General features: G+C 66.4%; 88 protein-coding genes (2 of these 88 only partly in view). 39 read left to right on the top strand and 49 right to left on the bottom strand.

Annotated elements, in window-relative coordinates; genetic code table 11:
• On the top strand, positions 1 to 698 hold the final stretch of the coding sequence (locus SPMU_RS11065; protein ID WP_245833108.1) for a L,D-transpeptidase family protein. It extends 733 nt beyond the left edge of the window; the window shows 698 of its 1,431 coding nt (coding positions 734-1,431); its start codon lies beyond the left edge, outside the window; the stop codon is at positions 696 to 698.
• A 66-nt stretch (positions 699 to 764) separates the two neighbouring features.
• Here SPMU_RS11065 and SPMU_RS11070 read toward each other — a convergent pair whose 3' ends face one another.
• From SPMU_RS11070 to SPMU_RS16930, 6 genes are all read right to left on the bottom strand, one after another.
• On the bottom strand, positions 765 to 2,546 hold the full coding sequence (locus SPMU_RS11070; RefSeq protein ID WP_088333932.1) for a putative bifunctional diguanylate cyclase/phosphodiesterase: 1,782 nt from the start codon (positions 2,544 to 2,546) through the stop codon (positions 765 to 767).
• Positions 2,547 to 2,890: 344 nt separating this feature from the next.
• Complete coding sequence (locus SPMU_RS11075; RefSeq protein WP_088333933.1) at positions 2,891 to 5,158, bottom strand: xanthine dehydrogenase family protein molybdopterin-binding subunit; 2,268 nt, start codon at positions 5,156 to 5,158, stop codon at positions 2,891 to 2,893.
• Between the two features lie 10 nt (positions 5,159 to 5,168).
• Entirely contained in the window at positions 5,169 to 6,182 is a 1,014-nt protein-coding gene (locus tag SPMU_RS11080; RefSeq protein ID WP_088333934.1) for an FAD binding domain-containing protein, read from the bottom strand.
• Positions 6,179 to 6,712: a (2Fe-2S)-binding protein gene (locus tag SPMU_RS11085; protein WP_088333935.1), complete on the bottom strand. Its 534-nt coding sequence runs from the start codon at positions 6,710 to 6,712 to the stop codon at positions 6,179 to 6,181. Before SPMU_RS11085 ends, SPMU_RS11080 begins: the two co-directional genes overlap by 4 nt.
• A 64-nt stretch (positions 6,713 to 6,776) precedes the next feature.
• The gene (locus tag SPMU_RS11090) at positions 6,777 to 7,580 is read right to left on the bottom strand and encodes an SDR family NAD(P)-dependent oxidoreductase (protein WP_088333936.1); all 804 of its coding nucleotides are present in this window, start codon (positions 7,578 to 7,580) and stop codon (positions 6,777 to 6,779) included.
• A gap of 137 nt (positions 7,581 to 7,717) precedes the next feature.
• Positions 7,718 to 7,894, bottom strand: coding sequence for a hypothetical protein (locus SPMU_RS16930; RefSeq protein ID WP_169715694.1), 177 nt, complete (start codon positions 7,892 to 7,894; stop codon positions 7,718 to 7,720).
• A 171-nt stretch (positions 7,895 to 8,065) separates the two neighbouring features.
• Between SPMU_RS16930 and SPMU_RS11100 the strand changes: the two genes are divergently transcribed.
• Positions 8,066 to 8,581: a GNAT family N-acetyltransferase gene (locus tag SPMU_RS11100; protein ID WP_088333938.1), complete on the top strand. Its 516-nt coding sequence runs from the start codon at positions 8,066 to 8,068 to the stop codon at positions 8,579 to 8,581.
• Positions 8,582 to 8,669: 88 nt separating this feature from the next.
• On the opposite strand, the gene dinB is transcribed toward SPMU_RS11100, so the two are convergent.
• The gene (dinB, locus tag SPMU_RS11105) at positions 8,670 to 9,758 is read right to left on the bottom strand and encodes a DNA polymerase IV (RefSeq protein ID WP_088334125.1); all 1,089 of its coding nucleotides are present in this window, start codon (positions 9,756 to 9,758) and stop codon (positions 8,670 to 8,672) included.
• A 218-nt stretch (positions 9,759 to 9,976) separates the two neighbouring features.
• On the opposite strand from dinB, the gene SPMU_RS11110 reads away from it, so the two are divergent.
• Positions 9,977 to 10,219, top strand: a complete 243-nt coding sequence (locus tag SPMU_RS11110; RefSeq protein ID WP_088333939.1) for a glutaredoxin domain-containing protein — start codon at positions 9,977 to 9,979, stop codon at positions 10,217 to 10,219.
• Entirely contained in the window at positions 10,216 to 10,770 is a 555-nt protein-coding gene (locus SPMU_RS11115; RefSeq protein WP_088333940.1) for a TspO/MBR family protein, read from the top strand. Before SPMU_RS11110 ends, SPMU_RS11115 begins: the two co-directional genes overlap by 4 nt.
• A gap of 128 nt (positions 10,771 to 10,898) precedes the next feature.
• Here the strand turns inward: SPMU_RS11115 and SPMU_RS17095 are convergent, their stop codons facing one another.
• Both SPMU_RS17095 and SPMU_RS11125 read right to left on the bottom strand, forming a co-directional pair.
• On the bottom strand, positions 10,899 to 11,195 hold the full coding sequence (locus SPMU_RS17095) for a hypothetical protein (RefSeq protein WP_211275776.1): 297 nt from the start codon (positions 11,193 to 11,195) through the stop codon (positions 10,899 to 10,901).
• Positions 11,196 to 11,240: 45 nt separating this feature from the next.
• Positions 11,241 to 11,579, bottom strand: a complete 339-nt coding sequence (locus tag SPMU_RS11125) for a hypothetical protein (protein WP_140418457.1) — start codon at positions 11,577 to 11,579, stop codon at positions 11,241 to 11,243.
• 294 nt (positions 11,580 to 11,873) lie between these two features.
• Here SPMU_RS11125 and SPMU_RS11130 point away from each other — a divergent pair, with 294 nt between their 5' ends.
• The 3 genes from SPMU_RS11130 to SPMU_RS11145 all read left to right on the top strand — a co-directional run bounded on the left by SPMU_RS11130 (position 11,874) and on the right by SPMU_RS11145 (position 15,389).
• Complete coding sequence (locus SPMU_RS11130) at positions 11,874 to 13,268, top strand: methyl-accepting chemotaxis protein (protein ID WP_088333942.1); 1,395 nt, start codon at positions 11,874 to 11,876, stop codon at positions 13,266 to 13,268.
• 257 nt (positions 13,269 to 13,525) lie between these two features.
• Positions 13,526 to 14,305 carry an SDR family oxidoreductase gene (locus SPMU_RS11135; protein WP_088333943.1) on the top strand — a complete coding sequence of 260 codons (780 nt, stop codon included), beginning with the start codon at positions 13,526 to 13,528 and terminating at the stop codon, positions 14,303 to 14,305.
• A 439-nt stretch (positions 14,306 to 14,744) separates the two neighbouring features.
• Positions 14,745 to 15,389, top strand: a complete 645-nt coding sequence (locus tag SPMU_RS11145) for an outer membrane protein (protein WP_169715695.1) — start codon at positions 14,745 to 14,747, stop codon at positions 15,387 to 15,389.
• A 274-nt stretch (positions 15,390 to 15,663) separates the two neighbouring features.
• Here SPMU_RS11145 and SPMU_RS11150 read toward each other — a convergent pair whose 3' ends face one another.
• The 7 genes from SPMU_RS11150 to SPMU_RS11180 all read right to left on the bottom strand — a co-directional run bounded on the left by SPMU_RS11150 (position 15,664) and on the right by SPMU_RS11180 (position 23,204).
• Entirely contained in the window at positions 15,664 to 16,638 is a 975-nt protein-coding gene (locus SPMU_RS11150; protein WP_088333946.1) for a type II CAAX endopeptidase family protein, read from the bottom strand.
• Between the two features lie 342 nt (positions 16,639 to 16,980).
• Positions 16,981 to 17,787, bottom strand: a complete 807-nt coding sequence (locus SPMU_RS11155) for a hypothetical protein (protein ID WP_088333947.1) — start codon at positions 17,785 to 17,787, stop codon at positions 16,981 to 16,983.
• Positions 17,788 to 17,862: 75 nt separating this feature from the next.
• On the bottom strand, positions 17,863 to 18,171 hold the full coding sequence (locus SPMU_RS11160) for a hypothetical protein (protein ID WP_088333948.1): 309 nt from the start codon (positions 18,169 to 18,171) through the stop codon (positions 17,863 to 17,865).
• A gap of 171 nt (positions 18,172 to 18,342) precedes the next feature.
• Positions 18,343 to 18,981, bottom strand: coding sequence for a hypothetical protein (locus tag SPMU_RS11165; RefSeq protein WP_245833113.1), 639 nt, complete (start codon positions 18,979 to 18,981; stop codon positions 18,343 to 18,345).
• A 160-nt stretch (positions 18,982 to 19,141) separates the two neighbouring features.
• Positions 19,142 to 20,194 carry a zinc-dependent alcohol dehydrogenase gene (locus tag SPMU_RS11170; protein WP_088333949.1) on the bottom strand — a complete coding sequence of 351 codons (1,053 nt, stop codon included), beginning with the start codon at positions 20,192 to 20,194 and terminating at the stop codon, positions 19,142 to 19,144.
• A gap of 35 nt (positions 20,195 to 20,229) precedes the next feature.
• A complete protein-coding gene (locus SPMU_RS11175; RefSeq protein ID WP_088333950.1) occupies positions 20,230 to 20,979 on the bottom strand; it encodes an SDR family oxidoreductase in 750 nt (249 codons plus the stop codon).
• Positions 20,980 to 20,981: 2 nt separating this feature from the next.
• The gene (locus tag SPMU_RS11180) at positions 20,982 to 23,204 is read right to left on the bottom strand and encodes a hypothetical protein (protein ID WP_088333951.1); all 2,223 of its coding nucleotides are present in this window, start codon (positions 23,202 to 23,204) and stop codon (positions 20,982 to 20,984) included.
• A 321-nt stretch (positions 23,205 to 23,525) separates the two neighbouring features.
• Here SPMU_RS11180 and SPMU_RS11185 point away from each other — a divergent pair, with 321 nt between their 5' ends.
• A complete protein-coding gene (locus SPMU_RS11185; protein WP_169715696.1) occupies positions 23,526 to 24,992 on the top strand; it encodes a M48 family metalloprotease in 1,467 nt (488 codons plus the stop codon).
• Positions 24,993 to 25,120: 128 nt separating this feature from the next.
• Here SPMU_RS11185 and SPMU_RS16935 read toward each other — a convergent pair whose 3' ends face one another.
• The 3 genes from SPMU_RS16935 to SPMU_RS17405 all read right to left on the bottom strand — a co-directional run bounded on the left by SPMU_RS16935 (position 25,121) and on the right by SPMU_RS17405 (position 27,178).
• Positions 25,121 to 25,273, bottom strand: a complete 153-nt coding sequence (locus SPMU_RS16935; protein WP_169715697.1) for a hypothetical protein — start codon at positions 25,271 to 25,273, stop codon at positions 25,121 to 25,123.
• Positions 25,274 to 25,608: 335 nt separating this feature from the next.
• Positions 25,609 to 25,908, bottom strand: coding sequence for a hypothetical protein (locus SPMU_RS11190; RefSeq protein WP_088333953.1), 300 nt, complete (start codon positions 25,906 to 25,908; stop codon positions 25,609 to 25,611).
• 241 nt (positions 25,909 to 26,149) lie between these two features.
• Entirely contained in the window at positions 26,150 to 27,178 is a 1,029-nt protein-coding gene (locus tag SPMU_RS17405; protein WP_088334128.1) for a TIM44-like domain-containing protein, read from the bottom strand.
• 445 nt (positions 27,179 to 27,623) lie between these two features.
• Here SPMU_RS17405 and SPMU_RS11200 point away from each other — a divergent pair, with 445 nt between their 5' ends.
• Entirely contained in the window at positions 27,624 to 28,448 is an 825-nt protein-coding gene (locus SPMU_RS11200) for a SirB1 family protein (RefSeq protein ID WP_088333954.1), read from the top strand.
• A gap of 159 nt (positions 28,449 to 28,607) precedes the next feature.
• Here the strand turns inward: SPMU_RS11200 and SPMU_RS16700 are convergent, their stop codons facing one another.
• Together SPMU_RS16700 and SPMU_RS11210 are read right to left on the bottom strand one after the other, a co-directional pair.
• Positions 28,608 to 29,147, bottom strand: coding sequence for a PilZ domain-containing protein (locus SPMU_RS16700; protein ID WP_169715698.1), 540 nt, complete (start codon positions 29,145 to 29,147; stop codon positions 28,608 to 28,610).
• A 563-nt stretch (positions 29,148 to 29,710) separates the two neighbouring features.
• Positions 29,711 to 31,150: an NAD-dependent succinate-semialdehyde dehydrogenase gene (locus tag SPMU_RS11210; protein ID WP_088333956.1), complete on the bottom strand. Its 1,440-nt coding sequence runs from the start codon at positions 31,148 to 31,150 to the stop codon at positions 29,711 to 29,713.
• Between the two features lie 178 nt (positions 31,151 to 31,328).
• On the opposite strand from SPMU_RS11210, the gene SPMU_RS11215 reads away from it, so the two are divergent.
• Complete coding sequence (locus SPMU_RS11215; RefSeq protein WP_088334129.1) at positions 31,329 to 32,375, top strand: amidohydrolase family protein; 1,047 nt, start codon at positions 31,329 to 31,331, stop codon at positions 32,373 to 32,375.
• Between the two features lie 96 nt (positions 32,376 to 32,471).
• Here SPMU_RS11215 and SPMU_RS11220 read toward each other — a convergent pair whose 3' ends face one another.
• The 4 genes from SPMU_RS11220 to SPMU_RS11235 form a co-directional block, all read right to left on the bottom strand.
• On the bottom strand, positions 32,472 to 33,668 hold the full coding sequence (locus SPMU_RS11220; protein WP_088333957.1) for a PepSY-associated TM helix domain-containing protein: 1,197 nt from the start codon (positions 33,666 to 33,668) through the stop codon (positions 32,472 to 32,474).
• Entirely contained in the window at positions 33,668 to 35,875 is a 2,208-nt protein-coding gene (locus SPMU_RS11225) for a TonB-dependent receptor (protein WP_088333958.1), read from the bottom strand. The genes SPMU_RS11220 and SPMU_RS11225 overlap by 1 nt, the downstream gene beginning before the upstream one ends.
• 325 nt (positions 35,876 to 36,200) lie before the next feature.
• A complete protein-coding gene (locus SPMU_RS11230; protein WP_088333959.1) occupies positions 36,201 to 36,644 on the bottom strand; it encodes a hypothetical protein in 444 nt (147 codons plus the stop codon).
• 57 nt (positions 36,645 to 36,701) lie between these two features.
• Complete coding sequence (locus SPMU_RS11235; RefSeq protein WP_088333960.1) at positions 36,702 to 37,427, bottom strand: haloacid dehalogenase type II; 726 nt, start codon at positions 37,425 to 37,427, stop codon at positions 36,702 to 36,704.
• A 109-nt stretch (positions 37,428 to 37,536) separates the two neighbouring features.
• On the opposite strand from SPMU_RS11235, the gene purT reads away from it, so the two are divergent.
• The 3 genes from purT (at position 37,537) to SPMU_RS11250 (ending at position 40,931) form a co-directional block, all read left to right on the top strand.
• Complete coding sequence (purT, locus tag SPMU_RS11240; protein ID WP_088333961.1) at positions 37,537 to 38,709, top strand: formate-dependent phosphoribosylglycinamide formyltransferase; 1,173 nt, start codon at positions 37,537 to 37,539, stop codon at positions 38,707 to 38,709.
• 25 nt (positions 38,710 to 38,734) lie between these two features.
• Positions 38,735 to 40,363, top strand: coding sequence for an amidohydrolase (locus SPMU_RS11245; RefSeq protein WP_088333962.1), 1,629 nt, complete (start codon positions 38,735 to 38,737; stop codon positions 40,361 to 40,363).
• A gap of 100 nt (positions 40,364 to 40,463) precedes the next feature.
• The gene (locus SPMU_RS11250; RefSeq protein WP_088333963.1) at positions 40,464 to 40,931 is read left to right on the top strand and encodes a GNAT family N-acetyltransferase; all 468 of its coding nucleotides are present in this window, start codon (positions 40,464 to 40,466) and stop codon (positions 40,929 to 40,931) included.
• A 215-nt stretch (positions 40,932 to 41,146) separates the two neighbouring features.
• Here the strand turns inward: SPMU_RS11250 and SPMU_RS11255 are convergent, their stop codons facing one another.
• Together SPMU_RS11255 and SPMU_RS16940 are read right to left on the bottom strand one after the other, a co-directional pair.
• A complete protein-coding gene (locus SPMU_RS11255; protein WP_088333964.1) occupies positions 41,147 to 41,485 on the bottom strand; it encodes an antitoxin Xre/MbcA/ParS toxin-binding domain-containing protein in 339 nt (112 codons plus the stop codon).
• Positions 41,482 to 41,655: a hypothetical protein gene (locus SPMU_RS16940; protein WP_169715699.1), complete on the bottom strand. Its 174-nt coding sequence runs from the start codon at positions 41,653 to 41,655 to the stop codon at positions 41,482 to 41,484. Before SPMU_RS16940 ends, SPMU_RS11255 begins: the two co-directional genes overlap by 4 nt.
• Positions 41,656 to 42,060: 405 nt before the next feature.
• On the opposite strand from SPMU_RS16940, the gene SPMU_RS11265 reads away from it, so the two are divergent.
• The 3 genes from SPMU_RS11265 to nagA all read left to right on the top strand — a co-directional run bounded on the left by SPMU_RS11265 (position 42,061) and on the right by nagA (position 45,492).
• Positions 42,061 to 42,258, top strand: coding sequence for a hypothetical protein (locus SPMU_RS11265; RefSeq protein WP_088333966.1), 198 nt, complete (start codon positions 42,061 to 42,063; stop codon positions 42,256 to 42,258).
• Positions 42,259 to 42,577: 319 nt separating this feature from the next.
• Positions 42,578 to 44,368, top strand: coding sequence for a copper homeostasis protein CutC (locus SPMU_RS17475; protein ID WP_088333967.1), 1,791 nt, complete (start codon positions 42,578 to 42,580; stop codon positions 44,366 to 44,368).
• Positions 44,365 to 45,492: an N-acetylglucosamine-6-phosphate deacetylase gene (nagA, locus tag SPMU_RS11275; protein ID WP_088333968.1), complete on the top strand. Its 1,128-nt coding sequence runs from the start codon at positions 44,365 to 44,367 to the stop codon at positions 45,490 to 45,492. Before SPMU_RS17475 ends, nagA begins: the two co-directional genes overlap by 4 nt.
• A 76-nt stretch (positions 45,493 to 45,568) precedes the next feature.
• Here the strand turns inward: nagA and SPMU_RS11280 are convergent, their stop codons facing one another.
• Positions 45,569 to 48,313, bottom strand: coding sequence for a PAS domain-containing hybrid sensor histidine kinase/response regulator (locus tag SPMU_RS11280; RefSeq protein WP_088334130.1), 2,745 nt, complete (start codon positions 48,311 to 48,313; stop codon positions 45,569 to 45,571).
• Positions 48,314 to 48,749: 436 nt separating this feature from the next.
• On the opposite strand from SPMU_RS11280, the gene SPMU_RS11285 reads away from it, so the two are divergent.
• The gene (locus SPMU_RS11285) at positions 48,750 to 49,070 is read left to right on the top strand and encodes a DMT family transporter (RefSeq protein ID WP_088333969.1); all 321 of its coding nucleotides are present in this window, start codon (positions 48,750 to 48,752) and stop codon (positions 49,068 to 49,070) included.
• A 33-nt stretch (positions 49,071 to 49,103) separates the two neighbouring features.
• Here SPMU_RS11285 and SPMU_RS11290 read toward each other — a convergent pair whose 3' ends face one another.
• Entirely contained in the window at positions 49,104 to 49,895 is a 792-nt protein-coding gene (locus SPMU_RS11290; RefSeq protein WP_140418459.1) for a hypothetical protein, read from the bottom strand.
• A 55-nt stretch (positions 49,896 to 49,950) separates the two neighbouring features.
• On the opposite strand from SPMU_RS11290, the gene SPMU_RS11295 reads away from it, so the two are divergent.
• Positions 49,951 to 50,835, top strand: coding sequence for a fatty acid desaturase family protein (locus SPMU_RS11295; RefSeq protein WP_245833116.1), 885 nt, complete (start codon positions 49,951 to 49,953; stop codon positions 50,833 to 50,835).
• Between the two features lie 82 nt (positions 50,836 to 50,917).
• Here the strand turns inward: SPMU_RS11295 and SPMU_RS11300 are convergent, their stop codons facing one another.
• The 3 genes from SPMU_RS11300 to SPMU_RS11310 all read right to left on the bottom strand — a co-directional run bounded on the left by SPMU_RS11300 (position 50,918) and on the right by SPMU_RS11310 (position 57,103).
• Positions 50,918 to 52,099 carry a PepSY-associated TM helix domain-containing protein gene (locus SPMU_RS11300; RefSeq protein WP_088333971.1) on the bottom strand — a complete coding sequence of 394 codons (1,182 nt, stop codon included), beginning with the start codon at positions 52,097 to 52,099 and terminating at the stop codon, positions 50,918 to 50,920.
• Between the two features lie 2 nt (positions 52,100 to 52,101).
• Positions 52,102 to 54,234: a TonB-dependent siderophore receptor gene (locus tag SPMU_RS11305; protein ID WP_088333972.1), complete on the bottom strand. Its 2,133-nt coding sequence runs from the start codon at positions 54,232 to 54,234 to the stop codon at positions 52,102 to 52,104.
• 523 nt (positions 54,235 to 54,757) lie between these two features.
• On the bottom strand, positions 54,758 to 57,103 hold the full coding sequence (locus SPMU_RS11310; protein WP_088333973.1) for a TonB-dependent receptor: 2,346 nt from the start codon (positions 57,101 to 57,103) through the stop codon (positions 54,758 to 54,760).
• 179 nt (positions 57,104 to 57,282) lie between these two features.
• On the opposite strand from SPMU_RS11310, the gene SPMU_RS11315 reads away from it, so the two are divergent.
• The gene (locus SPMU_RS11315; protein WP_088333974.1) at positions 57,283 to 57,873 is read left to right on the top strand and encodes a TetR/AcrR family transcriptional regulator; all 591 of its coding nucleotides are present in this window, start codon (positions 57,283 to 57,285) and stop codon (positions 57,871 to 57,873) included.
• Positions 57,874 to 57,918: 45 nt separating this feature from the next.
• Here SPMU_RS11315 and SPMU_RS11320 read toward each other — a convergent pair whose 3' ends face one another.
• Together SPMU_RS11320 and yghU are read right to left on the bottom strand one after the other, a co-directional pair.
• Positions 57,919 to 58,536, bottom strand: coding sequence for a glutathione S-transferase family protein (locus tag SPMU_RS11320; protein ID WP_088333975.1), 618 nt, complete (start codon positions 58,534 to 58,536; stop codon positions 57,919 to 57,921).
• The gene (gene yghU, locus SPMU_RS11325; protein ID WP_088333976.1) at positions 58,533 to 59,405 is read right to left on the bottom strand and encodes a glutathione-dependent disulfide-bond oxidoreductase; all 873 of its coding nucleotides are present in this window, start codon (positions 59,403 to 59,405) and stop codon (positions 58,533 to 58,535) included. The genes SPMU_RS11320 and yghU overlap by 4 nt, the downstream gene beginning before the upstream one ends.
• Positions 59,406 to 59,666: 261 nt before the next feature.
• On the opposite strand from yghU, the gene SPMU_RS11330 reads away from it, so the two are divergent.
• From SPMU_RS11330 to SPMU_RS11345, 4 genes are all read left to right on the top strand, one after another.
• Positions 59,667 to 61,628 (top strand): amidohydrolase family protein, encoded by a 1,962-nt coding sequence (locus SPMU_RS11330; RefSeq protein WP_245833119.1) that lies wholly within the window; start codon positions 59,667 to 59,669, stop codon positions 61,626 to 61,628.
• Positions 61,629 to 61,715: 87 nt separating this feature from the next.
• Complete coding sequence (locus SPMU_RS11335; RefSeq protein ID WP_088333977.1) at positions 61,716 to 67,451, top strand: alpha-2-macroglobulin family protein; 5,736 nt, start codon at positions 61,716 to 61,718, stop codon at positions 67,449 to 67,451.
• Positions 67,452 to 67,941: 490 nt separating this feature from the next.
• A complete protein-coding gene (gene pbpC / locus SPMU_RS11340; RefSeq protein ID WP_088333978.1) occupies positions 67,942 to 70,074 on the top strand; it encodes a penicillin-binding protein 1C in 2,133 nt (710 codons plus the stop codon).
• A gap of 127 nt (positions 70,075 to 70,201) precedes the next feature.
• Positions 70,202 to 71,290 carry an SPL family radical SAM protein gene (locus SPMU_RS11345; protein WP_088333979.1) on the top strand — a complete coding sequence of 363 codons (1,089 nt, stop codon included), beginning with the start codon at positions 70,202 to 70,204 and terminating at the stop codon, positions 71,288 to 71,290.
• Between the two features lie 248 nt (positions 71,291 to 71,538).
• On the opposite strand, the gene glpK is transcribed toward SPMU_RS11345, so the two are convergent.
• Positions 71,539 to 73,035, bottom strand: coding sequence for a glycerol kinase GlpK (glpK, locus tag SPMU_RS11350; protein ID WP_088333980.1), 1,497 nt, complete (start codon positions 73,033 to 73,035; stop codon positions 71,539 to 71,541).
• 114 nt (positions 73,036 to 73,149) lie between these two features.
• On the opposite strand from glpK, the gene SPMU_RS11355 reads away from it, so the two are divergent.
• From SPMU_RS11355 to SPMU_RS11390, 8 genes are all read left to right on the top strand, one after another.
• The gene (locus SPMU_RS11355; RefSeq protein WP_088334133.1) at positions 73,150 to 74,679 is read left to right on the top strand and encodes a glycerol-3-phosphate dehydrogenase; all 1,530 of its coding nucleotides are present in this window, start codon (positions 73,150 to 73,152) and stop codon (positions 74,677 to 74,679) included.
• Positions 74,679 to 75,452 carry a DeoR/GlpR family DNA-binding transcription regulator gene (locus tag SPMU_RS11360; protein WP_088333981.1) on the top strand — a complete coding sequence of 258 codons (774 nt, stop codon included), beginning with the start codon at positions 74,679 to 74,681 and terminating at the stop codon, positions 75,450 to 75,452. The genes SPMU_RS11355 and SPMU_RS11360 overlap by 1 nt, the downstream gene beginning before the upstream one ends.
• A 95-nt stretch (positions 75,453 to 75,547) precedes the next feature.
• Positions 75,548 to 76,783: a molybdopterin-dependent oxidoreductase gene (locus tag SPMU_RS11365; protein WP_088333982.1), complete on the top strand. Its 1,236-nt coding sequence runs from the start codon at positions 75,548 to 75,550 to the stop codon at positions 76,781 to 76,783.
• Positions 76,783 to 77,199, top strand: a complete 417-nt coding sequence (locus SPMU_RS11370) for a hypothetical protein (protein ID WP_088333983.1) — start codon at positions 76,783 to 76,785, stop codon at positions 77,197 to 77,199. The genes SPMU_RS11365 and SPMU_RS11370 overlap by 1 nt, the downstream gene beginning before the upstream one ends.
• Positions 77,200 to 77,248: 49 nt before the next feature.
• Positions 77,249 to 78,280, top strand: coding sequence for a LacI family DNA-binding transcriptional regulator (locus SPMU_RS11375; RefSeq protein ID WP_088334134.1), 1,032 nt, complete (start codon positions 77,249 to 77,251; stop codon positions 78,278 to 78,280).
• A 55-nt stretch (positions 78,281 to 78,335) separates the two neighbouring features.
• On the top strand, positions 78,336 to 79,589 hold the full coding sequence (locus SPMU_RS11380; protein WP_245833122.1) for an MFS transporter: 1,254 nt from the start codon (positions 78,336 to 78,338) through the stop codon (positions 79,587 to 79,589).
• Positions 79,590 to 79,739: 150 nt separating this feature from the next.
• Positions 79,740 to 79,922: a CsbD family protein gene (locus SPMU_RS11385; RefSeq protein ID WP_088333985.1), complete on the top strand. Its 183-nt coding sequence runs from the start codon at positions 79,740 to 79,742 to the stop codon at positions 79,920 to 79,922.
• Between the two features lie 209 nt (positions 79,923 to 80,131).
• Complete coding sequence (locus tag SPMU_RS11390) at positions 80,132 to 80,878, top strand: outer membrane protein (RefSeq protein WP_169715700.1); 747 nt, start codon at positions 80,132 to 80,134, stop codon at positions 80,876 to 80,878.
• Between the two features lie 178 nt (positions 80,879 to 81,056).
• Here SPMU_RS11390 and SPMU_RS11395 read toward each other — a convergent pair whose 3' ends face one another.
• Positions 81,057 to 83,528 carry a TonB-dependent receptor gene (locus tag SPMU_RS11395; protein WP_245833125.1) on the bottom strand — a complete coding sequence of 824 codons (2,472 nt, stop codon included), beginning with the start codon at positions 83,526 to 83,528 and terminating at the stop codon, positions 81,057 to 81,059.
• Positions 83,529 to 83,683: 155 nt separating this feature from the next.
• Here SPMU_RS11395 and SPMU_RS11400 point away from each other — a divergent pair, with 155 nt between their 5' ends.
• The 5 genes from SPMU_RS11400 to SPMU_RS11420 all read left to right on the top strand — a co-directional run bounded on the left by SPMU_RS11400 (position 83,684) and on the right by SPMU_RS11420 (position 89,537).
• Entirely contained in the window at positions 83,684 to 84,592 is a 909-nt protein-coding gene (locus SPMU_RS11400) for an aldo/keto reductase (protein WP_425442178.1), read from the top strand.
• On the top strand, positions 84,589 to 85,668 hold the full coding sequence (locus SPMU_RS11405) for an LLM class flavin-dependent oxidoreductase (RefSeq protein WP_245833128.1): 1,080 nt from the start codon (positions 84,589 to 84,591) through the stop codon (positions 85,666 to 85,668). Before SPMU_RS11400 ends, SPMU_RS11405 begins: the two co-directional genes overlap by 4 nt.
• Positions 85,669 to 85,861: 193 nt before the next feature.
• The gene (locus SPMU_RS11410; protein ID WP_088333989.1) at positions 85,862 to 86,446 is read left to right on the top strand and encodes an NADPH-dependent FMN reductase; all 585 of its coding nucleotides are present in this window, start codon (positions 85,862 to 85,864) and stop codon (positions 86,444 to 86,446) included.
• Complete coding sequence (locus SPMU_RS11415; RefSeq protein WP_088333990.1) at positions 86,443 to 88,437, top strand: alpha-glucosidase; 1,995 nt, start codon at positions 86,443 to 86,445, stop codon at positions 88,435 to 88,437. Before SPMU_RS11410 ends, SPMU_RS11415 begins: the two co-directional genes overlap by 4 nt.
• A gap of 62 nt (positions 88,438 to 88,499) precedes the next feature.
• Positions 88,500 to 89,537, top strand: coding sequence for a YeiH family protein (locus tag SPMU_RS11420; protein WP_245833131.1), 1,038 nt, complete (start codon positions 88,500 to 88,502; stop codon positions 89,535 to 89,537).
• A 24-nt stretch (positions 89,538 to 89,561) separates the two neighbouring features.
• Here the strand turns inward: SPMU_RS11420 and SPMU_RS11425 are convergent, their stop codons facing one another.
• The 3 genes from SPMU_RS11425 to SPMU_RS11435 all read right to left on the bottom strand — a co-directional run bounded on the left by SPMU_RS11425 (position 89,562) and on the right by SPMU_RS11435 (position 95,013).
• Positions 89,562 to 90,635, bottom strand: a complete 1,074-nt coding sequence (locus tag SPMU_RS11425; protein WP_245833134.1) for a DUF2332 domain-containing protein — start codon at positions 90,633 to 90,635, stop codon at positions 89,562 to 89,564.
• Complete coding sequence (locus SPMU_RS11430; RefSeq protein WP_088334138.1) at positions 90,620 to 92,464, bottom strand: methyl-accepting chemotaxis protein; 1,845 nt, start codon at positions 92,462 to 92,464, stop codon at positions 90,620 to 90,622. Before SPMU_RS11430 ends, SPMU_RS11425 begins: the two co-directional genes overlap by 16 nt.
• A gap of 68 nt (positions 92,465 to 92,532) precedes the next feature.
• Entirely contained in the window at positions 92,533 to 95,013 is a 2,481-nt protein-coding gene (locus tag SPMU_RS11435; RefSeq protein ID WP_088333991.1) for a TonB-dependent receptor domain-containing protein, read from the bottom strand.
• Positions 95,014 to 95,343: 330 nt separating this feature from the next.
• Here SPMU_RS11435 and SPMU_RS11440 point away from each other — a divergent pair, with 330 nt between their 5' ends.
• On the top strand, positions 95,344 to 98,256 hold the full coding sequence (locus SPMU_RS11440; RefSeq protein ID WP_088333992.1) for a PAS domain S-box protein: 2,913 nt from the start codon (positions 95,344 to 95,346) through the stop codon (positions 98,254 to 98,256).
• 297 nt (positions 98,257 to 98,553) lie between these two features.
• Here SPMU_RS11440 and SPMU_RS11445 read toward each other — a convergent pair whose 3' ends face one another.
• From SPMU_RS11445 to SPMU_RS11490, 10 genes are all read right to left on the bottom strand, one after another.
• Positions 98,554 to 100,866, bottom strand: a complete 2,313-nt coding sequence (locus SPMU_RS11445; protein WP_088333993.1) for a xanthine dehydrogenase family protein molybdopterin-binding subunit — start codon at positions 100,864 to 100,866, stop codon at positions 98,554 to 98,556.
• Positions 100,863 to 101,849 carry an FAD binding domain-containing protein gene (locus SPMU_RS11450; RefSeq protein WP_088333994.1) on the bottom strand — a complete coding sequence of 329 codons (987 nt, stop codon included), beginning with the start codon at positions 101,847 to 101,849 and terminating at the stop codon, positions 100,863 to 100,865. The genes SPMU_RS11445 and SPMU_RS11450 overlap by 4 nt, the downstream gene beginning before the upstream one ends.
• A complete protein-coding gene (locus SPMU_RS11455) occupies positions 101,846 to 102,346 on the bottom strand; it encodes a 2Fe-2S iron-sulfur cluster-binding protein (protein WP_088333995.1) in 501 nt (166 codons plus the stop codon). The genes SPMU_RS11450 and SPMU_RS11455 overlap by 4 nt, the downstream gene beginning before the upstream one ends.
• Before the next feature lie 61 nt (positions 102,347 to 102,407).
• Positions 102,408 to 102,839, bottom strand: a complete 432-nt coding sequence (locus tag SPMU_RS11460) for a MarR family winged helix-turn-helix transcriptional regulator (protein WP_088333996.1) — start codon at positions 102,837 to 102,839, stop codon at positions 102,408 to 102,410.
• 86 nt (positions 102,840 to 102,925) lie between these two features.
• Positions 102,926 to 104,353 carry an efflux transporter outer membrane subunit gene (locus SPMU_RS11465; RefSeq protein ID WP_425442179.1) on the bottom strand — a complete coding sequence of 476 codons (1,428 nt, stop codon included), beginning with the start codon at positions 104,351 to 104,353 and terminating at the stop codon, positions 102,926 to 102,928.
• Positions 104,354 to 104,364: 11 nt separating this feature from the next.
• Complete coding sequence (locus SPMU_RS11470; protein ID WP_088333998.1) at positions 104,365 to 107,550, bottom strand: efflux RND transporter permease subunit; 3,186 nt, start codon at positions 107,548 to 107,550, stop codon at positions 104,365 to 104,367.
• A gap of 155 nt (positions 107,551 to 107,705) precedes the next feature.
• Positions 107,706 to 108,968 (bottom strand): efflux RND transporter periplasmic adaptor subunit, encoded by a 1,263-nt coding sequence (locus SPMU_RS11475; protein ID WP_088333999.1) that lies wholly within the window; start codon positions 108,966 to 108,968, stop codon positions 107,706 to 107,708.
• Positions 108,965 to 109,117: a hypothetical protein gene (locus SPMU_RS16945; RefSeq protein WP_169715701.1), complete on the bottom strand. Its 153-nt coding sequence runs from the start codon at positions 109,115 to 109,117 to the stop codon at positions 108,965 to 108,967. Before SPMU_RS16945 ends, SPMU_RS11475 begins: the two co-directional genes overlap by 4 nt.
• A 604-nt stretch (positions 109,118 to 109,721) precedes the next feature.
• Positions 109,722 to 110,078, bottom strand: a complete 357-nt coding sequence (locus tag SPMU_RS11485) for a hypothetical protein (RefSeq protein WP_088334001.1) — start codon at positions 110,076 to 110,078, stop codon at positions 109,722 to 109,724.
• 123 nt (positions 110,079 to 110,201) lie between these two features.
• Complete coding sequence (locus SPMU_RS11490; RefSeq protein WP_140418460.1) at positions 110,202 to 110,966, bottom strand: hypothetical protein; 765 nt, start codon at positions 110,964 to 110,966, stop codon at positions 110,202 to 110,204.
• A 610-nt stretch (positions 110,967 to 111,576) separates the two neighbouring features.
• On the opposite strand from SPMU_RS11490, the gene SPMU_RS11495 reads away from it, so the two are divergent.
• Positions 111,577 to 114,378, top strand: coding sequence for a TonB-dependent receptor (locus tag SPMU_RS11495; RefSeq protein WP_211275778.1), 2,802 nt, complete (start codon positions 111,577 to 111,579; stop codon positions 114,376 to 114,378).
• Positions 114,375 to 115,343, top strand: partial view of a purple acid phosphatase family protein gene (locus SPMU_RS11500; RefSeq protein ID WP_245833137.1) — the 5' portion only. Its footprint extends 456 nt past the window's final position; 969 of the gene's 1,425 nt are visible here — the first part of the coding sequence; it begins with the start codon at positions 114,375 to 114,377; its stop codon lies beyond the right edge, outside the window. Before SPMU_RS11495 ends, SPMU_RS11500 begins: the two co-directional genes overlap by 4 nt.

Below are 115,343 nucleotides of genomic sequence, written 5' to 3' on the forward strand. Positions count from 1 at the left end.
GGCTGCGCTGGCTCGAACGCAGCCCGCCGCAGACCCGCATCGACGTGAACGTCGCCGCCGCGCGGCTCAGCTATTGGCGCGATGGCAAGCTGGTCAACAGCCGCCGCGTGGTGGTGGGCGAGCCGGACACGGAAACGCCGCAGCTTGGCTCCCCTATGTTCCGCCTGGTCGCCAACCCGACCTGGACGGTGCCGCGCTCGATCCAGGAAAAGGAGATCGCGAACAAGGGTCCGGGCTATCTCAAGGCCAACAACATGGTCTGGAAGGACGGCTGGATCGTGCAGGAGCCAGGCCCCAAGAACTCGCTCGGGCTGGTGAAGTTCGACATGCAGAACGAACACGCCATCTATCTGCACGATACCCCGGCCAAGCCGCTGTTCGCCATGGTGCAGCGCGCACGCAGCCACGGCTGCGTTCGTGTCGAGGACGCGCTCGGCTTCGCGCAAATGCTGGCCGAGCAGGAAGGCGTGGTCGACGAATGGAACAAGGCGCGCGCCACCGGCAAGGAGACCTTTGTGAAGCTCCCGCGCCAGATCCCGGTACGCATGCTGTACCAGACGGTATTGTTCGACGATTCCGGTGCGCCGATCGTCCGCAACGATCCCTATGGCTGGAACGACCGCGTGTCGGAAGCACTGGGCTTCAAGGGGCCGGCATCGATGCGGGTGAAGACCGGCGCCGCGGATGTCGGGCCCTAACTTCGGCTCTACACCCGATCGTGCATGATCTCACCGGCACGCGGCTGCGCAAGTCGGGGATCATGTTCAGGCGGCGTGCACGTCCGGTAACCCGTTGCCCCGGTCGGTTTCGAGCCAGCTGTCGAACTGCCCGGCTTCCAGCGGCCGGGCGAACAGGAACCCCTGAGCCTCCTCGCACCCCGCACTGGCGAGGATCGCAGCGGCCTCCGGGGTTTCCACCCCTTCCGCAACCACGCGGTACCCCAGCTTGTGCCCGAGATCGATCATGGTTTCGACCAGCACGAAGTCCGGCCCCTGGCTCTCCATGAGATCACTCACGAACGCCCGATCGATCTTGACCACATTTGCTGGCAGCTTCTGCAGATAGGCAAGGCTGCTCTGGCCGGTGCCGAAATCGTCGATGGCGATACAGGTGCCGGTTTTCGCCAGTTCGCGCAGCATGCCCAGCGCCTGATCCGGCTGATCCATGATCGCGCTTTCGGTAAGCTCGATCTCCAGCTGGTCCGGCCGCAGATGACGCTTGAGCAAAGCAAGCTGAATGCGCTGGACCAGATCCGCTTCGGCAAGGTTGGCAGCCGAAATGTTGATCGAAAGCTTCAGGTCGAGGCCCTGCGTTGTCCAGCATGCCAACTGATCGAGCGCGGCATCAAGCACCCACTGCGTGACGGTGCGCGCCAGCGATGTCTGCTCGATAATCGGAATGAACTCGGCCGGCGAGATTTCGCCCAGGGTGGGATGCCGCCACCGCAGCAGCGCCTCGGCCCCGACGCAGCGCCCGGTGCCCAGATCGAGCCGCGGCTGAAAGACGAGCCGCAGTTGGTCCGTAGCTTCCAGTGCCACGCCGAAATCGGTGAGCAGGCCATACTGGCGGCGATGTGTGCTGTCTCGTGATGGGGAGAACAGGCCCACGCCCCCGTCGGTCGATCGCGCGTCCTGGGCCGCGCTCATGGCACCGCGCAGGACGTCCTCCGGCGATTCCACGCCCAGTGTGAAGGGCCGTACGCCGATGGCCACGCTGGTGACAAAGCGGACGGACGAGGTGCCGCGGAACTGTGTGCATGCGGTTCGCAGCATCTGCAGATAGGCTTCCTGTCCGACGCCAGATCCGGACAGGAACGCGAATTGTGTCGCCCCGACGTGATAGATCATCCGATCCGGCCCCAGCGCCGTACGAAGCATCAGCGCAGCTTCGCGGACCATCTCGTCAACGCGCCCGCTGCCCAGAACGCGTGCCATCTTGCCGATCTGATCGTCGCTGGCGCGATCCACGATAACGGCAAAGCGTTCTTCCCCGGGGTGATCACGCGCCAGATCGATCAGGTCGTCGCGGAACTGAATGCGGCTGGGCAGGCCGCTGACCGAATCGATTCGGCCGAACGCATGCTGAAGCTCGATCTGCGCCATGACGATGGCGGCAAGATCGGTGAGTGCCCGCAGCTCATGGGGCGACGCCTGCCGCGGCTCGGTGCCCAGAACGCATAGCGATCCCAGGCCATAGCCATCACTGGTGACCAGCGGGGCACCGGCATAAAAACGCGTTCCGTTGCGCGCCAGCAGGCTGTCGGCATAAACGGGATCGGCGAGAAAATCGTTGATTACCAGCGGCTTGGTTGTCTCGGCCACTTCCGCGCACGGTGCCTTGTCTCGCGGAATGCTGCAGTGATCGACGCCGACGCGCGACTTGAACCATTGCCGGTCACGATCGGTGAGCGAGACGGCAGCAATGGGCAGGCCGAAGATCTGGCTTGCCATGCGCGTGATCCGATCGAAGCTTTCGCTCGCCGGCGTATCCAGCAAGTTGAGTTGCCGGAGAACGTCGAGTCGCGCATCCTCCTGGTAATCGTGCATCGGTAACTCCTCGGAGCAAGCGTAACCGATCACGATTAACGGTTTACTGCTGTTCGGCGCATCCGAACCGCTGCTGCTGCATGCGGACCCCAGGATTCATTTTAGCAGGGTGAGCCTCCATCGGGTCTCCGGCCGCTTTTATTCGGCCAGCCCACTGGACGAAACAACGTCCCCCGTACGGAAGCAATGAAGCCGTGACACGTTCGCCGCGCGCCTGAACGAGCGCGAACGCAAAGACTGGCCGTTCCCCCTGCACCCGCACGCCCTGACCGCCAGAGCACCGATCATTTCGGCGGGCCCGGGGGTGGAGCGCAGGCTCCCGCCCCTCCCGGCACGCGCGCGCCTCAGCTCTCCGGCGTTTCCAGCAGCTTGTCGATGGTGATCGGCAACTCCCGCACGCGCTTGCCAGTGGCATGGTAGATCGCGTTGGCGATCGCCGCCGCCGTGCCGACAATCCCGATCTCGCCCAGTCCCTTGACGCCCAGCGGCGACACTTCGGGATCGGGCTCATGCACGAAGATCACGTCGATATCGTGCACATCGGCATGCGCGGGCACATGATATTCGGCGTAATTGTGGTTCATCCACCGGCCCAGCGTCCGGTCGGCGAACGTCTCCTCGTGCAGCGCCATGCCCATGCCCATCACCACGCCGCCCAGGATCTGGCTGCGCGCGGTTTTCGGGTTGATGATCCGCCCCGCCGCGACGGCATTCACGACGCGGGTGACGCGCACCTGGTTCAGTTCCTCGTCCACGCGCACCTCGCAGAAGATCGCGCTGTGCGTATTGCGTGACTTGCGCGCCATGGACACCATGTCGTGGACGCCGGGCTTGGCGGTTTCCTCCACCTCGATCCGGTCCAGCCCGGCCGCCGCCATCACCTCGGTCAGGCTCACGCGAATGTCCGGATTATCACGCCGGATCATCGCGCCATCGGCGAATTCCAGCCCCTCGATCCCGTTGACACCGCGAAACGGCGTGCCTTCCAGCTTGTCCGCCGCCGACAGCAGCTTCTTCGCCACCGACTGGCAGGCGAGCTGCACCGCCGCGCCGGTGGACGCCGCGCCCCAGGAGCCGCCCTCGACGGGCGCTTCGGGCAGGTCGCTGTCGCCCAGCTTCGCGGTGATCTGTTCGGGCGGCAGGCCCAGCGTATCGGCGGCGACCTGCACCATCACCGTATAGGTGCCCGTTCCGATATCGGAGCTCGCGGAGGCGACCTCCAGCTTGCCGTCGGCGGTCAGCACCGCGCGCGCCGCCGTCTTGCTGAACTGCGCGTCCCACATGCCGGTGGCGACGCCCCAGCCGATCAGCTCGCGGCCTTCCTTCATCGATCGCGGCTCGGGCGATCTCTTAGCCCAGCCAAAGCGCGCCGCGCCTTCCTGGTACGCCTCGCGCAGCGCCTTGGAGGTATAAGGCGTGCCGTTCATCGCATCCACCTCCGAATAATTGAGGAGGCGGAAGTCCAGCGGATCGACACCGGCCGCATAGGCCATTTCGTCCATCGCGATCTCGAACAGCGTCATGCCCGTCGCCGCGCCCGGCGCGCGCATGTCGGCGGAGGTGTAGGTGTCGCGCGGCGCGATCGCATATTCGCCGCTGGCATTCGGGCAGTCGTAACCCATCATGCCCCAGACGACGATGTCCTCCATGTTGCTCTCGAAGCGCGAGGTGGAGGTGGTCGCGTCGTTGATCATCGTGGTGAGCTTGCCGTTCGGCTCGGCGCCCAGGCTGATCGAATAGGTGCATTCCGGCCGATGCGCATGGGTGAACATCTGCTGGCGCGTCATCACCACGCGCACCGAACGCTCCAGATGGATCGCGCCCATCACGGCGAGCTGTACCTGCCATTGCGGTCGCAGCCCCGATCCGAAGCCGCCGCCGACATAGGCGTTGACGACGCGCACGTTCTTTTTGCCGAGGCCGAACGCGCTGGCGAGATAGGCCTGCGTCCCCTGCGATCCCTGCACCTTGTCATAAACGGTGATCGTGCCGTCGCCGTGCCACTCCACCGTGGAAGCATGCATCTCCATCGGATTATGGTGCTCGGTGGCGAGGTGATACTCGCCGTGCATCTTTACCGGCGCCGCCGCAAAGGCCGCTTCCGCATCGCCGCGGTTCTTGGGCGGGTGATAATTGTTGCGCCGCTTCAGGTACGATGGCGTGAACTTCTCCGCGAGCGACGCTTCGAAATCGACATTATGCGCTTCTTCCTCGTAGCGCACCTCGATCAGGCTGGCAGCGAAGCGCGCCGCCTCGAATGTCTCGGCCACCACCAGCGCCACCGGCTGGCCGGCGAACAGGACCGTGTCGTCGTGAAGCGCCTTGAACGGTTCGCCGGGGATCGACAGCTCGTCCTTCCAGCTGCGGTCGAGCCACGCCTGCTTCGGCCGGTTGAGGTGGCTGATCACGTCGACCACACCCGGCACCGCGCGTGCCGCTGCCTCGTCGATCGACAGGATCTTGCCCTTGGTGATCCGCGAATTGACGGCCATGCCGTGCAGCAGGCCCGAAACATTGTATTCGGCGGCATATTTCGCGCGCCCGGTCACCTTTTCCACGCCGTCCACGCGGGACAGGGATGAGCCGATGCCGATCTTGGCTGAAGCGTTCATGGCAGGCTCCTCAGGCGATACGCTTGTCGGTTTGCGATTGCGGCGTGCCCGCGGCGGCTTGCGCCAGCGCGCGCACGATCGCGCGGCGGGCAAGGCCGATCTTGAAATCATTCTCGCCCTGGCCCTGCGCGCCCTTCAGCAGCGCCTCGGCAACGGTGCGGAACGCTTCCTCGCCCGGCCGCTCGCCGCGTAGCAGCCGCTCCGCCTCGGGCACGCGCCACGGCTTGTGCGCCACGCCGCCCAGCGCCACGCGCGCCTCCGCAATCTCGCCATCCTCCATCTTCAGTCCGACCGCGACCGAGACGAGCGCAAAGGCATAAGACAACCGATCGCGCAGCTTCAGATACGTGTAGTTGCTGGCGAACCCTTCCGCCGGCAAGTCGATGGCGGTGACGAGTTCGCCGAGGCGGAGCGTGTTGTCGCGCCACGGCTCGTCGCCGGGCAGGCGGTGATAATCGGCAAAGGGGATGGTGCGCTCGCCGTCCGGCCCGCTCACCTGCACCTCCGCCTCCAGTGCGGCGAGTGCGATGCACATGTCGGACGGATGGGTTGCGATGCATTGGTCGCTCGTGCCCAGGATGGCATGGATGCGGTTCACCCCGCCGATCGCGCCGCAGCCCTCGCCGGGGCTGCGCTTGTTGCACGGCGTGTCGACGTCGTAGAAATAATAACAGCGCGTGCGCTGGTTGAGGTTCCCGCCATTGGTCGCCGCATTGCGCAACTGCGGCGAGGCGCCAGCGAGGATTGCGGAGGCGAGCAGCGGATAGCGCGCCTGCACCTCCGGATGATAGGCAGTGTCGGCATTGCTGGCGAGCGCCCCCAGCCGCAGCCCGCGGCCCTCGCGCGGCTCGATCGCCTTCAGCGGCAGCCGGTTGATGTCGATGACCTGCAGCGGCCGCGCGACATTCTCCTTCATCAAGTCGACGAGGTTGGTCCCCCCGGCGAGATAGGCGGCGTGCTCGGCCCGCCCCGCCGCAATCGCCTCGTTCGTCGCATCGGGGCGCTGATAGTCGAAGCGAATCATGCGCCCTTCTCCGTTTGGAGCACCTCGATCACCGCGTCGGCGATGTTGGTATAAGCGCCGCAGCGGCACAGATTGCCGCTCATCTGCTCACGCACCTCGTCGCGGGTTTTCGCATGCCCCTCGTTGATCAGGCCCTGCGCCGAACAAATCTGCCCGGGTGTGCAATAGCCGCACTGGAACGCGTCATGCTCGATGAAGGCGGCTTGCAGCGGGTGGAGCGCGCCAGGCTCACCCAGCCCCTCGATCGTCGTCACCTCGCATCCGTCCAGCGTCACCGCCAGCTTCAGGCAACTGTTCATCCTTTTGCCGTCGATCAGCACGGTGCACGCCCCGCACTGGCCATGGTCGCAGCCCTTTTTCGATCCGGTGAGGTCGAGCTTGTCGCGCAGCAGGTCGAGCAAGCTCGTCCACGGCTCCACCTGAAGCGTGCGCGCTTCGCCGTTGATGGTCAGGTTCAGCGGCAGCGTGCCGATCGGGTCGGCGGCCACCCGCTGCCCGGCGGCGCGATCCAGCGTGACGGCTTCGTTCATGGACGAGACTCCTTCAGGCCATGTCCGCCGATAAGGCGGCCGTTCTTCTCCAGATCCTGTCCGCTCACCGGCCGGAACCGGGCTCGGAAAGGCCGCGGTGGATCTGCGCTGCGGCCTTGTCCGGCAAGACATCGGCGATCGCGCCCACCACCTTGTTCTTCAGCGTGGGGATCACCTTGTCCTTGCCCGCCATCAGCGCATCGACACCCGCCTTGGCGACCACCGCCGGATCATCCTTGTTCGCCTGCCCGGCGCGCGTGTCGTCCATGTCGGCGCGGTGGAAGAAATCGGTCTCGGTCACGCTCGGCATCAGTACGGTCACCGTGATCCCGGTATCCTTCAGCTCGTTGCGCAGCGCCTCGCCGAACCAGCGCAGAAACACCTTGGTGGCACCATAAACCGCCTCGAACGGGTCCGGCATGGTGGCCGCAATGGATGACGTGAACAGGATCCGCCCGCTGTCCCGCGCCGTCATGTCGCGCAGCACCAGCTTGGTCAGGTGCACCGCGCCGCGCACGTTCAGGTCGATCATCTGCAACTCGGTGGCGAGGTCCGTTTCCGCGAACGGCCCGCCCAGCCCGATCCCGGCGTTCACGCACAGCACGTCCACCGGGCGCCCGCCAATCGCGCGATGCAGTCCCTCGACCGCTTCTGCCGTGCCGAGATCGCCGGCATAGGTTTCGACCCGCGCGCCGCCGGACGCAAGCTGCGCCGCGGCATCCCGCAGATGCTGCTCATCTTCTGCCGCTATCAGCAGGTCATGCCCCCGCTCGCCCAGCTCGCGCGCCAGCTCCAGTCCGATGCCGTTCGAGCCGCCGGTGACGACCGCAAAGGGGCGTGCGGCGGGGTTGCCGGTGGTATCGCTCATTGCAGGGTCTTTCGCTTGAATGTTGTCCGACCCGAACGGGCGAGCGGGCTAAAGGCTGCGCAAGACCTGCGGTTGTTCAATCCCTTCCCGCCGCTCTTCCCCAAGCCACATCCCCGGCCAGCGCGATGGCTCGGAGCTCAGGCGGGCGGCTTGGATTGCGCGTCCGGGTCGAGCCCGGTGGCCGGCACGTCTGTGTTGTCACCGTCCTCCATGCCGAAACGCGTGGTGCCGCCTTCCCCGCCCTGTTGCGGCCGGGTTTCGCCGGCATGGTTTTCCGCCTGCTGCTTGTCGTCTGCGTTGTTGTTGTCCTGCATCACGTCCTCCATTCCGGATCATCAACTCCCCGGGCGGTCGCCGGGTCCGAGATCGAGCCGTCCACAAGTTTTCCACAGCGTCACGCACAGCTTTCCCACAAGATCGTCACCGCTTGTTCACAGCGGCCCCCACAGCTTGTTCGCCCCTTTCTCCACAGGTTATGCACAGCCATGCCGCCGACCGATCCCGCCGTTTCCATCCGCTCGCTCGGCCCCGCGGATCTTCCCGCCGCGCTTGCGATCCAGGCGGCAAGCTATCCGGCGTTTCTGTGCGAGGATGAGGCAGCGTTTCTGAGCCGGCTGAAGATTGCCGCGTCGTGCTGTCTTGCCGCCGTGCGCGGGGAAACGCTGATCGCTTATCTCCTGGCGCACGGCTGGCCAGGCGAGGCGCCGCCCCCGGTCGGAACGGTCCTGCCGCGCCGGGCGGCGAGCGAGGTGCTGTTCATTCACGATCTCGCCGTTGCGTCAGTTGGACGCGGCACGGGGATAGGCAGCCGGCTGGTACGGGAGGCGTTTGCGCTGGCGAGCGACCTCAACCTTTCTCGCGCCGAGCTGATCGCGGTCGAAGGCGCCGCCGATTATTGGCGCATGCTGGGCTTTGCCGAGGCGCCATGCACCCCAGCGCTTGCCGCAAAGGTAGCGTCCTACGGTCCGGCTGCGCGCTGGATGACACGGGCGATCGGCTGAACGGCCCTGCGCCCAGTCCGCGCCCTGGCGATCAGCGCCACCATGGCCTCCGCCGAACCAAGCCGCCCACCTCGACGTGTAGAGGCGCTCAGGACGCGGCGCCGAACAGCGGGAGCGCCGGTGCCGCTTCCGGGGCTGGCACATCGAAATTAGAGACGGTGACGCCGACCAGCCGGATCCCCGTATCGGGCGGGTAGATCGAGCGGACGAGGTCGAGGCTGGCCTGGCGCAGCAGCGCCTGGTCGGCGATCGCGCCCGCATGACTGCGGCTGCGGGTGATCAGGCGAAAATCCTGGAACTTGATCTTCACCGTCACCGTGCGGCCGAAGGCTTGCGCCTTTTCGCACCATTCCCAGACATCGTCTGCCATGAGCAGCACGCCGGCCTCGATCTCGGCCGGCTCGGTCAGATCGCGGTTGAACGTGGTTTCGGAGCCGGAGGATTTGCGCACGCGGTTGGGGTTCACCGGGCGATGATCCTCGGCGCGCGCAATGGCGTGGTACCAGCCGGCCGAACTGCCGAAATGCTGCTCCAGAAATGCTAGCGACTTGGCGCGCAGATCAGCGCCGGTTTCGATGCCCAGCCGCTTCATCTTTGCCGCGGTTACCGGCCCGACGCCGTGGAAGCGCGCGACCGGGAGGGTCTCGACCCAGGCCGGCCCCATGTCCGGCGTCACGGCGAACTGGCCGTTCGGCTTGCGGTGATCGGAGGCGAGCTTGGCGAGAAACTTGTTGTAGCTGATGCCGGCGGACGCAGTGAGGCCGGTTTCCGCCAGGATGCGCGCGCGGATCGCCTTTGCGGTGGCCCAGGCGGTGGGGAGGCCGGCGCGGTTCGCCGTCACGTCCAGATAGGCCTCGTCAAGCGACAGCGGCTGGATGAGATCGGTGTACTCGGCGAAGATCGCTTGGATCTGACGCGACACGGCCTTGTACACGTCAAAACGGGGCCGCACGAAAACAAGGTCCGGGCAGCGGCGCAGTGCAGTGACCGAGGGAAGCGCCGAGCGGACGCCAAAGGCGCGCGCCTCATAGCTCGCTGCCGCCACCACCCCGCGCGCCGCGGCATGGCCGACCGCCACGGGCCGCCCGCGCAGCGCCGGATCGTCGCGCTGCTCCACCGACGCGAAAAAGGCGTCCATGTCGACATGGATGATCTTTCGTATCGATCCAGCTTCCATGCCGTCCGCGTCCATGGCGCCTCATGTAGCAGCGGGAGAACACAAACGGAACAGCGGATCACCCCGGCAGGGCGCCGGGCTGACGCATTGCCGCAGCATTCCGACACTATATCGTGGAACGACGCCGCTCGTGCCGCGCTGTGACCATGACGGACGCCGCATCGGCCGCATCGTCACACCAAGGGCCGGACGCATGGATCCGGCAAGATGGAGTATTCATGCCCGACAAGAACGCGATCCTGTACCGCATGGTCCTGCCCGATCACACGTGCCCCTTTGGCGTGCGCGCCAAGCAGATGCTGGAAGGCGCCGGCTACCACGTCGACGACCGCCTGCTTTCAACGCGTGAGGAGGTGGACGCGTTCAAGAACGAACATGGCGTGGCAACGACGCCGCAGGTGTTCATCGGCGGCGAGCGGATCGGCGGGAGCGACGATCTGGAACGGTATCTGGCCGCATGAGCGCGGCTGTCACCTCCAAGGCCGGCCTCCCCCGACCGGCTGCCGCCGCGATCGTCGCTGGCGTGCTGGGCGCAAGCGCACTGCTGGGGAGGCGCAACGCGCCCGACCGGTCTCACCCTCGCACCCGTGCCTGGTACAAGCGGCTCGACAAACCCGGCTTCACCCCGCCCGATGCCGCCTTTGGCGCGGTCTGGCCGACGCTGGAAACCGGCCTGGCTGTGGGCGGCTATCGCCTGCTGCGCCAGCCGCCGGGCGCGCAGCGTAACCTGGCCATCGGGTTGTGGCTCCTCAACACCGGCATGATCGGCGGCTGGACGGAGCTTTTCTTTCGCAAGCGCGCGCTTGGCGCGAGCGCGATTGCGTCGGGCGCGATGGTGGCGAGCGGCGCGGGCTATGTCGCCTCCGCAGCAAAGCTCGATCGCCCGGCGGCGCTGCTGGGCGTGCCGTTCGTCGCGTGGGTCGGCTTTGCCACTATCCTGGCCGAGCAGGTGTGGCAGTGGAACGGCGGCGTGCGCCAAGACGCCGATCCGGCGCAATCGGCCGGCGCCTGATCGCGACGGCAGGCGAGCACTAACCCGCTGCCCTAAAGAACGATCGCTGACTCTGGGGCCAAGGCGAGTAGCGGCTCCCCGCGACACCCAACAGCACCGGAACGGCGGGGGCACCCCCGCCGCCGGGGTTACTTCTCGGGTGTCGCCATGCCGGCCATGTCGTGACCGGCGTGCCCGCCATGACTCGCCGCGCCCGCCATGTCGTGGCCGGCGTGCTCGCCGCCCTGTTCCATGCCCGACATGTTGTGCCCGGCGTGATCGCCGTCCTTCTTCATGTCAGCGCAGCCTTGCGTCTTGCCCTGCTTGCAGCAGTCGGCTCCGTCCTTGCAGCATGCCTTGCCAGCGGCGCAATCAGGCGCCGCGAACGCGGTAGCGGGGGCGAGCGCCAGCACCGCGGCCACGCCGATGAACTTGATCATCTTCATGTATGTATTCCTTGAGCTTGCGTGATCATGGTCTTTATCCGGTGATCACGCTGTTCGGGGAGGCGGCGGCACAGGCCGGTCGGTCCGGCCCTGGAGCGCGGGATGCTCCGCGGCCGCGGGTATGACGAGCGTCGGCACTGCAGCGGCGGCGACAAACAGACGATCCGTCTCCGTCGCCACGCAGGCACCGGCACAAGCGCCAAGCCCGACCTCACGCTGCGTGCCACGGGCAGGTGCGGACCGCTCACAGTCCGCTATCGACACGTGGCTGGCCACTGGCGGCGCAGCGATGGCCATGGTCTCGCAGAGCGGCCCCGTGCGCACGAACATCATCATGCCCAAAGTAAGGAGCGCCAATGCGCGGATGATGCTGCGAAGCCGCATGTGCCCGATGTATGATACTCTTTCCAAACCCACCATCATGATCAGAAAAGACCCGATCGGCCGGTTCGATCAATGCAGCATACCCTGATCGACTCAGTCGATGATTGTGACATATTATTTCTGCGGAAAATACGTATGTGCCGAAATCGTTGAAAAACCGCGGTATTCACCTGTGTGCCGTGGAGAGCAGCAGCCGCTCGCGAACCGTTCACGTCAATTAACCAGCCAATCCTCCTACTATGGCTTTGCAAGGGAACGACACTGCCGCCTCCGATGCGGCCCGGGGAATAACACATGCGTTGGTTTGAAGCTGAAGCACCCATCAGGAAGAAGACGCTGATCGCGTTCGGGTCGCTTCTCGCGCTTCCTGGCAGCCTGACCGTCATCGCGTTGCTGCGGGGGGACTGGTGGATAGCAGCGGTGGGGTTGATCGCGACCCTGATGGGCGCGTTGCTGGCGCATCAGTTCCGCAAGGCAATCTGCGATCCTTACGTAAATACCGTAGTTCGCATGGAGGCGCTGGCCGCCGGCGATCTGAACAGCCCAATCGCTTATACCGAATACAAGGATTGCGTGGGCCGGATGACGCGCGCGATGTTCACCTTTCGCGACACCGCGCAGGAACAGATCCGCTCTGCCAAGGAACAGGACGAAGTGGTCGCCATGCTGCGCACTGCTCTTGGCCGACTGACGCACGGCGATCTGTCGGGTGACATCACCGGCGACTTCCCCGGCAGCTATGCCGAGCTGAAGACGAACTTCAACGCGGCGCTGGAATCGCTGCGTGGGCTGATCGGCGCAGTGGGCGAGACGACCGATGCCATCCGTACCGGTTCGGGCGAGATTGCCCATGCCTCTGAAGACCTTGCGCGCCGCACCGAAGCGAATGCCGCCAGCCTGGAGGAAACCTCGGCAGCGGTGACGCAGATGGACGGCCGGCTGAAGGCCACCGCCGCCGCCGCTGGCCGCACCGTCGAGCGTGCGGATGGCGCGATCGCCACCGTGCAGGGTGGGCGGACCATCGCCGACGAAGCGATGCAGGCAATGGCGCGCGTCAACGACAGCGCGAAAGGCATCGACAGCGTGATCGAGGGGCTCGACAAGATCGCGTTCCAGACCCGCGTCCTCGCGATGAACGCGGCGGTCGAGGCCGGCCGCGCCGGCGAGGCGGGCCGCGGCTTTGCGGTGGTCGCCGACCTCGTCAGCGCGCTGGCGATGCGCGCGGAGGAAGAGGCCGGCCGCGCCCGCGACCAGTTGACCGCCACGCAGACCGACATCGTTTCGGCGGTGGGCATGGTGCAGAAGGTCGACCTGGCGCTTGCCGAAATCTCCGGCGACGTGGGCGAAGTCCATGCGCTGCTCGGCCAGATCGCCACCGACAATCACGCGCAATCTGCCGCCATCACCGAGGTGTCGACCGCAATCCAGGCGATGGACCAGGCGACGCAGCAGAATGCCGCGATGGTTGAAGAAACCTCGGCGGCGGCGCGTACGCTCGCTGGCGAGGTGGAGATGCTGGCTGAGCAGGCGTCCAAGTTCGAAACCGGCCGCGGCCGGCCGGCGAGCCGCACTGCCCCCACGCGCCACGCCAGCGCACCCGTCAGCTTCGTGCCGCGCAGCAAGGTCTCCGGCGCCGCTGGCCGCGCCGCGGACCGCGAATTGGCGCATGATGACTGGGCGACCTTCTAGGCGCGGGTATCACCGGGAGCAGGCGGGCGTAGCCGGACGCCCGCTGCTTCACGGGCCTCCAGCGTTCTAACGGCGGCCACAGAGCACGATATTTTCCCGAACACCTCGGCACCTGAGATGTTGCGGCACTGAGACGGATGACCTAGCGTCAGCCCGTTCTCGGGAGTTTTTGAAATGATCCAGCGTCACCGCTAACGGCGGCAAAGCATCGGCTAGCGGAGCGATCCGCGGAACTGGACTTCATTTTCGAGAACATCATGCAAAGACTGAAGAACAAGACGTGCGTCGTTACCGGCGCTGCGCGTGGGATCGGACGCGCCATTGCAGCGCGCTTCCATGACGAAGGCGCGGCGGTGATCGTGACCGACATCGACGAAGAGGCCGGAGCGGCGACGGCGGCCGACATCGGGTGCCGGTTCGTGGCGCTCGATGTGCGCGAGGAAGCCGATTGGTTGCGATTGGCCGGCATCGTTCCTGTCGCCGATGTTGTCGTCAACAACGCCGGCGTGACCGGGTTCGAAGCGGGGATGGTGGCGCATGATCCGGAACACGCGAGCCTTGCGGACTGGCGGGCCGTTCACCAGGTGAACCTTGACGGGACGTTCCTTGGCTGTCGCTATGCAATCGGCGCGATGAAGGCGGCAGGAACGGGCTCGATCATCAACATTTCGTCGCGCTCGGGCCTCGTCGGCATCCCCGGGGCGGCGGCTTATGCGTCGTCCAAGGCCGCGATCCGCAACCACAGCAAGACGGTGGCGCTTTACTGTGCGCAACAAGGCTGGAAAATCCGCTGCAACTCGGTCCATCCGGCGGCGATCCTAACGCCCATCTGGGAGCCGATGCTGGGCGACGGCCCGGATCGAGACGCAAAGATGCAAACGCTGGTTGCCGATACGCCGTTGCGGCGCTTCGGGATGCCGGATGAAGTGGCGGCGATCGCGGTGCTGCTGGCCTCGGACGAGGCGACCTACGTCACCGGCACCGAAGTGAATATCGACGGCGGGCTGCTAGCCGGCGCCGCGGCATCGCCCGGCTGATGGTGAGGGCGGCCCGATGCGCCACGCCCGACATTCGGGCGCGATGATGGCGAGCCCGCGGGGATCGGCGGAGTGGCCGAAAGTTTCCAGCGGGTCCGGTTCCGGAATCAGCCTCGGCGCTCGTGAACGACCGTAAGTGGGTGAAAGGCAGACGTCAGCTTCAACTGGCCAAGACTTGGCTCGGCACGACGGCGATAAGCGTCAATGATCGCCTGCCAGCCGTCAGGCTGCATATCGGGTGCGTTGACGGGCCGCTCCCCTGCGGTGGCCAGAAAGGGGCGGATACGCGCGTGAAGCAAGATGAAGCCAATGCTCGATACTCGCTTGATACTCGCAAGTTGCGCATAGGTCACATCTTAATGTCTCGAAACGTCATTGTTTGTTTGGCGGGTCACCGTTACTGGCCGCAAACCCAATCCGGGTCATGCAAAGGGGTAACATGAAGTATATCGTTGCGAGCGCGCTTGCGCTTGCCATTGCCGCGCCTGCCGTCGCTCAGACCGCCGCTCCCGTAACCTCAGGCGCCCGCGTCGAGGCTCGCGTTGGTTGGGACCGTCCGGTGCTCGAGCAGACCTTCGGCGACCAAGATGGCTCGCTGACAGAGAAAGAGGGCAAGAGTGGCGTCGCCTACGGGATCGAGGCGGGTTACGACCTCGTTACGGCAGGTCCGACCCTGATCGGTTTGTACGGCGGGATCGAGGATTCGAGCGTCAAGGACTGCCAGGTCGTCACCGTGGGTGATCGCGCGTGCATCAAGGCTGGCCGCAACATCACGGCCGGCGCCCGTGTCGGCTTCGTCATGACCCGCGGCATGGTGTACCTCAAAGGTGGTTACTCCAATGGGCGAATGATCGCATCCTATGAGGACCCCGCATATCCGGAAGACAACTTCCGCCTGAAGGGTGACTTCGACGGTTTTCATCTGGGCGCCGGCGGCGAGGTGATGATGAGCCGCAACGTCTACGGCAAGCTCGAGTACGTTTACACGAACTACGCGGATGAGCGCGTGGGCGACGGCGAAGCGTTCGGCAGCTTTGACCTGGAGCGCCACCAAATCGTAGCGGGCGTGGGTTTCCGCTTCTGATATGATGGCAGCGCGCCAATACGGGCGCGCTGCCTTTCTCTCGGCAGCTAGACCCGCGCGCGGCGGACATATTCTTCGCCATGATCACGGTTTTTGATGGCTCAGCGTAGCTGTTACACCCGTCAACCAGGCTGATCCTCGCGGTCTGATGAGGGATTGTAGAAGTCTCCTGGCGGTCCGCTCTTGCACATGTCGTAATCGCTTGCGACCACCGGGAGCGGGTGGATAGCGGACCAACCGCTTGTTCAAACTCGGCTGAACCGCAGACCGTGAGTCAACGAATTAAAGCGCGCAGCTCACCGCGGCTGAACCCGTAGTCCGCCGGGGCTGTAACAGCGGGCTGCGCAATCGCTGCGGCCGCCTTCCTGGCAAATCGTCCCTCCTTCCACGCCAGCCAGAGCGCGACCGCACCGACGGTACCGCAGACCAGCAGCGCCGGCAGCGAGCCCTCAGGCCCAAAGGCGCCGCCCGTCAGCCATTCCGGCACGCCCGGCCGCGCCGTGCTGCGCGCGATCGCGGGCCCGAGATCGCCGCCCGACACGGCGGCCCCGAACAGATATCCTTGCGCAAAATTCCAGGCGATGTGCACGCCGATCGGCATCCAGAGCCTGCCGGTCAGCGCGTATAGCGCGCCAAGCATCACCCCAGCCTCGACCGCGATGCACAGTGCGGCGAAGATCGACGAAGCCGAATTCGGCAGGTGTCCGGCGCCGAACAGTGCGGCTGAAACGAGGAAGGCGGGCGCTGGACCGAACGCCCGCCATAGCAGGCGTAGCACGATCCCGCGGATCATGAGCTCCTCGATGACCCCCGCCTCAATCGCGAGCCCCGCGGCGCGCCATGCGGACGCAGGCCCGACAAATGCGACGTCGTAAAGGCCGAACGCTATCATCACCGCCATGACGAGGGCGAACATCGCCAGTCCCAACACAATTCCGACGAGCAGTTGCCCAGGCGCCGGCCTTAGCGCGATCTCACGAGGCCAGCGCCCTTCGCCGAACCGCACCAGCAAGGCGTAAGCGCCAAGCGCCACAGCAGCGCCGGCGCAACGGGCAAGGAACTGAAGGGGGGCAGCGTCCGTCGGCAATAGCCCGCGGACAGCCGACATGACCGGGCCGAACGACATGACCACGGCGAAGAAAAGCGCCACCATCCATGCGATGGCACGCAGCCAGAGCAGGCGATCTTCGTGAAGAAACCGCTGATCGCCAAGCTCGATCGGCAATCCCCAGCGTGATTGGCTTGTCATCAGTTGTCCTGCCCCCGGTTGTGTCTGGCGGAACCGAAGCAGCCAAGGCCGCTGCCCGCATTCCGTATGGGGACACCTTCTGCAAAGACTGCGCCAAGCGGCTCGATGCTGCACGAACGCTGGGTGAGATCAGTTCTGGAGCCAGGCGCAGCGGCTTACATTAGCGATCGGCTGGTGCGATCTGCTAAGTCTTGGCAGGAATCTCACCGCGGAACGCAGGCCGGGTCGGGATGTCCGCTCACGCAGAAACCGACGAGGCCTTGTGGCGGAAGCCTTTTGTGCAGCCGTATCGGTTCAGGGCTGCGCGTTTACGTCGCTGCATTCGCCCCCACTGGAGAGGCCTTATGGAGCCGCTACACTGGCCTCGCGCAATGCTTCCACCCGCAAGCGAGGAAATACCTCCTCGATCGGCTTGGTATCGGGCAGCACATAGACATAGCCGCCCTTCTTCTGGAACTGCGGGCGAAGCAGCTGCGCGTAAAAGGCCTTGGGCACGTTGATGCAGCCAAAGGTGATGCGGTTGTCCTCCGGCGTCGGGGACAGCATCCGCTCGCGGCGGCGCTCCTTCTTGCTGCTGTCCGCCGGAATCGTGTGAATCGCGACGGAGGTGGCGTAATCCACCCACAATACCCGCTCTCGCCCGAAAGCGAGGCCGAACTTTGCCAGGTAGCGTCCGGCAGGGGTGGTCTTTTCGGCCGGCCCGATCTCCGACAGCTTCTTGGTGCCAACGCCGGCGGTCGCCTCGTCGCCGCGTGCGATGCCGATCAGCACCGGCACCTTGCCGAGCAGCTTGCCCGTGGCATTGTAGAGCGAGAGCGACGCATCGTTCTTGTCGATGATCGCATAGGGCAGCTTCTGATTATCACCGGACGTGCCGACCCAGCGCGCCACGCGGCTCGTATCAGGCGTCTGGACGATCACGTGTTCCGGGGCGCCTTCCGATGTGGTTGCGGGAGTGCTCGTCGGAAGCGCGTTTTTGGCGCGGGCCTTCTTTGCACTCGCTTTCCCGGCGGCGGGCTTCCTGGCCGCAGCCGTTCCCGGCGCCGTGGCGGCCTTCGCCTTGGCCGGCGACACTTGCAGCGGGCGGGCGGCCGTGGCGACCGGAATCATCAGCGCAAGCCCAGCCAGCGCCCGCAAAAGAGCAATCATCTATTCGTTACGCTCACAGTTTCGGCCGCCCGCCCCCGATGGAGCAGGCGGCCGTTTCTTGTCGATGGTTTTGGATCAGTTGCGCGGGCGCTTGCCGCGCGATTCCTGCGCCTGCAGCCGCTGCTCGACACTGTCGACACGGCCGTTGAGCTGATCCAGGCGCTGGCCGCTGGTCTGCAGCTGGCCCGAAGCGGCCTGCGCTTCTGCCAGTGCCGCCTTGGCGGTGCCGTCGGTCTCCTGCAGCCGGGTCTCCAGCGTGTCGACGCGCTGGCTCACGGGCGCGATCTGCTCACGCACATAGGATTTGGTGGCGCAGCCGCCGAGGCTGACCGCCCCCGCCAGGATAAGCACTGCAGGGGCAACTTTTGACGCATACAGGTACATCGCGTGTCTTTCGATCGTTAATCAGCCGGAACAAGGAAGCTGAGGGCCGAGATTCCAACAATCCTCATTCTGTTGACCTGTGCATCTTCCACGATCAATTGAAGAAGGTCAGTGCACACTCTTGAAACTCAAAAAAGTTTCCTGATCCGGCCAGGTTTTCTTGTTCGCACCTTATCTCTTGCCCTTGCGCTCCGGTTTCACTGCGAAGGGATCCTTGGGGATTCCATCCTCCAGTGAACCGTCTGCGGCTGCACTAGAGGCTCCGGATTTTTGCGCACTCACGCATTGGCGCAGTTCGGCAACGGCGGCGCCGCTGCCTTGCAGATCCAGCCGCGCGACCGGCACGTCCCCGCGCGCGATGTGCAGCGCCTTGGACGCCGCGAAATAGGCGGGGAATTTGGGCTCGAACGTGGAAACGAAGCCCTGCTTCCCCTCGGACTGGATCCCGACCGCGAAGTGGCCGGGATAGTCGCCGCGCGACAGGCGGTAGGTCAGCTTCAGCTGTTCCTTGGGCTTGATCGACCAATTGGGGTTCAGCACCGACAGGTGATTGGATCCATCCACATCCAGCCCGAGCAGCAGCGTAGTGCCACCATTCCGGTCGAACTCGCGTGTAAGGAAACAGCCCTTTGCGTCCTTGCTCACGGCCACCGTCCAGCCTTCGATCGTGCGTGAGGCGTATTCCGCCGCAGCCGGGGCGCCGGCGAGAAGCCCGACGGCAAGCACGCTCACGGCGAGCGCGGCGCGGCGTCTTGCCGATCCGCGCCCTGCGCGCCGCAGCGCGGATTGTTGCAGCATCCCCATCAGCATCTTTTCTCCCACGGCGGCTGTAGCGCCCGGCCTAACGGCGGAACGCGTCCTTGGCCATCGCAACGCGGGACCCGAGGCGTGCCGCTGCGCTCCGAGCTGGCGCATCATCCGACCCGATCGCACCAGTGCGGCCCACTGCGCACCAGCTAGGCCGAGGGCGCTAGATCGTGATCGCGACGAAGACCGCCCCGGTTTCCCCCTTCCGGTCCGCCACGTCGAAGGCTTCGTTGATCCTGTCCAGCGGGAAGCGGTGCGTGATCATCTTTTTCACGTCGATCCGCCCCTTGGCGATCAGGTCCAGCACCATGGCCTGTTCGCGATAGATGTCGTGCATCGCGAAGCTCGCGCTGGGGATCAGCTGGATCTCGCTCATCTGGATGCGTTGCCATTCCAGCGGAATGGACGTTTCGCCCGCATCGAAACCGCCGACGAGCACGACCTTACCGACACGTCGCGCCATCTTCGTCGCCTGCGGGAGCGTTTGCGGCATGGATTCCCCGCCGACGCACTCAAAGACGATGTCGGCGCCCCGCCCGCCGGTGAACGCCATCACCTGTTCCACGGGGTCCTGCGTCGCGACATTCACCACGGCATCCGCGCCGAGTTCCTTCGCCAGATCCAGGGCGCTTTGCACGAGATCGCAGATAATGACGTCGGCACCGCTGGCTTTCGCCAACATCATCTGGCCCAGCCCGATCGGCCCCGCCCCGATCACCGCCACCTTGTCGTTGATGCCCAGCCCCGACAGGTGCTGCGCGTGCAGGCAGACGGAGAAGGTGTCGATCAGCGACGCTTCCTCGAAGCTGACGTGATCGGGCAGCTTGTAGAACTTTTCCGCCGGCCCGGCGACATATTCGGCATAGGCGCGCGAGACATATTGGGTCCGCACGTCGTATAGATGCTCACAGATATTGTAGCGCTGGACGCGGCAATATTCGCACACGCCGTCGCCCATCACCGTTTCGATCACGACGCGGTCGCCCGGCTTCACATTGACGACGTCGGCGCCCACCTCCACCACTTCGCCGGCCAGCTCATGCCCCACGATGTGGCATTCCAGCTCGGGTTCGTGCTTTTTCCAGTGGCGGAGGTCCGTGCCGCAAATCCCGGCCACCCGCACGCGGGCAAGGACGAAATGCGACGCTGGGATGATCGGCCGTTCGGCCTCCGTCACCTCGAACGTGCCGTCGGCGGTTTTCAGTGCAGCCTTCATACGTGGTGCGATCCCTGATCTGAAAGGAGGGCGGCTCAGCTCGTCTTCTGGATCCGCGGCTCGATGCGCAGGTTCACCACGTCGCAGGCGGCCGAACGGGTGAGAATGAAGAGGATCGCTTCGGCAACCTCTCCGGCGTGCAGCATCTCGTGGTTGGCCACGGCCTCCCGCTTTTCCTCCGGGCTGCATTCCTGCATGTCGGTGTCGACGGAGCCGGGCTGAACCACGCTCACCTTGATGTTCTTGTCGGCGATTTCCTTGCGCAGCGTTTCGGCAAATGCCTGGATGCCGGCCTTGGTGGCGGCATAGACGCTCTCACCCTCCGCCTTGATCTCGGTGCTGATCGACCCGACGAACAGCAAGTGCCCGCCGCCTTGCTGCTCCATGCGCTTGATCGCGGCGCGGGCGCAGGCGAGATAGCCGACGAGGTTGGTTTCGATCACGTAGCGCCAGTCATCGTCCGCCATTTCATGGATCGGCTGCGCGCCCAGCGCCGCGCAGGCGACCAGCATGTCGATCCCGCCCAGCTTTTCGTCGACCGCCGCGAAGACCTGCTCGATCCCATCCTCGGTGGCGGAATCGGCGATTACGCCGAACAGCTCACTGTCGCCGCCGCCCTCGCGCGCGCCGCTCAACGCCTCGTCCAGCGCTTCCTGATGCCGGCCAAAGGTCAGCACGCGCGCGCCCTCCGCTGCCAGTCGTTCCAGCGTGGCGCGCCCGATCCCGGTGGTGCCGCCGGTCAGCAGAATGCGTTTGCCGGCCAATTTGGTATGCTCGATCGCCATGATTACTCCCAAGTGATCACCAGCCGGCCGTTGGCCGGCACGTTATAGTCGATGCGGCCGTCGGAGCTTGCATAGGGGCGGAGCGCATCGCCGTCGGAGGTCGTCACCACTGCCTTCGGCAGCTTGTGCCGCTTCACCCGCACCAGCCGCAGATTGGCGGTGCACGGCTCGCTGCCGTCGAGCGTCAGGGTGAGCGCCCGGTCACCGGTGCGCTCGATCCCGCGGACCAGATAATCGCTGTACAGCCGGAAAGGCGCACCCTCCACGTTATGAAACGCGCGCGTCGCAAAGATGAAGGCTGCGCCCGCACCATAGACCTCCTGCCCGACCTGCCCCGCCTGCTGCCCGTCGGGATAAAGGTCTTCGAGCGGAAACGAGAGTTTGGGATCGACATGCCCGTTCGGCTCGCGCTGCTTGTCGGCAATCGCTTCGGGCGGCAGCGCGTCCGGATAATAATACCAGGCGCGCGACAGCACGTATTTGCAATATTCGTTGACCAGCATGCGCGCTTCGGGCTCGAGATCGGGGCCGCCGTCCCGCAGGTAGCGATCAAACGCGACAAAGCTGTCGAAGCATTCGTACATCGCCATATACGGCGCGTCCTGGAGACAGGTGACTGCCAGGAACGTCTCGTAGGCCGCGGCATGGCCGACCTGGCTGTCCCAGATCACCGAATTGTGCAGGAAGCTCGCCAGATAGACGTAGCTTTGCTCCAGATAGAGGTCGTTGTTCGTGATCCGCCACAGCCGCATGCACGCCGCCGCGCCCCATGCGGTCAGGTTCGCCTGGTAGTTGACGTTGAAGCGCAGTCCGATCGCCGCATCGATCGCGCTGCGCGCCTCGTCCAGGTACAGCTTGTCGTCGGTCAGCTCGAACGCTTGCAGCATTACCCAGGCGTAGATGCCGCCCACGTCGGTCTGCCCGCGCCCGTCCGCCGGCGCACTCTGCGTGATCACCGCGAAGTCGGTGACGTTGTACTGGATCGGCCAACGATAGTCGAAATGCCGCGCCGCCTTCACGGCATAGTCCAGCGATTGCAGGAACAGCGCGCGCGCATCGTCGTCGCCGTCCAGCGCCAGGATGCCAAGGTTCAGCAGCGGGTGGTAAAGATACCAGCTGTCGACCGCATCGGCGTCCTTGTCCTTGCCGACATTCGGCAGATACCGCCGCAGCGTCTTGAGCTTGGGATCGTAGAATTTCGTCAGGCCCTTTTTCAGCTCGGTTTCGAGCGGCAGCGGGTCGCCGCGCCACTTGCCCCAGCCGTGCAGCGCCGCGATCACCGACATCTGCACCATGATGTCGGGATATTCCGCGCCGGTGTATGGGTGGACATACAGGTGGCCATAATGGCGGATGGTCGCTTCCGGTGCCTCGGCCAGGTCGCGCGCCGCCCGCTCCGCCCGATCGATCCAGTCGCGATATTGGACGGCGGGCAGCTCCAGCATCCGATATGCCGCGCCCAGCATCTGCACGAACTGGCGCGCGGACTCCCGCTCGTGCGGCGGCGCCTGGTGACGAAAGACCAGGATCGCGTCGGAGATGATGACCGGCTTGCCGGCGGGCAGCGCTGCCTTCGCCGGCTCGGTGTCGCGCGAAGGGCATGGCATCAGATAGCCAAGCTCGGGCCACTCACCGCCGACCACGCCGTCGGGCGTGGTGCCCGTGGCACAGTAATAATCGTTCAGCGCCGTCAGGTTCTGGAAGTAGAGCACGTTGCCAAAGCCCGGCTCATCGATGCGGAAATAGATCAGCCCGCCATTATGCCCGCGCTGCGCCGCCTCGACATTGCCGCTCGCAGCCAGGGGATCGTCTCCTTCACCCAGCGGGTAAAGATCGCGCGGTGCGAAGGGCAAGGTCATGTCACTAGCGGGCGTCAGCTCCACCGTGATGCGAAGCCGCTCCAGCGCGTCCTTGCTCCGTTGCAAGGCGATGATGTGCGTGCCCGTAGCACTGGTGATCTCGATGCGTGCCGCTTCGCCAGGTGCGCAACGCAGGGACTTGCAGGTGAACGGCCCGGCAAGGAAAGCGGCGCGGACGGCAAGCCCGCCCTGCCCCGGCCGCCGAACAATGGCGAACACGGAATCATGCGCCGCGCGTACCTCTACCGCCAGTTCACCGATATCAAACTTCGTCAGCTCCTTGCCGCCGCTGTGAAGCGTTTCGCGCAGCGCCAGCAGATAGGGGCTAACTGGTGGTGGCAGGGTTTTCACCTTTGTTGCCATCATGCCCTTCTCCGTTCAGGTGCCACCACTAAGCTGTCACCGCCCGGGTTGTTCCGCCTCCTTCGCGAAGAAAGGTAACGGGGCTAATCTCTGTTAAGTAAAAGAAAAAGATCGCGAACAATTGAAGCGCTGCGCGGTGCAGGTGCCGACAGCGCGTCCGCACGCAAGACTTGAGGACCGATCAACAGGGAGGCGAGTTACAAGGGTCAGATGGGCAGGAGATTGCATGTTTTTCCTATTCTCACGGCGGCTGGGCTGCGCAGGGTCGCTGATCGTATCGCTCGGCATCACCCTTCTGCTCCTGTATCTGCTCGGCTGGCTGTGATGCGGCGGCTCGCGCGTATCGTCGCGCTTCCCCTCGCCTGCGCGCTGGGAAGCTGTGGCTCCGGCGCCTCCACCGATCCTGCAACGGCGATCTCACCGGAGGATCGGGCGCTCGGCGCGGAGCAGCACGCTGCGCTGCTGAATGAGTTCGGCGGCGAATATGGCGGCGGCACCGCGCGCTACGTTCGCGACACCGGCGAACGCATCGCCGCCGCTGCGGGGCTCCAGGGGCAATGCACCTTTACTCTCGTCAACAGCGCGGTGGTGAACGCCTTTGCGGTGCCCGGCTGCTACATCTATGTCACCCGCGGCCTCGTGGCGGTGGTGACGAGTGAGGCGGAGCTGGCGTCCGTCCTGGGGCATGAGCTTGGTCATATCGTTGGCCGCCATGCCCAGCGGCAGCAAAGCAGCTCGATCTGGCGGCAGCTCGGCGTCATCGCGGTCGCGGTGACGGGATCGGAGCGGCTCACGCGGCTTGCCAATCAGGCCGCGCAATATTTCGGCCTGCGTTATTCCCGCACTCAGGAATATGCGGCCGACGACCTCGCCGTCCGCTACCTCCAGAGCGCGGGCTATGATGTTTTTGCCGCGGCGGACATGCTGACGGCCCTGCAGCGCCAGGAAAGCTTCATGGCGCGGCTTCAGCGCGCAGACGGCGCCCGCAGCCTGCCCGAATGGGCGCTCAGCCATCCGTTGACCGAACGGCGGATCGCGCGCGCGCGCGAAACGGCCGTCGAAACCGGACTGGCCGATGACGCCCTGCCGGAAAACGAGGCGCCCTATTTCGCCGCGGTCGACGGCCTGCTCTTCGGCGACGATCCCGAACAGGGCTTTGTTATCGGCAGCCGCTTTGCGCATCCGGTGATGCGCATCTCGTTCGAGGCGCCGGCTGGCTTTTCGCTCGCCAACAGCCCGCGTGCGATCCGCCTGACCGGGCCGAACGGCATTTCGGGCGAATTCGGCGGCAGCCCGTTGCCCCCGGGCGGGCTCGGCCGATACGCCGAGGCGCTCGCCGCGCACGTGGTCGGCGATGCGCCGGCCGACATTACCGATCTATCGGAAGTGCTGGTCAACGGGCTTCCCGCCATCATCCTGCAGGTGCGTATCGCGGTTCGCGACGGCGCGGTGCCGCTGGCCATGGCGGTGTACGATGGCGGGGACGGTCAAGCCTATCACTTCATCATCGCCTCGCCGCCAGCGGATGGCAGCGCGCAGGCGATCGCGCGCCTGTTCGCCTCGTTTCGCCGCTTGTCGCCAGACGAAGCGGCGGCGTTGCGCCCGCGCGTGATCCGCACCGTGCGCGTCGGGCCTGGCGACACGCCGGCCACCCTCGCCGCTCGCACCATAGACCCTGCCCCCGGCCCGCTCGTCGCGCTGCTCAATGGACTTGATCAGCGACCGCTTCGCGCGGGCAGCCCGGCAAAGATCGTCACGTTTGCCGACCGTCCGAACGCCGCTGCGCCCTGAAGCAATAACTCGGCCGGTCGCAAAGACAACGAGCTCACTGGCCCAGCCGCCATCCGCACTTTGAGCAAGTACATCAAAATGACGGGAAAATACCGGCGCCGCTCGGCGACATGTCCCGATCGTTTCGCTTACTGCTCCAGCCCCATGCGCCGACGCATCTCGCGGTCACGCCGATCGCGTCTCGCCTCACGTTCTTTCTGCATCCGCCGCACCTTGAGGATTTTCATGGTCGACAGCGCAACAACCGGCGTTGCGATCCCCGCCGCAAGTAACAGTGACATCTGTTTTCCCCCGAAAACTATGCCCGGGAAATAACCGATTCGGATGTTTCATGAAATACATGATTCAAGAAGGTGGTGATCCGCTCATGGACAGTCGCTTGAAATATAGGCGATTGACTTCCTGGCAGATGATACCGCCCATTTTTCCGCTTCTTGCGTAAAGTACCTCAGAAACCCGCCGCCTGGCGGCGCGTCAGGTGATATCCCGTGGCGAACGCCAGACCGGTAAGTAGAGGCGCCAGCCAAAGACGCGCGCGCGCAGCCCGGTGGCGAGTTCAATCAGCAATGCGCTCCTTTGGCGACTGGTGACGCCCCGAGTCGTTCGCCCACCAGGGTTATCCGGCGATGAGGATCGGCAGAGTCGCGCCAACCGCCACATTACGCGTGACGCTGCCTGGGCTGATCTGCCGCACGCGAAAACGGGCGAAGCCCCCAACAGAAAAGACGTCAGCGCCGGCTGCCTGCGCATAGCCCGCCTTGGCAATAGCTGGCGATCCGCTTGCCCGGGCGTTCAATCCATTTAGCGTGCAGTGACGTACTACGTCGTCATGGCTGTCCCGCTCGCTCTCGACCGCGCCGGACGCCGGCTCAACGGTAACCACGTCGATGGCGGCGCCTGAGTCGGTGAGTCGCACAAGCGCGTGAACAGCCCGGCGGGCGTCTGCCGTCGGTTTTCAGCCAAGTACGGCCGTTGAGTGCGCGCCACCGCCTATCCCGCCAACAGGATCAGGTCAGCGATCTGTCAATTGCGTCCCAGGTGATCGAGAAGCCAGTCTCCGGACCCGCGATCACTGTGTCAATCAGCCCATTTGGACTGCCAGAAATCGCATGCGGCCCCGCCCTTTGTGGGGACGGGGCCGCGTCGCGATCAGCCGATCAGGCTGCCTGGATCGCCGACAGGCGCCATTGCCCCTGCGGCTCGCGCTTGAAGGTCCACAGCTCGGTTGTGTCGGTGGCGCGCGACGGATCGCCCTCCACGACTTCACCGGTGCTGCGGTCGAGCATCACGTCCACGCCTTCGTAACGCATGGCGATGGTTGCATAATCCACCGGTCCTTCACGCCACGCTTCGGCCACTTCCGCGTCGAGCAGGCGCGTGCCCGTCACGCTGTTGCGCCGTCCGGAGGTTGCGTTCTGGCTCAGCTCCTCGGCGAAATAGGACATCACTTCCGGCGTCGTGCGCTCACGCAGCCGGGCGAAGTCCTCGTTCGAGAACGCGTCCTGCACCTCGGTCAGCAGGCGCTCGAAATCCTGCCGGTCCGCGTCATTGATCGCGATGTCTTCGCTGGCCTGCTGCGGCGCGAGCGCCGAAGGGAAGCCGCGCGTCGGTGCCGCGGCAGCCGACGACTGCGGCTGGGATCCGGTAAACGGAAATACCGTCGCTCCGCCCCCCGTGCCGCCAGCCACCGCGCCATTGCCGGAGAAGCCGTGGCGGGCACCAGCCATCGCCGGCGCCGGTCCAGCACCGGAGCGGCGGCGGAACATGCGGAACAGGAAGAACACGAGGCCGCCGATCAACACGATCTGGAGCAGCGCCATCACGGCGCCCGCGCCGCCCAAGGCCCCGAGCCCACCGCCCAGCAGCGCGCCAATCAGGCCGCCAGCCAGCAATCCGCCGAGCAGCCCGCGACCCATGCCGCCGCGCCCCGCCGTCGCCGCCGCGCCGGCCGCACCCGGCTGCGCCGCCTGGGTGCCGGCCGCCGGCCGGTCGGTCATGGAGCGCTGCATGGGCGCGGTCTGGCGCGGCGCGACATTCGTCGCGGCCGGCGCATTATAGGTGCGCGCGCCGCGGCTGCCGAAGCTGCCGCCACGCCGCGCATCGGCTTCGATCGGAAGGGTAAGCATCACGGTAGCCGCAAGGCCCAGGCCCACAGCCCCGAGGGTACCTTTCTTCAACCGGATCATCATATCTCCTTCCACGAACATTGTTTTGCCTTTGAACCCGAACGCACCGATGCGACGCTGGCCGCATGGAATTGGCCGGACCGCCACACTTGCGTCGCGACATCGCCCGCAACCGCCGTCTGCCCACGACCGAAACGGCGGCGCAGCGCAGGACGGATCGAGGGTAGCACCGCATCAGCGGCCGTCATCGCACACTCCACATCTGAGGGCTCGGCCGGTGAGATCACGATGATGCCGGGCCCGATACCATGCGGTCCGACATCACACCCAAGTCATAGGGTGTCAGAGGGGCCCGGCCCGCCCAGACAATCTGGGGGAAATAGGCCGCCAAATCAAGGTGCGCGGCCGTACCCGCGCCGAAAACGGCCAGTGCGGTACCCTTTGAGGCCGCCTCCGTCCGGTTACCCGCTTTGCATGGCCGGTGCATCGTCCCCATGTTGGGTCCATGGCCTCTCCCGTTCCTTTCCCGCTCGACGAAGATCTGACGCGTCTCGGCCTTGTCGACGATGAGGAGATCGTCCTCGACGAGGCGGCGCTCGCGCTGGCGCTGCTCGATCATCCCGCAGTCGATCTTGCCCCTTATTACCAGACGCTCGACGAGATCACTGCAGGGCTCCGCCGCATCGGCACGGATGCCGACACCGCCGCCGACCAGGCAGAGGTGCTGTCCGCCGTGCTGGCCGAGGAGTTTGGTTTCCTCGGCGATGACGTGACCTATGACGATCCCGACAATGCCGATCTGATCCGGGTGCTCGATCGCCGGCGCGGCCTCCCGATCAGCCTGTCGATCCTTTACGTCGCCGCCGCGCGCCGGCTGGGCTGGCATGCGCAGGTGCTGGATGTGCCAGGCCATGTGCTCGTGCTGGTCGGCATGGATGAAGCGCCGGTGATCATTGATCCGTTCGCCGCCGGCGCCCGCGTCGGCGCCGAGCGTTTCGCCGCACTGCTCCAGACGTTCTCGGCGCCCGCAGAGCCGGTGACCCAGGTCAGCGCCATGCCGAACCGCGCCGTGCTGATCCGCCTGCTGCAAAATCAGGCGAGCCGCGCCGAGCAGGCGGGGCAAGGCCGCCGCGCGTTGATCCTCTACACCCGCATGACGGTGATGGCGCCCGAATATGCCCATGCCTGGTGGCAGCGCGCCCGGCTCGAGCTGGTCGACGGCGATGTCGCGAGCGCGCGCAGCAGCCTTGGCACCATTCTGGAAATCACGCGCGAACCGGAACTGCGCGGTCGCGTGTCCGAGATGCTGGGGATGCTTACCTCGCCCTGAACCGGCGCTGCCGGCTGGGCGCGCCGCGGCAAGGCGGACCAGGGCAGCACCGCTCAGTCCAGCATGTCGCCGAGCCCCATCACGGCGGTAAGAGGCACTAGGTTACAACTCCGGTGCCCCTCAGCCGCCATCGGGCGCCCGACCAAGCCGAAGCGCGGCTTACATGCGCTTCGTGGCGCCGATCCGATCGGTGTCGAGCATCTCTGTCAGCTCCACCCCCGCGATCCCGTCCCGCGACCAGGACAGGATGCCCGGCCGCTCGACGCCCGGTGCCAGTTGCAGCTTCACCGTCATGCCGGGCGTGAAGCGGCCGTCATGCACGATCTTCGCCCCGTTGCGCGACACCTCGCGCAGCCGCACGATCTGCAAGCCCAGTTCGCTGCGAACCACCACCGCCTTTTCCGGCCACCAGCGCCGCCGGCGCCGGTGCGTCGCGCGCTCCTCGGTCAGCCGCTGCATCAGCGCCGCGCTGTCGATCGCGGCGGCGAGCTTCAGCCCGCACTGGCCCGGCTGCACCCAGATCACCTCGCCGGTCAGCGAACAACTGTCCGACACATCTACCGTCAATCGTTCGCCCAGGAGCGGCTGCAACCGGGTGGAAAGCACCATGCCATCATCGGAAAGGCTCAGCACACGCGCCAGTCCCGGTTTCTCTCCGGCCGATGCGCGTCCAGCGCCCGATACAGGGAATAGCCGCACGGCCCGCGCCCGCCCCGGTACCCGGCCTGCCGCCCCGCCACGCGGTCCGGTGATCCCTAGGCTCGGCCCAGCAAACTGGTGTTCTTCGTATCCCACCGGAAAACTCCCGTGGCCGCTCACACGCAGCCATGCACTCCGGTCATTATAGGCGGGATTCAGCCGGCCCGTGCGGACGTGCGGTGGGAGCGGCGACGAAGCTGATCCGCCGCCGGCCGCTCGGCGACGCCCGGCAACCGCCATGTCCGTTCCTCGTGCTCTCCGGGGCGATGGGCTCGCAGACGATGTGCCGTGTACGCAGATCCCGGCGAGACTTGCTTAAGCTGCGCGAATACACCTTGCGCCCGCCCGATCGCCCGCCTGTTCGGCGCTGGCGCGGCGCTCCTCCACATTGCGCTGCATGCAGCGATGATCATGCGGAGGAATCGTGCGCGGGTTCTGGGTATCGCCCTCTGATACGTGACCCGCCAAAGCGGCGTGCACGACCGCGGAGAGGCGGCGGCGAGCGCATCGGCCCGACCGCTTCCCCAACGGATCGGGGAGCGATCGGCGCCGATGCGGGCGGCTCAGACGTTCGCCACCACCACCGCACGGGTGTTGAGATAAGCGTCCAGCGCCTCCGGCCCGCCTTCGGTGCCATAGCCCGAATCCTTGATCCCGCCGAACGGCAGCTCCGCGCTGCCCGCCGCGGGCGTGTTGACCCACAACATGCCCACTTCCACCCGGCGGGCGAGCAGATCGGCATTCGCCAGCGACTTGGTGAAGGCATAGCCGGCAAGGCCGTAGGACAGCCGGTTCGCCTCCGCGATTGCCTCGTTCAGATCGTCATAGCCGCGGATGCCCGCGACCGGCCCGAACGGCTCCTCGTTGAACAGCTTCGCCTCCAGCGGCACGTCGGCAAGGATCGTCGGCGCCCAGAAGTTGCCGGTGTCGCCGATCCGCGCGCCGCCCGTGAGGACCGTCGCGCCCTTAGCCACGGCATCCTCCTGGAACTCGGCCATCGCGGCGAGCCGGCGCGGGTTGGCGAGCGGGCCCATCTCGGTCCCCTCGTCCAGCCCGTTGCCCACCTTGATCCCCTCGGCGAGCGACGCCAGCGCCTGGGCGAAATCCGCCTTCACGCTGTTGTGGACGAGGAAGCGCGTGGGCGAGATGCACACCTGGCCCGCATTGCGGAACTTGGCGCGCCCGACGCTCTTCACCGCCAGGTCGAGATCCGCGTCCTCGCAGATGATCACCGGCGCATGCCCGCCCAGCTCCATCGACACGCGCTTCATCTGCTTGCCGGCGAGCCCCGCCAGCAGCTTGCCGACCGGGGTCGAGCCGGTGAAGGTGATCTTGCGGATGATCGGGCTGGCGATGAGATATTCGGAGATCTGCGCCGGCTCGCCGAAGACGAGACCCAGCACGCCATCGGGCAGCCCCGCGTCCTGGAACGCGCGGATCAGCGCGGCAGGGCTGGCGGGGGTTTCCTCCGGCGCCTTGACGATCATCGAGCAGCCCGCGGCCAGCCCGGCGCCGATCTTGCGCACGATCTGGTTGATCGGGAAGTTCCACGGCGTGAAGGCGGCGACCGGCCCGACCGGGTCCTTCACCACCATCTGGCGGATCGCAAGGTTCGTGCGGTGCGGCACCAGCCGGCCGTAGACGCGGAAGCCTTCCTCGGCGAACCATTCGATGATGTCCGCCGCCGCCATCGCCTCGCCCTTGGCCTCGACCAGCGGCTTGCCCTGTTCCTGCGTCAGCAGCGCGGCGATGTCTCCGGCGCGCTCGCGCATGAGGCCGGCGGCCTTGCGCAGGATCTTGCTGCGCGCGGCGGGCGTATAATCGCGCCAAACCTGGAAGCCGCGATCCGCCGCCGCCAGCGCGGCGTCCAGATCCGCAACGCCGGCATGCGCGACCCGTCCGATCTCCGCGCCGTTCGCCGGATTCTGCACCGCCAGCGATCGGCCGTCCGCCGCATCCTGCCAGCGGCCGTCAATGAAAAGCTGCGTGTCGGGATAGGTCATGCATTCTCCGTCGGATGGGCGCCGGATGGCGGCGCCGTGACCTAGAGATAGCGATCGATCCGCGCGGATGTACCCCCCTCCCGCCAGACCGGTTGCGCGCCGGGCTGTGCCGGGACAAGATGCCGCGGACGGCAGCAGCGCCCACGAAGGCAGCGCGCGCCCGCAGGAGGGGATGGCCATGACCGAAGACGTAATCGAGCCCGATCTGCCGATCATCGATCCGCACCATCACCTCTGGGATTTCACCCCCGCGCTGCCGCGCATGCCGGAGATCGCGCACCCCTTCGGCCGGATCACCCGCCAGAGCCCGCGCTACCTGTTCGACGAACTGCTCGCCGATTGCCGCGACGCGGGCCACAACGTCATCGGCACCGTCTTCCTGCAATGCGGCGCCTTCTACCGCGCGGACGGCCCCGACGAATTGAAGCCGGTCGGCGAGGTGGAATTCGTGAACGGCGTCGCGGCGCAGTCAGCCAGCGGCATCTACGGCCCTTTCCGTGCCTGCGCCGGGATCGTCGGTCAGGCGGACCTGACGCTGGGCACGGGCGTCGGCGCCGTGCTCGACGCCGAGATCGCGGCGGGCAACGGGCGCTTTCGCGGCATCCGCCACATCGGCGCGCATGATCCCGATCCCGAGGTGCTCGGCCCGCTCGGCCATGCGCCCGCGAACCTGTATGCCGACCCGCGTTTCCGCGAGGGCTTTGCCGAACTGGGCAAGCGCGGCCTCACCTTTGACGCCTGGGTGCTGGAGCCACAGATCGGCGAGGTCACCGCGCTCGCCCGCGCCTTTCCCGAGCAGCCGATCGTGCTCGATCACGTCGGGACGCCGCTTGGCCTCGGCAGCTACGCCGGCCGCCATGACGAACGCTTCGCCACGTGGAAGGCGGCCATCGGCGAACTCGCCACCTGTCCCAATGTCATGGTGAAGCTGGGCGGGCTTGCCATGCCGTTCTGCGCCTTGGGCGATCTCGGCCCCGACACGCGCCCCACCGCGGCCGCGCTGGCCGACTTGTTCCGCCCCTATGTCGAGACCTGCGTGGCCGCCTTCGGCCCGGCGCGCGCGATGTTCGAAAGCAACTTCCCGGTCGATCGCTGGGGTGCCGATTACGGCACCTTGTGGAACGCGTTCAAGCTGGTGGCGAAGGGCGCCAGCGCGGACGAGAACCGGGAGCTGTTCGCCGGCGCCGCCGCCCGCTTCTACAAGGTGGAGCACCTCCTCGCCTGACCAGCGACGTCGCGACCGTTGCCAGATCCACTCCATGCTGGGCCGGGTGCGGCATGGTCAGCAATCCACATCGCCTCGTGGAGCCAAAGAGGTGCTCTAGCTCACGCGCCGGCCCACCCGCCGCCGCCAATGCAGCAGCCCGGTGACGAACAAGGCCAGCGGCACCAGCCCCATTAGCACGGCAAGAACCCGGGTCGCCATCCCGCCGACCGTGCCGTCATGCAGCGTGCGGACCCACAGGTTGATCGTGGTCCCGGCATCGCCGCGCCGCACGTCATGCACCGCCAGCACCGCACCGCTGAAGCGATCGACGAACACGAAGCTGGCGGGAAAGCGCGCATGCGGATCGCCGGGCACCTGAAAGCGTGCGCGGATCGGCGCATCGCCTCCGGTCGGCACGTCGACGAACACCAGCCTCCCATCAGGTAGCGCGCGCTGCGCCACCTCCAGCGCGCGCGCAATCGTCAGCGGCGCTGCGCCACGCACTGACGACACCGGCGCCGGCACGCGCGCGGGCGACAGCAGCGCCTGCGTCACGCTGGGCAGCGCCAGCAGCACCCCGGTCGCCACCAGTACAAACAACAGCACCAAGCTCCACACGCCCGCCAGCTTGTGCCAATCGCGTAGCCGGCGGATCGGCGCGGCGTCGCGCTTGAACGCCAGCGCCTTGCGCCAGCTGCCGCGTGGCCACCAGGCGATGAGGCCCGACAGCAGCAGCACCAGCATCGCCAGCCCAGACCAGCCGACGATCTGAAGGCCGATCTCGCCGGCCAGCAGCTGCATGTGCAGCTGATAGATCCAGCTCATCAGATAGCCGCCCCACGGCTCGGCGCGCACGATGCGGCCGCCATCGGGCGAAAACCACACCATCTGCCGATCGGCATGATGGCCGGGCATCGGCCGGGGATAATAACGCGCCGGGATCGCGCCGCTTTCGCCCGTTACCTCAAAGGTCCACTTGCCCCCGGGGTGATGAAAGCGTGCGTTGCCCGCGGAGAGCGCCCGATCGAGCGTCTGCCCCAACCTCCCCGCTCCGCCTTTCGAGCTTTCGCCCCCGAGGTGCTGAACGCTGGGCAGCACGCGCGCTTCGCTTGCCTGCACCACCGGATGCAGCGCGGCGTCGATCGCGGTGTAGAACACCAGCGCCGACCCGGTCAGCCCGAGCAGCGCGAAAAGCAGCCCCAGCGTCAGCCCCAGCCACAGATGCACCCGGCGCACCAGCACGCGCACGCGCCCGGCGCCCCCGGGGAGAGTCGCCGCGCCCGGCCCGACCGGCGGATAAAGCGTCGCCATCAGAACCGCGCTGCCAGCGACAGCTCGAACGATCGCGGCGCGCCGATATAGATGTTGGTGGCGGGGTAGCCCGAATACTCCCCGTAGAAAGCGTCCGTCAGGTTGCGCCCGCGCAGGCTGAGCGTCGCATTGGCCGCAACCGGCAGCGAGATGCTCGCGTCCAGCACCTCATGCCCCGCCACGCGGATCGTGTTCGCGGTATCGGTGTAGAAGGCACCGGCATGGCGCAGGAAGCCGCCCAGCGTCACCTCGCCCGCAATCGTGTACAGCGCCGACGCAGTCAGCGTCGTGTCGGGCACGTTGATCGGGCGATTGCCCGCGCGGTCCACGCGCACCCCGCCGATCAGCTCGGAAAGCTCGTCATATTGCGCGTCGGTATAGGACGCGCCGGCCGACAGGCGCAGCGCCTTCACCGGGCTCACGACGGCGGACAATTCCGCGCCTTGCGACGATTGCCGCCCGCCCTGCACGCTCAAGGTAGGATTGGTGGGATCGCGCGTCAGAATGTCGCGCTGTTCGATGCGATAGGCGGCGCCGGTCACGCTGGCGCGCCCGCCCCAGCCGCTCGCCTTGAATCCCGCCTCATACGCGCGGCCCTTGGTCAGCCGAAAGCGGCTGTTGGCTACCGAGGCGAGCAGGATCGAGGACACCGGGGAGACGGCGGTAGTATATTGCGCATAAAGCGTGAGGCCGGGCGCCGCATCCCAGCTCGTCCCCGCGCGCCAGGACACGGGATCGAACGTCGGGTTGTTGCGATCCACCGCGCCCGACACGTTCTGGATCGTTTCACGGGTCAGCGCCATGTGATCCCAGCGCAATCCACCGACCAGCAGCCACTTTGGCGTGATGTTGATCGCATCCTCCGCAAAGACCGATATCTGCCGCAGGCGGGAGTCGAACGTCACATTGCTGCTGGTGAAGATCGCGGTGCCGGTCGGCAGCGCGATGGCCGCCGGATCGCGCACGTCCGCCGCGGGCAGGGCGGTGATCGGCGCCTGTTGGCGCAGGCTGACGAAATCGGTGCTGTTATGCTCGGCGCCCAAGGTGAAGCGGTTGCGCATGCCCGCAATCACGCTGTCGTTCGCGATCGCGCCGCGCGCGTTCCAGAATTGATGGTCGTGGCGGAAGTCCTGATAGCTTTGCCGGAAACTGCCGTTCGGAAACGCCGCGCTCGGCGCAACGAAGCTTTGGCTGTCCGCCAGCAGAAAGGCGCGATCGGCGGTGTAGGCAGTCAGGTCCAGCGCCAGCGACCAGCCGCTGCCTACCGCCCAATCGAGCCGCGACCGGATCGTCGTCTCGTCCGCACCCGAATAAGCGCCGCGCGGATTGTAGTTGCGCCGCCGCAGCGCACGATCGGCGACCAGCCCGTTGGCGCTCTCCACTGCGTCGCTCGGCCGCAGCGCAAAGGCTTCCGGGATCAGCGGCAGGCCCTGGTAGGTCGCGCCGTAGCGATCCTCGAAATGATCCACCGCGACCAGCAGCGACACCGCATTACTCGGCCGCCACAAGGCGCTGGCGGTCAGCGCGGCGGAGAACGTGTCGTTATTTTCCACGTCATACAGGCTGTCGGACCGTTGGTAGCTCGCGTCCGCCCGCACCGCGAGCGTATCGGACATGGGCAGGTTCACGCCGCCCGCCGCCATCACCGTATCGAAGCTGCCGACCGACAGCAGCGTATCGAGCCGCCGCTCGCCCAGCACCGGCTTTCGCGTTACCTTGTTGATCACGCCGGCCAGCGCGCCTTCGCCGTAGAGTACGGAGGCCGGGCCTTTCAGCACCTCGATCCGGTCGTAATGCCAATTGTTGCTGTCGCGCTGCACCACGGTCGAGGTGGAGACGCGCACGCCGTCCTGGAGGATCGACACGGTGTTGCCGGCAAAGCCGCGCAGGGAGACGACCGCCGGATTGCCCGGGACGTTGCCGGCCACGGCGCCCACCACTTGGTTGAACGTCTCGCGCGCGGTGCGCAGGCCCTGCACTTGCAGATCGTCCTGCGTCAGCACCTCGACGCTGGCGGGCGTCTCGCGAACGGTCAGGCCAAGCCGGCTCGCAGTCTGCGGTTGCTCCTCCAGACGCAGCGGGTCGCGCTGCCCGGTGACGATGATCGCAGGGTCGGCTTGCTCGCCCTCCCCCGGCGTTGCGGCAAGGGAAACGGCAGGTAGCAGGCACGACGCAGCGGCGCCCGCCAGCAGATGGAAACGGAACATGAAAAAACACCTTTGACCGGCCCGCCGCGTCAGCGTCGCGAGCCGCAGTTCACGGACGCACCACAACGGCGCGCGAACGGTGAAGCCTGACCTGATCTGGGGAGACGCCATCCGGCGAAGCCCGGGACCGAGTCGGGAAAGCGGCAGCAACTGCCACGCCGCTCGCCCAAACCTGCCGTCACCCCGGCCCTGTGCCGGGGTCCAGCCATCCGCAAACTCAACGGCGTGAGGTTCGCGGCACCCTGGATGCCGGGACAGGCCCGGCATGACGAATGGAATTCGGACTAGGCACGCCCAACAGTCCGGCCAGATCAGACCTCAGAAGTCAAAGGCGGGCCGGCGGACCCCGCAACGGCGGCCGCAGGTAAACCGGCCGCACCGGCGTTGGTAGCACCACCGCCGCAACACCCATCGCCAGCACAAAGGCGATGAGCGCGGCAAGCTGGATCGGATCGAGCGGGCCGAGCGCCGCCGCGGACAGCCCGGCAAAGGCGCACGGCATCTCCACCTGCCCATGTTCGCCCGAGCCGTCGTGATGCGTCGGCGCGCCGTGATCCGCCATTGCCTGATGATGCCCGCCCATCGCGCCGAGCATGGCAGCAGGCTCCGCTGGGTGCGGGACGACGCCGGGACAGACAATCACCGATAACTGCCCGCCGCTCGCATCGATCATATAGCCGGTCGGCACCAGCAGCTTCAGCAGCAGCGCCGCCCCAAAGATCAGCAAGGCAAGGCGGCGTTGCGCCAGAAGGTGCCGGAAGGCGTGCACGGCCCTGCGGTATCGCCAACAAGCCGCTGTGTCACTGAGACAATCTGTCCCACCCGCTCAGCAGCCGAGCTGATCCGCCAGCTCGACGAGGCTGTCGGCCGACCATTCCCAGTCCTGCTCGAGCTTCGCGTCAGGCGCAGGCCGCCCGCCATATTCCATTGGCCGCGCGACAAACGCGGTCTTGAGCCCGCACTTGCGGGCCGCGGCCAGATCGCTGTGGTGCGCCGCCACCAGGCAGACGTCCCCGGGCGCCAGGCCCAGGACTTCGGCGGTCCCAAGATAAGCGCGCGGATCCGGCTTATAGGCGCGCGTCACCTCCGCCCCCATGATCGTGTCCCACGGCAAGCCGCCGCGCCGCGCCATCTCCAGCATCAGTGCGATATTGCCGTTCGACAGCGTGACGATCGGAAAGCGCCGCTTCAGCCGCGTCAGCCCCTCGACCGAACCCGGCCAGGGTGCCAGCCGGCGCCAGGCAAAGGTCCAGTCCTGGAGCAGCGCCGGATCGAGCGTCGCCGGATCGATGCCGTGATCGCGCAGCGTCTCCTCCAGCATCTCGCGGTGGAGCACGTCGAGGATCGTGAACTCGCGGCCTGATTTCGCGTAGGACGCCATGCCGGTGAGGTACTTCTTGCGCCAATCGTCGGTGAACTGGCCAGAGTCGATGTGCTGCTGGCCGATCTTCTCCAGAAACAGGCCGCTCTCCGCGCAGATGGGGCCGCGCCAGTCCACCACCGTGCCAAACACGTCGAAGGCGAGCACCTTGAGCATTGGGGTTTGCGTCATCCATCCTCTCCCGCGCTTGTCGCCGGGTGCTAGGCCCCGCGCCCCCCCGTGGACAAGCCGCGCGGTTCCGGCCACTCCTGTAACGGTCAAGACAAAGGCGGGTGCAAACATGGCGTTCACGGCGACGATCCTTCTGCTCGGCTCGGGCGAGCTCGGCCGCGAATTCGTGATCTCCGCCAAGAGGTTAGGCTGCTACGTCATCGCCTGCGACAGCTATAACAACGCCCCCGCGATGCAGCTGGCCGACGCGCGCGAAGTCTTCTCGATGCTTGATCCCGATCTGCTCCGCGCCGCGGTGGAGAAGCATCGCCCGGATTTCGTCGTTCCCGAAGTGGAAGCGATCCGTACCGAGGTGCTGGCCGAGCTTGAAACTGCCGGCACCACCATCGTGCCCTCCGCACGCGCCACGATGATGACGATGAACCGCGACGGCATCCGCGAGGTCGCGGCGGTCGAGCTTGGCCTGCGCACCTCGCGTTATCGTTATGCCGAGACGCTGGAAGAGGTACGCGAAGGCGCCGCCCACACCGGGCTCCCGTGCGTGATCAAGCCGGTCATGTCCTCCTCGGGCAAGGGGCAGAGCACGGTGCGCGACGCGGCCGATCTGCAGGCGGCATGGGAATATGCCGTCGCCAACATGCGCGGGGACCGGGCGCGCGTGATCGTCGAGGAATTCGTCGATTTCGATTATGAGATCACGCTGCTGACGGTGCGCACGCGCGAGGGCGTCCTCTTCTGTCCGCCGATCGGCCACCGGCAGGAACGCGGCGATTATCAGGAAAGCTGGCAGCCCGCCGCCATGTCGGACGCGGCGATCGCCGCGGCGCAGGACATGGCGCGCAAGGTGGTGGACGACCTCGGCGGCTATGGCCTGTTCGGGGTCGAATTCTTCGTCAAGAATGACGAAGTGATCTTCTCCGAGCTGTCACCGCGCCCGCATGACACCGGGATGGTGACGCTTATCTCGCAATCGCTGAGCGAGTTCGACCTTCACGCCCGCGCCATCCTTGGCCTCCCGATCCCGACGCTGACCAGTTACGGCCCGTCCGCCTCGGCGGTGATCCTGGCCGATCGCGCGTCGGACACGGTGCGCTATGACGGCATTGCCGATGCGCTGGGGACGCCGGGCGGCGAGGTGGACGTGCGGATCTTCGCCAAGCCGACAACGCGGCCGTATCGCCGGATGGGCGTGGCACTGGCACGCGCAGAAACGACCGACGACGCGCGGCGCATTGCAGCGGAGGCGGCGGGCAAGGTGCGGCTGCACTATGATTGCGCCTGATAAGCGTCCCCGGGGGAGAAGAAGCATGCGTCTGAGCCGAACCATCGCCGCCGCACTGATCACCACGTTGACCGCGCCGCCGGCGCTCGCGCTTGCGGGTGAGCAGACCGGCACGCCTGCGCCTGAGGCTGCTGCGACCCCGCCCGAGGATCCCGCCAGGGCCCGGCTGAAGGCGGAGGCCATCGCCGGCGTCGAGCGTCAGGGGAAGCTGGTTCAGGAGATGGTGGACTCGGTCTACAGCTTCGCCGAGCCGGGCTTTCAGGAATTCCAGACCATGGAATATCTGACCGGCATCCTGGCGAAGAACGGCTTCAAGATCGAGCGCGGCGTCGCCGGCATGCCAACTGCCTGGATAGCGACCTGGGGCAATGGTGGCCCGCTGATCGCGCTGGGCAGCGACGTGGATGGCCTCCTCGGGCTCAGCCAAATGCCCGGCTCGCCCGAGCTGAAGCCGCAGGTGGCGGGCGCGCCTGGGCATGGCGAGGGCCATAATTCGGGCATGCCGCTGGTGATTGCCGCCGCCATCGCGGCCAAGCAGGTGATGGAGAAAAACAAGATTCCTGGCCGCCTACTGCTGTGGCCCGGCGTGGCGGAGGAGCTGATCGGCGCTAAGGCCTATTATGTCCGCGCCGGGCTGTTCAACGGAGTGGACGCTTGCATCTTCACCCATGTGGCGAGCGAGTTCAGCACTGCCTGGGGTGATACGGGCAACAATGCCGCCGTCTCGGTGGAATATACCTTTCACGGCAAGACCGCGCATGCCGCCGGCATGCCATGGGAGGGGCGCAGCGCGCTCGACGCGGTGGAGCTGATGAATGCCGGCTGGAACATGCGGCGCGAGCATCTGCCGCTCAGCCAGCGCTCGCATTACGTCATCACTGATGGCGGCAAGCAGCCCAACATCGTGCCCGACACGGCCAGCGTCTGGTATTATTTCCGCGACACCGCCTTTGCCAGCGTGCGCCACCTGTTCGAGACCGGCAACACCATCGCCAAGGCTGCCGCCTCCGGCACCGGCACTACCGTGACGCAGCGTACACTCGGCTATGCCGCGCCCAATTTCGGCAACAAGCCGCTCGCCGAGGCGGCCTGGGCGAACATCAAGGCGGTCGGCATGCCGCAATGGAGCGCGGGTGATCAGGCCTTCGCCAAATCGGTGCAGCAGGCGAACGCGCGCGAGCTGAAGCCGCTGGCGAGCGAGATATCGCCGCTTTCCACGCCCGACACGCGCGAGAAATCGACCGGCGGCGGATCGGACGATATCGGCGACGTGATGTGGACGGTGCCGACGATCACCGTGCGCTACCCTTCCAACATCCCCAACATGATCGGCCACAACGTGCTGTCTGCGATCGCCATGGCGACGCCGATCGCGCACAAGGGCGCGGTGCAGGGCGCCAAGGCGGTGAGCGCTACGGTGATCGACCTGATGACCACGCCCGCGCTGATCGCCGCGGCCAAGACCTTTCAGCAAACCGTGCAGTTCAAGGATCAGAGATATGATCCGCTGCTCACCGCAGAGGACAAGCCGGCGACCCACCTGAATGCCGAGGTGATGGAGCGAATGCGCCCCAAACAGAAGCCCTTCTATTACGATCCGGCCAAGCACCGCAGCTACCTGGAGCAGCTCAAAGTCGCCTATCCCGCGCAATAACCTGCGAGTGGCGCCCCAGAGCGACCGGCCATGCGATCGGCAGGCCGGGCAGAGTAGCAATGGGGGTGACGAAAATCGACGGCAAAGTCATAGCCGGGGCATGCTGATCCGCCCCTTCCACCATGATGACGCGGCGGCGCTCGCCGCGCTGTTCCATGCCTCCGTGCATGGCGCAGGCAGCCGCTTCTACGCGCCCGAGCAGGTCGCCGCCTGGAGCCCCGCACCGCCACCACCGGAACGCTTTGTAGGCCAAGCGGAGGGTCGCACGTTTCTGGTCGCGGTTGACGAGCACGCCGTGGTGATCGGCTATGGCGATCTGGAGCCGAACGGCCACATCGACCATCTCTATTGCCGTCCCGACAGGATCGGCACGGGCGTGGGATCGTCCATTCTCGCTGCACTGGAGGCTGCCGCGCGGCGGGACGGCATCGCGCGGCTGTTTGTCGAGGCGAGCGAGAACGCCCGTCCGCTCTTCGAACGTCGCGGCTTCACGCTAGACGCGCGCAACGACTTCGTGCGGGCCGGCGTGGCGATCCATAACTATCGCATGTCCAAGGACTTGGCGTAACGTTCCGGCACCCTTCGGCGGGGTGCGGGTCAGATGGCTGCGCCCGCAGTCGCCAGCCGACCGTCAAGCCACTTCCGCGCCGGGCGGAGATATGCTCGTTGTCCGTGAGATCAGTCACCGGCGCCGGTTACGGCACTGCTGGTTCTGATCCATTCCATGACCCGATCGCGCCGGTCCGAGAGCTTCTGGCCCCCGCCGCGCCGGCAATCAGCGGCCTACTCGCGCAGCGGCGGCGCAGCGACGACAGCCGGCATCGCCTCGATCGCCCGTTCCACTGCTTCGGCGCCATCACGCGATGCGGTGGCAAGTTCGAGCGGCCGGCCACCGAGCGCATCATTGGGTGTGTTCAGAAACAGCCGCGCCGCCTCCGTGCCAAGCCGGGCAAAGGCGATCCGCACGATCCGCCCTTCACGCGCCACTTCGTCACCTGACAAGCGCGATGCGGTTCGGGCAGCGCGGAATATCCGCCGCGGCCGTGCCGCAGGCGCGGCACTAAGCTCGGCGTCGGGCGCAGTCACCGGCGCCGGTGTGGCGTTTTCGATAACCGCGCTCATGCGTATATGCCCGCGCCGGCGATCTCGCGCGTACCCGCCTGCGCCTGCGCAATTCGGCGCGCATAGCCGTTGGCGAGCTCGCGGTGAGCGTAGCGGGCCTCGACGCCGGCAGCGGCAGACGCACGTACGAGGGAGATCTGATGGCGGAAAAATAGTTCGTTAAGGTCCATCGGATGTCCTCCACACGTAAGCGGGAGCACGATGGTCTCTCAGTCGTCGGCGCCTACGAATCGAACTGCCGCCGATGGTTCCCATGTGGGTAGGCGCCACTCGGTTAGCAAGGCGGCGGTGATTTCGGACCAAAATCCACAAGATCGCGATTCACGCGGGACCATATTCGGAATCAAGCGTTCAGGTGCAATGACAGAAAACCGGATCGTAGCGGTGGGGCTCTTGACTCGACGGGACTTGGAAGTCCTCGGGACAGGCTTCACGCGCGCATTTCCGGTCAAGGATCTGTCCGGCTTCGAAGACGTGCTTGCTGAATTGGACCGGATCGAAGCGGTGCCACCCTGCGCCAAGCAAACGCCATTATTCTAGCAAGCGGCGCTGCGATCCATCGGGGAAACAAGGCGATGAGCATCGAGGTAACGGCGATCGACGGGATGGTTCGGCTGGATGTCGACCAGCCGGTATCGCTGACGCCGGCGGAAGCGCATGTGCTGACCACGCAATTGGTGGCGGCGCTTGTCCATCTCGCAGAGCCAAGCCCGCCGCCACGCCGGCCGCATCTTGTGCTGGTTAACCGGCCGGGAGCTGCCAGCCCCGCCTGAAGGCTGTCCGCTGTCGCGGCTTCGGGTTCGCGATCCGCCAGGCATTCCGGTACACGACCCACCGTGTTCCCCCGTCCCGCGCACGCCGGCTATGCATGATGCGCGCGGTGTACCCATAGTGCCACATTGAGCATGGACGATCCGAAAGGCGCGGTGGGTTGCTCCCGCGGCGCGCTCGGTCCAAGGCATGGCGCCATTGCACATCGTCCTTCCCCTGATGCGTCGACGTGAGCGGTGACCCGCCGCTGTCATACGCCGGTGGGATCCATCGCCCACATGCGCGCGTGGCCGGAGTGGCGGCGGGCAAGGGACGGAATTCATGGCTGAAACTTTGATCGAAATCTGCGTGGACAGCCCGGAGGGGCTGGCGGCGGCCGTCGAAGGCGGCGCCGATCGCATCAAGCTGGCGTCGTCGCTGGCACTTAGCGGGCTCAGCCCGTCCGCCGGGCTGATGGCACTCGCGCGCGATTGCCCACTACCGGTCAGCGCGCTGATCCGCCCGCGCGAGGGCGGCATGGTCTATGGCGATCGCAAGCGCACGGCCATGTTCCGCGATATCGACGCGGCGCGCGCGGCGGGGCTGGAGGGCGTTGCCATCGGCGCCCTCACACCCGATGGCAAATTGGATATCGCCATGATCGAAGCGCTGGTCGCCCATGCCGCCGGCCTGTCCGTATCCCTGCACCGCGCCGTTGACCTGCTGCCCGATCCAGTGGCCGCGGTGTCGATCGCCGCCGATCTTGGCATCACGGCCATTCTCACCTCCGGCGGCGCGCGCTCGGCGAGCGATGGCATTGCCACGATCAAGGCGATGCAATGGTCGGCCGGAGACCGGGTGACGATCACGGCCAGCGGCGGGCTCCACCCGCGCAATGTCGCCGAGTTAGTTGCGGCCACAGGCGTGCGGGCCGTTCAGGCGTTCTGTTCGCGGCCGATCGGCAATCCGTCGCCCCGCGCCGTCGAGCTGGGGTTTGAGTCCGAGCTTTCCCGCGTCACCGATCGTGCAGAAGTGGCGGCGATGCGGGCGGCGCTGGGTCGGCCAGCCCCCACCCGCGTCTCCGCTACGCCGCCCGCCAAGCAGCCCCGGCGCGATCCCGCCACCACGCTGATGCACGCCGAGGCTGCGGAGGCGCCGGACGTCGTCGCCCGCCTGATCGATCGCAACAGCAGCGCAATGGAGCGGATCGCCACCCGGCTGCGCGATCGCCCGCCGCCCTTCATCATCACCTGCGCGCGCGGCTCCTCCGATCACGCCGCCACTTATGGCAAATATCTGTTCGAGACGATGACGGGCATTCCCGTCGCCTCAGGGGCGTTGTCGGTGGCGTCGATCTTCGGCGCGCCGCTGCGGGCGGAGGGCGCATTGTGCCTCGCCATTTCGCAGTCGGGCCGTAGCCCCGATCTCCTCGCCAGCGTCGCGGCGTACAAGGCGGGCGGCGCCTTTGTGGTGGCGCTGGTCAATGATGAGGCGTCGCCGCTGGCTGAAGCCGTCCACGAGGTTCTGCCGCTGTGCGCAGGACCCGAGCGATCGGTGGCGGCGACCAAATCCTTCATCGCCGCGCTCGCGACCCAGGCGGCGCTGGCAGCGGCGTGGGCGCGGGATGATCGCCTGCTACCGCAGATCGCGGCCCTCCCCGCCGCCATGTCGCGCGCCTTTGCACTCGACTGGCAGGCGGCACATCTGCCGTTATTGGGCGCGCGCAACATGTTCGTGCTCGGCCGCGGCCATGGCCTTGGCATTGCGCAGGAGGCGGCGCTGAAGTTCAAGGAAACCTGCGGCCTCCATGCCGAGGCATTTTCGGCGGCGGAGGTTCGCCACGGGCCGATGGCAATCGTCGGCCGCGGTTTTCCGATACTCGCCTTTGCCACCTCCGACGCGTCGGGCGACGACGTGCGCAGCACGGTCGCCCAATTCGGCGCCAGAGGCGCGCGGATCATGCTGGCCGATGGCCGCGGCGGCGGGAACCTGCCCGCGATCGCCACCGCGCCGACGCTAGAGCCGATCCTGATGATCCAAAGCTTCTACCGGATGGTCAATCAGCTCGCCGTTGCGCGCGGCATCGATCCGGATGCACCGCCGCACCTGAAGAAAGTGACGGAAACGCGATGAGCGGCTTTATCTTCGAAAACGGTACGATCGTGACCGGAGATGGCGGCACGGCCGAGAAGTTGTACGTTCAAGAAGGGCGGATTGCGGCCGATTGCCCGCCAGACGCCGCGCGCGTCGATCTTGGCGGCGGGTGGCTGCTGCCTGGCTTCATCGATACGCAGGTGAACGGCGGCGGCGGCGTCCTGTTCAACGATGATCCCAGCGTGGATACGATCCGCCGCATCGGCGCCGCCCATGCCCGGTTCGGCACGACCGCGTTCCTGCCAACGCTCATCTCGGACACGCTGGACCGGGTGGACATGGCGATGCGCGCCACCGAGTGGGCGATTGCGCAGGGGGTGCCGGGCGTCGTTGGCATCCATATCGAAGGCCCGTTCCTCAACCCCGCGCGCAAGGGCACGCATGACGCTGCCCGCTTCCTGAGGCTTGATGCGGACTCGATCGCCTTGCTTGGTAGCCTCGGCCGCGGCCGCACCTTGGTGACGCTGGCGCCCGAGATGTGCACGCCGGACGATATCGCCGCGCTCGTCGCCGCTGGCGTCATTGTCGCGGCGGGGCATAGCGACGCCGATTATGCCACCGCGACCCGCGCGTTTGACGCAGGTATCACCGGCGTCACTCACCTGTTCAACGCCATGTCGCCGCTCCACCACCGCGAACCTGGCCTCGTCGGTGCTGCAGTCGAGAACCAGCGGATCTATGCCGGCCTGATCGTGGACGGCCAGCATGTCGCCCCGGCCGCGTTGCGCATCGCATTGGCCGCCCGGCCGCGTGATCGCTTCATGCTCGTCACCGATGCCATGTCGCCGGTCGGCACCGACGCAACCAGCTTCGAATTGCAGGGCAAGACGATCCGGATCGCGAACGGCGTTTGCATGGAGGAGAATGGCACGCTGGCGGGCTCGGCGCTCGACATGGCGACGGCCGTGCGCAACGCAGTGGTGATGCTGGGGCGTGGCGTGGCGGAGGCTGCGGCCATGGCTGCCACTTCCCCCGCGGCATTTCTGGGGCTGGAGGACCGCGGCACACTGCGGCCCGGCGCACGCGCCGATCTGGTCTGGCTTGACGCGGACCTGAGGCCCCGCGGCACCTGGATCGGCGGCGTTTGCGTCCATGCTGGCTGACGGGCCGTCCCGCTACGGTCACGCGCCGCATCCCGGCTTAACGGCGTTGGCCGGGGTGACGCGTCGACGTTGCCCCCTAGGCCGATAGCTGGGCGAGGCTCGCCGCCAGTTCGTCCTTGCGGAACGGCTTGGTCAGCCGCGGCAGATCCGGCCCGACATCCTCGCGCTCGGCATAGCCCGATACCAGCAGGACGGGCATGCCGGGCCGTCGTTGCCGCACCGCGCGCGCCAGTTCGGCGCCGGTAAGTCCGGGCATCAGGTGATCGGTGATCAACAGATCAAAGGGGTCGCCGCGCTCGATCAGCCGCATCGCTTCCTCCGCAGACGCCACTTCCGTCACGCGATAACCCAGGTCGAGCAGCATGTCGGCGGTGGTCATGCGCACGACGTCCTCGTCATCGACAAGCAAGACCTGCCCGCCCGCCCCGTGCGCCGCCGTATCGGCCGGCGCCGCCGCGACCGCGTCGGGCTGGGCCGCGCTGCGCGGTAGCCACAGCTCCACGTTGGTGCCCAGCCCCAGGCGGCTCTGGATCGTCAGCGCCCCGCCCAGCTGGGAGGCGAGCCCATGGGCCATCGACAGGCCAAGGCCAGTCCCCTTGCCCACCCCCTTGGTGGAAAAGAACGGCTCGATCGCGCGTCGCAAGGTCGCCTGATCCATGCCGGTGCCGGTATCCGCCACCGAGAGGCGCACATATTGGCCGGGACGCAGCTTGGCCCGGTGGCCGGACCGCACGTCCTCCGCCGTCGCCGAGATGCGCAGCCTGCCACCGTCCGGCATCGCGTCCCGCGCATTCACGGCAAGGTTCAACAGCGCCATTTCCAACTGGTTCGGGTCGCAGTGGGCGGGCGGCAGGTCAGGCTCGGCATCCACCACCACCTTGATCTGCGGCCCGGTGGTGCTCGCCACCAGATCCGCCATGCCGGCGACGAGCTCCACGATGTTGACGGACACGGCCTGCAGCGGCTGGCGGCGTGCAAAGGCGAGCAATCGCTGCACCAGCGTCTTTGCGCGTTCGGCGGACTGGACGGCGCCCGCAATCAGCCGCTGCTCGCGCTCCGTGCCGACGCCGCGGCGCTGCAGCAGATCGAGCGAGCCGACGATCGGGGCGAGCAGATTGTTGAAGTCATGCGCCACCCCACCGGTCAGCTGGCCCATCGCCTCCATCTTCTGCGCCTGTCGCAGCGCCTCCTGTGCGGTCTCCAGCTCGGCCTCGCGCTCCTTGTCGGCCGTCACGTCGCGCGTGATAGAATATAGCTTACCGCTCTCCGGCACGGCGACCCACGAGAGCCAGCGCCAGCCGCCGGCCTTTGTCCGGTAGCGATTCTCGAAATGAATAACGACTTCGCCGCGCTTCAAGCCGGAAAAGGCGCTGGCACTGGCGGCGCTGTCGTCGGGATGGACGAAATCGGTATAAGGCCGCCCCTCGATTTCGCCGACTGACCAGCCCAGCGCCGTAGCCCACGCCGGGTTCACCGCGTCAAAGCACGCCGTGGTCAGATCGATGACCGACAACAGGTCAATGCTGTGCTGCCAGATCAGGCCGCGTTCGCGCGACCGCTCGATTACTTGGCGCTCCAAGTCGGCGTTGAGCGCGGTCAGCGCATCCTCCGCCGCCTTACGGTCGGTGATGTCGATCGACACGCAGGCGATGCTGGACACCGTGCCACTCGGCCCACGCAGCGCGGTAACGCTGTTGTGCACCCAGACCTGTGACCCGTCAGGACGGAGGGAGCGTTTAACGATGTCGAATGAACCGGCATGTGCCGTCACCCTCTGGAACAAGGCCAGGTTGCCGCCCAGGTCATCAGGGTGGGTGAGATCCTGCATGCACAAATGCATCAGGCCCTCGCGCGTTCGCCCGACGATCTCGCAATAACGATCGTTGACGCGCACGAACCGCCCGCTCGCATCCGTTTCCGCGAGGCCCGCGGCGGATTGGTTGAAGATCGCGGACAGGTGCATCTCGCTGTTGCGCAGCGCTTCTTCAGCCACCTTGCGATCATTGATGTCAACGGAGGCGCCGAACCAGCGCACGATCTCGCCCGACCGCGGATCGCGATACGGCTCGCCGCGGACCAGGAACCACCGGTATTCGCCTGATGCCGAGCGGATGCGATGCTCGGTCTGGAACGTGGTGCCCGTCCGCTGCGCCTCCTCGAACGCGGCCATCGTGCCTGCGCCATCATCGGGATGCAAATGGGTCGCGGACACCTCTGCTGCGGTCGTCGGCTCCGGGGACGCACCGGTATAATCCCACCAATATCGGTTGAAGAATTCGGTCCGCCCTTGTGCGTCGGTGATCCAGGTGATCTGCGGCACGGCATCGGCCATCAGGCGAAAGCGGTCCTCGCTGTCACGCAGGCGCCGCTCGCCCAGCTTCCGCTCCGTGGTTTCCGCAAGGATGCAAAGCACGCCGGCCGGGCGGCCGCTTTCGTCCGGCACCGGCGAATAATCGAGGTCCATCCAGACCGGTTCGGGAACGCCGTTGCGAAACAGCGTGAGGTGCTGATCGCGATAGCGCAGCGTACCCCCGGCGAGCCCCACCTTCATCACATGATCGTTGAAATCGGCGACCTCCGCCCAGCCGTCACGTACCGGGCAGCCGAGAAGCCCAGGGTGCTGGTTCCCGGCAAACAGGGAGTAGCTGTCGTTGTACAGCATGATGCCGTCCTCGCCCCACAACAGGACCATCGGCACCTGGGAGCGCAGCATGATGAGGACGGTGGTGCGAAGGCTGGCAGGCCAGTGATCGACGGGGCCGAGCGGCGTGGCAGACCAGTCCCGCGCTGCGATCAGCCCCCCGCAGTCGCCGCCCGCCATCAGGCTCTTCCGAAACACGTCGCTGTCGGCTTCTGCCAAGTTCGCCACTTTCCTGCAAAGCTGGGTCCCTGAACGCAGCAACCATCCGAATGGTGGCGCTTCCATTTACCACGGCGGGTCCGAAAACCGAGAGCGGCAGCGCGCCGCCCTGCCGGCAGGGCTAGCGCGCGTCAGGCCGGGCCTGTTGATCGCCGACGATCGATAGGCTCACGTGATGGCCGCCAATCGGCGGTCGGATTTGCAATAACGGGCGACGCGCCCGGCATGATGGCACCGCACCCATGCGCGGGGCGTGGGGACAGATTGCCGCCGATCAGCAACACCGCCGCAGGGTCTGGTATCCTGCGGCTACCCTGATATCAGGCGCGCCGCAGCCGCCTCTTTCGGGTTTCCGGCCGCTGCCTCCCCCATCCGAGCCCGCGCAAGGAGAACGCCGTTGGCGTGGGTTATCCTCGGCTGTGCCGTTGTTACCGAGATCATCTGGGCCTTGAGCCTGAAATGGGCAGCGATCCGTGGCGGGTGGCAGACCGCCATCGTGCCGGTGGTGCTGAGCTTCGTGAACATGGGGCTGCTGGCACTGGCCATGCGCGGGCTTTCCGCCGGCACGGCTTATGCGGTCTGGACGGGGCTCGGCGCGGTGGGCGTCACCATCTTTGGCGTGATGCTGTTCGGCGAGCGGCTGAGCCCCGTGCAGATCGGCTTTCTCGCCTTGATCATCATCGGCGTGGTCGGCACCAAGCTGTTCGCACAGCAATAAGCCGGTTGTCGCACTAGGCGAGCAGCATCGGCGTCACGCGATGCTGCTCCAATGGCCCAGCGCCATGGCATTATACCGCTTCATCGCGGTCACCATCGCGCGGCGCAGGGCCACATCGACAAGTTCGGCGGGAAGCAGCGGGTCCGAGTTGATCGCGCGCAGCACCGACTGGCCAAGAAGATAGGTCTCGCGCGCCGCATCGATGGTGGACATGCCCGCCACCCGCGCCTCGCTGGCCGCCATCTCGCCCAGCCAATGACGATAGCCCTCCTCCAGCGCCGCGGCTGGCCATAGAGCGCGAAAACTGCCGTCCTGCGCCTGTTCCGCGACACAGCCAGCCAGCACGGCGGCTTCCGGCTCCAGCCCCAGCCCGCCGATCGCCGCCCGCAGCTCGGCCATGCTCTGGCGCAGATTGTCGGCGCGCACCCAGGTGCCGGCGCCGGCATGGGCGAAGCCGGACAGGCGCAATGCCCGCTCGCGGCGCTGGAGGCGGGAGCGATCGCTGCGCCCGAGTTGATGGGTAAGGACGACGATCCACGCACCGGCCCAGGGGCGCACGGTTTCTTCGACCCGCATCCAGCTGCGCGCCTTTGCATGGAGCGCGACTGCCGCCGGCCCGAGCGCATAAACGCCGCGCTCGGGCTGCTCCGCCATCCCTTCACGCACCAGTCTCCCGAGTGCGACGCGCACCGCCGCCGGCTCGATCCCGAAGATCGCCGCGCGCCCGATCAGGCTGCTGGCGGGCAGCGATGCCGGTGCAGCGGTCGACAGCAGCCAAAGGGCGAGCGAGCGCGGCGACACCGGATCGCGCCAATTATGTAACATGGTTTGACTCATAGTGTTGTTTGGCGTTATATCTCAGTCACAGAGGAGAGCCAGCGTGAAGGTATCCGATTATCTCTCGTCCGACGAACTCCAGGCGCTGACGCGTCGGTCCGACGCACGCGCCTGGTTCACCTTCGCGATGAACTGGGGCTTGATCGCCGGTGCCTTTGCGCTCGCGATCGCCTGGCCCAACCAGCTGACGATCGTGCTGGCGGTGCTGATCCTCGCCGCGCGGCAGCTGGGGCTCGGCATCCTTGTGCATGATTGCGCGCACCATGCGCTGTTTCGCGACCGACGCACCAACGAGCGGGTCGGCCAGTGGCTTGCCGGCACGCCGATCAACCTCTCGCTGGCGAACTACCGCACCTATCACCTGGCGCATCATCGCTATGCCGGAACGCCGCAGGATCCGGACCTCGGCTTCGTCGCCAATTATCCGATCGCGCGCGATTCCCTGCGGCGCAAGTTCCTGCGCGACATCACCGGGCGTACCGGCGTGCGGGATCTGCGCCGATCGCTGGCGCGCTTTCGTCTGGCGAGCAACTGGCCATGGCTGGCGTTCCACGCCGCGCTGTTCGCGACCCTGGCGCTGGCCGGCGGCTGGTGGGCCTACGGCCTCTGGTGGGTGGCGGAGCTGTTCGTTTATCCCGTGATCGTGCGGCTGCGGCAGATCGGTGAACATGGCGTGGTGCCCGATCGCGGCTCGGCCGATCCGCGGATGAACACCTCCACCACCATCGCGCGCTGGTGGGAGCGGCTGTTCATCGCCCCCAATCACGTCAATTATCATGTCGAGCATCACCTGGCGGCCGGCGTGCCGCCGTACCGGCTGCCGCGCATGCACCGGCTGCTGAGCGCGCGCGGCTTCTACGATGGGCACGACGCCATCTCGCGCGGTTATGTCGACGTCTTGCGCCGCGCGACCCGCCAGCCCGCCTGAGGCACCGGCACTCCCTCGGAACGCAGCACACCTGCGGATCATCGGGGATGATCTGGAGTGACCGTGAGCCGATGCCGGTTGGCTAGCCGGCGCCGCCGATCGCGAACGGCGTCAGCGCAAGAGCGATGATGATTGCCGCCAGGCCGATCCAGCGCCAGATGCCCATTCCGCGCCACGCGATCCGAACGCCGCCGCCTGTTTCACTGCGTGACAGGCGCAGGGCGTAGATCATCGTCCCGGTCACCGACAAAGCGGTCATCAATGCGCCAAAGATGAACCAGAGGATCTTCGTCGGCAGCCCACCGAAAGTGCCGAAGTGCAGCGGATCAGCCATTTCGGAAATCCGCTGATGGATGGAAAGATCGGCGCCGTCCATGATCATGGTCGTCCGCCCGTTCGCCGGATCGATCACCACGCCGTTCACCCGGTCGCGCACGAGCCAGGCGCTGTCCTGGCCAAGAAACGCCACGCCCTGATCCTCCAGGAAGCGGATCTCGCGGATATCGAGACCGGGTTTCTCGCGCTGCGCGATTGCGACCAACCGGTCCAGCGCGCGGCCGGTTGGCGGCGATCGCACGCCGATCTCGGGCGGCTGCTCGACCGGCGCGTTGCCGCCCAGTGTCTCCACCAGATACCAGATGCCGGTCAGCGAGATGAGCGCAACGAACCAGAGGCACCACAGCCCGGCGAGGCGGTGCAGGTCGCCCGTCAGCCGGCGGGTGTTGCCCGTGTGCGGCCAGCGAAAGAAACCGCGCCACCATTTCTTGTAGGTGACCACGCCGGTCACCAACGATGCGGCAAGCAGGAGCGCGAGCGAGCAGACGATCGGAATGCCGATCTTCGTCGGAAGCATCAGATGGCGATGCACCTGCCGGAGGAAGCGATGGACGTTGGCCCAGCCATGCTGCCCGGTGACCTCGCCCGTCCAGGGATCCACATAGATGCGGCGCGGCGCGCCCTTTTCCGGGCTCACCCAGGCCTCGACGGCGAACCAGGGATCGATCGGCGCGAAGATCGTCGTCAACGCTCCGTCCGGCGCGGCACGCTGCGCCGCGTCGGCGATCGATCCCCATGACGCGTGCGGCGCATCGCGCGGTGCCACCCGCATCGCGGGCGTGATCAGCCAGTCGATCTCATGCGCGAAAACGGCAAGCGTGCCGGTCGCGAGGATGAACGTCAGGAAGATCGAGAGCTTGAAGCCCGCCCAGCTATGGACGACCCACCAAAGGGATCGCCGCTTCGCCGGCCGCGCGGTCGCCACCATCGTCAGAACCGCGTCCGAAGCTCGGCCAGGAAGGTGCGCGGCTCGCCCGGGAAGTGGCCGCTCTGCGCCGTAAAGCCCGATGCCGCATAGACGCGGTCGAAGATGTTATCCACGCGGAGCAACAGTTCGGCAAAGCCAAGCCGCTTGGTGATCGAGGCATCGAAGATCGTGTACGGCCGCACCCGCTGACCCGACAGGCTGGTGCGGCTCGACACATGCTCGCCGCCAAAGGCGAAGGCTGAGTCGATCGCCGCCACCTGATACCGCGTCCAGAAGCCGACCTTGTGCCGAGGCGCGTTGGCGAAGCGATCACCGACGGCGTTGGTGATGGATTGCCCGGCCACGGTGCCGGTGATCCGCGCGTCATTATAGCCGTAATTGACCAGCAACACCCAGTCGGGCGTCACGTCGGTCGCCAGATCGAACTCGAACCCCTTGCTGGTCACTTTGCCGATCGGGCGCAATTGATCCTGGCCGTTCACGGGCGGCAAGGCCGGATCGGCCTGCAGGATGTTGCTACGGACGATGCGATACACCGCAGCATTGGCCTGCACCCGTCCGTTGAACAGGTCGGATTTCACACCGCCTTCGATCTGGTTGCCCGTCACCGGCGCGAAAGGCCCGCCAGCATCGGTAGATTGGCTGGCGGCCGCTTGCGGCTCGAAGCTTTGCGACCAACTGGCATACAGCGAAACGTTCTGGCGCGGCTTGAAGACTGCGCCGCCGCGCAGCGTGGCGTCACCATCGCGGTAGTTGGAGAGCGCGGTGACGCGCCCGGCGGTGCTCGTCGTCACGCCATCCTCAAACCGGTCGTATCGGACGCCGCCGACCAGCAGCAACGCGTCGGTCACGCTGATCTGGTCCTGCAGATAGACGCCGTAGCGCTTCGTGCGTGTGTCCGTCGTGGTGTACGGCAGCGCAGCGGCCCGCGCCGCGTCTGTGTCCGACCGGCCGTAGGCGGGATTGCTGAGGCTCAGCGGCAACACGCCCGCACGCAGGATGCGCGACTGGAGGACGCTTGTCTCGTCATACCAATCGGCCCCCGTCTGGAACTTATGCTCCATGCCAAGGACATCGACGCGCGCGGTCGCATTTGCCATGAAGGACAAGCCGTCCACCGGGCGGATCTGATCGCGGAATTCGCGCTGCACGAGATCCGGGTTGGTCGGGCTCAGCCCACGGGGCTCGTGGTATTTCTGGCGTTCGGTCGCCTTGAAGTAGCGCGCACCGGCATCGAACGTCACCTGCTCGCCGATGCTGGTCGCATAGCGCGCCTGGTAAGCGGTGGAGGTCAGGTCGAGGAAGTCACTGCGCTCGTTGGCGTTCCAGCGGATCGACGTCAGGAAATTGCCCGCATCGTCCACCAGGACACCGCGCAAGCGATTGGCTTGCAACTGGCTGTCGTAGGTGGTGGCCTGCAAGGTGAGCTTGCCACCGGGGTTGGTACGGATCGACAGGCCCACATCGCCGATCAGCGACTTGTTCTGCGTGTTGCGGCGATAAGGGTCCATTGACTCGTAGAAGCCGCCGATCCGATACGTCACGACGCCGTCGCGATCGATCCGGCCGGTCGCTTCTGACGAGATGCCGATGCGATCGTAATTGCCGCCAGTCACGACCGTGCGCAGCGCCGCTTGGTCCGAAGGTGTCTTCGACACATAGTTGATGATGCCGCCCGGCGATCCGGGGCCGAAGAACAGACCTGCCGGGCCTTTCAGCACCTCGACCCGCTCGATGTTGAACAATTGCGGCACGGAGAAGCCAATGAACGGATTGCCGCGCTGGCCATCGTAAAAGGACTGATCCTGCCGAAAGCCGCGAAACGTGACGCCGGCATAGCTGAAGAAGCTGACGCCCGAAATGTTGCGATAAATGTCGGTCGCATCGCGTGCGCCCTGATCAACGAACAGGTCCGAATTGATCACCTGCAACGCCTGCGGGATGTTGAGCGGATCCTCCGCCGCCTTGCCGACCGTGGTTTCCTCGGCGCGGTAAAGGCGTTGCGCGCGCCCGGTTACGATGATGTCGTCAGCCGCAAGCACCTCAGCATCGCTGGTCCGCGCTGGCTCCTGCGCGGAAGCAACCGAACAGGCGAACGAAGCAACGCCGATGCCAGCGACAAAAACCGATCTCACGAAAGCCCCCTTTGATGCGATTGGCTCGCATTAGCGGGAGAGTAGAAGGATGGCAACCAGGAGGGATGGAGCAGGATCACCGCGGTGGCGGATGCGCTCTTCGACGCGCGGAGCGGCTCGCGAACCCCGGCGTGCGCCTCGTCAATGGCCGATCGACTGGCCCAGTGCGGCTTGAACAGCGTGAGTGGCGATCTCGGCCGAGCACCGACCCTGAACTCGCGGACCCCGCTGAGTTCCCAAACGTGCAACAGCGGTTTTGCCGATATCGCTTTCGGCGCGTAGTCCGCGACCTCAGGTCTTCAGGATACGCGACGGCTTGCCGCGCTCGCGCATCGGCACTTCGTGAACGATGTCAGTGGCCGGCGGGACGTTAGCCGACTACAGTCCTGACCTTAGCGGGTTGGCGCGCAGCCCATCCCCGGCGTCCAACCGCGCCAAGACGGCCCGCAGCCGCTCCTGATCGCGGAGAGCGTCGTATCGGCGCCCTCGTTGATCTGGAACGGCTGCATCGCGCTGGATCCCGTCAGAACCGCGCGCGGAGCCGCACGCCATAGGTACGCGGCGGCGCCAGATAGGCATTCTGATCGCCCGTCTGCAGCGGCGTATTGAACAGCTGCGTCGGGTAGATCTTGTTGGTCAGGTTCTGGCCCCACACTTCAACGCTGAGGCCATCGGCCGTCTTGAAGCCCAGATTGGCATCGATCAGCCCAACCGCCTTGCGCTCGGCGAGCGAGGCCGTGTTGACCAGCTGGCGGCCCGCATATTGATATTGCACGCGCCCCGTCAGGTTGATGTCGTCCGTGATCGGCTGATCGAGGTTGAGCGTCGCATTGCCCTGGAACTTGGGGGCAAAGCGGAAGCGCGAACCCGACAGAACCGGATCGATGCCAGCATCGACGCCGTACCTGGCGCGCGGAAGCCACGTGCCATCAAGCCCGAGCGTCAGCGCCGGCGTGATCTGGAAAAGGTTCTCCACCTCGACGCCATAGTCGGTCGCCGACTTGGCATTCAGCACCGCGAATTGCAGCCCGACGAACTGCGCAATCTGCACGTCCTCGATGTCGTAATAGAAGAACGCGATGTTGGTACGCGCGCGGCGATCGAGGTATCGGATTTTCGCGCCAGCTTCATAGGCGTTGACCGTTTCCGGCCGATAGCGCGGATCAAGCGGCGTGCCGCCGACTGCCGGATTGTTCCTGACCGTGCCCGCACCGTTCGCGTCGATGTTCACGCCGCCTGCCTTGAAGCCGCGATTGTACGTGGCATAGAGCATGACGTCGTCGACCGGCCGGTATTGCAGGCCGAAAGTGCCGCTCAGCGCACGGTTGCGGGTGCTGCTATCGTAGCTCGGGCCGGGCGACACGCCGAGCACGCGGAACACGGCATTGGGCCGGGGATCATAGAAGAGGTAGCGGAAGGCCCCTTCCTTCTCCTCGACCGAATAACGAAGCCCGGCGATGACGTTGAACTTGTCGCCGATCGCGAAGTCCACATGGCCAAAGGCGGCGTATGACTTCGCCCGTCCGTTCATCGCCTCGGTGGCGACGCGGCCCGGCACGGCGGCCGCCGTGCCGGGCGGAAGCCCTTGAGCCGCAAGCAACGTGTTCCAGTAAGGCTGCGCCTGCGATCCCCAGAACAGATCGCGATCCATCCGCAGCTTTTCGTCGGAGAAGAAGCCGCCAAGCACGAGATCGGCATTCGCCGCCTCGATCTTGCCGTTGTAGGTCAGCTCCTGCGAGAAGAAGCGGCTCGAAAAGCCCTCGTCGAGGCTGAGGATGGCGGCGCCGGAGAAATCGGCATCGGCATCGCGCTGCGCCACGCTGAAGCGGCGCAGCGCCGTGACCGAGCGCAGCTCACCGCTGCCGAGCGCCAGCGTCATCAGCGCGGTGCCGCCGTAATCCTTGATCCGCTGCGTGCTGGTGGAGTTCAGCGAGCTTTCGAAATCAGCAAGCCGCGACGATGGCACCTGAAAACCGTTGGCGACGGTCAGCGCGTTGATCAGCGGCTGCGTCGGGCCGTTGATGAAGTCGGCGGTGGCGTAACAGCAATTGCCGCTGGACAGCGAATAGTCGCCAATCAGCCGCAGCGAGAAGTTCGCGCTCGGCTCCCAGCGGATCTGCCCCTTCAGCGCCTGGCTGGAATCGCCGTTAAGCGGCCTGCCCGTCCCTGGGTTCGTGAAGAACCCGTCCCGCGTCGAGGCGAGGCCGGCAACGCGGACCGAAAGCGTGTCACTGACCGGCACGGACACCGCCGCGCGCGTGAGCACCGTGTCGAAGTTGGAAACGCTGACATCGACCAGCCCCTCCATCGCGGTCAGGCTCGGTGATGCCGAGGTGAGCAGCAGGGCACCAGCGCTGGTGTTCTTGCCGAACAACGTCCCCTGCGGGCCACGCAGCACTTGCAGATTTTCAATATCGAGGAAGTTCTGAAGCGCCGACGCGGCGCGGCTGCGATAGACCCCGTCGATAAACACACCAACCGAGCCTTCAAAGGAGCGGCTGTTGCCCGTGGTGCCAAGCCCCCGGATGATCAGGTTGGCCGAGGAGGAGGCGATGTTCGTGACGCGGAAGCTGATGCTCGGGCTGATCGCCTGGATGTTGGAGACGTTTTCGACGCGTGCGCTCGCCAATGCATCGGAATCGGCGGCAGTGATCGAGATCGGAACGTTCTGGAGGCTCTCGCTACGGCGCTGTGCGGTAACGACGATATCCTGGAGCCCGGTGGCTTGAGCGTCCTGGGATTGCGTGTTCTGGCCTTGCGCCTCCGCGGTCGTGCCGCTCGTCGCGGTATCGACAACCTGCGCGGCGGCGGCGGTTGCTCCGGCCAGCCCCCACGCGGCCGATGCCAGAAGGACGTACGTCTTTCTCATGATCCTCTCCTTTGCCCACGCGCTGACGACACGTTGGCCGATCGCGTGTTTTTATCCGGAGCATGTCTGGCACCACCGCGCGTACGAAACAAGTGTATCTTACGTGTCGGTTGTAACATAAAGGTCGTGGTGGGTGTGTTGGAGCTAAGAAAGTGCCGGTCGCCAGGGATGAAAACGGCATGACCCCGCCGGAAAGCGGCACGCTTGATCAGCGCCAGCGTCGCACCCGCGCCGCCCTTCACGCTGCACTGGAGCGGATCATCGAGCGCTTGCCTTATGCGCAGATCACCATCAGCCACCTGGCCGAAGAGGCGGGGATCGGCCGCCCCACCTTTTACCGACACTATCCGACGGTGGACGCGTTGCTGATCGATCGGGTGGCAAAGGACCATACCGAGCAGCGCCAACTGGCGAAGCGGCTGGCCGATGCCGGCGGCGATGTCACGGCGGCGCTCGTTACGGTGACGCAATTCGCCCTTGAGCGGATCAGCGCACGCCCGAAATTGTATCGCGCGCTGTTTGACGGATCCGCCGGCACCAACGCCGTGACGCTATTTCGCGAGCAATTGACCGATCTTCTGAGCCATTTGCCCTTTCCCCCGAACGATCTGCGCAACGACAATCTGGATCTGTCGGTCGGCATGATGTCGGGCGCGGTCAGTGGTTTCCTGCTCGTCTGGATGGAAACCGGGTTCAAGCCGCCAGCGGGCGATGCCGCTCGACTGCTTGTGCGCATGCTCAACCTCGGCCGCGTGGAGACCGCCCGATGAACCCTGCAGTGGCGAGCCGCTGAGCATCGCCTGCGCGCGGTACGGTCAGACCCCAGCCGAAGCCGCCGGACGCGCGCGCATCGCGTCCGCCCAGCGCCGCACGTTTGCGCAATCCTCCGGCACGGCGAACTTGATCATCCGCGCGAAATCGAGCGCGGTGAAGCCGACGATATCCGCCATCGTCACCCGCTCTCCGGCAATAAACGCCGCCTCGCCCAGCCGCCGGTCGAAGAAGCGCAGCGCACGGCCCGCCGATGCGATGTTGGCCTCGGCGATCGCTGGCACCTGCGTATCGAGCGCCGCCAAAGCCGGGTGCGTGTGGCGCACCGCCATCATCAGCGGGTTCGCGAGCAGCAGCTCGGTCCGCCGCGTCCACATCTCGATCACCGCGATCTCGCGCGCATCGCGGCCGAACATGTTGGGCTCGGGATAGACGCTCTCGAGAAAGCGGCAGATCGCCACGGACTCAGTGATCGTCGTGCCGTCGTCGAGCTCCAGCGCCGGCACGTTGGCGAGGCCGGCGCGCGCGACATAATCGGGCGTCTTGTGCTCGCCCTTGAACACGTCGACCGACACGATCTCGATATCCTCGGCCTGCTTCTCGGCCAGAAACCAGCGGACGCGCCGCGGGTTGGGCGCGCGAAGGCTGTCGAACAGCTTCACGCGGCGGCTCCGATCTTATCCTGCGTCTTTGTGTCGAAATCGCTGGCGTCATGCCGCTCGTGCAATTGGCTCGCGGGATCGCCCATCACGCGGTTGACCATCCGGCCGCGCTTCACCGCCGGCCGCTCCGCGATCTGATCGGTCCAGCGCTGCACGTTCTTGTAATCGGCAACCTGCAGGAAGGTACCCGCCTCATAAACGAGCCCTTTCGCCAGCGCGCCGTACCATGGCCAAACCGCGATATCGGCGATCGTGTATTCCGCGCCGCCGAGATATTCGCTCTCGGCCAGCCGGCGATCGAGCACGTCGAGCTGGCGCTTCGCCTCCATCGCAAAGCGATCGATCGCATATTCGATCTTCACCGGCGCATAAGCATAGAAGTGCCCAAAGCCGCCGCCGAGATACGGCGCGCTGCCCATCTGCCAGAACAGCCAGGACAGGCATTCCGCACGCTTGGCGGGATCCGTGGGAACGAACGCGCCGAACTTCTCCGCCAGGTATAGAAGGATCGCGCCGGATTCGAACACGCGCACCGGCGTCTCCCCGCTGCGATCGAGCAGGGCCGGGATCTTCGAGTTCGGATTGACGTCGACAAACCCGCTCGAGAATTGATCGCCCTCGTTGATGCGGATCAGCCACGCGTCATATTCCGCCCCGCTGTGCCCGGCCGCGAGCAGCTCCTCGAGCATGACGGTGACCTTCACGCCGTTGGGCGTTGCCAGCGAATAGAGCTGAAGCGGATGCTTGCCGACCGGCAGATCCTTGTCGTGCGTCGGGCCGGCGATCGGCCGATTGATGTTTGCGAAGCGCCCCCCGCTTTCCTTGTTCCAGGTCCAAACCTCGGGCGGGGTATAGGTCGGCTCTGCCATGTCGGTTTCTCCTCGCCGCAATGTTAGCCGGTCGGCCGCACGGGACCAACCCCGCTTGGCGCTTCCCACAGGCCCGATCGCCTATTGCCTGCCACCGCGCCGCTTGGCAGTCTCCTGCGCACTTGGGGGGAGATCATCATGCGCTGTTTTCTGTTCGCGTCCTTGCTCGGGGCTGCCGCGCCGCTCATGCCGGTCATCGCGCACGACGCCCCGCCTCAAGCGGCCCCAGCGCCCGCCGCGCCAGCGACCAAGGAACAGTTGATGACACCGCCTGCGGGCGCGCGGCATTTCACCATCAGCTCGGTTGCCGGCAAGCATGGCGACGTCTGGTCCTGGCCATTGGCCGATGATCGGCGCGCCTATCGCATGTCGATGTCGCTGCGCGGCTGGGTGACCGAGACCGACGAGATCGTCACCTTCGGCCCTGACAAGCGCCCGATCGGCATGGCGATCCGCGGCTTCACCGATTCGGGCGACGCAACCGAGAGCTTCCGTGTCGACAATGCCGGGATCGCGCATTGGAAGACCGCGGTGGACGAAGGCTCCGCCCCGTTCGCGGGCAAGCGCTACAACAGTTATGGCGGCCCGTGGCTCGCCGGCGAGGCGGATATCGAGGCGCTGGTCGCCGCGGGGGCAAAGGGCTTGGACCTCCTGCCGCGCGGCCATGCGACGCTGACCATCGCCAAGTCGGTGCCGATCGAGGGGCCGGCGGGGCCAAAGACGGTGAAGCTCGCCTTCATCGAAGGCTATGGCTTCTCCCCGTCCCCCATCTGGCTGGACGAGCAGAACCGCTTCTTTGGCAATGCTGGCGTCATTTCGCTGCTGCCCGCCGGCTATGAAGCGGTCGGCCCCAAGCTGAAGGACATTCAGGAAGCAGAGACGGCTCGCCTGGCGCGCGAGGTCGCCGGCCGCTTCCTCAGCCCGGCGAACCGCACCGCCACTTTGGTCGATCACGTGCTGCTGTTCGATTCGGTCGCCGGCAAGTACGTTCCGGATCAGGCAGTGCTGATCGCCGACGGCAAGGTCGCCGCGGTCGCCGCTGGCGGAGCGATCAAGGCACCGGCCGGCGCGACGGTGATCGACGGCCGCGGCAAGACGCTGACGCCCGGCCTGTGGGATGCGCACCGCCACATTGGCGGCGACGATTGGAACCTGCTCCAGAACGTCGCCACCGGCATGACCAATTATCGCAGCCCCGGCTCGATGATCGAAGAAACGCTCAGCATTCAGAAGCGCCGCGCCGCCGGCGAGCTGCTCGCGCCAAGCGGCGTCACCTCGGTGATCATCGATCGCAAGGATCCGCTCGCCGCGCAGGGCGCGCTCACCGTCTCCTCGGCCGAGGAAGCGATCGCGGCGGTGCGCAAGGTGAAGGACGCAGGGCTCTGGGGCGTCAAATTCTACACTTCGATGAACCCCGCTTGGATCGCGCCCGCCGCTACCGAGGCGCACAAGCTCGGCCTCCATGTCCACGGCCACGTCCCCGCCGGCATGCGCCCGCTGGAGGCGGTGCGCGCCGGCTATGACGAAGTGACGCACATCAACTTCATCATCATGCAGGCGATGCCCAAGGACGTGGTCGACAAGGCCAACACCGCCGCCCGCCTGGAAGGCCCCGCCAAATACGGCAAGAACGTCGATCTTGATTCGCCCGAGATGACCGCTTTTTATGCCGAGCTTGCCAAGCGCGGCACCTATATCGATCCGACGCTGACGGTGTGGGAGCCGATGCTGACCTCTGACGGCACCAGCGTCTCGCCCGAATATTCGCCGTTCGTGGACATCGCCCCGCCAGCCGTCGCGCGCGGCTGGAAGATCGCCGGCTATCCCTTGTTCGACGGGCTGACCCGCGCCGACTTCCGCCAGAGCTTCGCCAAGATGGTCGGCGTCGTCGGCCGGCTGCACAAGGTCGGCGTGCCGATCGTCGCGGGCACCGACGGCTGGGGGCTGGAGCTGGTGCGCGAACTGGAGCTGTACGAGGAGGCCGGCCTTTCCAATGCCGAGGCGCTGCAGACCGCGACGATCGTGCCCGCGCGCATGACCGGCATGGCCGGCCGCACCGGCTCGATTGCGAAGGGCAAGAACGCTGACATCATCCTGGTCGAGGGCGACGTGTCGAGGAACCTCGGCGCGCTCCGCCACGTCCACACCGTCTTCCTCGACGGCTATCGACTCGACGGTGCGGCGCTGCGCAAGGCAAGCGGGCTCGGCGGCATGCCGAAATAACGCGCCGCCAACCGTCGCGGGGCAAAGCCGCTGGACTTGCACGCCGCCGGCAGTAGCGTCCCCGCGCAGAGGGTGGGAGCACGCAACATGAAGCCGATGGTTGGTCTTGCGCTGGCAGTGCTGCTGCTCGCACCCACGTCGGTCGCGAGTGACAGCAGCCCGCAGGTGGTGCTCGCCACGCCGGGCGGCGCAGGTGGCGCGATCGAGCGGTTCACCATCCGCTTCAACCAGGCGATGGTGCCGCTCGGCGATCCGCGCGCCGCCGCGCCGATCACCGTCACGTGCAGCGTCAATGGCGAAGGCCGCTGGGTCGACCAGCAGACCTATGTGTGGGAATTCGCAAACGCGCTGCCCGGCGGCACCACCTGTGAGGCAAAGACCCGCGACGGCTTGAAGAGCGCCAGCGGCTATGCGCTCCAGGACAGCCGCAGCTTCACGCTCGACGCCGGCGGGCCAACGGCGCGCGCGGTGCTCCCCGGCACCCGCGAGGAGATCGAGGAGGACCAGGTCTTCCTCGTCGCCGCCAACATGCCGGCAACGCCGCAGTCGATCGCCGCCAACGCCTATTGCGCCGTCGATGGCATCGGCGAGAAGATCGCGGTGGACGTGCTCCCCGCCGACACGCCCGGCAAGCTGCTCGGCGAGATGGGCAGCGATCGCTGGGAAGCGCGCAACTTCCTCGAGAACGCCGGCCTGCCGACCACGGTCCCCGCCGCAGCCGCCGACCAGCAGAAGGCGCTCGCCAGCGTCACCGCGTTGAAATGCCGCCGCGCGCTGCCGCCAGGACGCGACATGGCGCTCGTCTGGGGCGCTGGCATCACCGGCGCGGGCGGCAAGCGCGCCGGCGCCGACCAGCGCTTCGATTATACCGTCCGCAAGCCCTTCACCGCGCGCTTCGAATGCGGCCGCGTCGGCCCGCAGGCCGGGTGCAGCCCGGTCGAGAAAGCACGCGTCCGCTTCAGCGCGCCCGTGCCGATGAGCGAAGCGGCCAAGATCCGCATCGAAACCGCCGATGGCACGTCGATCGCGCCCAAGTTCGAGGACAGCGAGCGTCGCAACGCCACCATTTCCGACATCACCTTCGCCGCGCCTTTGCCCGTCGCCACCACCGCGAAACTCACCATCCCCGCCGGCATCAAGGACGAAAGCGGCCGCGCCCTCGCCAACGCCGAGCGTTTCCCACTGGAGGTGCGCTTCGATCAGGCGCCGCCGCTGGTGAAGTTCGCCGCCGGCTTCGGCATCCTCGAGGCCAAGCAGGGCGGCATCCTCCCCGTCACCGTCCGCAACGTCGAGCCCGAGTTGCAAGGCCGCAACCTCGGCGTCAGCGGCCAGCGCGTGCGCGTCGCACCCGATGACCGCGAGATTGCCGGCTGGCTGCGCACCGTTGCCGCCGCCGACCGCACCGAGATCGAGGAGGTCGAGCGCGGCGGCGAGACGATCCGCATCAACCACACCGGCGAAAAGCCGATCCTCACTGCCGGCCAAGGCGCCCCGATGAAGGTCGCGCTGCCCGGCAAGGGCAAGGATTTCGAGGTCGTCGGCATCCCGCTCGGCAAGCCCGGCTTCTACGTCGTCGAACTCGCCAGCCCGATCCTCGGACGCGCATTATTGGGTCGCGACACGCCGCGCTACGTCGCGAGCGCCGCTTTGGTCACCGACATGGCGGTGCATTTCAAATGGGGCCGCGAGCGCAGCCTCGCTTGGGTAACCCAACTCTCGGACGGCAAGCCCGCCGCCAATGCCGAAGTGCGCATTACCGACAGCTGCACCGGAAAGCTGCTCGCGCGCGGTGTCACCGATCGCACCGGCGGCCTGTTCGTCCCCGCCGGCCTCCCCGAGCCGGAAACCTACGGCAGCTGCGAGTTCGAAGGCAGCCCGCACCCGCTGATGGTCTCCGCGCGCCGCGGCGACGATTACAGCTTCACGCTCACGCAATGGGGCGAGGGCATCCGCCCGTACGATTTCGATCTCCCCTACGGCTATTCCGCTCGCGGCGAGACCGTCCACACCGTGTTCGACCGCGCGCTGGTCCGCCAGGGCGAAACGATCAACATGAAGCACATCCTGCGTCGCCCGGTCGGCACCGGCTTCGCGCTGGCGCCCGGCGTGCGCGGCACGCTCAAGCTCTCGCACCGCGGCTCGGACACGCAGTTCGATCTCCCGCTCGCGATCGACGCCAACGGTATCGGTGAGACCAGCTGGACGGCCCCGCAGGGCGCGCCGATGGGCGATTACGACCTGTCGATCGTCGCCGAAGGCCGCACGATCGAAACCAGCCAGTCGTTCAAGCTTGACGAATATCGCCTGCCCACCATGCGCGCGACCGTCACCGGGCCGAAGGCGGCGGCGGTCCGCCCCAGCAACGTCCCGCTCGATCTCTACGTCGGCTATCTCTCCGGCGGCGGCGCTTCCGCCCTGCCGGTCGACCTGCGCGTCGGCTGGTTCGCCCGCACCGCCACGCCCGAAGGATATGAGAACTTCACCTTCGGCGGCCGCGCCGTGACCGAAGGCGTGCGCCCCTTGAACGGCGACGGCGAGGAGGAGCGTACCGAACTCCCGCCCACGCAGATGCTCCCCGCCCGCCTCGGCGGCGACGGCACCGCGCGCCAGACGATCGAGGTGCCGCAGACGCTCGACGGCTCGGCCGACATGCAGGTCGAGATGGATTATCAGGATGCCAATGGCGAGACGCTGACCGCGGCGCGCACCATCCCCATCTTCGCCTCGGGCGTGCAGCTCGGCATCCGCACCGACGGCTGGCTGATGAAAGATGACGATCTGCGCCTGCGCTTCGTCGCGCTCGACACGTCGGGCAAGCCCATCAAAGGCCAGAAGATTTCCGTCGCGCTCTACAGCCGTGAGATCCTGACGGCGCGGCGCCGGCTGATCGGCGGCTTCTACGCGTACGACAACCAAATGCGCACCACCAAGCTCGGCGCATCCTGCACGGCGACCACCGATGCGCAAGGTCTCGCGCAATGCGGCGTCAACCCCGGCGTCGCGGGCGAGGTCTATGCCGTCGCCACTACCACCGACGCCGACGGCCATGTCGCCCGTGCGGTGCGCAGCGTGTGGCTGGCGGGCGACGAGGATTGGTGGTTTGGCGGCGACAATGGCGATCGCATGGACGTCGTCCCCGAACAGCTCGCCTACAAATCGGGCGAGACCGCACGCTTCCAGGTCCGCATGCCGTTCCGTGAGGCGACCGCGCTGGTAACGGTCGAGCGCGAGGGCGTGCTGTCCAGCTTCGTCACGCAGCTGTCGGGCAGCGACCCTGTCGTCTCGGTCCCGCTCGACGGCGCCTATGCGCCCGATGTGTTCGTCTCGGTGATGGTGGTCCGCGGCCGCGTCGAAAGCGGCTTCTGGACCTGGGTGAACCGCATCGCGCATACGCTCGGCCTGTCGAGTACCCCCGACGAGGCACAGGAGCCGACCGCCTTGGTCGATCTGGCCAAGCCCGCCTATCGCATGGGCGTCGCCAAGATAAAGGTCGGCTGGGAAGCGCATCAGCTCGCCGTCGCCGTAAAAGCCGATCGCGAGCGTTACGCCCCGCGCGACACAGCCCAAGTCGCGGTGCAGGTGCGCAAGCCCGATGGCAGCCCCGCGCGCTCCGCCGACGTCGCCTTCGCCGCGGTCGACCAGGCATTGCTGCAACTCGCCCCCAATGAAAGCTGGGATGTCCTATCGGCGATGATGGGCGAGCGTCCGCTCTCGGTGCTCACCGCCACCGCGCAGACGCAGGTCGTCGGCAAGCGCCATTACGGCCGCAAGGCGGTCGAGGCGGGCGGCGGCGGCGGCGACGCCTCGGGCCTCAACCGCGAGAACTTCCAACCGGTGCTGCTGTGGCGCGGCCGTGTCGCGCTCGACGGGCAGGGCCGCGCGCGCGTGTCCGTCCCGCTGTCGGATGCGCTCTCCTCGTTCAAGCTCGTCGCGATCGCCACCGATGGCGCGAATTTGTTCGGCACCGGCACCGCCGACATCCGCACCGCGCAGGATCTGTCGCTCTACGCCGGCCTGCCGCCGATGGTCCGCACCGGCGACACCTTTGCCGCCGCCTTCACCCTGCGCAACGGCTCGGCCAAGCCGATGACGGTGACGGCAAACGTAGACGTCTTCCCGCGCGTCGCTGCGGGCAAGCCGCTGACCGTCACCATACCCGCCGGCGGCGCCAAGGCGGTGGCGTGGAACCTCACCGCCCCCGAAGGCCATGATCGCCTGCGCTGGCAGGTCAGCGCGCGCGCCTCGGACGGCCGCGCCGCCGATCGCCTGACGGTGACGCAGGACGTGATCCCCGCGATCCCGGTCGAGATCTGGGCCGCGACGCTGGCCCGTATCGGCACGGGTTCGCAAATCCCCATCGTCGCCCCCGCCGGTGCCTTGCCCGGTCGCGGCAGCGTCTCGATCCGCCTCGACGACAGCCTCGCCCCGCCGCTCCAGGGCGTGCGCGACTATATGGCCGCTTACCCCTACCAGTGTTTCGAGCAGCGCCTGTCGCGTATCGTCGTCCACGGCGACGCTGCCGGCTGGGCGACGCTCGCCGGCGAACTCCCGACCTATCAGGCGCCCGACGGCCTGTTGCGCTACTTCCCCGGCGAAAGCCTGAACGGCTCCGAAGCGCTCACCGCTTATGTCCTCTCGATCACCGGCGAGGCCGGCCTGTCGATCCCCGACACCGCCCGCACCCGCATGATCGAGGCGCTGAAAGCGGTCCTCGACGGCCGCCTGCGCCGCGAGGATTATGGCGACGTCCGCCTCCAGCGCGTCGCGGCCTTGTCCGCGCTCGCCCGCGCTGGCGCCGCAACGCCAGCGATGCTCGGCCAGATCGGCCTGCCGCTCGCCGACATGCCCACCGCAACGCTCGCCGATTATCTCGCTGCGCTCGATCGCATTCCCGGCCTCGCCAACGCGCCCGCGTTGCGCGCGGAGGGCGAGTCCATCCTGCGCACCCGCCTCGTCTATGAAGGCACCCGCCTCGACCTCTCCGATCAGGGCAACCAATCCTGGTGGCTGATGTCCTCGGGCGACGAAGCCGCGATCAAGGCCACGCTCGTCACGCTCGGCCGCCCCGGCTGGCAGGACGACGCCCCGCGCATGATGGTCGGCACGTCCTTGCGCCAGTCGCGCGGCCACTGGGATACGACCACCGCCAACGCCTGGGGCACGATCGCCGCCCGCAAGTTCGCCGCCATGTATCCGGCGGAGGCGATCGCCGGCACGACCACGCTCGCCTATGGCCCGCGCCAGATCGCGCGCGGCTGGCCGCTCGCCCCCGACCAGCGCACCGCCAGCTTCCCGCTCCTTGCCGCCCCCGCCCCGCTGCGCCTCGCGCAATCGGGCGGCGCCGGCCCCTGGGCCACCGTCTCGGTTTCCGCCGCCGTTCCGCTGACAAAGCCGCTCGCCGCCGGCTACCGCATGACCCGCCAGGTCTCAGTGGTGCAGGCGCGCACCCCCGGCCGCCTCACCCGCGGCGACGTGCTGAAGGTGACGATCGCGGTCGAGGCCTCGGCCGAGCGCAACTGGGTCGTCGTCAACGATCCGATCCCCGCCGGCGCGACGATCATCGGCGATCTCGGCGGGCAATCCGCGATGCTCCAGGCCGGAAATGACGGCGAAGGCGTCCAGCCGGCGTATGTCGAGCGCGGCCGCGACGCCTGGCGCGGCTATTTCGCCTGGGTCCCGCGCGGCAAGTTCACCGTCTCCTACACGCTGCGGCTCAACGGCGCCGGCCGCTTCAACCTGCCGCCGAGCCGCGTCGAGGCACTATACTCCCCCGCCATCCGCGCCGCCGTCCCCAACGCCCCCGTGGTGGTCGCGCCGCAGTGACCAGAGGCCGTGCGTCGCACCGGACTAACCCTCAACCGTTCGTCACCCCGGCCTTGTGCCGGGGTCCAGGCTTCCGCAAACCCCGAAGCCTGAGGTGCGCGGCACCCTGGATGCCGGGACAAGCCCGGCATGACGGGATGAGCTGTGCACGCCCCGGAAGCTTCATCCGCAAACCACGTTCGATGGTTGCCGGCGACGACGCCAGAAGCCCGGATCGGATCAGACACCACCAAGGCCTCGCCAAAGACCCCGCCGCTACAAGCCGTAACATCGGTGACCCGAGCGATCACGCAGGCCATGAGCCGCCCCGGTCCAACCCCCAACCGGTCGTCACCCCGGCCCTGTGCCGGGGTCCAGCGTTCCGCGAACTCCCAAGCCTGAGGTGCGAGGCAGCCCGGCATGACGAAGCGGACCCTGCAAAGGTCGCGCCCCTGATCCGCAACCCGTCTTCCGGGCGACGTAGGCCGCAGCCCGCCGGACCAAGCCCAGCATGACCAGCGCGTCGGCAAAGGCCCCGAACGTACGCGCCGTCATCGCAGCGATCCTCGCGATCGCGGCGGCGTTCGTCGCGCTCGATTACGCCACCTATCCCCCGCCGCTGCCCGATTACGCCGCCACCCGCGCGGCGTACAAACCCTCCGAAGCCTGGCTCTACGATCGCCACGGCGCGCTGATCGACAGCGCCCGCGTCGATTTCGAGCAGCGTCGCCTCGCCTGGACCCCGCTCGACAAAATTGCGGCAATCGTCCCGCAAACCATCGTCGCCGCCGAGGACCATCGCTTCGATCACCACGCCGGCATCGACTGGCTCGCGCTCGCCGGATCGCTCCGTACGCGCCTGTCGGGGCAACCGGCCCGCGGCGCCAGCACCATCTCGATGCAGCTCGCCGGCTTCCTGGATCCGAACCTCGCCCGGCCCGGCGCGCGCAGTTGGCGCGACAAGCTGCGCCAACTGCGCGCCGCCCGCCGCCTCGAGGCACGCTGGACCAAGCCGCAGATCCTCGAGGCCTACCTCAATCTCGCCCCCTTCTTCGGCGAAGCGCAGGGCATCGGCGCCGCCGCGCTCGGGCTGTTCGGCAAAACCCCAGCCGCGCTCTCCCCCGATGACGCGACCCTCCTCGCCGCGCTGCTCCCCGATCCGCAAGCCCCCGCCGCGCGCCTCGCCGCACGCGCCTGCCGCCGCGCTCGCGCCGCCGATTGCACCCGCTTCGAGGCGCAGGCGGCCTCCATGCTCGGCCCCGCGCGCAGCCTCGCGCTCGATCCCGGCCTCGCCCCGCACCTGTCCGATCGCCTGCTCCGCACCCCCGGCCTCCGTGTCACCACCACGCTCGACGCCGCCACCCAGCGCCTCGCCGCGGCAGCGCTCCGCCGCCAGCTTCAGGGCCTGGGCGGCAGTCGCGCGCGCGACGGCGCGGCGTTGGTGGTCGACAACGCCACCGGCGACGTGCTGGCGTATGTCGGCGGCATCGGCGGCGCCTCCACGGCTCCGGCGGTTGATGGCGCCAACAGCTATCGCCAGGCCGGCTCGACGCTGAAACCGTTCCTCTACGCCCAGGCGATCGAGCGCGGCTATCTCACCCCCGCCTCGATCCTGGACGATTCCCCCGTACAGCTCGACACCGCCTCGGGCCTCTACGTGCCGCAGAATTACGATCGCGGCTTCAAGGGCCCGGTGTCGGCGCGGACCGCGCTCGCCGGCTCGCTCAACATCCCCGCGATCCGCACGTTGCTGCTCGTCGGCACCGATCCGTTCCGCGACCGCTTGTGGGACACCGGCTATCGCGGCCTCACCGAAGACGGCCAATATTACGGCTTCTCGCTCGCGCTCGGCTCGGCGGAGGTCACCTTGCTCGAACAGGCCGCCGCGTACCGCAGCCTCGCCCGCGGCGGCCGCTGGTCCCCCTTGCGCCTCCTCAAGAACGCTCCAGCCGCCCACGAACGCTCCGTCACCACCCCCGCCGCCGCCTGGCTCGTCGCCGACATGATGGCCGATCCCAACGCCCGCGCAGCCACCTTCGGGCTCGATTCCGCCCTCCGTCTGCCCTTCTGGGCCGCGGTGAAGACCGGCACATCCAAGGCGATGCGCGATAATTGGTGCATCGGTTTCTCCGACCGCTTCACCGTCGCCGTCTGGGTCGGCAATCTCGAGGGCGATCCGATGCGCGCCGTTTCGGGCACCAGCGGCGCCGCGCCGGTGTGGCGCGACCTGATGCTCGCGCTCCACGCCCGCGCGCCCGACCGCGCGCCCCCGCCCCCGCCCGGCATCGAGGCGCGCCGCATTGCCTTTGCCGATCACCTCGAACAGCCGCGCCGCGAATATTTCCTCCGCGGCACTGGCCAGCCGCTGATCGCCGCCGCGCCCGAGGTCGCGCGCCGCCCGCGCATCGTCAGCCCCGTCGCCGGCACCGTCTTCGCCATCGATCCCGACATCCCGCCCGCGCGCCAGCGCTTCGCCGTTTCGGTCGCCGGTGATCTCACCGCCAAGCGCCTGCGCCTCGACGATCGTGACCTCGGCCCCGCCGATGCCCGCCCGATGATCGCCGCCCCGCCGGGCGTCCACCGCCTGCGCCTGCTCGATGCGGCGGGCACGATCGTCGACGACGTTCGCTTCACCATTCGCTGATGGCCGCCACCGCGCATGCCGAGGCCAAACCACGCCGCCAACAGGCCGATCTGTGCCAGAGAGCGGCCACCAGCGATGTAACGGCGGCCGGCGCTGAACCGGGGCAAGCGCCAATCGTTTGCCGTGAGTGACCGCCCGCCCCGCCCTCGACGATCGACCGCTGCCCACCTGGCGCCCCCGCCGCATTCTCATCACCCGATCCGCGCGCGGCTTCGCGCACGGCCGTGCGATCATGGAGCGCGCCGGTGCCCTAGGCTTCGATGTGGTCGAGCTCCCGGGTGACCGGCTGACGCTCGACCTGCCCGGCGACCCGCGCCAGGCCTATGCCGCCGCGAAATCCACCCTGGCGATCGTCGTTGCCCCGCCCTCCAAGCGCAAGCTTCAGCCGATCGCGCCGAGCGCGGATTGGCGCGTCGATCTGGCGGAGGGATGCCCCGCGCATTGCAGCTATTGCTACCTCGCCGGATCGCTCAAGGGCCCGCCGATCACCCGTGCCTATGCCAATCTGGACGAGATCCTGGGCGCCCTGCCCGCCTATCTCGGCCAAGGGACGATCACCTCGCGCAGCCAGGCACGCGCGCACGAGGGCACCACGTTTGAAGCGTCCTGTTACACCGATCCGCTCGCACTGGAGCCGATCACCGGCTCGCTATCGGCCGCCATCGCCTGGTTCGGCGGGTGGCAGGCGGACGCGCAACTGCGGTTCACCAGCAAGTTCGCCGACGTTTCCGCTCTGTTGCCGCTCGACCATGCGGGGCGAACGCGGATGCGCGCCTCGATCAATCCGCCCGCCTTCGCCCGCTTCGAAGGCGGCACCGCGCGCGCGTCGCAGCGGTTGGCGGCGCTGCGGCAAATGGTACTTGCCGGCTATCCCGTGGGGCTCACCATCGCGCCGATCATTGCTGCATCTGGATGGGAGGAGGCTTATGGCGCGCTGATCGACGACGCGGCCGCGCACCTCGCCGGGCTGCCGGCACTGGACCTCACGGTCGAGCTCATCACCCATCGCTTCACCCCCGGATCCAAGGCAGTGCTCGACAGCTGGTATCCCGGGTCGGCGCTCGACATGACGGGCCTGAACCGGACCACCAAGCGGACGAAGTTCGGCAGCGAGAAGCAGGTCTATGATGCGGCGACCATGCGGGCGCTGCGGGCATTTTTCGAGCGGCGGATCGCCGACGCACTGCCTGCCGCCCGAATTCTGTATTGGACGTGACCGCGCTCTGCTTGGGCCAGCATCATCAGCGACGGCCTCACATTCAGAAGAGAAGGCGCCTGTGCGCCTCGCGCGGCTTTGGACTGGCGACAAACAACAGACCTGCGTCAGCCGCGCGACCGCCTGGGCTGGACGTCAGTACGCGCCCCGCGCAATCAAAGGCACGGTCTCAAGCCGCTTCCGATCGGGCAAAATCTCTGGCCGAACACGGTGCTACGCCATTCCCGCGCGATGCACCGCCGCGACGGTTACCCACCGACCTCATGGCTGAGCGTGCGCCGCACGGCATCCCGCCATCCCGCGACAAGCGGCGCGCGCGCCTCGGCCTGCATTGTTGGTTCAAAACAATGTTCGCGTGACCACAAGGCCGATAGGGTACCAAGATCAGGCCAGATCCCGGCCGCAAGCCCGGCGTGGAAGGCCGCACCACGCGCGGTTGTCTCCAAATCTGCCGGCCGTTCCACGGCCATGTTCGTGAGATCGGCGAGAAACCGGCACAGCCAGTCGTTCGCCGCCATGCCCCCGTCGACCCGCAGAACCTGCGGGCGGCTACCGCCGTCGGCGACCATCGCTTCTGCCAAATCGAGCGTCTGATAAGCAACGGCCTCCAGCGCGGCACGGGCGAGATGCGCCGCACTCGTATCCAGCGTCAGCCCGTGGATCGAGCCGCGCGCGTCAGGGTCCCAATGCGGCGCCCCCAAGCCGACGAATGCCGGCACCATGTACACGCCATGGCTATTCTCCACCTCGGTGGCCATGTCATTGGTCTGGCTAGCATGCGTGATGATGCCCAGCCCATCGCGGAGCCATTTCACCGCGGCGCCCGCGACGAAGATCGACCCTTCCAGCGCATAAGTGGTCTTGCCGTTCAGCCGGTAGGCAGGCGTTGTGAGCAGGCGGTGCTTGGACTCGACCGCCTGTTCGCCGGTGTTGAGCAGCATGAAGCAGCCCGTGCCATAGGTCGATTTTGCGGCGCCCCGGTCGAAACACGCCTGTCCGAACAACGCGGCTTGCTGATCGCCGGCCATGCCCGCGATCGGGATCGCGGCGCCGAACAACGCTGGGTCCGTGGTGCCATAAACATAAGCATTATCATGGACATCCGGCAGCATCGCGGTGGGAACACCGATCAGCTGGCAGAGCTCCTCGTCCCAGACCCCGCGATGGATGTCGAACAGCATCGTCCGGCTGGCATTGGTCACATCGGTGGCGTGAACCTGTCCCCCCGTCAGCCGCCACAGCAGGAAGCTGTCGATCGTCCCGAACGCCAGTTCGCCACGCTCGGCACGCGCGCGCGCGCCAGCGACATTGTCAAGGATCCACGCGATCTTGGTGGCGGAGAAATAGGGGTCGATCAGGAGCCCGGTGCGTGCGCGGATGAGTTCCTCCACGCCATCTTCGCGAAGCCGCGCACATTGTGGCGCGCCGCGCCGGTCCTGCCAAACGATCGCGCGGTATATCGGCTCGCCCGTTGCGCGGTCCCATACGACGGCCGTTTCACGCTGGTTCGTGATCCCGATCGCCGCGATGTCGCGGGCAGCGACGCCGCTCTTCGCGATCGCGTCGCGCGCCGTCGCCACGGTGTCGCGCCAGATATCCTCCGGATCATGCTCGACCCAGCCATGCGCTGGATAATGCTGCGGAAACTCGACCTGCGCGATCGCCACGCGGCGGGCCTGATCGTCGAACAATACGCTGCGCGTCGACGTCGTTCCTTGATCGATCACCAGGATATGCGCCGCCACGTCTCTCTCCACTCGAACTTTCAAACGAACCTTGCCAGCTTTCGATCGAACGTCAACTCTCTTTCGCTTGGCTGCAATTCGGCCTATATGGGTCTCTTCGCGGAGGTTTTTACGATGGGTGCGGATACAGCGTCGGGCAGAGTTGACCTGCTGATCGTCGGGGGCGGGATCAATGGCGCGGGGATTGCGCGCGATGCGGCGGGGCGGGGCTTGAGCGTGCTGCTCGTGGAGCAGGACGATCTGGCGAGCCACACGTCGTCGGCGTCGACCAAGCTGATCCACGGTGGTTTGCGCTACCTCGAATATGGCGAGTTCCGGCTGGTGCGCGAAGCGCTGATCGAGCGCGAGCGGCTGCTGAACATGGCGCCGCACATCATCTGGCCGCTCGAATTCGTCCTGCCGCAGAACCAATCGCCGCGCCCGGCCTGGATGGTTCGGCTGGGGCTGTTCCTCTACGATCACCTTGGCGGGCGCGAAAAACTGCCCGGAACGCGCACGGTGAACCTCGCGCAATCCGCTGTCGGCGCCGGGCTAAACCCCCGGGAAGGCAAGGCTTTTATCTATTCGGATTGCTGGGTGGAGGACAGCCGGCTGGTCGTGCTCAACGCCATGGATGCCGCGGCGCGCGGGGCGACGATCGAGACCCGCACGCGGCTGGTGGATGCCAAGCGCTCCGGTGGCGGCTGGGAAGCGATCGTCGAGGGGCCGGAGGGGCGTCGCACCGTTCGCGCAAAGGCCCTCGTCAACGCAGCAGGACCATGGGTTGCCGATGTGCTCGGCCGGGTGCCCGATGCACGCACCGATCGCGGCGTGAAGCTGGTCAAGGGCAGCCATATCGTCGTGCCGAAGCTCTATCCCGGCGACCATGCCTTTATGCTGCAGAACCCGGATCGGCGCATCGTTTTCGCCATTCCCTACGAGCGCGACTACACATTGGTCGGAACCACCGACGAGGTGTGGGATGCCAAACCGGGTAAGGCTGGGATCAGTTCGGCCGAGACACGGTATCTCCTGGAGACAATCGGCCGCTATTTCGACACGCCGGTCAGCGAAAACGAAATTCGGTGGACCTACGCAGGGATCCGGCCGCTGTATGACGACAAATCGGCCAACGCCTCGGCAGTCACGCGCGACTATGTGCTCGACCTGGACGCCGGCGAAGGCCGCGCGCCGATGCTGAGCATCTTTGGCGGCAAGATCACCACATATCGCAAGCTCGCCGAGCACGCGATGAAGGAACTGGCGCAATTCTTCCCCGGAGCGAGCGGCGCCTGGACCGCGGGCGCCGTGCTGCCCGGCGGGGATATGCCCGACGCTGGTTTTGATGCCTTTCTGAGCGGGCTTCTCGCACGGCGCGCCGACCTTCCCGCCGCGCTGCTGCGCCGGCTCGCGCGCGCTTACGGCACGCGGACCGATCACTTGCTTGGCACGGCGCGAACGGTGGCGGATCTGGGCCGGTGCTTTGGCGGCGATCTGTACCAGACCGAGGTGGATTATCTCGTCCGGCACGAATGGGCGCGGACGAGCGAGGACATTCTGTATCGGCGCAGCAAGCTGGGGCTGCACACGCCCGCCGGGACTGCCGAGGCGCTGGACGGGTACCTCGCCGCGCCGCAGGTAGTTTCGGCTGTTCTGGTTGGCTGATGCAACCGGGCGCTGATGTGGTGGCCATGCGCCACCGGCAGATCCTGGAGACGGCGCGGAACACCGGCAGCGTGTCGGTCGAGGCGCTTGCCGAAGCGCTGGGGGTGACGCCGCAGACGATCCGCAAGGATTTGAACCTGCTCGCCAAACGCTCGATGCTGTCGCGCGTCCATGGCGGCGCGGTGGTGACATCGGGGGTCGGCAACCTCCAATATGCCGAGCGCCGGCTCGTCGCGGCGGAAACCAAGGACGCAATCGGCGCTGCCGCCGCCGCGCTGGTGCCCGATGGTTCGAGCCTGTTCATCAACATCGGATCGACCACCGAGGCGATCGCCCGTCACCTGACGGACCGCCGCGAACTGATGGTGATCACCAACAACCTCAACGTCGTCGAGATCCTGGCCGATTGCCCGGGCATCGAAGTGATCGCCGCGGGCGGGCGGGTGCGGCCGGGTGACCGCGCGATCATCGGCGCCCTCGCCATGGACTTCATTCGCAGCTTCCGCGTCGACTATGCACTGATCGGTGCCTCGGCGATCGAGCCGGACGGCACCTTCCTCGACTTCGACGTGGACGAGGTGCGCGTGTCGCAGACGATCATCGCGCAGGCCCGCAAGGTGATCCTGACGCTCGATTCTTCCAAGCTCGGCCGTCCGGCCCCCGTGCGGATCGGCGGCTTGGCCGATATCGACTATCTGGTAACCGACGACATCGACGATGCGCTAGGCAAGGCGTGCGATGCGGCGGACGTGACGGTTGTCGAGGTGCGATAGCAGGACGGCGCGAACGCCGAGGTGGGGTGCGGCGGGCCATTGCCCGCTCACCGCAAAAAAGCCGTACGAGAACGGGAGCAAGAAAGCGGTGGTTGATGGATCGGCTTGATTTCGACGCGGCGCGCGCGGTCACGCGGCGTCGGCTGCTGGCGGCGGGGATCGCAGGCGGCGGCGCGGTGCTGGCGGGGCGTGCGCTGGGCGCGGATGTCGATCTGCGGCTGCCCGGTGGCCCGTCCACGCGCGCGATGACGAGCGACTTTCCGCAGAAGGGCGCGATGATCCTGCAACGCGCCCGACCGGCGCTGCTCGAAACGCCGATGGAGGTGTTTCAGCAATCGCTTTACACGCCCAACGATCGCTTCTTCGTCCGTTGGCATTGGGGCGATCTGCCGACCAGCATCGATGTGGAGACCTATCGCATCCGCGTCGGCGGGCATGTCGAGCGGCCGCTGTCGATCTCGCTCGCGCAACTGCTGCGGATGCCGCGGATCGAGCTTGCCGCGGTGAACCAATGTTCGGGCAATTCGCGCGGGCTGTTCGAGCCGCGTGTGCCGGGCGCGCAATGGGGCCATGGCGCGATGGGCAATGCCAAGTGGATGGGCGTGCCGCTGCGCCACGTTCTCGATCTTGCCGGCGTGCGCGGCGGCGCCGTGGCGGTGCGCGTGGGCGCGATGGACAAGCCGCTGGTGGCCGGTGCGCCCGATTTTGAAAAATCGCTGGCGCTCGACCATGCGCGCGACGGCGAGGTGATGCTGGCCTTCGCGATGAACGGCGAGCAATTGCCGCTGCTCAACGGCTTTCCCGTCCGGCTGGTGGTGCCGGGCTGGTTCTCGACCTATTGGATGAAGACGGTTGACGCGATCGAGGTGCTCGCCAGCCCGGACGAAAACTACTGGATGGCGAAAGCGTACAAGATCCCGACCGCGCCGCGCGCCAGCGTGGTGCCGGGATCAAAGGATTTCCCGACCACGCCGATCAATCGCATGATCCCGCGATCGTGGATCACGAGCGTCGCCGATGGCGCCACCTACGGCTACGATCCCGTGCTGCCGATCGAAGGAATTGCGATGGGCGGCGACGTGGGCGTCGCGCGGGTCGAGATTTCGGCCACGGGCGGGCGGACGTGGGAGCCGGCAGCGCTTGGCCGCGAGGACGACCGATATGGCTTCCGCCGCTTCACCGCGCGCGTCAACGTGCCGCGGCCGGGGCGTGTGAAGGTGATGGCGCGGTGCACCAACACGCGCGGAGAAACGCAGCCGATGGAAGCGAACTGGAACCCGGGCGGCTATATGCGCAACTGCGTTGAACCTGTGATCGTGAGGCTCACCTGATGCGCGCCCCCTCGCTCGCGGCCATTGTCCTTGTCCTGATCGCTGGCAGCCTGTTCGTGCTGGTCGCGATCGGCGGCGGGAGCCGGGATGCGCCCAAGCCGGTTGCGGCCGGTGCGCCGCCCGCGCGATCGGTGTCCGTCAATGGCTTCGCCTTGACGTCAACGGCGGTCGATCTGCCCGACGATGCAGCGACCTACCCGCCCGGCCCCCACGCGGATCTGGTCAACCAGCGCTGCCTGTCGTGCCATTCGGCAAGCATGGGGCTGACGCAGCCACGCCTGACGGCGGCGCAATGGGCCGCCACGGTGGAGAAGATGCGCGACACGTATCACGCGCCGATCGCGCCCGGCGACGTGCCCGCGATCGTCAGCTATTTCACCACTCTCCAGGCCAGCAAGCCGCAGCCCGCCGGCTGAACCGATTGTTTGGGGTGACAATGCGCGCGTCTGTCCTATGGGACAGACGATGAGCATCGCTTCCCCCGACAATGCGCGCCCGACGATCCGCGACGTCGCGCGGATCGCGGGCGTTTCGATCAAGACCGTTTCGCGCGTCATCAACGACCAGCAATATGTCAGCGCCGACAAGCGCGAGCGCATCCGCGAGGTGATGCGCGAGATCGGCTTTCAACCCAGCCATGCCGCCCGCGCCCTGGCGGGCCACCGATCGCACCAGATCGCGCTGATCTGCGATAATCCCAATCCCTGGTACGTCTACGAAATCCAGCTCGGCGTGCGCGAACGGTGCGCGCGCGACAAGATCCGCATGATCGCGCAGCCCTATGATCGCGCTTCCCCGACGTTGCTCGAAGACATCGTGGCGCTGCTCGATCAGGCGAACCCCGATGGGCTGGTGCTGGCGCCGCCGGCCTGTGACGACGCGCGGGTGCTGGCCGAACTGAACCGGCGCGACATCCCGTTCGTGAGGCTGCAGCCGGGCGTGCGGATCGACGATGGACCTGCGGTGCTGATCGACAATGAGCGCGCTGCTTTCGACATGACGAGCCATCTGCTGGACTTGGGGCATCGGCGGATCGGCTTCATCGTCGGCGATCGCAGCTATGCCGCGTCCGGCCAGCGCCTCGCCGGCTATATCGGGGCGTTGGGCGAGCAGGCGGTGGAGATCGATCTCGACCTGATCCGCCAGGGACAGTTCGACGTTGCCTCGGGGGAAGCTGCGGCGGACGCGCTGCTATCACTCCCGAACCCGCCGACCGCGATCTTCGCGTCGAGTGACGACATGGCGGCTGGCGTGCTCGCCGCCGCGCACCGCCGCGGCGTGCGCGTGCCCGACGCATTGTCGGTCGCCGGGTTCGACGATGGGCCGACGGCGACGATCGTCTGGCCGTCGTTGACGACGGTGCGCCAGCCGGTGCGCGCACTGGCGGATGCGGCGACCGATATGCTCCTTTCCCTTTCGGAAAGCGGCAAACCACGGCAACGCCGGCTGAAGCACGAAGTAATCCCGCGCGCCTCCTCTGCGTCACCAGCCGGTTGATTAATCAAGCGACTTGGGTGACACCGTTGTCCTACGGTTGATGGAGAGGGTGATAGTGGAAGGCATCGGCAATACGCGCCGGCTGTTGATCGTGGGGCTGGCCTTCACGGCAATCATGCTCAACTACGTTGACCGGCAGATCATCGCGCTGTTGAAGCCGATGCTGCAGACCGAGTTCGGCTGGAGCGATCGGGATTACAGCCACATGGCGTCGGCGTTCCAATTCTCCGCGGCAGTGGCGTTCCTTGGCACCGGCTGGTTCATCGACCGCATCGGCCTCAGGCGCGGGTTTGCGATCGGCGTGGGGGCGTGGAGCCTTGCCGGCATGGCGCATGCGTTTGTCTCGAGCGTGGGCGGGTTCGTCGGCGTGCGCGCGGCGCTTGGCGCGGCCGAATCGATCGGAACGCCGGCACAGGTGAAGACCGCCGCGACCTATTTCCCGCCCGAGCAGCGCTCGCTGATGCTCGGCGTGGGCAACATGGCGTCGAACTTCGGCGCCGTGATCGCGCCGCTGACGATCCCGGCGCTGGCGCTGGCGCTTGGCTGGCGTGCGGCGTTTCTTATCGCTGGCGGGCTAGGGCTCGTCTGGGTCGTGGTCTGGCTCGCGGTGGCGCCGCGCACGCCGGCTACGTCGGGCAATGGCGCAGGCGGCGATCGGGGCGCCTCGGTGCCGTGGTCGTCGCTGCTGCGCGACCGGCGGCAATGGGCGGTGATCGCGGCCAAGGCGCTGAGCGATCAGGTTTGGTGGTTCCTCCTGTTCTTCATGCCCGACCTGTTTCACCGGATGTTCGGCCTGAGCCAGGGAAGCCTGGGCGTGCCGATCGCGACCATCTACTTCCTCGCGGCGCTGGGCTCCCTGAGCGGCGGTATCCTGCCGACGTACCTGCTGCGCCGCGGCGTTGACGTGAACCGCGCGCGCAAAGGATCGATGTTGCTCTATGCCTGCCTGATCCTGCCGGTGCCGCTGGTGCTGCTAACGGGCGATCCATGGGTGGCGGCGGGGCTGCTGGGGCTCGGGCTCTTCGCGCACCAGGGCTTTTCCACCAACGTCTTCGCGATGACGGCGGATATCTTCCCGTCGCGGATGATCGGCACGGCGATCGGGATCGGCGCGTTTGCCGGCAATCTCAGCGGCATGGGAATGATCGAGCTGGCCGGCTGGTCGCTCGATAACGGGCATGGCTACACACCGCTGCTGCTGATCTGCGGCGGATCGTATCTGGTGGCGCTGCTGCTGATCCACTTGCTGGTGCCCAAGCTGGTGGTGGCGGAGCCTGGCATCGCAAAGGTGGCGCCAACTGGCCATTGAGCGACGGCTCCCGAGGCGCCGAAGCAATCGGATCAGGCTCGTCGGTCACGAAGGCAGAGGCATGGCGCGCGGATTTACGGAACTTGCTTAACCTGGAGCAGTTTTGGATGCAGCACATGTCGTGCCACGTCAGCATCAGGAGTATGATTTATGGGTGAGTTCACCGACAAGCTGAACGCTGCGGGCAACAAAATCTCTGGCAAGGCCAAAGAGCTTTATGGCGATGCAACCGACAATCCCGAGCTCGAAGCCGAGGGCGACGCGCAGCAGCTGAAGGGTACCGGTCAGGACGTCAAGGGTAGCGTGAAAGGCGCGCTTGGCGACAAGATCTAAGGTTGCTGTCCGACAGTATGGAGGCCGTTCCGCTTTGCGGAGCGGCCTTTTCGGTGTTTGAGGATGCCAGGGCTTGACTGGCTGATATGTCCAAAGTGGCTTAGCTTGTGCCAGAATCCCGGGCCGCCGGCGTCCTTATCCCCCTTTTGAGGGATGTGTGACTGCCGAGCTTTCGTCCAAGTCGGCATTCCACTTGGGGGGAGGTAACGGTGAGAGGCATCATTGTTCACGCAGCCGTATTGCTTGCGGCTGGCTTGATAGCGGCGCCTGCGGTTGCTCAGGACAACAATCGCGGCGCCTACGCCGAGCTGAGCGTCGGGCTCGCGCGTGTGCACGATAACGACATCGGATATTTCGACGAGGGCGGCACCTTTGGCGGCTCGGGCGCGCGCGACACCGCATGGTTCGAGGCTGATCTACAGAATAGCGCGACCTTCGGCGGCGCACTGGGCTATGATTTCGGCATCGTGCGTGCGGACCTGCGCGTTGATTATGCGCGCAGCAAGATCAGGAGCCTGACGGTCAAGAGCGTCAATGGCTCCCCGCTCACGCTGACGCCGGCCGATGGCGCGGACATCTGCGCCTATCTCGAGGTCGACGACTGCAGTGTCTCGGGCAACACGATTTCCGCCGATGGCAGCCGGGCGCGACAGCTAAGTGCCCTGGCGAACCTCTGGGTCGATATCCCGACCGGCTCCGCCATCACCCCATATGTCGGCGGAGGTGCGGGTATCGGTGGCTATGAAGTCGACGGCGAAGGCAAGGCACGGTTCGCGTGGCAACTCGGCGCAGGCGTGTCCTTCGACCTATCGCCAAGCGTCGCCCTATTCGGCGACTATCGCTTTCGCCAGATCCAAGGCGCCACGATCGCGTATGACGACTTTCCAGACGCGGGTGTCATCGTCGGCAAGGTGAAGACCAGCACCTTCAACCTGGGCGTGCGCTTTCGCTTCTGAGTGAAGCCGGGAGGCTGTTTTCATACTGGCTGATTTGAGCGTGTTAGCCGGCGTATGTGGCTGCCCCCCTTGGGCTAAAACGGTTGCGGTGAACGCTGCGCTGCCGGCGCTGCCTCGCACAAAAAAAGACCCCCGGATTGCTCCGGGGGTCCAAGGCTTCTGACTTGGGGAGGGGGCGTCAGAAGTTGATGCGGCCGGTGACGCCGTAATAGCGGTCAGCGTCACGCGGGATCTGGTAACGATAGGCGTTCGCCGGGCCGCCGTTCTGGATGGCGGCCGCGAAGCTCTGATCGAACAGGTTGCGCACCTGGAAGGTCAGGCGGAAGCGATCGTCCTGGTCGCCAACGCCGGCGGACAGGTTGACCAGGCCATAGCCGTCGATCGTGCCCAGGCGGCGCTGCACCGCGTCAGGCGAGAACAGCGCGAGCTGCTTCGACTGGTAATTGCCCTGCGCGCCGAGGAACACGTCCACCGCACTGCCCGTGCGCCAGCGGTAATCCATGCCGAGCGAGCCCTTCCACTTCGGTGCGAACGGCAAGGACGTGCCCGCCGGGATCACAGCCGTCACCGGGGCGCCAGGCGCCTGGAAGAACTGATCGACGCGCGCATCGGTGTAGGCGATGCCGCCCGAGATCGACAGATCATCGACAGGGCGCAGCACGATGTCGGCCTCGACGCCGCGGGTGGAGACTTCACCGGCATTGGTGAAGCGCGTCACCACCACGCCCGCGACCAGATCCGGGTTGTTCGCCTGGAAATTGTCGTACTTGGCGTAGAAGCCGGCGAGGTTGAGCGTCAGCATGCCGTTGAACAGCGTGTTCTTGAGGCCGATCTCGTAGCTGTCCGACGTTTCCGGCGCGATCACGTTCGTGCCGTTTGCGTTCAGATTGTAGAACACGTTGAACGCCGGACCCTTGTAGCCACGCGTCCAGCCGCCATAGGCGACCACGTCACGGCTGACGTCGAACTGCAGCGCCGCCTTGCCCGACCAATTGTCGTTGGTCGTCTTGCCACGCCACGGGATGCCGTTCGACGCGGCCACTGCCTGCGTCTGCGCGGGACCTGGCAGCACCCCGGCTGCGAGCAGGGCGTTGTAACGGTCGAACACGCCCTGGTCGAAGTTCGCGTTGACGCCAGGGCCAGCCAGCGTCGTCGTGCGGCGATGCGAGACGTTGAGCTGATCGGTGGTGTAGCGCGCGCCGCCGATGAAGCGGAAACGATCGGTGAAGTTGACCGTGAACTGGCTGAACGCCGCGATGTTCTGGAACACCGAGCCGAAGGTCGCGCTGCCGAACGGATTGGTGGTCGCGGGCGCCCCAGCGCTGCCGCACGGGATCAGCGTGGCCGGCACCGCGCTGGCATTGCAGTTCACCACCGAGCGCGAGAACGTCCGCTCCGATGCGGCGCGCGAGTAATAGAGTCCGACCACATAGGAGATGAACTGCCGCGACGGCGACGTCAGGCGGAGCTCCTGGCTGAAGGTATCGCCCGTCTGCGGCCCCAAGTCATGCAGCTGGGTGAAGCCGACGTACGGCGTCGCCAGGAAGTCACCATCGCGGATCTCGGTGTTGGAGAATTCGCGATAGGCGGTGATGCTGGTGACGGTCTGGGTGCCGAGCTCGGTATCGATCTGCAGCGACGCGCCGTAGCTTTCTTCCTCGGTGCGCGTGATCAGATTCTGGTTGATGCGGCGCGTTTCGTTGCCGCGCGGCGTCGGCAGGACCGAGAATATCGCAGGAAACGTGAATGCCGTGCCGGTCGCGTTCGGCGAGCCGGTGCCGATGACCTCGGCGCAGCAATCGTCGTTGTTCTTGCGGTAATCGGCGATGAACGCGACCGTGGTGAGATCGCTCGGCATCCACTTCAGCTGGACGCGCCCGCCGACATGCTCATAGCCGTTGACCCGGCGACCGCCGAAGGCGTCGTTGCGAATGTTGCCATCGAAGCGGCTGTAGAAACCGGTGAAGCGCGACAGCAGGTTCTCGGTAATCGGGATGTTCAGCGCACCGCGAACGCGCGCTTCGTTGCCGCCGGTGAAATAGCTGCCCTCGAGAAAGCCGCCCAGGCCGCGCGTCGGCTGCTTGGTGACGATGTTGATCACGCCGGCCGACGCGTTCTTGCCGAACAGCGTGCCCTGCGGCCCACGCAAAACTTCCATCCGCTCCACGTCGACGAGATCGCCGAACGCTTCGCCGGTCCGCGCCAGCACGACACCATCGACCACGGCGGAAACCGAGGGCTCGCCAGCGATGGAGAAGGTGGTGGTGCCGACGCCGCGCAGGAAGATCGACTGATTGAGCGTGGTGCCCGACTTCTGAACGTTCAGCGACGGGACGAGGGTGGTCGCGCCTTCGAGACCGGGCGCACCCGTGTTCGCCAGCGCTTCGCCACCGATCACCGAAACGGCGAGTGGCACGTCCTGAAGACGCTCGCTGCGCTTCTGCGCCGTGACAACGATGTCGCCATTCGCGGCGTCAGCTACGTCGGTCGATTCGGCCGCTACGCCCGGCGCAGGTGCCGTCTGCTGCGCCGTTGCCGGTTCAGCCGCCTGACCCTCGGGCGACATCGCCTGTGCCGAAGCACCCTGCGCCGCCACGGCGAAGGCCGCGCTCGCGGCGAGCAAAAGCGCCTTGTTAGAGAAACTTACCATTACCCTCTCCTACCCCAAACCAGTCAATCGCCGCGGATCCCGGCGCCACCCTCTTTAATCCCCTTAGTAGATGGGATTTTGCGTGGCGAGCCCGAATTCGGCGACGTTCCATTTGACCGCTTCCCTGTAAGCCGGTTCGGCCATATAAGACAACGGTGTCTTATTTGCCCTCCCCCGCTCGCTCTGTCGCTCTGGGCGACACTGGTCTAACCATCAGCACCATTGCCTGGGGCATGTGGCGCTTCCGCGGGACAGATGTTGCGGCGGCGCGCGCGCTGGTCGAGGCGGCTTTCGACGCCGACGTGACGCTGTTCGACACCGCCGACATCTACGGCCCTGACAATGACGAGGAGTTCGGTGCCGCCGAGGCGCTGCTTGGGCGCGTCTTCGCGGAAGCGCCGGGCTTGCGCGAGAAAATGGTGCTGGCGTCCAAGGGCGGCATCCGCATGGGCGTGCCGTATGATTCGAGCGCTGCTTATCTAGCGGAGGCGATCGACGCTTCGCTGACGCGCCTGCGCTGCGAGAAGATCGACCTGTACCAGATCCACCGGCCGGACATGCTGACGCACCCGCAGGAAGTGGCGCGCGCGCTCGACGATGCGCGTACGGCGGGCAAGATCACCGCGATCGGCGTGTCGAATCACACGCCCGCCCAGACCGCGGCGCTGGCCGAATTCATCACCGTGCCGGTCGTCAGTCACCAGCCCGAATTCTCCGCCCTGACCACGACGCCACTGTTCGATGGATTGTTCGATCAGGCGATGCAGCGCGGCATGGCGGTGCTGGCCTGGTCACCACTTGGTGGTGGCCGCCTCGCTGATCCGACTGACGAGCGCTCGCGCGCTGTCGTTGCGCTGCTCGACGAAAAGGCTGAGGAAGCCGGGGTCGACCGCACCGCCGCCGCCTATAGCTGGATCATGGCGCACCCCGCGCGCCCGATCCCGATCGTCGGCACGCAGAATGTGTCGCGGATCGCGACGATCCCCGACGCCTACAAACCGCAGTGGACGCGCGAGCAATGGTACGCCGTCCTTCAAGCCAGCATGGGAGAGCGTTTGCCGTGACCGGTTCGACCAACCAACAACAGTGCGAAGTTAGCTGGTTTTCGGCGCTGTGCGATGACGATTACGAGTTCCTCGGCGTTCCCGATCCCAAGCTAAAGTCGAGCTGGGAGCATTGCCGCGACATCGTGCTGCAGGCCGAAAGCGGCGGGTTCGACAATATCCTGCTGCCGTCGGGCTATGCGCTGGGCATCGACACCACCGCCTTTGCCGCGGCGATTGCGACGATGGTGAAGCGTATGCGTCTGCTGATGGCGGTGCGCATCGGTGAAAGCTGGCCGCCGCAGCTGGCGCGCCAGATCGCGACGATCGACCGCATCCTTGGCGGGCGGCTGACGGTGAACATCATTTCCTCCGACCTGCCGGGTGAGACGCTGGCCAGCGCGCCGCGCTATGCGCGCACGCTGGAGGCGATGCAGATCCTCAAAGTCATGCTGAACGGCGAGGCGCTGGATCACCAGGGCGAGTTCTGGAACCTGAAGCTTGATCCGCCGGCTGTTATCACTGTGTCCGGCAAGTGCCCGCCGCTGTATTTCGGTGGCTTGTCGCCGGACGCGCGCGACGTCGCGGCGCAGGGTGCCGACGTGTACCTGATGTGGCCGGACAAGAAGGAAGCGGTGCAGGCGATTATCGACGACATGACTGCGCGCGCCGCCAAGCACGGCCGCACGCTGAAGTTCGGCTATCGCGCGCATGTGATCGTGCGCGATACCGAGGCGGAGGCACGCGCTGCCGCCGACCGGCTGCTGTCCAAGCTGGACGCGGCGCAGGGTGCGGCGATCCGCAACAAGTCGCTCGACACCACCTCGACCGGCGTCGCCGCGCAGGCCGCGCTGCGCGAGGGCGCGACCGATGATGGCTATGCCGAGGAGAACCTTTGGACCGGCGTCGGTCGCGCCCGTTCGGGCTGCGGCGCGGCGATCGTCGGTGATCCCGACCAGGTGCTGGCCAAGTTGAAGATGTACCAGGACATGGGGATCGAGGCCTTCGTCCTTTCGGGCTACCCGCACGCTGCCGAAGCCGATCTGTTCGCGCGCCACGTATTGCCGAAGCTCGAGCACGGACCGCTGGTACTCTAACTGGGCGATCGGGGGAGCGGCGTGGCCGCTTCCCCGACCTTCCTCATCGGTCAGGATTACTCCTCCCCCGCTCGTGCTAGGCTTGTCGAAGCACGTGGCTTGGGCGGTATCGGATCAAAACGCGCCCCTCGACAGGTTCAGGGCGAGTGGGGAAGGGTGACTGGTCACTTCCCCAATCAAGTGGGAGAGGAAGATGCACACCGACAAGCCGCTGATCGTCGGCATCGGCGGGACAACCGTCGCCGGCTCATCGACCGAGCGCGCGTTGCAGATCGCGCTGGCCGCGGCGGCAGACGCTGGCGCGGACGTTCGGCTGTTCGGTGGCGAGACGCTCGCCGCTTTGCCGCTCTACACCCCCGGGATCGCGCGCGCCGAGAATGAGCGCGCGCTGGTCGAGGCAGTACGCGCCGCATCGGGCGTCATCATCGCCTCGCCCGGCTATCACGGCAGCGTTTCCGGGCTGGTGAAGAATGCGATCGACCTATTGGAAGAGACGGCACGTGATCCGCGGCCCTATCTCGCCGACGTGCCGGTCGGCCTGATTGCCACGGCATACGGCTGGCAGGCGACGGGATCGACGGTGGCGGCGCTGCGCTCGATCGCGCACGCGCTCCGCGGTTGGCCGACGCCGTTTGCGGCCACGGTGAACAGTGCACAGGCGAAGCTCGACGCCGAGGGTGGGTGCAGCGATCCAGCCGTGGTCGACCAGCTTCGCCTCGTCGGGCGCCAGGTCGCGGCGGCAGCGCTGCGCGACCATGCGATGCGGGCGGCGGCATGAGCGTTCGTCTGCAATCCGCTGACGGCGGGTTCGACGTTTTCGCTGGCGAGGTGCTGATTATCCGCCATCGCGCGGATGCCCCGGCGCTGTTCGTTGGCGCAGGGACGCCGCGCGTCGACATGTATCGCGGCAATTACTTCCTTGAGGACAAGGTCGCCGAGCGGATTGCCCTGCGTGAGGCGACTGTCGACGGCCAGCGAGTGACGCTGTCCACCAACGGGCAGCCGCTGCTGGCACTGACCGTGCAGGACGGGGCGCTGGCGGTCGAGGCGCTGAACCCGGCGCTCAATCGCCTGTGGCTGACGGCCGTCGGTCAGGCGGGCGAGCGCTTCTGGGGCGGCGGCGAGCAGATGTCCTATGTCGACATGGCGGGGCGGCGCTTTCCGATGTGGACGTCCGAACCGGGCGTCGGGCGCGACAAGTCGACGCTGATGACGTTTCAGTGCGATCGCGATCATCGCTCGGGCGGCGATTACTGGAACACCAATTATCCGCAGCCGACGTATCTCTCGTCGCGCCGCTACGCGCTGCATGTGGATACGACGGCATATAGCTGCTTCGACTTTCGAGACGCCGCCGCACCGGAGATCGAGGTGTGGGAGATCCCGGCGCGAATCGAGCTCTTCGCGGCGCATCGCTTCGCCGGGATCGTGGGCCAGCTCTCCTCACGTTTCGGGCGCCAACCACAGCTGCCGGCATGGGCCTATTCGGGCGCGATCCTTGGCCTGAAGGACGGCACGCGCAGCTTCGAGCGGATGGAAGCGATCCTCGCTGCCGGTGCCGCCGTGACCGGCTTGTGGTGCGAGGATTGGGTCGGGTTGCGGGTCACCAGCTTCGGCAAGCGGCTGTTCTGGGACTGGAAGGCGAACGACGCGCGCTATCCCAATCTGCGCGAGAAGATCGCCGAGCTGGGCGAGCGTGGCATTCGCTTCATGGGCTACGTGAATCCGTATCTTGCGGTCGACGGCACGCAATATGTGGAAGCCGAGGAGGCAGGGTATCTGGCGCTGAAGCTCGCTGCCGACGAGCCATATATCGTCGATTTCGGCGAGTTCGATTGCGGCATCGTCGATTTCACCAATCCTGCCGCGGCGGAATGGTTCGCTGATCGCGTGATCGGCCGCGAGATGCTCGACCTCGGGCTGTCGGGCTGGATGGCGGATTTCGGGGAATATCTCCCCACCGACGTGCGCTTGCACGACGGCAGCGACGGGATGCTGGCGCACAATGCCTGGCCGACATTGTGGGCCGAGGTGAACGCACGCGCCGTTGCCAGCCGCGGCAAGACGGGCGATGCGGTGTTCTTCATGCGCGCTGGCTTCACCGGCGTGGGCGCGCATTGCCCGCTTCTGTGGGCAGGCGACCAGTGCGTCGACTTCTCGCGCCACGATGGGATCGGCACGGTCATTCGCGCGGCCTTGTCCTCGGGCCTGGTCGGCAACGCCTATCACCATAGCGATCTTGGCGGATACACCAGCCTCTACGACAATGTGCGCACGCCCGAATTGCTGATGCGCTGGAGCGAATTGTCGGCCTTCTCGCCCGTCATGCGCAGCCACGAGGGAAATCGGCCCGACAGCAACCTGCAGCTAGACGGCGACGCGGCGGTGCTGGCGCATTTCGTGGCGATGACCAAGGTTCATGCCGCGCTGGCGCCTTATGTCGCGAGCTTGTGCGAAGAAGCCGCGGCAACGGGGCTTCCGGTGCAGCGCGCGATGTTCCTCGATTACGAGGACGATGCAGCATGCTGGGGTGTGGAGACGCAATTCGCTTATGGCCGCGACTTGATCGTCGCGCCGGTGATCGAAGCGGGCGCCGATCGATGGTCCGCCTATCTGCCCGCAGGGCCGGAATGGCGGCACCTGTGGTCCGACGCGGTATTCACGGGCGGCCAGAACGTTGAAGTTGCCGCGCCGATCGGCCAGCCGCCGGTGTTCTATCGCAGTGACAGCGCGTTTACGGCGCTGTTCGCCTCGATCGGCACAGCTTAGGTCATGCGCGGGTTTCGGTGCGCTAAATTGGCGTCGGGTTTGGAGCAGGGGGAACAGCGGCCGTGACGCGATATCCGACGCTGCCGCTCGCGGCGGATCTTTACAACGATCTCGAGCCTTCTCCCGAATCCAGCTGGCGCGATCTTGTGCCGGGGCTGATGGTGGCCGGGCTCGCCACCATGGCGGCGGCCTTCGTCGCCGATCATTATGGCGCACCGCTGACGCTGATGGCGCTGTTGATCGGGTTGGCGCTCAATTTCCTTGGTGCCGATCGGCGCATGGGGCCGGGTCTCGGCTTTGCCTCCAAGACGCTGCTGCGGTGGGGCATCGTGCTTGTCGGCGCGCGCATCACGCTTGGGCAGATCGTCGGGCTTGGCCCGATGACGCTGCTCGCCGTCGTAGTGATCCTGCTGGTGACGCTGGGCAGCGGGGTGATCATTGCGCGCGCGCTTGGCCTTGGCAGCGCGTTTGGTACGTTGGCAGGCGGTGCGGTGGCGATCTGCGGCGCATCGGCAGCGATGGCGCTGGCGACGACCTTGGGCGAGAGGCGCGCCAATCAGGCACAGCTGGCCTTGGTGCTCGTCGGCATTTCCGCCGCGAGCGCCACCGCGATGTTCCTCTACCCCACCCTGGCTCACCAACTGGGGCTCACCGATCGGCAGGCCGGCTTCATGCTCGGCGCGTCGGTCCATGACGTGGCGCAGGCACTCGGCGCCGGCTACAGCTATTCGGACAGTGCGGGCCAGATCGCAGCGATCGTGAAGCTGACGCGTGTCGCCCTGCTCGCGCCCGTGCTCGCGCTGGTCGCGGCGTTCTTTCGGCCAGAGGACGGCAAGAAGACCGGGATCACGCTGCCGTGGTTCGTCGTCGGATTCTTTGCCTTTGCTGGCATCAACTCACTCGGCATCATCCCGGCGATCGCGAGCCGCGGCGTACAGGATGTCGCCACGGCTTGTCTTGCCTGTGCTGTCGCCGCGACGGGGATACGCGCGCCGATGAGCTCGTTGCTGGAAACGGGGATGAAGCCGATCCTGGTGATCGTGATTGCGTCGCTGGTGGCGCTGGCGCTGTCGCTCGCCGGGGCGCTGATCCTGCTCTAAGCCAAAGATGAGCAGCCGGCGTGATCACGCCGGCCGCCAGTGGATCCACTCGCCATAGGGGTGGCAGGTCGCGAGATGGCGGCGGACGCCGTCTGGCCAGCACGTCAGCATCAGTCGTACCTCACTGCGACATTCAGTCCATTCGAAGCTGATCCACGCCAGAGGCCGCGCCTGGTCGGCACCCGCGCCGGCGCGGTGAATATGGTCCGTTATCGCGGCGCGTTGCTGCGCGTTGAGATATTGCAGCACCATGGAATGGAAGACGACGCGGCACAGCCCGGCTGGCTGGGGCGTTGCGAGCTGTCGCGGCAGCCAGCGGGTCAGATCGTCGCGATCGATGGCGGGCGGATGCGCCTGCGCCAGCGCGATCGCCTGCGTCAGCAGGGCGGCGCGGAACGGATCGTCGGTCCACGCGAACGAGGACAATCGCTCGCGTGCGGCCGCATCGGAGACGTCGAGCGGCCGGAGGTCGACACCGCGTGCTGCCGCGATCCTGACACTGCCGACGGGGGCCGCCGCACCGCGCCATGCGGGCGCCACAAGCACGGGCGATCCGGCCGATCCCGCTTCCTGCCCGCCCAGATCGTAGCGGTAATGGGCAAGGTTCAGGTTGAGCCCGGCGCTCGAGCCAAGTTCAAGCAACGTGAACGGCATGTCGACCATGCTGGCGACAACCATCAATGCCGCGACAATCGCACCGGCGCGAGCAACCTCGTTGGTTTGCGGCGGATCGCGCATCCATGCGGCGATGAACTCGTCCCGCTCGGCCATCACTGCCCCAACCGCCCCGTCGAAATCGTCATGGTCGTGGCGGAGCAACGTGGCGAGACGCCCATCCTCGTCTGCTCGGGCCAACGCGTGAAGCGCGCCATTGAAGCGCATGGCCAAGCCCGCCGCGGCCGCATCGCCCGGCCAGTTGCGGATCAGGGCGGCGGTACGCGGCGCACGGTGAAGTTGACGCTGGCCGGCTTCCAGCAGGGCAGCGACGAACGGCTGATCAAGCGATCGCAGGACGATCGCCTGGCGCGCCAGCACCGCGACTTCGGCGCCGGCAGCCGTTTCGAATGGTGAAAGGAAGATGGTTAGAACTCCTTCCACGTGTCATCCGCGCGTACCAGCGCGGAAACGGCGGCCGCGGGCAAAGCGCGGGTCGGGCCGGCGAAGCGCGAAGGCTCCATGGGCCGGGAAGCGGCACGCTTCGGCCCGCGTCCGGCGGTGATGAAGCGGCCGGCCTGATCGGCCAGCCCGCTGACCTCGCCAACCAGACTGCGCGCTGCGGCCGAGGTTTGCTCGACCATCGCGGCGTTCTGCTGCGTGGACTGGTCCATCGTCCCGATCGCCGCTGAAATCTGCGTGATCGCGGCCGACTGCGCCTGATTGTCCACCGCCATCGATGCCAGCAGTTCGTGGACCTGCGCCACGTCGCCAGAGATGTTTGCCAGCGCGCCATCCACCTTGGTGACGGCCTCGACCGCGGTGACGATGTCGGTCTGCGTGACGGTCAGCTGACTGCGCGCGCGCTTCGCTTCTTCCTCGGCGCGCATCGCCAGCGCCGAGACGAGGTCTGCCACCACCGCGAAGCCGCGGCCGGCATCACCAGCACGCCCCGCCTCGACGGCGGCGTTCATCGCCAGAACCCGCGTCTGGAACGCGATCTTGTCGAGCCCCTCGATTACGCTGTCGATGCCCTTGGCACTGTCGCTGACACGCCCCATCGCCTGCACCGCCTCGTCCGCCACCGCACGGCCGCCACCGACCGTAGCGATTGCCTGATCGGCGCGCTCCACCGTCCGCGTTGCCGCAACAGCCGAGGCGCGCAGGCGGCCGTCCATTTGCGCGACCGATGCCGCCGTCTCCTCCAGCGAAGCGGCGTTGCTTTCCGTGCGCCGTGCGAGGTCTTCGGAGGCTTGGGCGATCTCGCCCGAACCGGTGCGGATTGCAGCGGCACTTTCCGACACCGATCCGATCAGGTCGTGCAGCCGGACAAGCGCCTCGTTGAAATTCGTCTTGAGCGCCGCATAATGAGCGGGGAACTCCGCCGTGATCTGCGCCGTCAGGTCGCCCTCGGACAGCCGGGCAAGCTGCGTCGACACCGCATCAACCACCAGCTTCTGCGCGACATCGGCATCCGCCTTGGCAGCATCGGCGGCCTGTTTGGCGATGGCGGCATCCTGGAACACCGATACCGCACGCGCCATTGCGCCCAATTCGTCACCCCTGCTGGTGGCGGGAACGGTGACGTCGTTGCGGCCCGCGGCCAGTTCGCCCATCGTCTGCGTCAATGCCGTCACCGGGCGCGAGATCGCGCGGGTCAGCAGCACCGCCAGCACCACCGCCAATCCGATCAGCAGGATGCCGCCGATCGCCATGGCAGTGAAGCCCATCGCGATGGCGCCTTCCTGCCGAGCAGCGTTGCGCTCGATCGCGCTGGTCTCGGCATCGCGGATCGCGCGCAGCGGCAGCACCGCGGCGCTGACCAGCACCGCCTTACCGGCGCCGCGTACCTCCTCCTCCGCCGCAAGCCGCTCGCCTCGCTTGACGCGCGCGATCAACCGGTCGCCCCAGTTACGCCGCCACGCCAGCGTCTCGCGCTGGGAGGTCAGCAACGCTTCGCGCTCCTGCCCGGTCAGCACTGCCGCCAGTTCGGCCGCGGTTGCGTCATATTCGACGCGCGCTTCCTCGTAGGACTTGAGGTAGGTCGAGTCCGCCGTGACGAGAAAGCCGCGTAGCTGGCTGTTCTGGCGCAGCAGCGACGTTTCCAGCGTCTGCGCGCGGGCATAGAGCGACTGGCTGGCATTGCTCAGCCGGGTCGACTCCCGGATCGATGCGAAGTTGGTGTACAACATCACCATCATCGCCAGCGCTGCCGTACAGATCAGCAAGAACGACAGGCTCAGTTTGCGCGATATGCTCATCGCCGTCAGCATCGGCATTGCCTTCAATTCTAAGAAGGAACAGGAGGAGAAAGGGAGGCGCAAGCGCCCCCCTCTGTCCCTCAGAAGTCCAGACGCGCGGTCAGCGACGTGTTGCGGCCGTTCAGCGGACGCCCACGGACAATGCCGGTCGCAGGAATGGAGGCATCGTCAAAGGCATTGAACGCCTTCACGTTGAACAGATTGCTCGCGTTCAGCGTCAGCTCCAGGCGTGGCACCGGCCGGAACTGCAGAAAGGCGTTGGTCGTAACGAAGCCGGGCATGCGCAGCACATTGTCATCCTGTGCGAAGCTGCCGGTTGTCCCGATTAGCACCGCACCCACCGCAAAGCGTTCCGTGACGATCTGCGGCGTCGTCTGGAAGATGAACTTCGCCTGGTGCCGGGGAATGTTTCCGGCCACCGCAGGGTTGATGCGATCGCGGACGATCTCGGCATCGGTATAGGTTCCGCCGGCGGTGAGGCTGAATACCCCGCGCCGATAGCCGCCCTCGAATTCCAAGCCGAATGCCTCATAGTCGCGCGCGATCAGGCCCGACGTGACCGGGTCGACATTGGTATCCTGCGCCTTGGCCCAGAACCCGGTGAGGTTCAGGGTCAGGTCGGCGCGGCGATACTTCACACCGGCTTCGGCCTGCTTCACCGGATCGAACGCGGCACTGGGGATCAGCAGGCTGCCGTCAGTGGTGCTGACGATGTTGCTGAACAGGATGCGATCGGCATTGGCGCGGGCACCGCGGCTGTAGCGCGCGAAGACCGCCAGCGGATCGGCAATGCGGAAGTTGATCCCGGCCGAATAGGACAGGTAATCATATTTGTAGTCGACCGGCGCCGGGGCGCTGAGCGGGGTCACACCGACCTTTTGTTCAGCGATCGAGATGACGCTATCGCCGTTCATGTCACGTGCCACCGTGCCGACGCGCCCACCGCCGAGGTCGGAACCGAAGATACGGCCCTCTGCGTTGCCATAGTCGTAGCGGATGCTGCCGCCGATCGCGACGCGGCCGATATGGTAGTTCACCGACGCAAACGGCGCATTCACCGCATAGTCGACACGAAGCGACCGCCGCCGCGTGCCGCGTGCCAGCGCGAGGTTATATGCATAGGCGCCGTCCTGGGTCACCGCGCGCCCGGCGCGATCGGTGATGTTGAGCAACGCCGCCTCGCCATCCCCGCGCAGCTCGGAGACAAAGGTGGTCCACAGCGCGTCGCGATCAATCGTCTGCCGCGCGGCATAGAAGCCTGCTGTCGTCGTCAGGTCGCCGCCGCCCAGCTGCCATACCCGGCTGGCTCGGAGATCGTTGGTGACGTTGTCATAGCTGTTAAGCCGCAAATCGAGCATGTTGAGCGCGACGAGCAGCCCGTTGCCGTTGAGGGTGGAGGGATCGGCGATCACCTGCCCGGCGCGCGGGCCATTCGCATAGCTGAGCGTCGCGCCCGCGCCACCCAGCGACTGCGCACCAACCGCTGCGGGCAGATAGGCGCTGGTAAACGGCGAGACGAGCGTTCCCGAGAGGTCCGAGAAGCGGAACCGCTCGGTCACCGTCCAGCCATTGAGATCGATCTGCGCCTCCAGGCCCAACGATGCAGCCTTGACGCTCTGGCCCTCCGCGACGTCGTTGACGGTGACATTGTTGTTGCCGTCCAGCACCAGATTGCTGCGGATGTTGCGCGACAACAGCGTATCCTTGACGCCATCGAAGCCCGGCAGCGTGGTCACCTTGGGATCGGCATTGGTGCCCGTCGCGCGGAACGGCACCGCCTCGTAGAAGGGCGTACGATCGTCGAGATATTTGCCGTACAGCCGGATATAGCCGCCGGTGAGCTCCTTGGTGACGTTGGCCTTGATCTGGCCGCCCTTCTGCGCGTCATAACCCGTACGGCGGGGGCCTTCGCCCTGCCGATAGAAACCGCCCACGTGGAAGCGTACGCTATCGGTCAGCCGTGCACCGTAATCGAAGTCCGTGCGGTACTGATTGAAATCTAGACCGGCGGTCACCGCAACCGCACCACCCTCGACCTCGCCCGTCTTGGAAACAAAATTGATGATGCCACCCGGTGAGTTCGACGCAAAGGTGGAGGCCGAGCCGCCGCGGATCACGCTGACCTGCGACAGATTGAGATCGACCCGCAGGAAATTGTCAGCGCCGGCACCTTGAATGTCGCCGAATTCGAGCACCGGCAGCCCGTCTTCCTGCAGCTGCACGAACTTCGCACCCGACGATGCGATCGGCAGACCGCGGATCGAGAGGCTCACCGAGCCCTCCCCCGTCGAAGCTTCCGAGCGGATGCCGGGAATATCGCGCAGGAGGTCACCAACCGAGCTCGGTGCCAGCTTACGGATTTCGGACTCGCGCAGCGAGCTGGTCGACGTGGCACTATCCAGGCGGTCACGGCCCTTAGCGACACCGGTCGTGACGATGTCAGCCCCTTGCGGCGCCTGGGCTGCGATCACCGGCCCAGCGGGCGATTTCGGAGCCGCGCTTGCGGCCACAGGCGCCAACAGAGCGATTGGTGCCGCGGCCACCAACAGATAGTTCTTCATCTAATTTTTGCCCCTGATACTGTTGCAAACAGTTATAGGAGGCGCGTCCATGGGCAGGGTCGCCCACCGGAATTTATGTAGCCGTCAACGGTTACAGCGCGCTGCTCACAAGCAGAGGATCACGGTCGCGGCGAGAGCAAGGGCAGAAGGCCTGTGGGCATCGCCGGCGCGGCGCGGGCCGTTCAAACACCGCTCTAAATTGTTTAGCCGTGTCAGCCGATGCGCCAGCAAAGCTGTCGTCCAGCCAAGAGCGTTTGCCGATCGGTGCTGCCAAGGCTCATCGTTGGCGTTCCTTGGTGACGGGCGAATGGGCGAACGCTAAGCCCAAGCATGGATCGTAAACTTGCCGTGACCGACGCCCACTTCGGAGACGTTGAGGCCATCAGCCGCATCAACGTCATACCCACGATGCTGAATACGGTCTGTCAGCTCACGGGCATGGGCTTCGCCGCGATAGCGCGCGTGACAGATGCGCGTTGGATCGCGTGTAGCGTTCAAGACAGCATCAACTTTGGCCTGACGCCCGGCGACGAGCTGAAGCTTGAAACCACGATCTGCCATGAGATCCGGCAAAGCAAGCAACCGGTTGTTATCTCCGACGTCGCTGCTGACCCCGTTTATGCGAACCATCACACGCCCCAGATCTACGGACTGAGAAGCTATATCTCCGTGCCCATCGTTATGACGGACGGTGAGTTCTTCGGCACGCTTTGCGCGATCGATGTCGCAGCGCGCGACCTCGATCGACCAAATGTCCTTCCGACGTTTGAGTTGTTCGCCAGGCTTATCGCTCTTCAACTCGAACAAGCCGAGAAGATCAACACGACGCTCGCCGAAAGTGAAGCGTCACGTGAGAGTGAGGACCGTCATCGGCAGATCCTCGACAGTGCAACGGACTTCGCCATCATCGCGATGGATCTCGCCGGGAAGGTGACACGCTGGAACCGCGGCGCCGAGTTCATACTGGGTTGGCGCGAGCGCGAGATGCTGGGCGAGCCAAGCGATCGCATCTTCACGCAAGAGGATCGAGCGGCGGGGCGGTGCGAGCGGGAGAGGCAGCTCGCGCTTGATCAGGGGCGCGCAGTCGATGAACGCTGGCACGTGCGAGCGAGCGGCGAGCGGTTTTGGGCGAGCGGCGAGCTTTCGCCGCTGCGAGACTCTGCCGGTCGTCACACCGGGTTCGTCAAGATCCTGCGCGATCGCACGAAGGAGCATTTGGCGGGCGCTGCCCTGAAGAAAGCGCAGGAGCGGTTCGAGACGATCTTCGACACGGTTGATGCGGCTTTCGCCATCGTTGAAGTCAGATTCGACGAGAACGACAAACCGATCAATTACCGGTTCCTCGAAGCCAATCCCGCCTTCGAGCGTCAATCAGGCGTGGATTTACGAGGCAAGTGGGTCACGGAGCACGCTCCGAACCTCGAGCCGTTCTGGTTCGAAACGTACGGCCGAGTTGCGAAGACGGGCGAACCGGTCAATTTCGAGAATTACGCCGAGGCTTTCCAGCGTTGGTTCGACGTGCGTGCCGTACGGGTTGGTGATCCCACCGACCGCCAGATCGCAATCATCTTCAACGATGTGACGGCGCGACGCGAGGCCGAAGAGCGGCTGCGGATCAGCGAGGCCATGGCGCGCGAGAATGCCGAACGTGTGCAGCTCGCCTTGGAGGCCGGCGCTATCATCGGCACCTGGCATTGGGACCTGCCCAGCGACCAATTCACCGTCGACGAAGCATTCGCCCGCACCTTCGGCCTGGATCCGGCGCTCGGCCGAAAGGGCATCCCGCTCGTGCAAATCACGGCCACGGTGCACCCGGACGATCGAGAAGGGCTTTCGGACGCGATCAACAGTGCGATCGCGCGCGGCGGCCCCTACGCCCATCAATATCGCGTCCGGCGCGCCGATGGTCAATATTATTGGATTGAGGCGAACGGGCGGGTCGTCCATGCGCCTGATGGCACCCCGCTGAGCTTCCCTGGCGTGCTTATCGACGTGCAGGAGCGGCGGACCATCGAAGCGGAGCGTGACCGCGCCGTTGCCGATCTGCGCGCGCTCAACGAAACGCTCGAGCAGCGCGTCGCGCAGCGCACCGCCGACTTGATGCAGGCGGAGGACGCGTTGCGACAATCACAGAAAGTCGAGGCGATCGGCCAGCTCACCGGGGGTGTGGCGCACGACTTCAACAATTTGCTGACCGTGATCCGCGGGTCGGTAGACCTCCTGCGCCGCCCGGGGCTCTCCGAGGAGCGCCGGCAGCGCTACATTGACGCAATCGCCGACACCGCTGACCGCGCAACCAAGCTCACCAACCAGTTGCTCGCCTTTGCGCGTCGACAGTCCTTAAAGCCTGAAGTCTTCGACGTCACGGAAAGCGTGCGCAAGATCAACGACATGGTGCAGACGCTGACCGGTGCGCGGGTCAACACATCACTCCGCCTTGCTGCCGAGCCCTGCTACATCGACGCAGATCGCAGCCAGTTCGACACCGCCATCGTCAACATGGCTGTGAACGCCCGCGACGCCATGAAGGGCCAAGGTGAGTTGACGATCACCGTCGCGGCGACCTCCGAAATGCCGGCAATACGCAATCACTCGGCCGTGCCCGGTGAATTCGTGACGGTCTCGCTGACGGACAACGGCCCGGGCATATCGGCCGAGGACCTCGAACGGATCTTTGAACCCTTTTTCACCACCAAAGGGGTTGGCGAAGGAACCGGGCTCGGGCTCAGCCAGGTATTTGGCTTCACCAAGCAGTCCGGCGGTGATGTCACCGTCACGAGCGATCCCGGTGAAGGCGCGACCTTCACCATGTATCTGCCGCGTGTCGAGGGTTCGCTGGATGCTCCTGTAGAAGCGGCCGACAGCGCGTTACCGCTGGGCGAAGGTGCCTGCGTGCTGGTTGTTGAGGATAACGCCGAGGTCGGCAGGTTTGCGACTCAAGCGTTAGCGGAGCTGGGTTATCGAACCGTTTGGGCGATGGACGCCCAGAAGGCGCTTGAAGAATTGGCCGCCAAGGAGGGCGAGTTCGATGCCGTATTTTCCGACGTCATGATGCCGGGCATGTCAGGTATCGAGCTTGGACAGGAGATTGCCCGCCGCTATCCCGGACTGCCGGTGGTGCTGACAAGCGGATACAGTGAGGTTCTCGCTCAGAGCGGGACGCACGGTTTCGCGCTGGTGCATAAACCCTATTCGATCGACACGCTGTCGCGGGCTTTGCGAAAAGTTTCGCGGCGACGGTGAGGCGCCGGTTGTCGGCCGCGCGGTCCGGCCTGGACTTTCGCTCACCTCGCGGCAGGTGCGTTTCGGAATACGCGGCCGTTCCGTCATGCCAACGTTTTCGGGACGGCGGAGCACGCAAGGGTCACGCACGTTTCATTCCGGATGGCCGCGGCACTCGTGCCTTTAGGAGCACGCCCAGCAGTTCCGGCGCTTCGAGCGGCTCGACGGTGTGCGGCGTACTTCCGGTGCGAGGAAGGCGGGCCTACGCGAGTGGAATTCCCTCATCGCTCTTCCCGCGACTTCCCGCCCCGCGACGCGCTACAGCAACTTATCGAGCGTGATCGGCAGGTCGCGCACGCGCTTGCCCGTGGCGTTGAACACCGCATTGGCCACCGCCGCCGCGACGCCGGTGATGCCGATCTCGCCAATGCCGCGCGCGCCCAGCGGCGATCGCGGATCGGGGATGCCGGTCCACATCACTTCGATATCGGGCACGTCGAGGTGCGCGGGGATGTGATAATCGGCGAGCGTCGGGTTCATGATCCGCCCGCTCCGCTCGTCGAGCCACGTCTCCTCGGTGAGCGCGAGGCCGAGGCCCATGATCATGCCGCCGCGGAACTGGCTGGCCGCGGTGCGCGGGTTGAGGATCGTGCCGCAATCGAACGAGCCGAGCAGCCGATCGACCCTGATCTCCCCCGTCACGTCGCTTACGCGCAACTCACAGAACATCGCCGCGGTGCTGTGCATCGCGAACTTCATCATCTCCAGCGGCGGCGTGCCGGTCGCGCTAACGCTCACCTCGTCGCGATTGGCGCGGGCGAGGATCGACCGGAAGGTTTCGTGCCGGCTCGGGTCGGCCGCGCTCGCCATCCCCTCCTGCCCCAACCGGATCTCGCCCGCCCTCAGCCCAGCGAGCGGGCTGTCGTTGCCGGCGAGGCGCAGCAGTTCGGCGGGCAGCTTCTCCGACGCGGCCAGCAAAGCGCCGGCGATCGACACGCTCTGCCCCGAACCGCCTGCCATCGGAGCCGCCGGCAGATCGGAATCGCCCGTCTCGATGACCACCGCGTCGAGCGGCACGCCGAGCCGGTCGGCGACCTGCTGCGCGAGCACGGTGGAGGTGCCCATCCCCATCTCCTGCGCGGAGCACGCAAGCGTCGCGGTACCGTCGCGCCGAATGGTCAGGCGAACGGCGGCGCCGGGCATGCGGACATACGGGAAGCTGCCGCTGCCGCAGCCCATGCCGATCCGCCATTCCCCCTTGCGCCGCGCGCCGGGGGTGGCGGAGCGCCGCTCCCAGCCGAAGTGCGCCGCCCCGTCGGCCCATGACTTGGCGGCCGCATGTTGGGAGAATGGCGCGCCGGTGATCGGGTGCTTCTCCGGCAGATTGCGGAGGCGAAGCTCGATCGGATCCATCGCCAGCTCATGGGCCAGTTCGTCGACGGCGCTTTCCAGCGCGAAGGTGCCGATCGCCTCGCCCGGCGCGCGCATGAAGGTGTTGGGCACGACCGCCATGTCGATGTGCCGCTGCAGGATCTCGAAGCTCTTGGCGCGATAGGCCGATCGCGTGCCGAGCGTATAGGCTTCCGGGCAGGCACCATAGGGCGGCATCACCGAATAGCCGTTGTGGATCAGCGCGGTGAAGCGCCCCTCGTTGTCGGCCCCAAGCGCCACGCGCTGCTCGGTCGCGCTTCGCCCGCCGACGATGCGATAGACGCCCTCTCGGGTGAGCTGCAGCCGCAGCGGGCGGCCGACCATCCGCGCCGCGGCGACCGCGACCACCTGATGATCCCAGAAGCCCTTGCCGCCGAAGCCGCCGCCGACGAACGGCGAGAGCACGCGCACATCCTCGCGCTTCAGCCCGAACATCTTGGCGAGCGTCGCGGCTTCCGACGCGATCATCTGCGTCGTGTCGTGCACGGTGAGCGTCTCGCCCCCCCACGCGACGGTCAGCGCATGAAGCTCGATCGCATTATGGTTCTGCCATTGCGTGCGATAGAGATTGTCGACCTTGTGCGGTGCGCGGGTGAGTTCCCGCTCCGCCTTGCCGAGCGACAGGTGATTGCGCTCGATCAGCAGCGAGGGGATGATCCGCGCGCCGGACTTCGCTTCCTCGAAGCGAGTCTCGGCCGGCTCGGCCGCATAGTCGATCTCGATCAGCGACGCGGCATGATCGGCCTGCTCCTGTGTCTCCGCGACGACGGCGGCGACGACCTGGCCGTTGTAATGCACCTTGTCGTCCTGGAGGATCGGCAGGCTGCTGTTGCCCACCGCCGTCGGATCGGTGATCGCGATCAGCGAGGGGCCGGACACGCGCGGCATGTTGCGATGGGTGACAACGAGCAGCACGCCCTCCGCAGCTTCCGCCTTCGCCGTATCGAGCCGCGTGATCCGCCCGCGCGTGATCGTGCCGTGGACAAGCGCGGCGTAGCAGAGGTTCTCCAGCGGCACTTCGGCGGAGAAGCGCGCCTGCCCCTGCACCTTCACGTCACCGTCCAACCGCGCGGCCTGGCGCCCCACTTCGCCGCGGCGGCCGATCAGCGGGTCTGGCGTGCCACCGGGCAGCCATTGCGCCGGAACCCAGCCGAGCGCGCTGCGCACCGTGCCGACGAGGACATTCTGTACCCTGCTCATGCCTGATCCTCGCAAAGCCCGGAAAGAACCGCGGCGAGCGTCCGCTTCGCCAGCGTCACCTTGAACATATTGCCCGGCCGCGGCTCGGCGCCGGCAAGCTCCGCCTCGGCCGCCGCGACGAACGCCGCCTCGTTCGGCGCCTCGCCTTGCAACGCCGCCTCCGCGCGCCACGCCCGCCACGGCTTGTGCGCCACGCCGCCCAACGCGATCCGCGCTTCCGAAATCCGTCCGTCCTCGATCACCAGCCCGGCAGCGACGGAGACGAGCGCGAAGGCGTAGGAGGCGCGATCGCGCACCTTGCGATAGTCGGAGCGCGGCGCGAGGCGCGAGGGCGGCAGCTCGATCGCGACGATCACTTCGCCCGGTGCCAGTTCCGTCTCCAAGTCTGGCCGATCACCCGGCAGGCGATGGAAGTCCGTCAGCGGCAGCGCGCGCGCGCCATCCGCGCCGGCAACATGCACCCGCGCGTCGAGCGCGGCGAGCGCCACCGCCATGTCCGACGGATGAGTCGCGATGCATGCGGGCGACGCACCCAGGATTGCGTGATAGCGGGTGAAGCCGCCGATCGCGTCGCACCCGCTGCCCGGCGCGCGCTTGTTGCAGCGCGAACCCGCCGCATCGGCGAAATAGACGCAGCGCGTCCGCTGCAAGAGGTTGCCGCCCGCGGTCGCCATGTTGCGGATCTGCGCCGAAGCGCCAGCGAGGATCGCACGCGACAGCATCGGATAGCGGCTGCGGATCAGCGGGTGGGCTGCAATCGCGCTGTTGCGGGCGCCGGCGCCGATCACGATGCTGCCGTCGGCCGCTTCCTCGATCGCGCCGGGGAGGCCGGTCACGTCGACCAGTGTATCCGGCCGCTCGACGCCCTTGCGCATCAGGTCGACGAGGTTGGTGCCGCCCCCCAGCAGCCGATGCCCCGCGGTGCCCGCCAACCGGATCGCGTCGCTTGCGCTGTCGGCGCGCCGATACTGAACCGGGGTCATGCCGCCTGCTCCTCGGCCACCGCCATGATCGCGTCGATGATGCCGTTATGCGCGCCGCAACGGCACAGGTTGCCGCTCATCCGCTCGCGCACTTCCTCGCGCGTCAGCCGCGCGGGCGCGGCGAGGTCGCGCGTCACATAGCTCGGCATGCCGGCGGCGACTTCCTCGAGCATCGCGCTCGCCGCGCAGATCTGGCCCGGCGTGCAATAGCCGCACTGGAAGCCGTCATGCTCGAGGAACGCCTGCTGCAGCGGGTGAAGCCCGTCCGCGCCGAGCCCCTCGATCGTGGTGACGGTGCGGCCTTCCGCCTGCACTGCCAACGTCAGGCATGAGAGCACCCGCTGCCCATCGATCAGCACGGTGCAGGCGCCGCACGCGCCCTGGTTGCAGCCCACCTTGGTGCCGGTGAGATGCAGCCGATCGCGCATCAGATCGAGCAGGGAGACGCGCGGATCCGCCGGCGGATCGACCGGGGTGCCGTTGATCGTAATTGCCATGAACCTCTCCTGGCGACGCGGGTGGCGCGCCGTCAGGAAGGTATCACGAACTTCGTACTATTCAAGCGTCGTCGTTTGCGACCTTGGCCATCATCGCAATCATCTGCCGCCGCTCCTCGGCGTCGAGTGGCGCGAGCATGCGGCGATGAAGCTCGCCGTACATCGCCTGCAGCGCGGCGACCCTGCCCTCCCCGGCGGGGGTCAGGTGAAGCGCCACCGCGCGTCGGTCCGCCTCCGGCCGCTGCCGGCGCAGCAGCTCGCGCTTCACCAGCCGGTCGGTAGCGGAGGAGACGGTGGTGTTGGCCACCCCCAGGTAACGCGCGATGTCAGTCGGCCCGCAGCCGTCGTTCTTCGCGACGTAGGACAGGATCTGCTTGTCGAGTTCGTTCAGCGGCTTTTCCGGCCCGAGCGCTTCCGCCAGCTTGTAGCGGCGCGCGAACAGGTCGAACGCAGCGCCAAGCGCGGCTAGTTCCTCGTCGGTCGGCATCGTCATGGCGACCGCTTAAACGCACCAGATGCGATTTTGCGAGTCGCATCGCAGCAGATCGCATCATGCCGCGCCGATCCGCTGCATTCGGCTCAGCCGGCGGGCGCCGCCGTCCCCCCGGTCTGCCATCCGCCGCCCAATGCACGGAACACATCGATCTGGGCACGCGCGATCTGCGCGTCCGCCAGCGCGAGCGCCGCTTCCGCATCGGCAAAGGTGCGTTCGGTATCGAGCTGCGACAGGCTGTCGATCTGCCCCTCGCGGCGCTGCGCGCGGGTGATCCGCGCCGCCCGCTCCGCCGCCTCGCGCGCCTGGCCCAGCGCCGCGCGCCGCTCGATTGCCTGCTTGTAATTGGAGAGCGCCGTCTCCGTTTCTTCCAGCGCGGTCAGCACCGTTCCGTCGAAGGTGGCGAGCGCGGCCTGCGTATCCGCTTCCGCCTCGGCGATGCGGGCGCGGGCGCGGCCCTGATTGAGGTTCCAATTCAACAGCGGCCCGATCAGCCAGTTGAGCGGCCCGCCGCCGAACAGATTGCCAAGCCCCGTGCTGGTCTGGCCGATCGATCCGCCCAGCGTGATGCGGGGATAGAGATCCGCCGCCGCCACACCGATGCGCGCGGTGGCCGCGGCGAGCCGCCGCTCTGCCGCGCGCACATCCGGCCGGCGCGCTAGCAGCCCGGCCCCGTCGCCGACCGGGATCGGCCGGTCGAGCCGAAGCATCCGGTCGCGCTGCGCCGCGATCGGCGGCAGTTCCTGCGGGGCGCGCCCCGTCAGCGTCGCCAGCCGGAACAGCGCCGCCTGCCGCTCGGCGGCGATCGTCGGCACGTCGGCGCGCCGCTGGTCGCGCAGCGCCGCGATCCGCGTCGCGTCGAGCGGCGTCGTCATGCCTACCGCCACGCGCCGCTCGGTCACGCGCAGCGACTGGTCGAGCAAGGCGACGATCCGTTCCGCCACTGCCAGCCGCTCGGCCGCCGATGCCGCATCGGCATAGGCACGCGTCGTCTCGGCGACGACCGACACCCGCACCGCATCGGCATCTGCCTCCGCCGCGCCGACGTCGCCGCGCGCCGCCTCCACGTTGCGGCTGACGCGGCCGAACAGGTCGACCTCATAAGAGACGTCCAGCCCGCCATCGATCAGCCAGCTTTCGCTGTCGATCCCAGGTGCGCGCTGCACCTGGGAAAAGCGGTTGTAGGTCGCACTGGCGCCGACATTCGCCTGCGGCAGGCGATCGTTGCGCACCTCGCGCAGCGCCGCGCGTGCCCGGGCGAGCCGCGCGACTGCGACACGCACGTCGGTGTTCGCCGCGAGCGCGTCGGTGATCAGGCCGTCGAGCACCGGATCCTGATACAGTCGCCACCAATCCTCCGCTGGCGCGGCGGTCGAGACGGCCGGGCTGGTCGACACGAACGGCGCGGCGGCCGTGGTCGGCGTGGCGGGTCCGGCATAATCCGGCCCGGTCGCGCAGGCCGCCAGCGTCAGCGCGGACGCAGCTACCATCAACTTGGTGAAGTGCATGAGCATCGTTTCGCTCCTCATTCGGCCGGCTGCAGCGCGGGGTCGGCGTCGGCCGCGGGGCGGCGACGGCCGCGCCCGATCCGCTCCGCCAGCCCGCGGCAGACGACGTAGAAAGTGGGGGTGAAGATCAGGCCGAAGCCGGTGACGCCGATCATCCCGAAGAACACCGCCGTGCCCAGCGCCTGGCGAAGCTCCGCGCCAGCGCCGGTGGCGATCAGCAGCGGCACTGCGCCCAGAATGAAGGCGAAGCTCGTCATCAGGATCGGGCGAAGCCGGTCCTGCGCCGCGCGCACCGCCGCCTCGATCGGCGACAGGCCCTCCTGCTCCTCGGCCTGCTTGGCGAACTCGACCACCAGGATCGCGTTCTTGGCGGCAAGCGCGATCAGCACCACCAGCCCGATCTGCGTCAGCACATTATTGTCCATGCCGCGCAGGTTCACGCCGATCATCGCCGCAAGCAGGCACATCGGCACGATCAGGATGATCGACAGCGGCAGGAACAGGCTCTCATATTGCGCCGCCAGCACCAGGAAGACGAACACCACCGCCAGAGCGAAGACGATCCCCGCCGTGCTGCCCGCCGCCTTTTCCTGGAAGGCGATGCCGGTCCATTCGGTGCCATAGCCCTTGGGCAGAGTTTCGGCGGCGAGCTTCTCCATCGCTACCAGCGACGCGCCGGAGGAATAGCCGGGGGCGGTGTCGCCATCCACCTCGACCGCCGGGAAGAGGTTGTAGCGCGTGACGCGATATGGCCCGGTCTTGTCCTCGAAATTGGCGACCGATCCGATCGGCACCATGCTGCCGGCGTTCGATCGCGTCTTGAGGTTGGCGATATCGGCCGGGGTCGAGCGGAACGGTGCGTCGGCCTGCGCGGTCACGCGGTAGGTGCGGCCGAGCAGGTTGAAGTCGTTCACGAACGCGCTGCCGAGATAGACCTGCAGCGCCTCGAACACGCGTTCCGGCGGAACGCCCAGCATGTCGGCCTTGGCACGATCGATATCGGCAAAGATGCGCGGCGTGGCGGTGTCGAAGAAGGTGAAGACCTGCGCCAGGCCTTCCGTCTCGTTCGCCTTCGCGATCAGCTTCTGGGTCTCCTCGCCCAGCTTCTGATACCCCGCGCCCTCGCGATCCTGCACGATCAGGCGATAGCCGCCGGCCGAGCCGATGCCCTGGATCAGCGGCGGCGGGATGACGAGGATCCGCGCCTCGTCGATATCCGCGGTCGCCTTGCGCGCCTCGTCCATCAGCCCGGCAAAGGTGACGCCGAGCTCGGCGCGCTCCTCGAAGGACTTCAAGGGCACGTAGGCCGCGGCGGTGTTGGGCGCGAGCGTCTGCGACGGGCCGTCGAAGCCCGCGAGCATGACGACGCCCTTCACTCCGGCGAGCGGCAGGATGCGCTTCGCCACCTTCTGCACCACCGCATCGGTCCGCTCGACCGAGGCGCCGGCGGGCAGCTGCACGACGGTGAGGAAATAGCCTTGGTCCTGCGCCGGGATGAACCCGGTCGGGGTCGCCCAGAACACCGCGCCGGTGGCGGCGATGAGGCCTGCATAGGTCAGCATCATCCGCTTGGGCCGGCGCACCAGCCGGTCGGTGAGCCGCGCGTAGCGATCGCTCATCCGCTCGAACCCGCGGTTGAACCAGCCGCCGGCGCGGGCGAGCGCACGGGTCACGCGGTTGCCGTGGCCTTCCGCCTCATGCCCCTTGAGCAGGATCGCAGCGAGCGCCGGCGAGAGCGTCAGCGACACGATCAGCGAGATGATCGTCGCGGTCGCGATGGTGACGGCGAACTGCTGATAGAAGGCGCCCGACATGCCGGTGAGGAACAGCGTCGGCACGAACACCGCGCACAGGACCAGCACGATCGCGACCAGCGCGCCCGATACTTCGTCCATCGACGTGCGCGCCGCCTCCAGCGGCGTCAGCCCATTGGCAAGGTTGCGCTCGACATTCTCGACCACCACGATCGCGTCATCGACGACGATGCCGATCGCGAGCACCAGGCCGAACAGCGACAGCGTGTTGAGCGAATAGCCGAACGCCGCCAGCACCGCGAACGTGCCGACCAGCGACACCGGGATCGCCACGATCGGGATGATCGCCGCGCGCCATTTCTGCAGGAACACCAGGATGACGAGGACGACGAGGATCATCGCCTCGAACAAGGTATCGATCACCGCGTCCACCGATTGCGCGATGAATTCGGTCGGGTTGTAGATCACGCGATATTCCAGGCCCTTGGGGAAGGACTTGGCCATCGCCTCCATCTCGGCTTCCACCTTTTCGGCGGCGGCGAGCGCGTTGGTGCCCGGGCGCTGGAACACCGCCGCGATGACGGTCGGCTGGCCCGAGAGGTAGGTGTTCGAATTATAGTCCTGCGCGCCAAGCTCGACGCGGGCGACATCGCGCACGCGCACCTGATGGCCATCGGCATCGGTGCGCACGATCACGTCGGCGAATTGCGCCGGATCGACGAGCCGCCCTTGCGTCTCGACGCTGAGCTGGAAGGCGTTGCCCTGCGCATAAGGTGGCTGGCCGAGCGTACCCGCGGCGACCTGAACGTTCTGGGCCCGGAGTGCCGAGACGATGTCGCCGGCGGTCAGGTTCAGCGCAGCGGCACGGCCCGGATCGATCCACACCCGCATGGCGTAATCGCGGCTGCCGAACAGGCGCACATCGCCGACGCCGTCGATGCGCGCCAGCCGGTCGCGCACCTGCGTCAGCGCGTAATTGGAGATGTAGCCGCGATCGAGCGACCCGTCCGGGGAGATGAGGTTCACCACCATCAGGAAGTCGGGCGAGGTCTTGCGCGTGACGACGCCCAGCCGCTGCACCTCCTCCGGCAGCCGCGGCACGGCGACCGCGACGCGGTTCTGCACCAGCACCTGCGCGGCATCGAGGTCAGTGCCGATCTTGAAGGTGACGGTGATGGTAACCACGCCGTCGCCGGTCGACTGGCTCGACTGGTACAGCATGTTGTCGACGCCGTTGATTTCCTGCTCGATCGGCGCGGCGACCGTCTCAGCGACGGTCTCGGCGGACGCGCCGGGATAGGTCGCCGTCACCGTCACGGTCGGCGGCACGATGTCGGGATATTGCGCGACTGGCAGTTGCCAATAAGCGATCGCGCCGATGATGGTGATGATCACCGCGATGACGCCCGCGAAGATCGGGCGGGTGATGAAGAAGCGCGACATGCGCATGGCAGGCTCCCCGGAAACGAGGATGGAAGGGATCGGCCCGCGACGGGGCCGAGCTAGATCATTGCTCCGTTCGTCCCAAGCCTCGTCGAGGGACGTCCCTCATGCGGCACGCCGGGTGTCTCGACGTTGCTCGATACGAACGGTCGGGTTCGGCTCTACCGCGCCGCAAACGTCGCCTGGCCGGCCAGTGCATTCGCTCCGATGCTGCCGGCGGAGGCCGCCTCGCGCGTCGGTGCGATCCGGCCGGCGCGCACCTGAACCTTGGTGCCCGGAATCGCCATCTGCGTGCCGCTGATGACGACTCGGTCAGTGGCGGCGATGCCGCTGCGCACCACGCGCAGGCCATCCACCACCGGCCCCAGCTGCACCGCCTTGGCGGCGACCATGCCGTCACGGCTGACGGTCAGCAGCGTCTTGCGTGCCTGGTCGGTCTGCATCGCGGCGTCCGGCACCAGCAGCGCCGGGGTGGCACCGCCGCTCGCCAGCCGCATGTTGCCGAACATGCCCGGCGTCAGGAAGAAGTCTGGGTTGTTCAGCACGGCGCGTCCGCGGATCGTCCCCGATCGCGGATCGAGCCCATTGTCAGTGAAGTCGAGCCGTCCGCTCCAGCGGAAATCGCCTTCGTCCTGCAGCTTGATCTCCACGTCGGACGGCGGGGTACCCGCGGCCTGCGCGCGCTTGGTCTTGAGGAACAGCGCTTCCGAGCCATCGAAGGTGAAGTAGATCGGGTCGAGCGCGTTGATCGTCGTCAGCAGCGTGCCGTTGGTATCTCCCCCGGCAACGAGATTACCCGGATCGATCTTGCGGTCCGACACGCGGCCGCTGATCGGCGCGCGCACCTGCGTGAACTCGACGTCCAGAGCGCGGGCCCGGACGCGCGCCTCCGCGCCGGCAAGCGCGGCATTGGCGGCGCGGAGGCGCGCGGTCAGCTGATCGATGTCGCTCTTCGACACCGCCTCGTCCGCCACCAGCCGCTGCGCACGATCGAGGTTGGCGCGCGCCAGCTCCACATCGCTGCGCGCGCTGATCAGCCCGGCGCGCGCCTCGGCCAGCGCGGCGGTGAACGGCCGCTGATCGAGCGTGAAGAGCAATTGCCCCTTTCGCACGATCGCGCCGTCGGTGAAGTGGACCGCGGTGATCGCGCCGGAAACACGCGGGCGCACCTCCACCGACTTGCTGGCCTCGAACCGGCCGACATAGCTGTCCCATTCAGTAACCGGGCGCACAAGTGGCGCGGCCACCGTCACCATCGGCGGCGGCGGGGCGGCGATCGCCGGCTGCTCACGGTTCAGCGCCGCCGTACCTGCCAGCGCGAGCAGCACGGGCCCGCCAACAAGCGCGACCGTGCGCCAATTTCGCTTCTTCGGTTCGGCCATGGCCGGCTCCGGCGCGACCTCGATCTTGCTATGCATGTTCATGCCCGCTGCGCCTTGTTTGATGTGATCGCACGGCCGCTGGCGAGGATGATCACCGGCCATACGAGTGGCGACGGCCGACTGTTGGTGACTTGATCGGTCGACGCCGTCTGACGAACGGCACTGGGCTCGCCGAAAGCGAAATAGCGCATAAGAACCCCTATTTCCTGGTACGGCGCGCGCCACCACCCCGTCAGCAACCCGGATGAGCAGCTGGAGCGCGCACGAGCGATCACCACCGCGCGGCCGCGCGATCGACGATCAAAGAATGGAAAGATATGGAAACCGCCTCGGATTAGGTCCCGGGGGTTCCTCCAACAGAACAAGGAAGCATCGCAGCAACCTTTCCCATGAGCACCAAAGCGGCGCCCTTTCGATACCACATGGTATAGAAGTCGTGCTGCGCCGCGTCAACCTCATTTTCTATACCAAATGGTATTTTATTCAGGCGGCGACATCAAGACACTGGTTTTGAGGCGCTCAAGCGGTGCGAGCTGGGCCCGATCGAGCTTCGTCCCTACGTCCTCAAGAATGCCATAGCGGCTCAAGGTGCCAGGCGCCTTCGGTACGGCGACGCGATCGTCCCCGCTCCCCAGCCGGATAGGGACGTCGATCAGCGCGGCAAGCCCGCTCATACAGAGCAATTCTGGAAAACATCATCACGAGGAGCAACCGCGTGGCCTTGCGCGCCTGTACGGATGGCCCGTGAACATGACTGCTGAGGCACTTCCCGTAAGGTTCGGCAGTAAACTGTGGCTACGAGCCACTCAGAGCGCGTTTGGCGTCGAAGATCGCATCAGCCGCTTTGCCACTGACCCGCTGAGTATCCTTGTCGAACTGGGCGGCAATAGCAGGCGTCGTCAAGCCATCCAGTCCTTCGCGGAACATCTGCTGAAACTCAGCGCGGTTATCAGCCTTGGCAAAGGTTCGTGCGCGGTACTCCGCGATCGCTGCTTCCACCTTTAACCGATCGCGTGGTCCCACATCCCCCTTTGCATCGCTGAAAGTGCGTTCGAACGCTTCTTGGCTGCTGCCGTCGATCACGGTGGGACCGTCTTGGCTGGAGCAGGCGGCCAGCATCAAGGCAGGAAGGACGAGCGAAATGCGGATCATCTTACACCCGTGCGAAAGATGTCGAGCGGCGTGGGTCCGCCAACACGAGAAAGTGCCACGGCGGCTTACAATCGGCTTGGCCGATTGGGAAAAGCCGGGAGCATTGCTGCTCCCGGCCGTTCATTACAGTGCGCTTGTCCGCGCACGGGACGCAGAGTGGCCACCCAGGCGGTACATCGTCTCGCGAATACGCTCGGCGTCTGCCCCGGTCGTCTGCGCCGTAATCAGCACACCACCATCCTTGAGGTGACCACCGTAATAGGATGCATCTTCGTCATCGATGCCGTGCTTCTTCAACGCCTCGTTGAAAGTGCCGGCAGCCGCACCGGCAACAGCGCCGATCGCCATCGCCTCAGGAACTGCTGAAGCAGCGATTGCGCCCAACGCGGCAAGCGGCCCCACTCCTGGGATGGCCAGCGCCAGTACGCCGAGACCAGCGCCAGCAGCGCCGCCGCCGAGAATACCGCGAAGAAGGTTGGTGTGCTCTTCGTCCGTGACTTCGCCATCACCGCCGCGCGTCGTCATCGTGCCTTTACTCTGCGCGATGACGGAGAGAGCGCTATCGCTCACGCCTTCGCGGCGCAGCTCGGATACGGCACGCTCGGCATCCGCCTGGCTGTCGAACATCGCCGAGACGGTTCTTGTCTCGCCATGGTCAGAATGGCCCGTCGAAGCCGCGCCCACGGCAGCTGCCGCACCGCCACCATGACCAGTCACGGCGTTTGCTGCGCGGTCAAGCGGCCCGCGGTTCGGATCGTCGTGGCCGGTAAGGGCGTCGGAAGCGCGGCCCATGGCGGCGTTCACGCCCCCGCTGCTGCCAGTCACTGTATTTGCTGCGCGATCAAGTGGTCCGCGGTTGGGATCGTCATGCCCATCCAATGCGTCCACGGGTCGGTCCAACGGTCCGCGGCCGGCTCCGCCTTGGCCAAAGCTGCCTCTGTCTCGATCGGTCATTCAAAATACTCCTGAACGCGTGATCGCCGTTGGAACAGAGCGTCGGTCGCGGCGCGACGTCGGACTATGCCACCAAGGCCCCCATCAAACCCGCGGCAGCGGACAACGTTCAATTCATCGAGCGGAAAACCTCCACATGCAGTTCCGTCGGACAAACCCCCTGCTTATCTGATTGCGGACACACCGCACTGAAGTGGCCCGCCGTTGATGCAAACGCCTTGTCGACGCGAGGGGTAAGCGTTTCATCGCCTGAACTGCCGGTTCGGACGAGCACACGAACCTAATCACCTTGCGGAGCGCGCTGATGGGTGCAGGTGCGGTGACAAAGAGACAGGAGAGCGGCGGACGCGGGCGGGGTCGAGGATCATTCGACGACGATCCCGTAGCGGGTCAGGCCGCTGCTCGTCCGCCTTTCCCCAACACGCGTGCTTCTTCCGCCCAGCGCCGAGAGCGCTCCTTGTAATAAGCCCGTAGCACAGCCGCTTTAGCTGTCCGGAGACGGAAGCCACATCATGCTTCCCTATCAGCCAGGGAGAACATCATCGTGCTGAATGCCCGGTCGCGCCTGTGCGCGAGCGCTTCGTTTGCCATGCTCATCGTCAGCGCTGGCATTAACCCCGCCAGCGCAGAGATTGCGGCAGACGAAGCCCTGCTCGCGACATCGAACCGCAGCACGATCACCGGTATGGTGCGTGACGAAACTGGCGCCGCCCTGCCGGGCGCCCGCATCAGCGTGGAAGGTACCAACACCGACACGACATCCAGTTTGCAAGGTGATTTCACCTTGAACGTGCCAGCCGAAGGTTCGGTCACGCTGGTCATCGATTATCTGGGACGGTCAATCGTTACGCGCGTCGTCGAGGCGGCAGAACGCAACGGGCGGATCGACATCGTGCTGCCGGCAGCAGGCGCCTCAGACACCGCGATCGTGGTGGTCGGCGCTTCTCTTCTGGACAATACCGCCCGCGCTCTGAACCAGCAGCGGCAGGCCGATAACAATATCGACGTGCTTTCGGCTGATGCGATCGGCCGCTTCCCGGATCCGAACATAGCGGAAGCGCTGCAGCGCGTTCCAGGCGTCGCCATCGAGCGCGATCAGGGCGAAGGGCGCTACATTAACGTGCGCGGCGCACCGGCGGAATTCAGTGCGGTCACCATCGACGGCGTGACCGTCTCCTCGGTTGATCCTTCTACCCGTGCCGTCGATCTTGATACGATCCCGTCGGACATCGTATCCAACATCGCCGTCAGCAAGACGCTGTTACCGTCACAAGAAGCGGATTCGATCGCTGGCGCGATCGATATCTCGACCCGCTCGCCGTTCGACCGGAGCGGGTTCGCGCTGACCGGTATGGCGGGCGCTGGTTATAATCAGTTCGGCGACACCAGCGATTATCGCGCGTCTATGTCGGTCGGCAATCGGTTTGGCGCGAACAACAACTTCGGCGCTCTTGTATCGGGCAGCTATTCTCGCACGCACCGCCAACCAGACAATGTGGAGAACGTCTGGGCGCTTGTCGGCCCGGCGGGTGCCCAGCGTTATGGCGTGACCGAAACGCTGTTCAAGGATTACGATACCAAGCGCGAGCGCATCGCTGGCACCGGAACGCTGGAGTGGCGGCCAACCGATACGGACCGTGTGTATCTGCGCGGCTCATACGCGCGGTTCGAGGATGACGAATATCGCAACCGGCTGGGCATTCTGTGGACAGACGGCACGCTCCAGCCCGGCTTCACCGACAGCAGCGCGACGTACACCAACACCCGCATCGAGAAGCAGATCCGGCACCGCGTGCAACGCAATGAGATCTGGACAGTGGTGGGCGGCGGCGAACACACGCTGAACGGCGGCGTGCTCAGCTACAATGCCGCATATTCCAAGTCCGATCAGACGTATCCGCAGCGAGACGAGCTCCTCTTCCGCTCCTCGCTCCGGCCGCGGCAAAGCTACGATTTCAGCGGCGGCGGACTTCCGCGTTACTCTCTTTTCGAAACGGGCGAACACCTTCAGATCGACCGCTATGCGTTTCGCGAAAATGTATTCCGCTCCAATACCACTCTAAACGACGAATTCAGCGCGCAGGTGCGTATGGACGTGCCGACCGAGGTCTTCGGTCATGAAGCCACGATCAGCTTCGGCGGAAAGTATCGCGATCGCAACATCGATGCCGACGAGGAGCGTTTCCGCGATCGCCGCGCATCTGCAGCGCCGTCCCAGCCGCTTTCCGGCTTTCTGACGGACGAGCCGTCACGCAACTTCGATTATGAGCTCGGCAACATCATCAACGGCAGCCTTGCGGACGCTTACTTCAACCAGTTCCGCAGCACGTCCGAACGCCGGTTGCCGCAGTCATTGTCGGCAGATTATCGCGCCAACGAAAAGATACTCGGGATCTTCGGCATGGCGCGCGCCGAGTTCAACGGCACAACCGTGATCGCCGGTTTGCGCGTCGAGGATACTTTGTTTCGGGCGACAACGCCGCTTCTCGCCACTCCATCCAAGACGAAATATTTCGAGGTGTTCCCAAACCTCACCTTCCGGCACGAATTTTCGTCCAATCTGATTGGACGCTTCGCGCTTACGCGCGGGATCAACCGGCCCAACTTCCGTCAGATCGTACCGCGTCGGCTTGACTCGACCGAGGGCAACACAGTGTTCATTGAGGAAGGCAATCCAAACCTCCGACCCACATTGTCGAACAACGCTGACATCGGACTCGAATATTACATTCGCCCGCTCGGCGTGATTTCGGTGAGCGGCTTCTACAAGGACCTGAAGGATTATCGTTATACGGTGACCCGAGCGGGCACATTTGTGGATCAGGACGGCCCTCGAGCAGCCCTTTTCACCCGACCGGAGAATGCACCGAACGGCAAGCTTTACGGCTTCGAGGTGAACTGGCAGCAGCAATTCGGTTTCCTGCCCGGTTTCCTCGGTGGCTTTGGCGTGTTCGCCAACTACACCTACACGGAGGCTAATTCCTCGTTGTCGCAGCCTTACGCCGGCCGTCAGCGCTTTCCTCTGCCGGGCCAGTCGAAGCACATGTGGAATGCTTCTCTGTTCTACGAAAAGGGACCGGTGAACCTCCGTGTCGCGTACACCAAGCGCTCCGATTATTTGAACGAGATCAATGCCGATCAACCGGATCTCGATCTGTACTGGCGAGGCCGTGGGCAGCTTGACGTGACCGGTAGCGTCCAATTGACGCCGTCGATCAACCTGTTCGCCGAGGGTAAGAACCTGACCAACAGCGCCGGCGAGCGTTATTATGGCATCCGCGAGCGCACGTACGAATATGAGAAGTTCGGCTACACATTGTTCGGCGGGGTGCGAGTGAAGCTGTGAGGAAGGCATTTCTACTTGGGGCGGCGCTGGTCGCCGCCCCTGCGATCGGTCAGACGCGAGCCGGCAATCAACTGGCGCCGAAATCGCAGGCCGCGATGCCACGCACGCCCGGCATCCCCTACCGGCCGACCGGGATACCCGATCGCATTGTACTGACACCGGCAGCCGACGCTTCGCGCGGAGCAGCGGTCGCGTGGCGGACCGACCCCCGCCAGACGCAAGCAGTTGCGGAGATCGGGGTTGCGCTCGACAGCCCTGGGACAGCGCGCGACAAGCGTCAGGTGAGCGGAACCTCGTTCCCGCTCGACGCAGTGAACGGTCCGTCGATATACCATCAAGTGCGCTTCGCCGGGCTGCAGCCCGGCACCGCCTATGTGTACCGGGTGAAGGGCGCCGACGGCTGGAGCGAATGGCTGCCGTTCCATACGCCGGCGGCCTCTCCTGCGCCGTTCACGTTTCTGTATTTCGGAGACACGCAGAACCGTATCCTGGAGGTCGCCAGCCGTGTGATCCGGCAGGCGTTCCGCAGCACGGCTGATCCCGCTCTGGTTGTCCATGCCGGGGACTTGGTGGCGCAGCGGGAGGAAAAGGCCCACGACGATGAATGGGGTGAGTGGGCGGCGGCCGGCGGTTACAATTACGCCACGATCCAGCAGCTACCCGCCACCGGAAACCATGAATATGTCGACGTTCCGGGGCCGGCAGGTCAGGAAAACAGGCTCATCGGGCCCCATTGGCAGCCCAGTTTTACGTTGCCACGCAATGGTGCGCCAGGAGCCGAAGCCACGAGCTACTTCGTGGACTGGCAAGGGGTTCGCTTCATCGTTCTTGATGGAACGTCAGCCCTGGATCTTGGCACGCTCGCCAGCCAGACACGCTGGCTCGATGCCACACTTGCAGCCTCAAAGGCCCGGTGGAACGTCGTGTTGTTCCATCAGCCGATATTCACCTGCGCGCGGCCCAAC

Origin of the sequence: Sphingomonas mucosissima (assembly GCF_002197665.1) — a bacterium.
GTDB classification, from domain to species: Bacteria; Pseudomonadota; Alphaproteobacteria; order Sphingomonadales; family Sphingomonadaceae; genus Sphingomonas; species Sphingomonas mucosissima.

What these genes read in the sequence shown, in the direction of transcription:
- SPMU_RS11070 (WP_088333932.1), bottom strand. Translation starts at nt 2,546, where the DNA reads ATGCACGATTACCAGGAGGATGCGCGACTCGACGTTCTCCGGCAACTC.
- SPMU_RS11075 (WP_088333933.1), bottom strand. Translation starts at nt 5,158, where the DNA reads ATGAACGCTTCAGCCAAGATCGGCATCGGCTCATCCCTGTCCCGCGTG.
- SPMU_RS11080 (WP_088333934.1), bottom strand. Translation starts at nt 6,182, where the DNA reads ATGATTCGCTTCGACTATCAGCGCCCCGATGCGACGAACGAGGCGATT.
- SPMU_RS11085 (WP_088333935.1), bottom strand. Translation starts at nt 6,712, where the DNA reads ATGAACGAAGCCGTCACGCTGGATCGCGCCGCCGGGCAGCGGGTGGCC.
- SPMU_RS11090 (WP_088333936.1), bottom strand. Translation starts at nt 7,580, where the DNA reads ATGAGCGATACCACCGGCAACCCCGCCGCACGCCCCTTTGCGGTCGTC.
- SPMU_RS16930 (WP_169715694.1), bottom strand. Translation starts at nt 7,894, where the DNA reads ATGCAGGACAACAACAACGCAGACGACAAGCAGCAGGCGGAAAACCAT.
- SPMU_RS11100 (WP_088333938.1), top strand. Translation starts at nt 8,066, where the DNA reads ATGCCGCCGACCGATCCCGCCGTTTCCATCCGCTCGCTCGGCCCCGCG.
- dinB (WP_088334125.1), bottom strand. Translation starts at nt 9,758, where the DNA reads ATGGAAGCTGGATCGATACGAAAGATCATCCATGTCGACATGGACGCC.
- SPMU_RS11110 (WP_088333939.1), top strand. Translation starts at nt 9,977, where the DNA reads ATGCCCGACAAGAACGCGATCCTGTACCGCATGGTCCTGCCCGATCAC.
- SPMU_RS11115 (WP_088333940.1), top strand. Translation starts at nt 10,216, where the DNA reads ATGAGCGCGGCTGTCACCTCCAAGGCCGGCCTCCCCCGACCGGCTGCC.
- SPMU_RS17095 (WP_211275776.1), bottom strand. Translation starts at nt 11,195, where the DNA reads ATGAAGATGATCAAGTTCATCGGCGTGGCCGCGGTGCTGGCGCTCGCC.
- SPMU_RS11125 (WP_140418457.1), bottom strand. Translation starts at nt 11,579, where the DNA reads ATGCGGCTTCGCAGCATCATCCGCGCATTGGCGCTCCTTACTTTGGGC.
- SPMU_RS11130 (WP_088333942.1), top strand. Translation starts at nt 11,874, where the DNA reads ATGCGTTGGTTTGAAGCTGAAGCACCCATCAGGAAGAAGACGCTGATC.
- SPMU_RS11135 (WP_088333943.1), top strand. Translation starts at nt 13,526, where the DNA reads ATGCAAAGACTGAAGAACAAGACGTGCGTCGTTACCGGCGCTGCGCGT.
- SPMU_RS11145 (WP_169715695.1), top strand. Translation starts at nt 14,745, where the DNA reads ATGAAGTATATCGTTGCGAGCGCGCTTGCGCTTGCCATTGCCGCGCCT.
- SPMU_RS11150 (WP_088333946.1), bottom strand. Translation starts at nt 16,638, where the DNA reads ATGACAAGCCAATCACGCTGGGGATTGCCGATCGAGCTTGGCGATCAG.
- SPMU_RS11155 (WP_088333947.1), bottom strand. Translation starts at nt 17,787, where the DNA reads ATGATTGCTCTTTTGCGGGCGCTGGCTGGGCTTGCGCTGATGATTCCG.
- SPMU_RS11160 (WP_088333948.1), bottom strand. Translation starts at nt 18,171, where the DNA reads ATGTACCTGTATGCGTCAAAAGTTGCCCCTGCAGTGCTTATCCTGGCG.
- SPMU_RS11165 (WP_245833113.1), bottom strand. Translation starts at nt 18,981, where the DNA reads ATGCTGATGGGGATGCTGCAACAATCCGCGCTGCGGCGCGCAGGGCGC.
- SPMU_RS11170 (WP_088333949.1), bottom strand. Translation starts at nt 20,194, where the DNA reads ATGAAGGCTGCACTGAAAACCGCCGACGGCACGTTCGAGGTGACGGAG.
- SPMU_RS11175 (WP_088333950.1), bottom strand. Translation starts at nt 20,979, where the DNA reads ATGGCGATCGAGCATACCAAATTGGCCGGCAAACGCATTCTGCTGACC.
- SPMU_RS11180 (WP_088333951.1), bottom strand. Translation starts at nt 23,204, where the DNA reads ATGATGGCAACAAAGGTGAAAACCCTGCCACCACCAGTTAGCCCCTAT.
- SPMU_RS11185 (WP_169715696.1), top strand. Translation starts at nt 23,526, where the DNA reads ATGCGGCGGCTCGCGCGTATCGTCGCGCTTCCCCTCGCCTGCGCGCTG.
- SPMU_RS16935 (WP_169715697.1), bottom strand. Translation starts at nt 25,273, where the DNA reads ATGTCACTGTTACTTGCGGCGGGGATCGCAACGCCGGTTGTTGCGCTG.
- SPMU_RS17405 (WP_088334128.1), bottom strand. Translation starts at nt 27,178, where the DNA reads ATGATCCGGTTGAAGAAAGGTACCCTCGGGGCTGTGGGCCTGGGCCTT.
- SPMU_RS11200 (WP_088333954.1), top strand. Translation starts at nt 27,624, where the DNA reads ATGGCCTCTCCCGTTCCTTTCCCGCTCGACGAAGATCTGACGCGTCTC.
- SPMU_RS11210 (WP_088333956.1), bottom strand. Translation starts at nt 31,150, where the DNA reads ATGACCTATCCCGACACGCAGCTTTTCATTGACGGCCGCTGGCAGGAT.
- SPMU_RS11215 (WP_088334129.1), top strand. Translation starts at nt 31,329, where the DNA reads ATGACCGAAGACGTAATCGAGCCCGATCTGCCGATCATCGATCCGCAC.
- SPMU_RS11220 (WP_088333957.1), bottom strand. Translation starts at nt 33,668, where the DNA reads ATGGCGACGCTTTATCCGCCGGTCGGGCCGGGCGCGGCGACTCTCCCC.
- SPMU_RS11225 (WP_088333958.1), bottom strand. Translation starts at nt 35,875, where the DNA reads ATGTTCCGTTTCCATCTGCTGGCGGGCGCCGCTGCGTCGTGCCTGCTA.
- SPMU_RS11235 (WP_088333960.1), bottom strand. Translation starts at nt 37,427, where the DNA reads ATGACGCAAACCCCAATGCTCAAGGTGCTCGCCTTCGACGTGTTTGGC.
- purT (WP_088333961.1), top strand. Translation starts at nt 37,537, where the DNA reads ATGGCGTTCACGGCGACGATCCTTCTGCTCGGCTCGGGCGAGCTCGGC.
- SPMU_RS11245 (WP_088333962.1), top strand. Translation starts at nt 38,735, where the DNA reads ATGCGTCTGAGCCGAACCATCGCCGCCGCACTGATCACCACGTTGACC.
- SPMU_RS11250 (WP_088333963.1), top strand. Translation starts at nt 40,464, where the DNA reads ATGCTGATCCGCCCCTTCCACCATGATGACGCGGCGGCGCTCGCCGCG.
- SPMU_RS11255 (WP_088333964.1), bottom strand. Translation starts at nt 41,485, where the DNA reads ATGAGCGCGGTTATCGAAAACGCCACACCGGCGCCGGTGACTGCGCCC.
- SPMU_RS16940 (WP_169715699.1), bottom strand. Translation starts at nt 41,655, where the DNA reads ATGGACCTTAACGAACTATTTTTCCGCCATCAGATCTCCCTCGTACGT.
- SPMU_RS11265 (WP_088333966.1), top strand. Translation starts at nt 42,061, where the DNA reads ATGAGCATCGAGGTAACGGCGATCGACGGGATGGTTCGGCTGGATGTC.
- SPMU_RS17475 (WP_088333967.1), top strand. Translation starts at nt 42,578, where the DNA reads ATGGCTGAAACTTTGATCGAAATCTGCGTGGACAGCCCGGAGGGGCTG.
- nagA (WP_088333968.1), top strand. Translation starts at nt 44,365, where the DNA reads ATGAGCGGCTTTATCTTCGAAAACGGTACGATCGTGACCGGAGATGGC.
- SPMU_RS11280 (WP_088334130.1), bottom strand. Translation starts at nt 48,313, where the DNA reads ATGGCGGGCGGCGACTGCGGGGGGCTGATCGCAGCGCGGGACTGGTCT.
- SPMU_RS11290 (WP_140418459.1), bottom strand. Translation starts at nt 49,895, where the DNA reads ATGTTACATAATTGGCGCGATCCGGTGTCGCCGCGCTCGCTCGCCCTT.
- SPMU_RS11300 (WP_088333971.1), bottom strand. Translation starts at nt 52,099, where the DNA reads ATGGTGGCGACCGCGCGGCCGGCGAAGCGGCGATCCCTTTGGTGGGTC.
- SPMU_RS11310 (WP_088333973.1), bottom strand. Translation starts at nt 57,103, where the DNA reads ATGAGAAAGACGTACGTCCTTCTGGCATCGGCCGCGTGGGGGCTGGCC.
- SPMU_RS11315 (WP_088333974.1), top strand. Translation starts at nt 57,283, where the DNA reads ATGACCCCGCCGGAAAGCGGCACGCTTGATCAGCGCCAGCGTCGCACC.
- yghU (WP_088333976.1), bottom strand. Translation starts at nt 59,405, where the DNA reads ATGGCAGAGCCGACCTATACCCCGCCCGAGGTTTGGACCTGGAACAAG.
- SPMU_RS11330 (WP_245833119.1), top strand. Translation starts at nt 59,667, where the DNA reads ATGACACCGCCTGCGGGCGCGCGGCATTTCACCATCAGCTCGGTTGCC.
- SPMU_RS11335 (WP_088333977.1), top strand. Translation starts at nt 61,716, where the DNA reads ATGAAGCCGATGGTTGGTCTTGCGCTGGCAGTGCTGCTGCTCGCACCC.
- pbpC (WP_088333978.1), top strand. Translation starts at nt 67,942, where the DNA reads ATGACCAGCGCGTCGGCAAAGGCCCCGAACGTACGCGCCGTCATCGCA.
- SPMU_RS11355 (WP_088334133.1), top strand. Translation starts at nt 73,150, where the DNA reads ATGGGTGCGGATACAGCGTCGGGCAGAGTTGACCTGCTGATCGTCGGG.
- SPMU_RS11360 (WP_088333981.1), top strand. Translation starts at nt 74,679, where the DNA reads ATGCAACCGGGCGCTGATGTGGTGGCCATGCGCCACCGGCAGATCCTG.
- SPMU_RS11365 (WP_088333982.1), top strand. Translation starts at nt 75,548, where the DNA reads ATGGATCGGCTTGATTTCGACGCGGCGCGCGCGGTCACGCGGCGTCGG.
- SPMU_RS11370 (WP_088333983.1), top strand. Translation starts at nt 76,783, where the DNA reads ATGCGCGCCCCCTCGCTCGCGGCCATTGTCCTTGTCCTGATCGCTGGC.
- SPMU_RS11375 (WP_088334134.1), top strand. Translation starts at nt 77,249, where the DNA reads ATGAGCATCGCTTCCCCCGACAATGCGCGCCCGACGATCCGCGACGTC.
- SPMU_RS11385 (WP_088333985.1), top strand. Translation starts at nt 79,740, where the DNA reads ATGGGTGAGTTCACCGACAAGCTGAACGCTGCGGGCAACAAAATCTCT.
- SPMU_RS11395 (WP_245833125.1), bottom strand. Translation starts at nt 83,528, where the DNA reads ATGGTAAGTTTCTCTAACAAGGCGCTTTTGCTCGCCGCGAGCGCGGCC.
- SPMU_RS11410 (WP_088333989.1), top strand. Translation starts at nt 85,862, where the DNA reads ATGCACACCGACAAGCCGCTGATCGTCGGCATCGGCGGGACAACCGTC.
- SPMU_RS11415 (WP_088333990.1), top strand. Translation starts at nt 86,443, where the DNA reads ATGAGCGTTCGTCTGCAATCCGCTGACGGCGGGTTCGACGTTTTCGCT.
- SPMU_RS11430 (WP_088334138.1), bottom strand. Translation starts at nt 92,464, where the DNA reads ATGCTGACGGCGATGAGCATATCGCGCAAACTGAGCCTGTCGTTCTTG.
- SPMU_RS11435 (WP_088333991.1), bottom strand. Translation starts at nt 95,013, where the DNA reads ATGAAGAACTATCTGTTGGTGGCCGCGGCACCAATCGCTCTGTTGGCG.
- SPMU_RS11440 (WP_088333992.1), top strand. Translation starts at nt 95,344, where the DNA reads ATGGATCGTAAACTTGCCGTGACCGACGCCCACTTCGGAGACGTTGAG.
- SPMU_RS11445 (WP_088333993.1), bottom strand. Translation starts at nt 100,866, where the DNA reads ATGAGCAGGGTACAGAATGTCCTCGTCGGCACGGTGCGCAGCGCGCTC.
- SPMU_RS11450 (WP_088333994.1), bottom strand. Translation starts at nt 101,849, where the DNA reads ATGACCCCGGTTCAGTATCGGCGCGCCGACAGCGCAAGCGACGCGATC.
- SPMU_RS11455 (WP_088333995.1), bottom strand. Translation starts at nt 102,346, where the DNA reads ATGGCAATTACGATCAACGGCACCCCGGTCGATCCGCCGGCGGATCCG.
- SPMU_RS11460 (WP_088333996.1), bottom strand. Translation starts at nt 102,839, where the DNA reads ATGACGATGCCGACCGACGAGGAACTAGCCGCGCTTGGCGCTGCGTTC.
- SPMU_RS11465 (WP_425442179.1), bottom strand. Translation starts at nt 104,353, where the DNA reads ATGCTCATGCACTTCACCAAGTTGATGGTAGCTGCGTCCGCGCTGACG.
- SPMU_RS11470 (WP_088333998.1), bottom strand. Translation starts at nt 107,550, where the DNA reads ATGCGCATGTCGCGCTTCTTCATCACCCGCCCGATCTTCGCGGGCGTC.
- SPMU_RS11475 (WP_088333999.1), bottom strand. Translation starts at nt 108,968, where the DNA reads ATGAACATGCATAGCAAGATCGAGGTCGCGCCGGAGCCGGCCATGGCC.
- SPMU_RS16945 (WP_169715701.1), bottom strand. Translation starts at nt 109,117, where the DNA reads ATGCGCTATTTCGCTTTCGGCGAGCCCAGTGCCGTTCGTCAGACGGCG.
- SPMU_RS11485 (WP_088334001.1), bottom strand. Translation starts at nt 110,078, where the DNA reads ATGATCCGCATTTCGCTCGTCCTTCCTGCCTTGATGCTGGCCGCCTGC.